This window comes from Sinorhizobium americanum, assembly GCF_001651855.1.
Lineage (GTDB): Bacteria > Pseudomonadota > Alphaproteobacteria > Rhizobiales > Rhizobiaceae > Sinorhizobium > Sinorhizobium americanum.
The window spans coordinates 55,804-136,805 of record NZ_LNQC01000047.1 but is presented as its reverse complement, the minus strand read 5'-3'; the positions used below and the strand labels follow the sequence as shown (position 1 = coordinate 136,805).

General features: G+C 62.1%; 97 protein-coding genes, 1 tRNA gene and 1 pseudogene (1 of these 99 running past the window's edge). 67 read left to right on the top strand and 32 right to left on the bottom strand.

The genetic code is table 11. The features are described from left to right. From ATC00_RS10735 to rplQ, 28 genes are all read left to right on the top strand, one after another. Positions 1-250, top strand: a 250-nt coding sequence (locus ATC00_RS10735) for an EF-Tu C-terminal domain-related protein (protein ID WP_459550342.1), incomplete at its 5' end; no start/stop codon positions are given. Positions 251-396: 146 nt separating this feature from the next. Continuing rightward, a complete protein-coding gene (rpsJ, locus tag ATC00_RS10730) occupies positions 397-705 on the top strand; it encodes a 30S ribosomal protein S10 (protein ID WP_003507767.1) in 309 nt (102 codons plus the stop codon). Positions 706-828: 123 nt separating this feature from the next. After that, a complete protein-coding gene (rplC, locus tag ATC00_RS10725; RefSeq protein ID WP_037383028.1) occupies positions 829-1,515 on the top strand; it encodes a 50S ribosomal protein L3 in 687 nt (228 codons plus the stop codon). Positions 1,516-1,527: 12 nt separating this feature from the next. After that, positions 1,528-2,148: a 50S ribosomal protein L4 gene (gene rplD / locus ATC00_RS10720; RefSeq protein ID WP_037383029.1), complete on the top strand. Its 621-nt coding sequence runs from the start codon at positions 1,528-1,530 to the stop codon at positions 2,146-2,148. Further along, on the top strand, positions 2,145-2,438 hold the full coding sequence (locus tag ATC00_RS10715) for a 50S ribosomal protein L23 (protein WP_012707756.1): 294 nt from the start codon (positions 2,145-2,147) through the stop codon (positions 2,436-2,438). The genes rplD and ATC00_RS10715 overlap by 4 nt, the downstream gene beginning before the upstream one ends. 43 nt (positions 2,439-2,481) lie before the next feature. Then, positions 2,482-3,318, top strand: coding sequence for a 50S ribosomal protein L2 (gene rplB, locus ATC00_RS10710; protein WP_064252725.1), 837 nt, complete (start codon positions 2,482-2,484; stop codon positions 3,316-3,318). Positions 3,319-3,333: 15 nt separating this feature from the next. Then, on the top strand, positions 3,334-3,612 hold the full coding sequence (gene rpsS / locus ATC00_RS10705; protein ID WP_018239488.1) for a 30S ribosomal protein S19: 279 nt from the start codon (positions 3,334-3,336) through the stop codon (positions 3,610-3,612). 2 nt (positions 3,613-3,614) lie between these two features. Then, positions 3,615-4,004, top strand: coding sequence for a 50S ribosomal protein L22 (gene rplV / locus ATC00_RS10700; RefSeq protein ID WP_012707758.1), 390 nt, complete (start codon positions 3,615-3,617; stop codon positions 4,002-4,004). After that, on the top strand, positions 4,004-4,717 hold the full coding sequence (rpsC, locus tag ATC00_RS10695; RefSeq protein WP_012707759.1) for a 30S ribosomal protein S3: 714 nt from the start codon (positions 4,004-4,006) through the stop codon (positions 4,715-4,717). The genes rplV and rpsC overlap by 1 nt, the downstream gene beginning before the upstream one ends. A 38-nt stretch (positions 4,718-4,755) precedes the next feature. Beyond that, positions 4,756-5,169 (top strand): 50S ribosomal protein L16, encoded by a 414-nt coding sequence (gene rplP / locus ATC00_RS10690; protein WP_003536531.1) that lies wholly within the window; start codon positions 4,756-4,758, stop codon positions 5,167-5,169. Positions 5,170-5,181: 12 nt separating this feature from the next. Further along, positions 5,182-5,382 carry a 50S ribosomal protein L29 gene (gene rpmC / locus ATC00_RS10685; RefSeq protein ID WP_011975176.1) on the top strand — a complete coding sequence of 67 codons (201 nt, stop codon included), beginning with the start codon at positions 5,182-5,184 and terminating at the stop codon, positions 5,380-5,382. Positions 5,383-5,394: 12 nt separating this feature from the next. Then, entirely contained in the window at positions 5,395-5,631 is a 237-nt protein-coding gene (rpsQ, locus tag ATC00_RS10680) for a 30S ribosomal protein S17 (protein ID WP_018239490.1), read from the top strand. Positions 5,632-5,809: 178 nt separating this feature from the next. Beyond that, positions 5,810-6,178 (top strand): 50S ribosomal protein L14, encoded by a 369-nt coding sequence (gene rplN, locus ATC00_RS10675; protein ID WP_037383035.1) that lies wholly within the window; start codon positions 5,810-5,812, stop codon positions 6,176-6,178. Between the two features lie 14 nt (positions 6,179-6,192). Next, positions 6,193-6,504, top strand: coding sequence for a 50S ribosomal protein L24 (rplX, locus tag ATC00_RS10670; protein ID WP_018239491.1), 312 nt, complete (start codon positions 6,193-6,195; stop codon positions 6,502-6,504). Next, positions 6,497-7,054 (top strand): 50S ribosomal protein L5, encoded by a 558-nt coding sequence (gene rplE, locus ATC00_RS10665; RefSeq protein WP_018239492.1) that lies wholly within the window; start codon positions 6,497-6,499, stop codon positions 7,052-7,054. The genes rplX and rplE overlap by 8 nt, the downstream gene beginning before the upstream one ends. Before the next feature lie 34 nt (positions 7,055-7,088). Beyond that, the gene (gene rpsN / locus ATC00_RS10660; protein ID WP_037383037.1) at positions 7,089-7,394 is read left to right on the top strand and encodes a 30S ribosomal protein S14; all 306 of its coding nucleotides are present in this window, start codon (positions 7,089-7,091) and stop codon (positions 7,392-7,394) included. 12 nt (positions 7,395-7,406) lie between these two features. After that, positions 7,407-7,805: a 30S ribosomal protein S8 gene (gene rpsH / locus ATC00_RS10655; RefSeq protein WP_037383038.1), complete on the top strand. Its 399-nt coding sequence runs from the start codon at positions 7,407-7,409 to the stop codon at positions 7,803-7,805. A gap of 40 nt (positions 7,806-7,845) precedes the next feature. Then, positions 7,846-8,379, top strand: coding sequence for a 50S ribosomal protein L6 (gene rplF / locus ATC00_RS10650; protein ID WP_037383039.1), 534 nt, complete (start codon positions 7,846-7,848; stop codon positions 8,377-8,379). Positions 8,380-8,391: 12 nt separating this feature from the next. After that, positions 8,392-8,754, top strand: coding sequence for a 50S ribosomal protein L18 (rplR, locus tag ATC00_RS10645; protein WP_037383041.1), 363 nt, complete (start codon positions 8,392-8,394; stop codon positions 8,752-8,754). Between the two features lie 125 nt (positions 8,755-8,879). Further along, positions 8,880-9,449: a 30S ribosomal protein S5 gene (gene rpsE, locus ATC00_RS10640; protein ID WP_012707768.1), complete on the top strand. Its 570-nt coding sequence runs from the start codon at positions 8,880-8,882 to the stop codon at positions 9,447-9,449. A 12-nt stretch (positions 9,450-9,461) separates the two neighbouring features. After that, a complete protein-coding gene (rpmD, locus tag ATC00_RS10635; protein WP_026617379.1) occupies positions 9,462-9,665 on the top strand; it encodes a 50S ribosomal protein L30 in 204 nt (67 codons plus the stop codon). Between the two features lie 13 nt (positions 9,666-9,678). Next, the gene (gene rplO / locus ATC00_RS10630; protein WP_037383049.1) at positions 9,679-10,152 is read left to right on the top strand and encodes a 50S ribosomal protein L15; all 474 of its coding nucleotides are present in this window, start codon (positions 9,679-9,681) and stop codon (positions 10,150-10,152) included. A gap of 237 nt (positions 10,153-10,389) precedes the next feature. Continuing rightward, entirely contained in the window at positions 10,390-11,730 is a 1,341-nt protein-coding gene (gene secY / locus ATC00_RS10625) for a preprotein translocase subunit SecY (RefSeq protein WP_064252724.1), read from the top strand. After that, positions 11,727-12,305 (top strand): adenylate kinase, encoded by a 579-nt coding sequence (locus ATC00_RS10620; RefSeq protein WP_037383053.1) that lies wholly within the window; start codon positions 11,727-11,729, stop codon positions 12,303-12,305. The genes secY and ATC00_RS10620 overlap by 4 nt, the downstream gene beginning before the upstream one ends. 232 nt (positions 12,306-12,537) lie before the next feature. Then, positions 12,538-12,906, top strand: coding sequence for a 30S ribosomal protein S13 (gene rpsM, locus ATC00_RS10615; protein WP_026617375.1), 369 nt, complete (start codon positions 12,538-12,540; stop codon positions 12,904-12,906). 229 nt (positions 12,907-13,135) lie between these two features. Continuing rightward, positions 13,136-13,525, top strand: coding sequence for a 30S ribosomal protein S11 (gene rpsK / locus ATC00_RS10610; protein ID WP_003536496.1), 390 nt, complete (start codon positions 13,136-13,138; stop codon positions 13,523-13,525). Positions 13,526-13,625: 100 nt separating this feature from the next. After that, the gene (locus ATC00_RS10605; protein ID WP_012707773.1) at positions 13,626-14,636 is read left to right on the top strand and encodes a DNA-directed RNA polymerase subunit alpha; all 1,011 of its coding nucleotides are present in this window, start codon (positions 13,626-13,628) and stop codon (positions 14,634-14,636) included. A 44-nt stretch (positions 14,637-14,680) separates the two neighbouring features. Further along, positions 14,681-15,106 carry a 50S ribosomal protein L17 gene (gene rplQ / locus ATC00_RS10600; protein WP_012707774.1) on the top strand — a complete coding sequence of 142 codons (426 nt, stop codon included), beginning with the start codon at positions 14,681-14,683 and terminating at the stop codon, positions 15,104-15,106. Positions 15,107-15,148: 42 nt separating this feature from the next. Here rplQ and msrQ read toward each other — a convergent pair whose 3' ends face one another. Then, positions 15,149-15,811, bottom strand: a complete 663-nt coding sequence (gene msrQ, locus ATC00_RS10595) for a protein-methionine-sulfoxide reductase heme-binding subunit MsrQ (RefSeq protein ID WP_064252723.1) — start codon at positions 15,809-15,811, stop codon at positions 15,149-15,151. Between the two features lie 2 nt (positions 15,812-15,813). After that, the gene (gene msrP / locus ATC00_RS10590) at positions 15,814-16,752 is read right to left on the bottom strand and encodes a protein-methionine-sulfoxide reductase catalytic subunit MsrP (protein ID WP_037383058.1); all 939 of its coding nucleotides are present in this window, start codon (positions 16,750-16,752) and stop codon (positions 15,814-15,816) included. Between the two features lie 266 nt (positions 16,753-17,018). Between msrP and ATC00_RS10585 the strand changes: the two genes are divergently transcribed. The 3 genes from ATC00_RS10585 (at position 17,019) to sugE (ending at position 20,190) form a co-directional block, all read left to right on the top strand. Further along, a complete protein-coding gene (locus ATC00_RS10585; protein WP_064252722.1) occupies positions 17,019-18,407 on the top strand; it encodes a DegQ family serine endoprotease in 1,389 nt (462 codons plus the stop codon). Next, a complete protein-coding gene (locus ATC00_RS10580) occupies positions 18,404-19,714 on the top strand; it encodes a replication-associated recombination protein A (RefSeq protein ID WP_037383062.1) in 1,311 nt (436 codons plus the stop codon). The genes ATC00_RS10585 and ATC00_RS10580 overlap by 4 nt, the downstream gene beginning before the upstream one ends. A 161-nt stretch (positions 19,715-19,875) precedes the next feature. Further along, positions 19,876-20,190, top strand: a complete 315-nt coding sequence (gene sugE / locus ATC00_RS10575; RefSeq protein WP_037383063.1) for a quaternary ammonium compound efflux SMR transporter SugE — start codon at positions 19,876-19,878, stop codon at positions 20,188-20,190. 43 nt (positions 20,191-20,233) lie between these two features. Here sugE and ATC00_RS10570 read toward each other — a convergent pair whose 3' ends face one another. From ATC00_RS10570 to ATC00_RS10560, 3 genes are read right to left on the bottom strand one after another with little or no spacing between them, the layout of a single operon-like run. Further along, positions 20,234-21,019, bottom strand: a complete 786-nt coding sequence (locus tag ATC00_RS10570) for an ATP12 family chaperone protein (protein ID WP_037383065.1) — start codon at positions 21,017-21,019, stop codon at positions 20,234-20,236. Continuing rightward, entirely contained in the window at positions 21,012-21,677 is a 666-nt protein-coding gene (locus ATC00_RS10565) for an HAD-IA family hydrolase (RefSeq protein WP_064252721.1), read from the bottom strand. Before ATC00_RS10565 ends, ATC00_RS10570 begins: the two co-directional genes overlap by 8 nt. Next, positions 21,677-22,669 (bottom strand): RluA family pseudouridine synthase, encoded by a 993-nt coding sequence (locus tag ATC00_RS10560; protein WP_064252720.1) that lies wholly within the window; start codon positions 22,667-22,669, stop codon positions 21,677-21,679. The genes ATC00_RS10565 and ATC00_RS10560 overlap by 1 nt, the downstream gene beginning before the upstream one ends. A gap of 142 nt (positions 22,670-22,811) precedes the next feature. Here ATC00_RS10560 and ATC00_RS10555 point away from each other — a divergent pair, with 142 nt between their 5' ends. Next, complete coding sequence (locus tag ATC00_RS10555) at positions 22,812-23,123, top strand: DUF1883 domain-containing protein (RefSeq protein ID WP_064252719.1); 312 nt, start codon at positions 22,812-22,814, stop codon at positions 23,121-23,123. An 8-nt stretch (positions 23,124-23,131) separates the two neighbouring features. Here ATC00_RS10555 and fghA read toward each other — a convergent pair whose 3' ends face one another. From fghA to ATC00_RS10530, 5 genes are all read right to left on the bottom strand, one after another. After that, complete coding sequence (gene fghA, locus ATC00_RS10550; RefSeq protein WP_064252718.1) at positions 23,132-23,965, bottom strand: S-formylglutathione hydrolase; 834 nt, start codon at positions 23,963-23,965, stop codon at positions 23,132-23,134. A 16-nt stretch (positions 23,966-23,981) separates the two neighbouring features. Beyond that, positions 23,982-24,638: a DUF1345 domain-containing protein gene (locus tag ATC00_RS10545; protein ID WP_064252717.1), complete on the bottom strand. Its 657-nt coding sequence runs from the start codon at positions 24,636-24,638 to the stop codon at positions 23,982-23,984. Positions 24,639-24,665: 27 nt separating this feature from the next. After that, entirely contained in the window at positions 24,666-25,106 is a 441-nt protein-coding gene (locus tag ATC00_RS10540) for a YaiI/YqxD family protein (RefSeq protein WP_037426946.1), read from the bottom strand. 76 nt (positions 25,107-25,182) lie between these two features. Beyond that, complete coding sequence (locus tag ATC00_RS10535; protein ID WP_064252716.1) at positions 25,183-26,310, bottom strand: S-(hydroxymethyl)glutathione dehydrogenase/class III alcohol dehydrogenase; 1,128 nt, start codon at positions 26,308-26,310, stop codon at positions 25,183-25,185. Positions 26,311-26,407: 97 nt separating this feature from the next. Then, the gene (locus ATC00_RS10530; RefSeq protein WP_037383079.1) at positions 26,408-26,800 is read right to left on the bottom strand and encodes a helix-turn-helix domain-containing protein; all 393 of its coding nucleotides are present in this window, start codon (positions 26,798-26,800) and stop codon (positions 26,408-26,410) included. Between the two features lie 283 nt (positions 26,801-27,083). On the opposite strand from ATC00_RS10530, the pseudogene ATC00_RS10525 reads away from it, so the two are divergent. Beyond that, positions 27,084-27,970: pseudogene (locus tag ATC00_RS10525) on the top strand (DMT family transporter). A gap of 11 nt (positions 27,971-27,981) precedes the next feature. Here the strand turns inward: ATC00_RS10525 and lipB are convergent. Next, a complete protein-coding gene (gene lipB / locus ATC00_RS10520) occupies positions 27,982-28,701 on the bottom strand; it encodes a lipoyl(octanoyl) transferase LipB (protein ID WP_064252715.1) in 720 nt (239 codons plus the stop codon). A gap of 196 nt (positions 28,702-28,897) precedes the next feature. Here lipB and ATC00_RS10515 point away from each other — a divergent pair. The 4 genes from ATC00_RS10515 to ATC00_RS10500 all read left to right on the top strand — a co-directional run bounded on the left by ATC00_RS10515 (position 28,898) and on the right by ATC00_RS10500 (position 34,374). Continuing rightward, positions 28,898-28,982, top strand: a tRNA-Leu gene (locus ATC00_RS10515). 535 nt (positions 28,983-29,517) lie between these two features. Then, positions 29,518-31,467, top strand: coding sequence for a PrkA family serine protein kinase (locus ATC00_RS10510; protein WP_037383083.1), 1,950 nt, complete (start codon positions 29,518-29,520; stop codon positions 31,465-31,467). 24 nt (positions 31,468-31,491) lie between these two features. Continuing rightward, entirely contained in the window at positions 31,492-32,805 is a 1,314-nt protein-coding gene (locus tag ATC00_RS10505; RefSeq protein WP_037383085.1) for a YeaH/YhbH family protein, read from the top strand. A gap of 15 nt (positions 32,806-32,820) precedes the next feature. Beyond that, entirely contained in the window at positions 32,821-34,374 is a 1,554-nt protein-coding gene (locus tag ATC00_RS10500; RefSeq protein WP_064252714.1) for a SpoVR family protein, read from the top strand. A 73-nt stretch (positions 34,375-34,447) separates the two neighbouring features. Here ATC00_RS10500 and ATC00_RS10495 read toward each other — a convergent pair whose 3' ends face one another. The 3 genes from ATC00_RS10495 to ATC00_RS10485 all read right to left on the bottom strand — a co-directional run bounded on the left by ATC00_RS10495 (position 34,448) and on the right by ATC00_RS10485 (position 35,758). Further along, positions 34,448-34,816: a hypothetical protein gene (locus ATC00_RS10495; RefSeq protein ID WP_064252713.1), complete on the bottom strand. Its 369-nt coding sequence runs from the start codon at positions 34,814-34,816 to the stop codon at positions 34,448-34,450. 60 nt (positions 34,817-34,876) lie between these two features. Next, positions 34,877-35,134 carry a hypothetical protein gene (locus tag ATC00_RS10490; protein WP_064252712.1) on the bottom strand — a complete coding sequence of 86 codons (258 nt, stop codon included), beginning with the start codon at positions 35,132-35,134 and terminating at the stop codon, positions 34,877-34,879. A 132-nt stretch (positions 35,135-35,266) separates the two neighbouring features. Further along, on the bottom strand, positions 35,267-35,758 hold the full coding sequence (locus tag ATC00_RS10485; RefSeq protein ID WP_064252711.1) for a peptide deformylase: 492 nt from the start codon (positions 35,756-35,758) through the stop codon (positions 35,267-35,269). A gap of 212 nt (positions 35,759-35,970) precedes the next feature. Between ATC00_RS10485 and mgtE the strand changes: the two genes are divergently transcribed. Next, a complete protein-coding gene (gene mgtE / locus ATC00_RS10480) occupies positions 35,971-37,392 on the top strand; it encodes a magnesium transporter (RefSeq protein WP_037383094.1) in 1,422 nt (473 codons plus the stop codon). A 66-nt stretch (positions 37,393-37,458) separates the two neighbouring features. Next, on the top strand, positions 37,459-37,845 hold the full coding sequence (locus ATC00_RS10475; protein ID WP_037383096.1) for a MerR family transcriptional regulator: 387 nt from the start codon (positions 37,459-37,461) through the stop codon (positions 37,843-37,845). A 66-nt stretch (positions 37,846-37,911) separates the two neighbouring features. Here the strand turns inward: ATC00_RS10475 and ATC00_RS10470 are convergent, their stop codons facing one another. From ATC00_RS10470 to ATC00_RS10460, 3 genes are all read right to left on the bottom strand, one after another. Beyond that, positions 37,912-38,385, bottom strand: a complete 474-nt coding sequence (locus ATC00_RS10470) for a methyltransferase family protein (protein ID WP_064252710.1) — start codon at positions 38,383-38,385, stop codon at positions 37,912-37,914. 3 nt (positions 38,386-38,388) lie between these two features. After that, positions 38,389-39,399, bottom strand: a complete 1,011-nt coding sequence (locus ATC00_RS10465; RefSeq protein WP_064252709.1) for a heparan-alpha-glucosaminide N-acetyltransferase — start codon at positions 39,397-39,399, stop codon at positions 38,389-38,391. Between the two features lie 132 nt (positions 39,400-39,531). After that, positions 39,532-40,221 (bottom strand): DUF599 domain-containing protein, encoded by a 690-nt coding sequence (locus ATC00_RS10460; RefSeq protein WP_037383102.1) that lies wholly within the window; start codon positions 40,219-40,221, stop codon positions 39,532-39,534. 258 nt (positions 40,222-40,479) lie between these two features. On the opposite strand from ATC00_RS10460, the gene ATC00_RS10455 reads away from it, so the two are divergent. Both ATC00_RS10455 and ATC00_RS10450 read left to right on the top strand, forming a co-directional pair. Beyond that, positions 40,480-41,880 (top strand): L-serine ammonia-lyase, encoded by a 1,401-nt coding sequence (locus ATC00_RS10455; RefSeq protein ID WP_037383104.1) that lies wholly within the window; start codon positions 40,480-40,482, stop codon positions 41,878-41,880. A gap of 76 nt (positions 41,881-41,956) precedes the next feature. After that, positions 41,957-42,394 (top strand): DUF1489 family protein, encoded by a 438-nt coding sequence (locus ATC00_RS10450; RefSeq protein WP_037383106.1) that lies wholly within the window; start codon positions 41,957-41,959, stop codon positions 42,392-42,394. A 32-nt stretch (positions 42,395-42,426) separates the two neighbouring features. Here ATC00_RS10450 and ATC00_RS10445 read toward each other — a convergent pair whose 3' ends face one another. The 6 genes from ATC00_RS10445 to ATC00_RS10420 all read right to left on the bottom strand — a co-directional run bounded on the left by ATC00_RS10445 (position 42,427) and on the right by ATC00_RS10420 (position 47,998). Then, a complete protein-coding gene (locus ATC00_RS10445; protein ID WP_037383109.1) occupies positions 42,427-42,696 on the bottom strand; it encodes a hypothetical protein in 270 nt (89 codons plus the stop codon). Between the two features lie 67 nt (positions 42,697-42,763). Next, positions 42,764-44,278 carry a D-alanyl-D-alanine carboxypeptidase gene (locus ATC00_RS10440; protein ID WP_064252708.1) on the bottom strand — a complete coding sequence of 505 codons (1,515 nt, stop codon included), beginning with the start codon at positions 44,276-44,278 and terminating at the stop codon, positions 42,764-42,766. 180 nt (positions 44,279-44,458) lie between these two features. After that, on the bottom strand, positions 44,459-45,187 hold the full coding sequence (locus ATC00_RS10435; protein ID WP_064252707.1) for a hypothetical protein: 729 nt from the start codon (positions 45,185-45,187) through the stop codon (positions 44,459-44,461). Between the two features lie 256 nt (positions 45,188-45,443). Continuing rightward, positions 45,444-46,052, bottom strand: coding sequence for a transglutaminase-like cysteine peptidase (locus tag ATC00_RS10430; RefSeq protein ID WP_064252706.1), 609 nt, complete (start codon positions 46,050-46,052; stop codon positions 45,444-45,446). Positions 46,053-46,673: 621 nt separating this feature from the next. Beyond that, a complete protein-coding gene (locus tag ATC00_RS10425; RefSeq protein ID WP_037383115.1) occupies positions 46,674-47,285 on the bottom strand; it encodes a PilZ domain-containing protein in 612 nt (203 codons plus the stop codon). A 92-nt stretch (positions 47,286-47,377) separates the two neighbouring features. Continuing rightward, entirely contained in the window at positions 47,378-47,998 is a 621-nt protein-coding gene (locus tag ATC00_RS10420; protein ID WP_162843161.1) for a PAS domain-containing protein, read from the bottom strand. 343 nt (positions 47,999-48,341) lie between these two features. Here ATC00_RS10420 and ATC00_RS10415 point away from each other — a divergent pair, with 343 nt between their 5' ends. Together ATC00_RS10415 and ATC00_RS10410 are read left to right on the top strand one after the other, a co-directional pair. Beyond that, entirely contained in the window at positions 48,342-49,067 is a 726-nt protein-coding gene (locus tag ATC00_RS10415) for a rhomboid family intramembrane serine protease (RefSeq protein WP_064252704.1), read from the top strand. A gap of 350 nt (positions 49,068-49,417) precedes the next feature. Beyond that, entirely contained in the window at positions 49,418-49,846 is a 429-nt protein-coding gene (locus ATC00_RS10410) for a CBS domain-containing protein (protein WP_064252703.1), read from the top strand. 213 nt (positions 49,847-50,059) lie between these two features. On the opposite strand, the gene ATC00_RS10405 is transcribed toward ATC00_RS10410, so the two are convergent. From ATC00_RS10405 to folE, 3 genes are all read right to left on the bottom strand, one after another. After that, positions 50,060-51,022: a patatin-like phospholipase family protein gene (locus tag ATC00_RS10405; RefSeq protein WP_037383123.1), complete on the bottom strand. Its 963-nt coding sequence runs from the start codon at positions 51,020-51,022 to the stop codon at positions 50,060-50,062. 313 nt (positions 51,023-51,335) lie between these two features. Beyond that, the gene (hisI, locus tag ATC00_RS10400; RefSeq protein ID WP_037383125.1) at positions 51,336-51,788 is read right to left on the bottom strand and encodes a phosphoribosyl-AMP cyclohydrolase; all 453 of its coding nucleotides are present in this window, start codon (positions 51,786-51,788) and stop codon (positions 51,336-51,338) included. A gap of 22 nt (positions 51,789-51,810) precedes the next feature. Beyond that, positions 51,811-52,428 (bottom strand): GTP cyclohydrolase I FolE, encoded by a 618-nt coding sequence (gene folE, locus ATC00_RS10395; protein WP_037383126.1) that lies wholly within the window; start codon positions 52,426-52,428, stop codon positions 51,811-51,813. A 339-nt stretch (positions 52,429-52,767) separates the two neighbouring features. Between folE and ATC00_RS10390 the strand changes: the two genes are divergently transcribed. The 5 genes from ATC00_RS10390 (at position 52,768) to thrS (ending at position 56,664) form a co-directional block, all read left to right on the top strand. After that, positions 52,768-53,214 (top strand): iron-sulfur cluster assembly scaffold protein, encoded by a 447-nt coding sequence (locus ATC00_RS10390; protein WP_082912210.1) that lies wholly within the window; start codon positions 52,768-52,770, stop codon positions 53,212-53,214. A gap of 3 nt (positions 53,215-53,217) precedes the next feature. Continuing rightward, the gene (gene yidD, locus ATC00_RS10385; protein WP_037383127.1) at positions 53,218-53,589 is read left to right on the top strand and encodes a membrane protein insertion efficiency factor YidD; all 372 of its coding nucleotides are present in this window, start codon (positions 53,218-53,220) and stop codon (positions 53,587-53,589) included. Positions 53,590-53,594: 5 nt separating this feature from the next. Next, the gene (locus ATC00_RS10380; protein ID WP_037383345.1) at positions 53,595-54,014 is read left to right on the top strand and encodes a DUF2267 domain-containing protein; all 420 of its coding nucleotides are present in this window, start codon (positions 53,595-53,597) and stop codon (positions 54,012-54,014) included. A 12-nt stretch (positions 54,015-54,026) separates the two neighbouring features. Further along, on the top strand, positions 54,027-54,566 hold the full coding sequence (locus ATC00_RS10375; RefSeq protein WP_037383130.1) for a DUF1697 domain-containing protein: 540 nt from the start codon (positions 54,027-54,029) through the stop codon (positions 54,564-54,566). A 112-nt stretch (positions 54,567-54,678) separates the two neighbouring features. Beyond that, a complete protein-coding gene (thrS, locus tag ATC00_RS10370) occupies positions 54,679-56,664 on the top strand; it encodes a threonine--tRNA ligase (RefSeq protein WP_037383132.1) in 1,986 nt (661 codons plus the stop codon). A gap of 208 nt (positions 56,665-56,872) precedes the next feature. Here the strand turns inward: thrS and ATC00_RS10365 are convergent, their stop codons facing one another. After that, positions 56,873-57,874: a hypothetical protein gene (locus tag ATC00_RS10365; RefSeq protein WP_037383135.1), complete on the bottom strand. Its 1,002-nt coding sequence runs from the start codon at positions 57,872-57,874 to the stop codon at positions 56,873-56,875. 100 nt (positions 57,875-57,974) lie between these two features. Here ATC00_RS10365 and ATC00_RS10360 point away from each other — a divergent pair, with 100 nt between their 5' ends. Beyond that, positions 57,975-58,559, top strand: coding sequence for a nitroreductase family protein (locus ATC00_RS10360; RefSeq protein WP_037383138.1), 585 nt, complete (start codon positions 57,975-57,977; stop codon positions 58,557-58,559). Beyond that, positions 58,559-59,161 (top strand): flavin reductase family protein, encoded by a 603-nt coding sequence (locus ATC00_RS10355; RefSeq protein WP_037383140.1) that lies wholly within the window; start codon positions 58,559-58,561, stop codon positions 59,159-59,161. The genes ATC00_RS10360 and ATC00_RS10355 overlap by 1 nt, the downstream gene beginning before the upstream one ends. Here the strand turns inward: ATC00_RS10355 and ATC00_RS10350 are convergent. Beyond that, positions 59,158-59,859, bottom strand: a complete 702-nt coding sequence (locus tag ATC00_RS10350; RefSeq protein WP_037383142.1) for an aldolase — start codon at positions 59,857-59,859, stop codon at positions 59,158-59,160. The two genes, ATC00_RS10355 and ATC00_RS10350, sit on opposite strands and share 4 nt — an antisense overlap. Before the next feature lie 72 nt (positions 59,860-59,931). Here ATC00_RS10350 and ATC00_RS10345 point away from each other — a divergent pair, with 72 nt between their 5' ends. Continuing rightward, positions 59,932-61,053 carry a DUF2336 domain-containing protein gene (locus ATC00_RS10345; RefSeq protein WP_037383144.1) on the top strand — a complete coding sequence of 374 codons (1,122 nt, stop codon included), beginning with the start codon at positions 59,932-59,934 and terminating at the stop codon, positions 61,051-61,053. Between the two features lie 8 nt (positions 61,054-61,061). Here ATC00_RS10345 and ATC00_RS10340 read toward each other — a convergent pair whose 3' ends face one another. Beyond that, on the bottom strand, positions 61,062-61,490 hold the full coding sequence (locus tag ATC00_RS10340; protein WP_037383146.1) for a hypothetical protein: 429 nt from the start codon (positions 61,488-61,490) through the stop codon (positions 61,062-61,064). Between the two features lie 223 nt (positions 61,491-61,713). On the opposite strand from ATC00_RS10340, the gene ATC00_RS10335 reads away from it, so the two are divergent. After that, complete coding sequence (locus ATC00_RS10335; protein WP_037383149.1) at positions 61,714-62,187, top strand: GNAT family N-acetyltransferase; 474 nt, start codon at positions 61,714-61,716, stop codon at positions 62,185-62,187. Between the two features lie 75 nt (positions 62,188-62,262). Here ATC00_RS10335 and parE read toward each other — a convergent pair whose 3' ends face one another. Continuing rightward, positions 62,263-64,323, bottom strand: coding sequence for a DNA topoisomerase IV subunit B (gene parE, locus ATC00_RS10330; RefSeq protein WP_064252702.1), 2,061 nt, complete (start codon positions 64,321-64,323; stop codon positions 62,263-62,265). 198 nt (positions 64,324-64,521) lie between these two features. On the opposite strand from parE, the gene ATC00_RS10325 reads away from it, so the two are divergent. Together ATC00_RS10325 and ATC00_RS10320 are read left to right on the top strand one after the other, a co-directional pair. After that, a complete protein-coding gene (locus tag ATC00_RS10325; protein ID WP_064252701.1) occupies positions 64,522-65,442 on the top strand; it encodes an alpha/beta hydrolase in 921 nt (306 codons plus the stop codon). A gap of 33 nt (positions 65,443-65,475) precedes the next feature. Next, positions 65,476-66,792 carry an FAD-binding oxidoreductase gene (locus tag ATC00_RS10320; RefSeq protein ID WP_064252700.1) on the top strand — a complete coding sequence of 439 codons (1,317 nt, stop codon included), beginning with the start codon at positions 65,476-65,478 and terminating at the stop codon, positions 66,790-66,792. A gap of 6 nt (positions 66,793-66,798) precedes the next feature. On the opposite strand, the gene ATC00_RS10315 is transcribed toward ATC00_RS10320, so the two are convergent. Both ATC00_RS10315 and ATC00_RS10310 read right to left on the bottom strand, forming a co-directional pair. Beyond that, a complete protein-coding gene (locus ATC00_RS10315; RefSeq protein WP_037383156.1) occupies positions 66,799-67,383 on the bottom strand; it encodes a YceI family protein in 585 nt (194 codons plus the stop codon). Then, positions 67,380-68,006, bottom strand: a complete 627-nt coding sequence (locus tag ATC00_RS10310; protein WP_064252699.1) for a cytochrome b — start codon at positions 68,004-68,006, stop codon at positions 67,380-67,382. The genes ATC00_RS10315 and ATC00_RS10310 overlap by 4 nt, the downstream gene beginning before the upstream one ends. A gap of 215 nt (positions 68,007-68,221) precedes the next feature. Here ATC00_RS10310 and tpiA point away from each other — a divergent pair, with 215 nt between their 5' ends. The 13 genes from tpiA to lpdA all read left to right on the top strand — a co-directional run. Beyond that, positions 68,222-68,992, top strand: coding sequence for a triose-phosphate isomerase (gene tpiA / locus ATC00_RS10305; RefSeq protein ID WP_037383161.1), 771 nt, complete (start codon positions 68,222-68,224; stop codon positions 68,990-68,992). 133 nt (positions 68,993-69,125) lie between these two features. Continuing rightward, positions 69,126-69,581, top strand: a complete 456-nt coding sequence (secG, locus tag ATC00_RS10300) for a preprotein translocase subunit SecG (protein WP_064252698.1) — start codon at positions 69,126-69,128, stop codon at positions 69,579-69,581. A 139-nt stretch (positions 69,582-69,720) separates the two neighbouring features. After that, entirely contained in the window at positions 69,721-71,358 is a 1,638-nt protein-coding gene (locus ATC00_RS10295) for a CTP synthase (protein ID WP_072642838.1), read from the top strand. Positions 71,359-71,534: 176 nt separating this feature from the next. Beyond that, positions 71,535-72,422, top strand: a complete 888-nt coding sequence (locus ATC00_RS10290; protein ID WP_064252696.1) for a VOC family protein — start codon at positions 71,535-71,537, stop codon at positions 72,420-72,422. Next, positions 72,422-73,264 carry a 3-deoxy-8-phosphooctulonate synthase gene (gene kdsA / locus ATC00_RS10285; protein ID WP_173827769.1) on the top strand — a complete coding sequence of 281 codons (843 nt, stop codon included), beginning with the start codon at positions 72,422-72,424 and terminating at the stop codon, positions 73,262-73,264. The genes ATC00_RS10290 and kdsA overlap by 1 nt, the downstream gene beginning before the upstream one ends. A 142-nt stretch (positions 73,265-73,406) precedes the next feature. Continuing rightward, entirely contained in the window at positions 73,407-74,681 is a 1,275-nt protein-coding gene (gene eno, locus ATC00_RS10280) for a phosphopyruvate hydratase (protein ID WP_064252694.1), read from the top strand. Positions 74,682-74,825: 144 nt separating this feature from the next. Further along, positions 74,826-75,146: an FtsB family cell division protein gene (locus ATC00_RS10275; protein ID WP_037383177.1), complete on the top strand. Its 321-nt coding sequence runs from the start codon at positions 74,826-74,828 to the stop codon at positions 75,144-75,146. Positions 75,147-75,283: 137 nt separating this feature from the next. Next, positions 75,284-76,330 (top strand): pyruvate dehydrogenase (acetyl-transferring) E1 component subunit alpha, encoded by a 1,047-nt coding sequence (gene pdhA / locus ATC00_RS10270; protein WP_064252693.1) that lies wholly within the window; start codon positions 75,284-75,286, stop codon positions 76,328-76,330. A 17-nt stretch (positions 76,331-76,347) separates the two neighbouring features. Continuing rightward, entirely contained in the window at positions 76,348-77,715 is a 1,368-nt protein-coding gene (locus tag ATC00_RS10265; RefSeq protein WP_037383183.1) for a pyruvate dehydrogenase complex E1 component subunit beta, read from the top strand. Positions 77,716-77,729: 14 nt separating this feature from the next. Then, positions 77,730-79,073 (top strand): pyruvate dehydrogenase complex dihydrolipoamide acetyltransferase, encoded by a 1,344-nt coding sequence (locus tag ATC00_RS10260; protein WP_064252692.1) that lies wholly within the window; start codon positions 77,730-77,732, stop codon positions 79,071-79,073. A 114-nt stretch (positions 79,074-79,187) separates the two neighbouring features. Continuing rightward, positions 79,188-79,829, top strand: coding sequence for an SGNH/GDSL hydrolase family protein (locus ATC00_RS10255; RefSeq protein ID WP_064252691.1), 642 nt, complete (start codon positions 79,188-79,190; stop codon positions 79,827-79,829). 2 nt (positions 79,830-79,831) lie between these two features. Beyond that, positions 79,832-80,413, top strand: a complete 582-nt coding sequence (locus ATC00_RS10250; protein WP_064252690.1) for a GNAT family N-acetyltransferase — start codon at positions 79,832-79,834, stop codon at positions 80,411-80,413. A gap of 18 nt (positions 80,414-80,431) precedes the next feature. Continuing rightward, positions 80,432-81,002, top strand: the 5' end (the start) of a protein-coding gene (lpdA, locus tag ATC00_RS10245; protein WP_064252689.1) for a dihydrolipoyl dehydrogenase. It continues 875 nt past the right edge of the window; the window shows 571 of its 1,446 coding nt (coding positions 1-571); the start codon lies at positions 80,432-80,434; the stop codon falls past the right edge of the window.

Sequence of the window (81,002 nt, the reverse complement as noted above, 5' to 3'; positions counted from 1 at the left end):
GACGAAGGAAGAAGGCGGCCGTCATACGCCGTTCTTCACCAACTACCGCCCGCAGTTCTACTTCCGCACGACGGACGTGACCGGCATCGTGACGCTGCCGGAAGGCACCGAAATGGTGATGCCGGGCGACAACGTTACGGTCGACGTCGAGCTGATCGTGCCGATCGCCATGGAAGAGAAGCTGCGCTTCGCTATCCGTGAAGGCGGCCGCACCGTCGGCGCCGGCATCGTCGCCTCCATCGTCGAGTAACGACAAAGCGGCTTGAGCCGTTTCGGCAGGGACATGGTCGCCCATGTCCCTGCGATTTTTGAAAGAAGCGGCTAAGCGAACGAATTCAGAAGTTTAAGTGTGTGCCGTCGAAAGGCACACGGGAAACACGAGCAAGGACAAGTCGAATGAACGGCCAGAATATCCGCATCCGCCTCAAGGCGTTTGATCACCGGATCCTCGATGCCTCCACGCGCGAAATCGTGTCGACGGCCAAGCGCACCGGTGCGAGTGTGCGCGGGCCCGTGCCGCTTCCGACCCGGATTGAGAAATTCACGGTCAACCGGTCGCCGCACGTCGACAAGAAGAGCCGCGAACAGTTCGAGATGCGCACCCACAAGCGTCTTCTCGATATCGTTGATCCGACCCCGCAGACGGTTGATGCGCTGATGAAGCTCGATCTGGCCGCCGGCGTCGACGTCGAGATCAAGCTCTAAGAATCCCGGCGCAAGCCGAAATAACAAGGAAGGTACGTGGAGTTTCTCCAACGGCTTCCAGGAACAGGAAACCGGAAGGTGCGGAAGCACCCGACGGGAACCCTTAACAAGAGGCGTGAACCGATGCGTTCAGGTGTGATTGCACAGAAAGTGGGAATGACCCGCGTCTACAACGACGCCGGCGAGCATATCCCGGTAACAGTTTTGCGGCTGGAGAACTGCCAGGTAGTGGCCCACCGCACCGAAGAAAAGAACGGCTACACCGCAGTTCAGCTGGGTGCCGGCCGTTCCAAGGTGAAGAACACGACGAAGGCTCTGCGCGGCCATTTCGCCGCTGCGAGCGTTGAGCCCAAGGCGAAGCTCGTCGAGTTCCGCGTCACCGCTGACAACCTGATCGACATTGGCGCCGAACTGACGGCCGGCCATTTCGTCGCCGGCCAGCTGGTGGACGTCACCGGCACGACGATCGGTAAGGGCTTTGCAGGCGCCATCAAGCGTCATAACTTCGGCGGTCTGCGCGCCACGCACGGTGTATCGGTATCGCACCGCTCGCATGGTTCGACCGGTTCCAACCAGGATCCGGGCCGCGTCTGGAAGGGCAAGCGCATGGCTGGTCACATGGGCCAGACGCGCGTCACCACGCAGAACCTCGAAGTCGTATCGACCGACGAAGATCGCGGCCTGATCCTGGTCAAGGGTGCCGTCCCCGGCTCCAAGGGCGCATGGATCGTCGTTCGCGACGCAATCAAGTCGGGCACTCCGGAAGGCGCACCGCGCCCGGCCGCTGTGCGCGCCGCAGAACAGAAGTAAGGGAGCCGAATAATGGATCTCACCGTCAAAACCCTCGAGGGCAAGGACGCGGGAAAGGTTTCCCTTTCTGACGCCATTTTCGGCCTCGAACCCCGTGAAGACATCATCGCCCGCGTCGTCCGCTGGCAGCTTGCCAAGCGCCAGCAGGGCACGCACAAGGCCAAGGGCCGCGCCGAAGTCGCGCGCACCGGCGCCAAGATGTACAAGCAGAAGGGTACGGGCCGCGCCCGCCACCACTCCGCTCGTGCTCCGCAGTTCCGCGGCGGTGGCAAGGCTCACGGCCCGGTCGTCCGCAGCCATGAGCACGACCTGCCGAAGAAGGTCCGGGCGCTCGGCCTGCGCCACGCGCTGTCGGCCAAGCTGAAGGCAGAAGAGATCATCGTCCTCGACGATCTCGTCGCCAACGAAGCAAAGACGAAGGCGCTCGCCGGCGCGTTCGCCTCGCTCGGCCTCACCAACGCTCTGATCATCGGCGGCGCCGAGATCGAGAACAACTTCAAGCTCGCAGCCCAGAACATCCCGAACGTGGACGTTCTGCCGGTCCAGGGCATCAACGTTTACGACATTCTGCGCCGTGGCAAGCTGGTGCTTTCCAAGGCTGCTGTGGAAGCTCTGGAGGAGCGGTTCAAATGACGGATCTTCGCCACTACGACGTGATCGTGTCTCCCTCGATCACCGAAAAGTCGACGCTGGTTTCCGAACAGAACCAGGTCGTCTTCAACGTCGCCAAGGGCGCTTCGAAGCCTGAGATCAAGGCTGCAGTCGAAGCCCTGTTCGGCGTCAAGGTCACGGCCGTCAACACGCTCGTCCGCAAGGGTAAGCTGAAGCGCTTCCGCGGCTTCGCCGGAAAGCAGAAGGACGTCAAGAAGGCGATCATCACGCTCGCCGAAGGTCAGTCCATCGACGTCTCGACCGGTCTCTAACGGATAGGCCCATTAGGGTAAAAACCCAAAAGGGAACAAGAAAATGGCATTGAAAAGTTTCAATCCGACGACGCCGAGCCAGCGCCAGCTGGTCATCGTGGACCGCGCTGGCCTCTACAAGGGCAAGCCGGTCAAGGCGCTGACCGAGGGCCTGTCCTCCAAGGGCGGTCGCAACAACCTCGGCCGCATCACCGTCCGCTTCCAGGGCGGCGGTCACAAGCGGTCCTACCGTCTGGTCGACTTCAAGCGTCGCAAGTTCGACGTCGAGGGCACGGTCGAGCGTCTCGAATACGACCCGAACCGCACCGCCTTCATCGCGCTCGTCAACTATGCCGACGGCGAACAGGCCTATATCCTGGCGCCGCAGCGTCTTGCCGCCGGTGACAAGGTCATCGCTTCCGACAAGGCTGTCGACGTCAAGCCCGGCAACACCATGCCGCTGCAGTTCATTCCGGTCGGCTCCATCATCCACAACGTGGAAATGAGGCCGGGCAAGGGCGGCCAGATTGCCCGCTCCGCCGGAACCTACGCGCAGCTCGTCGGCCGCGACCAGGGCATGGCGATCCTTCGCCTGAACTCGGGCGAGCAGCGCCTGGTGCACGGCTCTTGCCTTGCCTCGATCGGTGCTGTATCGAACCCCGATCACGGCAACATCAATGATGGCAAGGCTGGCCGTTCGCGTTGGCGCGGCAAGCGTCCGCACGTACGCGGCGTCGTCATGAACCCGGTCGACCATCCGCACGGCGGTGGTGAAGGCCGTACCTCGGGTGGTCGCCACCCGGTTACCCCGTGGGGCAAGCCCACGAAGGGCAAGCGTACGCGCTCCAACAAGTCGACCGACAAGTTCATCATGCGCTCGCGGCACCAGAAGAAGAAGTAAGAGAGGAAGTCTCGAATGACTCGTTCAGTATGGAAAGGTCCGTTCGTTGACGGTTATCTTCTCAAGAAGGCTGAGAAGGTCCGCGAAGGCGGTCGTAACGAAGTGATCAAGATTTGGAGCCGCCGCTCCACGATCCTTCCGCAGTTTGTCGGCCTCACCTTCGGTGTCTACAACGGCAGCAAGCACGTCCCGGTCAGCGTCAACGAAGACATGGTCGGCCACAAGTTTGGTGAATTCTCTCCGACCCGGACCTATTACGGTCATGGCGCGGACAAGAAGGCAAAGAGGAAGTAACAATGGGCAAGGCAAAAGCCGAACGCCGGCTGAAGGATAATGAAGCGCAGGCCATTGCGCGCACGATCCGCGTCAGCCCCCAGAAGCTCAACCTCGTTGCCGCGCTGATCCGCGGCAAGAAGGTCGATCGCGCTCTGGCCGAACTCGAGTTCTCCCGCAAGCGCATTGCAGGCACCGTCAAGAAGACGCTTGAATCTGCGATCGCGAATGCCGAGAACAACCACGACCTCGACGTTGATTCGCTCATCGTCGCGGAAGCTTACGTTGGCAAGTCGATCGTGATGAAGCGCTTCCACGCCCGTGGTCGCGGCCGTGCATCGCGCGTCGAAAAGCCGTTCTCGCACTTGACGATCGTTGTTCGTGAAGTGGAAGCCAAAGGGGAGGCCGCATAATGGGCCAGAAGATTAATCCGATCGGTTTCCGTCTCGGCATCAACCGGACGTGGGACAGCCGTTGGTTCGCTGACAACGCCGAATACGGCCAGCTCCTGCACGAAGACCTGAAGATCCGCGCCTACCTCATGGAAGAGCTGAAAGCCGCCGGTATTGCCAAGGTCGTGATCGAGCGTCCGCACAAGAAGTGCCGCGTGACGATCCATTCGGCTCGCCCGGGTCTGATCATCGGCAAGAAGGGCGCCGACATCGAGAAGCTTCGCAAGAAGCTTTCCGAAATGACCAATTCGGAAACGCACCTCAACATCGTCGAAGTGCGCAAGCCCGAAGTCGACGCAACGCTGGTCGCCCAGTCGATCGCCCAGCAGCTCGAGCGCCGCGTGGCTTTCCGCCGCGCGATGAAGCGCGCCGTTCAGTCGGCGATGCGTCTCGGCGCCGAAGGCATCAAGATCACCTGCGCAGGCCGCCTCGGTGGCGCGGAAATCGCCCGGACAGAATGGTATCGTGAAGGTCGCGTTCCGCTGCACACGCTGCGTGCGGACATCGACTACGGCACGGCCGAAGCCGAAACCGCTTTCGGCATCTGCGGCGTCAAGGTCTGGATCTTCAAGGGCGAAATCCTTGAGCACGATCCGATGGCTTCCGAGCGCCGCGCGACCGAGAGTGACAACCAGGGCGGTGGCGGTCGCGACCGTCGTCGTGAAAACGCGTAACATTCGCGCGTGGCAGCCAATATCGGAGAAGTAAAAAAATGTTGCAGCCAAAGCGTACGAAGTATCGCAAGCAATTCAAGGGCCGCATCAAGGGCGTAGCCAAGGGCGGTTCTGATCTTGCCTTCGGCGAATTCGGCCTGAAGGCTCAGGAACCGAACCGCGTCAATGCGCGCGAGATCGAAGCGGCCCGCCGCGCGATCACCCGCCACATGAAGCGCGCCGGCCGCGTCTGGATCCGCGTGTTCCCGGACGTGCCGGTCACCGCTAAGCCGACTGAAGTCCGCATGGGTAAGGGTAAGGGCTCGGTTGAATACTGGGCATGCAAGGTCAAGCCCGGCCGTATGATGTTCGAGATCGATGGTGTCAACGAAGAACTCGCCCGTGAGGCACTTCGTCTTGGCGCTGCCAAGCTCTCTGTCAAGACGCGCTTCGTGCAGCGTATCGCAGAGTAAGGAGTGAAGCTCATGAAAGCCGCAGATGTTCGCGCTCTGAGCGCCGATCAACTCAAGGAAGAGCTCGCCAAGCTGAAGAAGGAGCAGTTCAACCTGCGCTTCCAGAAGGCTACCGGCCAGCTCGAGAAGTCTTCGCGTATTGACGAAGTCCGCAAGGACATCGCACGCATCAAAACCATTGCCCGCCAGAAGGCGGCAGAAGCCAAGGCCTAAGGACCACAAAAAATGCCGAAACGCATTCTGCAGGGCACCGTCGTCAGCGACAAGAACGACAAGACCGTCGTCGTCAGGGTCGAGCGCCGCTTTGCGCACCCGATCCTCCAGAAGACCGTTCGCCGTTCGAAGAAGTACAAGGCTCACGACGAGAACAACCAGTACAAGGTCGGTGACGTTGTTTCCATCGAGGAATGCGCGCCGATTTCGAAGGACAAGCGCTGGACGGTCGTCTCCGCCCAGGCTTGATTTCTGCAGGTTTTGCCCGTCAGACCCTTGCGTCCCAGGCAAATATCTGTATGAAGCACGCAATTGAAGTAGAGGAACGCTCGAGTCCGGGCGTTCTTTTGCTTTGAGATAAGCACAATAAGCCGGGCGAGGGGGTTTCGACCCAACCGGCCTGGTAACAACAAGAAGGCGACCTGACATGATTCAGATGCAAACAAACCTCGAGGTGGCGGATAATTCCGGCGCACGTCGTGTCATGTGCATCAAGGTGCTGGGCGGCTCCAAGCGCAAGTACGCGTCGATCGGCGACATCATCGTCGTTTCGATCAAGGAAGCCATTCCGCGCGGCCGCGTGAAGAAGGGTGATGTCATGAAGGCAGTTGTCGTTCGCACCGCGAAGGACATCCGCCGGGCAGATGGCAGCGTCATCCGCTTCGACACCAACGCAGCCGTTCTTATCGATAACAAGAAAGAGCCGATCGGCACCCGTATCTTCGGACCGGTTCCGCGCGAACTTCGCGCCAAGAACCACATGAAGATCATCTCGCTGGCTCCGGAAGTACTCTAAGGGAGCGTTGAGAGATGCAAAAGATTCGCAAAGGCGACAAGGTCGTCGTACTCACCGGTAAGGACAAGGGCCGTTCCGGCGAAGTCATCCAGGTCATGCCGAAGGAAGACAAGGCTGTCGTGCGTGGCGTCAATATGGTGAAGCGTCACCAGCGCCAGACCCAGAGCCAGGAAGCCGGCATCATCAACAAGGAAGCCCCGATCCACCTTTCGAACATCGCTGTCGCCGACCCGAAGGACGGCAAGCCGACCCGTGTCGGTTTCAAGATCGATGGTGACAAGAAGGTCCGCGTGGCCAAGCGTTCGGGAGAAGTGATCGATGGCTAAGACCGCTTATGAGCCGCGGCTCAAGAAGGAATATGTAGAGCGCATCCGCAAGGCGATGCAGGAGAAGTTCTCCTACGCCAACGAAATGCAGATCCCGCGTCTCGACAAGATCGTCATCAACATGGGTGTTGGCGAAGCGACCGGCGATTCCAAGAAGCCGTCCGTTGCTGCTGCCGACCTCGCAGCGATTGCCGGCCAGAAGCCGGTGATCACCCGCGCGCGCAACTCCATCGCCGGCTTCAAGCTGCGCGAAGGCATGCCGATTGGTGCCAAGGTTACCCTGCGCGGCGTTCGGATGTATGAGTTCCTGGATCGTCTTGTGAACATCGCTCTTCCGCGTGTTCGCGACTTCCGCGGTCTCAATCCGAAGTCCTTCGATGGTCGTGGCAACTTCGCCATGGGCGTCAAGGAGCACATTGTGTTCCCTGAGATCAACTACGACAAGGTTGATCAGATGTGGGGCATGGACATCATCGTTTGCACGACGGCAACTAACGACGACGAAGCGCGCGCTCTGCTTGCAGAGTTCAACTTCCCGTTCCGTCAGTAATCCGTAACGACAAGCGTAAAGAAGGATAACTGTTATGGCGAAAACGAGCGCAGTTGAAAAGAACAAGCGCCGCCGCAAACTGGTTGCCGGACAAGCCGCGAAGCGTGCGGCCCTCAAGGCAATCATCATGAACCAGTCTTTGTCGATCGAAGAGCGGTTCAAGGCCACCCTCAAGCTGGCCGAGCTGCCGCGCGATGGGTCGAAGACCCGCATCCGCAACCGTTGCGAAGTCACCGGCCGTCCGCGCGCCTACTATCGCAAGCTTCGCATGTCGCGTATCGCGCTTCGCGAACTGGGCAATCTCGGCAAGGTGCCGGGTGTCGTCAAGTCGAGCTGGTAAGGAGACGGGTACATGGCAATGACTGATCCTTTGGGCGATATGCTCACCCGTATCCGCAACGGCGCTGCTCGCCGCAAGTCGAGCGTTTCGACGCCGGCTTCCAAGCTCCGCGCACGCGTTCTGGATGTCCTTCAGTCCGAAGGTTACATCCGCGGATACTCTGAAGTCGAGTTTGGCAACGGCAAGGCCGAGCTGAACATCGAACTGAAATACTACGAAGGCGCTTCCGTGATCCGTGAGATCGCGCGTGTCTCCAAGCCGGGCCGCCGGGTCTATGTCTCGGTCAAGTCCATTCCGCAGGTCGCGAACGGCCTCGGCATCACCATCCTTTCGACCCCGAAGGGCGTGATGGCCGATCACCAGGCACGCGAACAGAATGTTGGTGGCGAGATTCTTTGCTCGGTCTTCTAAGACCGGGCAGGATCTCCATAGCGAACAGACAGGTATAACAATGTCTCGTATCGGTAAGAAGCCCGTTCAGGTTCCGGCAGGCGTCACGGCTAACGTCGATGGCCAGAAGGTGACGGCAAAGGGCCCGAAGGGCGAACTGTTCTTCGTCGCAAACGACGAAGTCACGGTGAAGCTTGAAAACAATGCGGTTGTCGTTCAGCCGCTCAATGAAACCAAGGATGCTCGTGCAAAGTGGGGCATGTCCCGCACGATGATCGAGAACATCTTCAAGGGCGTCAAGGACGGTTACGAGCGCAAGCTCGAAATCAACGGCGTCGGCTACCGCGCGTCGATGCAGGGCAAGAACCTGCAGCTGGCGCTCGGCTTCAGCCATGACGTCGTCTACGAGACGCCGGAAGGCATCACGATCGCTGTGCCGAAGCCGACGGAAATCGTCGTCACCGGCATCAACAAGCAGCAGGTCGGCCAGGTTGCCGCGGAAATCCGCGAATACCGCGGCCCCGAGCCCTACAAGGGCAAGGGCGTCAAGTATGCCGGCGAGCGGATTGTCCGCAAAGAAGGCAAGAAGAAGTAAGGATCACGCGAAATGGCTAGCAGGAAAGATACTCTTGTGCGTCGCGCCAGCCGCGTGCGCCGTCAAATCAAGGCGGTCGCCAATGGCCGCCCGCGCCTGTCGGTTCATCGCTCGTCGAAGAACATCTATGCGCAGATCATCGATGACGTTGCCGGCAAGACGCTTGCCGCTGCCTCGACCCTCGAGGCAGATCTCAAGTCGTCGTTGAAAACCGGCGCGGACACGGCAGCCGCAACAGCCGTCGGCAAGCTCCTTGCCGAGCGCGCTTCGAAGGCCGGCGTCAAGGACGTTGTCTTTGATCGCGGCGCCTTCATCTACCACGGCCGCGTCAAGGCGCTGGCCGAGGCAGCCCGCGAAGGCGGCCTGAACTTCTAACGTTCACTGCCCGGACAGAGATGTCCGGGCGGATCCGCCTCGCATTACCCCGGTCGCTTCGGCTTGTACGAGGCGACTTTCGTCAATCTGCCGATTGCACCCGGAAAAGAAAAAGGAAGAGGACAATGGCACAAGAAAGAAGAGGTTCTCGCGAAGATCGCCAGAACCGCGAAGAGCGCGACAGCGAATTTGTCGATAAGCTCGTCGCAATCAACCGCGTCGCCAAGGTGGTGAAGGGCGGTCGTCGTTTCGGATTCGCTGCTCTCGTCGTCGTCGGCGACCAGAAGGGCCGCGTTGGCTTCGGCCATGGCAAGGCACGCGAAGTGCCGGAAGCCATCCGCAAGGCAACGGAAGCTGCCAAGCGCGACCTGATCTTCGTGCCGCTGCGCGGCGGTCGCACGCTGCATCACGACGTCAACGGCCGTCACGGCGCCGGCAAGGTGCTGCTGCGCTCGGCTAAGGCCGGTACCGGTATCATTGCCGGCGGTCCGATGCGCGCCGTCTTTGAAACGCTTGGCGTTCACGACGTCGTTGCCAAGTCGACCGGTTCGTCGAACCCCTACAACATGGTTCGCGCCACCTTCGACGCCCTCAAGAACCAGATGCATCCGAAGGACATCGCGGCACAGCGCGGCATGAAATACGCCACGCTCCAGGCCCGTCGCGTTGCCGCCGGCGCTGCTTCCGAAGAATAAGGGAGCTGACAGATGGCTAAGAAAGAAGTTGCCAAGAAGACGGTTACCGTCGAGCAGATTGGTAGCCCCATTCGCCGTCCGGCCGTGCAGCGTCAAACGCTCATCGGTCTGGGCCTCAACAAGATGCACCGGGTTCGCACGCTGGAAGACACTCCGGCCGTTCGCGGAATGATCCGGGCCGTCCAGCACCTCGTTCGCGTCGTCGACGAGAAGTGAGGGGGATCGAGATATGAAACTGAATGAGATCAAGGACAACGAAGGCGCCACCAAGAACCGTAAGCGCCTTGGCCGCGGTATCGGCTCGGGCTCCGGCAAGACCGCCGGCCGCGGCGTGAAGGGCCAGAAGGCCCGTTCCGGCGTGGCGATCAACGGCTTTGAAGGCGGCCAGATGCCCATCTACCGCCGCCTGCCGAAGCGCGGCTTCAACAACATATTCGCTTCGGAGTTTGTTGTCGTGTCGCTCGGCCGTATCCAGACGGCAATCGATGCCAAGAAGCTCGACGCTTCGAAGACCGTCGATGCGGCTGCCCTGAAGGCGGCCGGCGTCATCCGTCGCGAGAAGGATGGCGTTCGCGTCCTGGCCGACGGCGAGTTGAAGGCGAAGATTTCGCTCGAAGTCGCCGGCGCTTCCAAGCCGGCCGTCGAGAAGATCGAAAAGGCCGGCGGCTCGGTGAAGCTGCTGGCAGCCGCCGCTGCGGAATAATATGACTGATGAACCGCCCGGGGTGCTTCACGCCGGGCGGTTTTGCTCCCATATGTGAGCCTCACGTCCGAGGGCGGCGAATCACTTGCCGCGACGGGACACAACGGAAACCACGGTGAGGCATCCGATTGCAGCGACAATCGCCTCGCGCCCGGTTTTCAACGACGAAGACTTACTCTTGCCGGAACTGACCGGGTTTCTCCCGCTGTTTCCGAGACTTGGTACGCGGAGAATTGCATGGCTTCTGCAGCGGAACAGCTCGCCTCGAACCTGAATTTCTCGACTTTCGCGAAGGCGGAAGATCTGAAGAAACGGCTCTGGTTCACCCTCGGTGCGCTTCTGGTTTACCGTCTTGGCACCTATATCCCGCTGCCCGGCCTCAACCCGGCCGCGTTCGCCCAGGCCTTCCAGGGCCAGGCCGGTGGCATCCTCGGCCTCTTCAACATGTTCTCGGGCGGTGCAGTGGAGCGCATGGCGATCTTCGCGCTCGGCATCATGCCCTATATCTCCGCTTCGATCATCGTGCAGCTGATGACCTCGGTCGTCCCGGCGCTCGAGCAATTGAAGAAGGAGGGTGAGCAGGGCCGCAAGGTCATCAACCAATATACCCGCTACGGCACGGTGCTGCTCGGCGCCTTGCAGGCCTACGGTATTGCCGTCGGTCTCGAGAGCGGTAGCGGCCTCGTCAACGATCCGGGCTGGTTCTTCCGGATTTCGACGGTTATTTCGCTGCTCGGCGGCACGATGTTCCTGATGTGGCTCGGCGAGCAGATCACCTCGCGCGGCATCGGCAACGGCATTTCGCTGATCATCTTCGCCGGCATCGTCGCCCATCTGCCGACGGCGCTTGCCGGAACCCTCGAACTCGGCCGCACCGGCGCGCTCTCGACGCCGCTGATCCTGGCGATCATCGTCATGGTGGTTGCGGTCATTGCGCTGATCGTCTTCGTCGAGCGCGCCCAGCGCCGCTTGCTGATCCAGTATCCGAAGCGCCAGGTCGGCAACCGCATGTTCCAGGGCGACACGTCGCACCTGCCGCTGAAGCTCAACACGTCGGGCGTCATCCCGGCGATCTTCGCCTCGTCGCTGCTCCTGCTGCCCGCGACGCTTGCCGGTTTCGCCAATGCTGCGACGCTGCCCGGCTGGGCGACCACGATCGTCGGGGCGCTGGCGCATGGCCAGCCGCTCTACATGGTCTTCTACGGAGCGATGATCGCCTTCTTCGCTTTTTTCTACACGGCGATCGTCTTCAATCCGAAGGACACGGCCGACAACCTGAAGAAGCATGGTGGCTTCATTCCGGGGATTCGCCCCGGTGAGCGCACGGCCGAATACATCGACTACGTGCTGACACGTATCACTGTAATCGGTGCGATTTACCTGATTTTCGTCTGCATTCTGCCCGAAATCCTCATTTCGCAGACCGGCGTGCCGTTCTACCTTGGTGGTACGTCGCTTTTGATTGTTGTCAGCGTCACCCTTGATACGGTAGCACAGATCCAGGGTCACCTCATTGCCCAGCAGTATGAGGGGCTGATCAAGAAGTCGAAGCTGCGCGGAGGAAAGAGGGGACGATGAGACTTATTTTTTTGGGACCGCCGGGCGCTGGCAAGGGTACACAGGCCAAGCTTCTGACGGAGAAATACGGCATCCCGCAGCTTTCCACAGGGGACATGCTCCGGGCCGCCGTTGCCCAGGCGACCGAGGTCGGCAAGCGTGCCAAGGCGGTCATGGATGCCGGCCAGCTGGTCTCCGACGAGATCGTCAATGAAATCGTCTCCGACCGCATCGACGCAGCGGACTGCGCCAAGGGCTTCATTCTCGACGGCTATCCGCGCACGGTTCCGCAGGCGATTGCGCTCGATCGGATGCTCGAGCGCAAGGGCCTGAAACTCAATGCCGTCATCGAGTTGAAGGTCGACGAGGCGGCGCTTGTCCGGCGCATGGAGAATCGCGTAGCGGAAACCGTTGCCGCCGGCGGCACGGTGCGCTCCGACGACAATCCGGAGGCCTTCAAGAAGCGCCTGATGGAATACCGGGAGAAGACAGCTCCGCTTTCGGACCATTATGCCCGCACCGGTCAGTTGAAGACCGTGGACGGAATGGCGGACGTGGAAGCGGTCACCGCCGAGATCGACAAGATTCTGGCATAGGCTGTCGCCTTTGCCAAAATGGAAGCGCCGGGGAGTTGACTTTTCCGGGTGATTCCTCCAAAGACAGCGTCAACTCGCGACATGAGAAGCGATCGGCGCGGTCTTCAAAACAATGAAGTCCGGGTACGGTCGTTTTTGACGTGTCTCGAACCTCAATCAACGTGCGGCTCTTCAAGGTCGCGTAACGAAGCACCTATTGCCGGATGGCAACTGGAACGCAAGGAGAATAGACGTGGCACGTATCGCTGGCGTCAACATCCCGACGGCAAAGCGCGTCGTCATCGCGCTGACCTACATTCACGGGATCGGCCCGAAATTCGCGAAGGAAATCACCGAGAAGGTCGGCATTCCGGCTGACCGTCGCGTGCACCAGCTGACGGACGCCGAAGTCCTTCAGATCCGCGAGACCATCGACCGCGATTACCAGGTCGAGGGTGACCTGCGTCGCGAAACGGCGATGAACATCAAGCGCCTGATGGACCTCGGCTGCTACCGCGGCCTGCGTCATCGTCGCGGTCTGCCGGTGCGCGGCCAGCGTACGCACACCAATGCCCGCACCCGCAAGGGTCCGGCTAAGGCGATCGCCGGCAAGAAGAAGTAATTTCCCGAAAAGGGAAAGCGGGAGGCTGGCGTCCGCGCCGGCCTCCTTTTGCAGTTTGGGAAGGGCGAGCGCCCGACCTGTGCCGGACCGTTCGCGGTTCGGGGAAGCAGATGCGGAGCCGGCGTACCGGTTCCGCGAATATCGAAATTGCAGGGCAGGGGACGACCAATCCTTTTCCCGGTGGAGCCGCTGGAATTACGGCGGTGCAGAGATCTAAGAAAGGGATCCTATGGCCAAGGAAGCCACCCGCGTTCGCCGCCGCGAGCGCAAGAACATCACGTCCGGCGTCGCGCACGTCAATTCGTCGTTCAACAACACGATGATCACCATCACCGACGCGCAGGGCAATGCAATTGCCTGGTCGTCCGCCGGTGCGAAGGGCTTCAAGGGTTCGCGCAAGTCAACCCCGTTTGCCGCTCAGATCGCCGCCGAAGACTGCGCCAAGAAGGCTCAGGAACACGGCATGAAGTCGCTGGAAGTGGAAGTTTGCGGACCGGGTTCCGGTCGTGAATCCGCCCTTCGCGCGCTGCAGGCCGCGGGCTTCATGATCACGTCGATCCGCGACGTGACGCCGATCCCGCACAATGGCTGCCGTCCGCGCAAGAAGCGCCGCGTCTGATCATTATTCAAGATTCCGGTGAGGGCGCGGAAGCGTTCTGCCGGTCTTCGGGGCTCGGTTGCCACGATTGGATGGTGGCAACGAACGGAAGGCAGAAAACATGATCCAGAAAAATTGGCAGGAACTGATCAAGCCGAACAAGGTGGATTTCACCTCCTCCGGCCGCACCAAGGCAACGCTGGTGGCGGAACCGCTTGAGCGCGGCTTCGGTCTGACCCTCGGCAACGCGCTTCGTCGCGTGCTTCTGTCGTCGCTGCGCGGTGCTGCTGTCACCGCGGTGCAGATCGACGGCGTGCTGCACGAGTTCTCCTCCATCCCGGGCGTCCGGGAGGATGTGACGGATATCGTGCTCAACATCAAGGAAATCGCCATCAAGATGGATGGCGACGATTCCAAGCGCATGGTCGTGCGCAAGCAGGGCCCGGGCGTCGTGACGGCCGGTGACATCCAGACGGTTGGCGACATCGAGATTCTCAACCCGAACCATGTGATCTGCACCCTCGACGAGGGCGCGGAAATCCGCATGGAATTCACCGTCAACAACGGCAAGGGCTACGTGCCGGCTGAGCGTAACCGTTCGGAAGATGCACCGATCGGTCTCATCCCGGTCGACAGCCTCTATTCGCCGGTCAAGAAGGTATCCTACAAGGTTGAGAACACCCGCGAAGGTCAGGTTCTCGACTATGACAAGCTGACGATGTCGATCGAGACCGACGGCTCCGTCACCGGCGAGGACGCGATCGCGTTTGCCGCCCGCATTCTTCAGGACCAGCTGTCGGTCTTCGTCAACTTCGACGAGCCGCAGAAGGAAGCCGAGGAAGAGGCAGTCACCGAACTCGCCTTTAACCCGGCGCTTCTCAAGAAGGTCGACGAACTGGAACTCTCCGTCCGTTCGGCCAACTGCCTGAAGAACGACAACATCGTCTATATCGGCGACCTCATTCAGAAGACCGAAGCAGAAATGCTCCGGACGCCGAACTTTGGTCGCAAGTCGCTCAATGAGATCAAGGAAGTTCTCGCTTCCATGGGCCTGCACCTCGGCATGGAAGTGCCGTCCTGGCCGCCCGAGAACATCGAAGATCTCGCCAAGCGTTATGAAGACCAATACTAACCGTTAAACTGCAGGCGGATGTCTGCAAGTAAAGGAGAATAGCCATGCGCCACGGTAAAGCCGGCCGCAAGCTGAATAGAACCGCCAGCCACCGCAAGGCGATGTTTGCCAATATGGCAGCGTCGCTGATCGAGCACGAGCAGATCGTCACGACCCTGCCGAAGGCCAAGGAAATCCGTCCGATCGTCGAAAAGCTCGTCACGCTCGGCAAGCGCGGCGACCTGCACGCCCGCCGTCAGGCGATCTCGCAGATCCGTGACGTTGCCGTCGTCTCGAAGCTGTTCGACGCCATCGCATCGCGCTACGCCACCCGCAACGGCGGCTACCTGCGCATCATGAAGGCGGGCTTCCGCCAGGGCGACAATGCTCCGCTCGCTGTCATCGAATTCGTTGACCGCGATGTCGATGCCAAGGGTGCCAAGGATCGCGCTCGCGTCGCTGCCGAAGCGGAGGCAGCAGAAGCCGCCTGATAAGGTAGCTTCCCAAATGATCTGAAGCGGTCGGGTGAGATTTCACCCGGCCGCTTTTTGCGTTGCAGTATGAGATCGCGCCCCTGCCGTCCGTTGCCGTTTCCACCGCAGGAACGGCGTTCGCACCGCCCGCCAGGCAAGCAAGAGTGTGACGAGCACGATGTAGAGCATTTGCTCCGGCCCTACCACCTTGACGGCCATGGCGAAATGCAGCGCGCCGGCGGCCGCGATCACATAGGCGAGCCGGTGCAGCTTGTTCCACCGCTGGCCGAGCTTGCGGATCGACCAATTGTTCGAGGTGAGCGCCAAGGGGATCAGCATGACCAAGGCCGCCATGCCGATGGTTATGAAGGGGCGGCGGGCGATGTCGGCGACGATCGCCGGGATGCGCAGCATCTGGTCGAGCACCATATAGGCGGTGAAGTGCATCAGCACGTAGTAAAAGGCGAGCAAACCGAGGGCGCGGCGGTACCTTAGCCAGTTCAGGCCGAAGAGATCGCGCAGCGGCGTGATCGTCAGCGTCGCCACGAGGAAGCGCAGCGCCCAGAGACCAAGCAGGTGCTCGAATTCCTTTACGGCATTACCCGGCAACCGGCCGGTCGCACCGAGATAGAAGGCCCATGCCGCTGGAATGAGGCCGAGCGCGTAGAGCGCCCAGACGGAGGGGCCATGAAAGCGCTTGGGCAAGGCGGGTACGAGGGCCATGGTCAGAAGTTTACCCTGAGGTCCATGTCGGAATACAGCCCCGCGACGTCGTCGGCGTAGCCGTTGAAGGCGAGCGTGTCGCGACGATTGGAGCCGAAGAAGCCGCCTTCGCCGATCCGGTTTTCCGTTGCCTGGCTCCAGCGCGGGTGATCGACCGCCGGGTTCACATTGGCATAGAAGCCGTATTCGTCCGGCGCGGCGAGGTTCCAGGTGCAGGGCGGCGGCGTGTCGGTGAGCGAAATGCGGACGATCGACTTGATTCCCTTGAAACCGTATTTCCACGGGACCACCAGCCGTATGGGGGCACCGTTCTGGTTCGGCAATGTCTTGCCATAAAGGCCGACGGAGAGGATCGTCAGAGGGTGGCGTGCTTCATCGAGCCGCAATCCCTCGCGATAGGGCCAGGGCAGCGGCTGGAAGTAACCGGATTGGCCGGGCATCTCCTCAGGCCGCACCACCGTTTCGAATGCGACGTACTTCGCGCTGCCGAGCGGTTCGACCTTGTCGAGGAGGCTCGCCAGCGGAAAGCCGACCCAGGGGATCACCATCGACCAGGCTTCGACGCAGCGCATTCGGTAGGTACGCTCTTCAAGCGGAAGGGCCAGCAGTTCTTCGAGGCCGAACTCCCGCGGCTTGCCGACGAGACCGTCGACCTTCACCCGCCAGGGCGCCGGCTTGAAGCCGCCCGAATTGGCGGCGGGGTCGCCCTTTCCCGTGCCGAACTCGTAGAAATTGTTGTAGGTGGTCACGTCCTTTTCGGGCGTCAGGGTCTCCTCGACCTTGTAACGACTGCCCGAAGCCTTGAGTTCCGCCGCATCGGCCACGCCGGCCCCGCCGAGAACGAGGCCGCCTGCGGCGGCGAGAAAGCGGCGGCGATCGAGAAAGAACGGCTCCGGGGTGATTTCGGACGCGGCGATCCGCGGCGGACGGTAGGCAGGCATGGTGCTTCCTCGACAGGGATCGAAAGCTGATCTCGGCCAGATGACCAGAGATTCGATCACCGGAAAAGATGGGGGAGACCACGTTTTCGTGCACGGCGCGTGAGCGGGCGAGGCGCCGCGATGATTTTCATGAAATGGCCGCGGCAGACGCCTGAAAAAACGGCTTGAATCGCGAGCGTGCTTCGTCACCGAGCGGCAGCCTCGCGTTTGCCTTTTTTGTTGCGAAATCCTATCTGAACTAGCGGCAATGAAAGGGAGAATGCTTCATGATTTTTGGCCGTCGAGCCCTGCCGGCTCTTGTTCTTGCGATTGCCATGTCGGCACCGGCCGTAGCGCAGGACGCCAGGACCGTCCCCCAATCCCACACGGAAATGCAGCTCTCCTTCGCGCCGCTGGTCAAGCAGACGGCGAATGCCGTGGCGAATGTCTATGCCGAGCGGGTCGTCGAGCGGCGATCGGTCGATCCCTTCTTTGAGGAGTTCTTCGGCCAGCGCATGCCGAATCGCACGGAGAAGCAATCGTCGCTCGGCTCGGGCGTAATCGTCCGTCGCGACGGCATCGTCGTTACCAACAATCACGTCATCGAGGGGGCGGACGACATCAAGGTGGCGCTCGCCGACGGGCGTGAGTATCCGTGCAAGATCGTCCTCAAGGACGATCGCCTCGATCTCGCGGTCCTAAAGATCGAAGCAGATGGTCCTTTCGACATCATCCCGATCGGTGATTCGGACGCGGTCGAGGTTGGCGACCTGGTGCTGGCGATGGGCAATCCGTTCGGGGTCGGGCAGACGGTGACGAGCGGTATCGTTTCGGCGCTAGCCCGCAACCAGATCTCCAACGGAGATTTCGGTTTCTTCATCCAGACCGACGCGGCGATCAATCCGGGAAATTCCGGCGGTGGACTGATCAACATGAAGGGTGAACTGATCGGCATCAACACCGCGATCTTTTCGCGGGGCGGCGGCTCGAACGGCGTGGGGTTCGCCATTCCCGCAAATCTGGTCAAGGTCTTCGTCGCTTCCGCGGAGGGCGGCGGCGGTTCCTTCGTCCGTCCCTTCGTCGGCGCCACCTTCGAGCCGGTCACCTCCGATGTCGCCGAGGCGCTTGGCCTCGATCGCGCCCGCGGTGCCCTGGTGACCGCCGTCCAGTCGGACGGCCCGGCGGCAAATGCCGGCATGAAGCCGGGGCAGGTGGTGACAGCTGTCAACGGTATCTCGGTGGAGCATCCGGATGCCCTCGGCTACCGATTGACGACTGTCGGCATCGGCCATGAAGCGCGCGTGACGGTGACCGAACACGGCGAAACGCACGATATCACCCTGAAGCTGGAGCAGGCGCCGGAAACCGCGCCACGCGACGAACGGCTGATCGAGGGACGGAACCCCTTTGCCGGCGCCGTCGTCGCCAATCTTTCGCCGCGCCTTGCGGACGAACTGCGGATACCGACGTCACTCAAGGGGGTCGTCGTGACCGAGGTTAATCGCGGCTCGCCGGCGGCGCGCATTGGCCTCGAGCCGAAAGATATCGTACGCTCCGTGAATGGAACGCCGATCGACAACTCGAAAACGCTGCAAGGCGTCGTTGCCGAAGACGCCTCGTTCTGGCGCGTCGAGATCGAGCGCGACGGCCAGCTTATCAGACAGTTCTTCCGATGAGCGACCTCTTCTCCCCCATTGAACCGCCGGAGATGGCCTCGGCAAGACCGCTGGCCGATCGGCTGCGGCCGCGCACGCTCGCCGAAGTGACCGGGCAGGAGCACCTGACGGGGGCGGACGGCGCCCTGACGCGGATGATCGCCTCAGGCTCGCTCGGTTCGATGATTTTCTGGGGACCGCCGGGCACCGGCAAGACCACCGTGGCGCGGCTGCTTTCGGGGGAGGCCGGTCTCGCCTTCGAGCAGATCTCGGCGATCTTTTCCGGTGTCGCCGACCTCAAGAAGGTTTTCGAATCGGCCCGCGCCCGGCGCATGTCGGGACGGCAGACCTTGCTCTTCGTCGATGAGATCCATCGCTTCAACCGCGCCCAGCAGGACAGTTTCCTGCCGGTCATGGAAGACGGGACGGTCATTCTGGTGGGCGCCACCACGGAGAATCCGTCCTTTGAACTCAACGCCGCGCTCCTGTCGCGGGCGCGGGTGCTGACGTTCAAGCCGCATGACGAGGCAAGCCTCGAGGAACTCCTGAAGCGCGCCGAGCAGGCCGAGGGCAAGCCGCTGCCGCTTGATGAAGACGCCCGTGCGAGCCTGATCCGCATGGCTGATGGCGACGGCCGGGCGGTGCTAACGTTGGCCGAGGAGGTCTGGCGGGCGGCGCGCAAGGACGAGATATTCGATGCCGATGCGCTGCGCGAAATCGTCCAGCGGCGCGCGCCGGTTTACGACAAGGGCCAGGACGGCCACTACAATCTGATTTCTGCGCTTCACAAGTCGGTTCGCGGATCCGATCCGGATGCGGCGCTCTATTATCTCTGCCGGATGTTCGATGCGGGCGAGGATCCTTTGTATATCGGCAGGCGGCTGGTGCGCATGGCGGTCGAGGATATCGGCCTTGCCGATCCGCAGGCGCTGGTGATCTGCAACGCCGCCAAGGACGCCTATGACTATCTCGGTTCGCCAGAAGGGGAACTGGCGCTGGCGCAAGCCTGCGTCTATGTCGCCACCGCGCCGAAATCGAACGCCCTCTACACGGCCTACAAGGGGGCGATGCGCGCCGCCAAGGAAAACGGCTCGCTGCTGCCGCCGAAGCATATTCTCAACGCCCCCACCAAGCTCATGAAGGGGGAGGGCTACGGCGAGGGGTACCGTTACGATCACGACGAACCCGATGCCTTTTCCGGCCAGGACTATTTCCCCGAGAAGATGGGGCGCAGGACCTTCTATGATCCTCCAGAGAGGGGTTTCGAGCGGGACATACGCAAGCGGCTCGAATGGTGGGCGAAGCTGCGCCGCGAACGGAACTCATGACGAGCCGTGCCGCCGGCGCAGAGCAGCTTTGCCGGCCAGCCGCTTGCTGGCTCCGGCGCTTTGTGGCACAGAGACCCGAGTTGCAGACGGCTGCACGGGCGCGATCCTGATCGGCCCGAACACCCGCGGGGACGGCCTCGCTCCAGATGAAGGAGCCTCAAATGGCCTGGTTCACTCTGCTTCTCGCCGGACTTCTCGAAATCGGCTGGGCAATCGGCCTTAAATACACCGACGGATTCACGCGGCTGACGCCGACCGTGCTTACGGTCGGTTCGATGATCCTGAGCGTCGTCTTGCTGGGAATTGCCGTTCGATCGCTGCCGCTCGGCACGGCCTATGCCGTCTGGACCGGGATTGGCACGATCGGCACCGTCGTGCTTGGAATCATCCTTTTCGCCGAGCCGCTGACGGTTGCGCGCCTCGGCTGCATCGGCCTGGTCGTCGCCGGCATTGCCGGCCTCAAAATGGCAGCATGACCGTGCGTAAGGCGTCTGCCGTTACAGCAGACGCCAACTGACGTTATCTCAGCGCGTCGAGGACCGCGGTGGCCGCCTGCATTTCCTGCCAGCGGTTTTCACGGCGCTGGAATGCCTCTTCGTCGGTGCCCCAGTGCTCGATCTGCCAGTCCTCGTCGACATGGGCTGCCTTCCAGGCCTCGTCGGCCGAGAGCCGGCCCATGCCGAAGGCAAGCGCAAGCAGTGCCGATCCGGTCAACGTGGTGATCGTGTGCAGGCAGGCGAGGCCGAGCGGCGTCGCAAAGGCGCGCAAGCCTTCTGCGTAGGCGGAAATCGCCTCCTTCGGCTGTTCCTGATGGATGACGCCCTCGGCAAGAATGAAGCGGGCGCCGAGCGAATGGGCGGCCCAATCGACAACGGGGTTCCAGATGTCGTTCTGCCGTTCCACAAGTCCGGTCGGGTTGTCGGCGCGATAGCAGAGAAGGTCGGTGCCGGCGAACCGCAGGATGTCGTCGAAGACTGCGCGCTGGTCGACGGCGACGCCGTCGATGGCGGTGTTGACGATGCGGGTTAGCGGCATGGCCGAAGGGTCAATGATATCGACTTGCGCGTCCCACTCGGCGGCCAGCAGATTGGCGAGCTTGAGCGTCGGGACGGCAAGGGGTCGCTTTGCTGGCGTGCGAACGGGCCGCCCGTCGAGAAGCACAGCGTGCCCGCCACCCTCGGCATCGGCGACGCCGACGGTTTTGTAGAAACGCTTTGCCACCGGCTTTTGCATCTGGATCTGGGCGCGGCGCACCGGATCCTCGTGGCTGAGTGCTCCGCTCAATTCGTCGCGAATATCAGGCATGGTTCAATCCCATCCATTCGATGATGTCTGCCGGTACATGGGCGATGTGGTCGGCGCCGGCCTCGATCAGCGCCGGAACGCTGGCATAGCCCCACGATACCCCGAGGGCAGCGGCCCCGGCCGCCTTCGCCATCTGCATATCGTAGATCGCATCGCCGATGACAATCGTGTCTTTCGGATCGACGCCTGCCTCGGCACAGCATTCCATCACCATTGCCGGATGCGGCTTCGATGGGCAATCATCCGCCGTTCGCGAGACGAAGAAGAGCTTGTCGAAGCCGTGGGTGGCGGCAATGTGCTGGAGGCCTCGCCGCGACTTTCCGGTGACGGCGCCAATCAACAGCTGGTCGCGGGTGGCCAAGGCTTGCACCATCTCGGCAATCCCGGGAAACAACGCTTCCTGATGGACCTGTTCGCCGCGCACCGAGCTGAAGATGCCCTTGTAATGTGTCGTCATCGCGGTGGCGCGCGGGTCGATGTGCTCCTGGCCGAGCAACCTCGCGATAGCGATGTCGAGCGTCAGCCCGATGATTGCGCGCGTCGCCAAGGCCTCCGGCCGGGGAAGATCGAAGGCCTCGAAGGTACGGCTCATGACCTCATGGATGAGGCCGGCGCTGTCGACCAGCGTGCCGTCGCAGTCGAAGAGCACCAGCTTCATCACTCGTCCTCGCCGGCGGCGTTCTCGTCAAGGCCGAGCAGATTCCAGCTCTGCACCATATGCGGCGGCAGGGGGGCCGTGATCTTCAGGCGTCCGCCGTTCGGATGCGGGATGTCGATAAAGCGGGCATGCAGGTGCAGCCTGTTCTGGATGCCGCCGGGGAAGGTCCAGTTGATGTCCGCCTCGAAATATTTCGGGTCGCCGATGATCGGATGGCCGATATGGGCGGCGTGGACGCGCAACTGGTGTGTGCGGCCGGTATAGGGTTCCATTTCCAGCCAGGCGAGATTCTGGCCGGCCTGCTCGATGATCCGATAGTAGGAAATGGCATGGTCGGCGCCTTCGTCGCCATGCTTTGCGATCCGCATCCGGTCGCCGTCCGGCGTCTGTTCCTTGACGAGCCAGGTGGAAACGCGGTCCTCACGCTTGCGCGGAACGCCCTTGACCAGCGACCAGTAGATCTTCCTGGTGTCGCGCTCGCGAAAGGCGGCCGTCAGCTGCTGTGCCGCACCCCGGGTCCGGGCGATGACGAGCACGCCGGACGTGTCCCGGTCCAGCCGATGGACGAGGCGCGGCTTTTCGCCCTTCTGGTTCGTCCAGGCCTCGAGCATCTTGTCGATGTGCCTGCTGACGCCGGACCCGCCCTGGACTGCCAGACCCGCCGGCTTGTTGAGCACGATGACCTTGGCGTCCTCGTGCAGCACCATGCGCGACAAAAGCTCTCCGTCCGGGGAATGGCGCAGGTCCCGCCCGCCGATCGGGCCCGATTTGGTTTCCTTCGCGTCGACGCCAAGCGGCGGAACGCGGATCGTCTGGCCAGGCTGGACGCGCGTGTCGGATTTTGCACGCGCCCCGTCGACGCGGATCTGACCGGAACGCAGCAGCTTCTGCAACGGGCCGAAGCCCAAGCCCGGATAATGCACCTTGAACCAGCGGTCGAGGCGCATGCCCGCCTCGTCACCGTCCACCTGTCTGTGTTCTATGCCTGCCATCTGCCGCGATCCGCTTCCAGTTTTTCAAGGAAAGGCTCTAGACCATTGCGATCGTCAGGGCCACGAGAAAACACGACACCATTCATTAAGCGCCCGCCGCTACTGTCGTAGCGATGTCTCATATAAGGTCCGGTCAATTGCGATGGCGAGCAAAGCCCTGAACTTCACGCACTATGATCTCAAGGCCCAGCGGGCCGGCACGCGGATCGAGATCACCCTGTCGGCCGTCGCCAATGTTCGCCTGATGACCGACGTCAATTTCACGCGCTACACGGAAACGCTGAAGCATCAGTTCTTCGGCGGCGTAGCGCGGAAATCGCCGCTGCGGATGACAATTCCGGAAACGGCGCACTGGCATCTGGTGATCGACACCGAAGGCCATCACGGCCTTGCGGATTCGAGCGTACGCGTGATCGAGTCTGCCGGCCAGCCGAGATTCCAGCCGGCATCCTGACCGGCGCCTCAGCCGAGCCTTTCGGCGTGCCACTTCAGATGATCGTCCATGAAGGTCGAGATGAAGTAATAGGAATGGTCGTAGCGCTCGTGTATGCGAAGCGTGAGGCCGATGCCGGTGCCCTTCACCGCCTCCTCGAAGAGCCACGGCCTGAGACCATTTTCAAGGAAGCCATCCGCCTTGCCCTGGTCGACTAGAAATTCCGGGAAGCGCGCCCCGTCCTCGACGAGAGCGCAGGCGTCGTAATTTCGCCACGCGGCTTTGTCCGCGCCGAGATATTTCTCGAAGGCGCCGGCGGACCAGTCGGCGGAAGAGGGGGCGACGATCGGGGCGAAGGCGGAGCAGCTTTTGAAACGCTCGGGGTTCCTGAGCGCGATGGTCATCGCGCCATGGCCGCCCATCGAATGGCCGAAGATGCCCTGCCGGTACATGTCGGCGCGGAACTGCTCGCGGATCAAGGCGGGCAGTTCCTCGGTGATGTAGCTGTACATCTGATAGTGCTCGGCCCAGGGCGCTTGCGTCGCATCGAGATAGAAGCCGGCGCCCTTGCCCATCTGCCAGTTCGTCAACTCGTCGGCGACGTCGGCTCCGCGCGGGCTCGTATCCGGGCAGACGACGATCAGTCCGAGCTCCGACGCCAAGCGACGGTATTCGCCCTTCTCCATGACATTGGCATGGGTGCAGGTGAGGCCGGAGAGATACCAAACGACCGGGCGCGGCTCGCTGGTCGCCTGCGGCGGCACATAGACGGCGAAGGTCATTTCGCCCTTGCAGGCCTTGGAGTCATGGGCGAAGACGCCCTGCATGCCGCCGAAGGCGGTGTTCTGCGAGATGATTTTCATCGAATTCTCCGTGTAGTCATGGCGTGCCGCCGGCAAGCTGCACCGCGGCATTGACCGCGGCTGCGACGAGCACCGTGTTGAAGAAGAACGAAACGACCGCATGCATCAGGTTGACGCGCCGCATCGCCGTCGTGGTGATGGCGACGTCGGAGGTCTGCGCGGTCATTCCGATAACGAAGGCGAAGTAGAGGAAGTCATAGCCGCCGGGGGCGTCGGTCTCCGGAAAGGCAAGGCCACGGGATGCCGGATTGCTGCCGTCGTCGCGACGGTTCGCAAGCCAGTAAAGATGCGCATAATGCAGCGCTGCCATCGTGTGAATGGTTGCCCATCCGAGCGTGACCGAGGCGAAGGCAAGGATCAGTTCGACCGCGCCGCCGTCGTCGGTGCGATTGAGCGCGACGAACAGCGCGACCAGCGAGACTGCGGCGGCCAGGAGCGTCACAAGAAATATGATCGGCTCCGGCTCACCCGTGTCGCGCGCATTTGCCTCGAGATAGCCTCCAGTGAGTTTCGGCAGCCGGAACGCCGCTATCGTCAGATAGATGCAGAAGAAGGCGATGGCAGTGATCTCGATCGCCTCTTCGCGAAACAGCGCATGCCCAAGCGGCGCACTGACAAGGGCACCGGCAAGCGCCAGGTAAAATGGCCAATGTCTCAGCCGATTTGGTGTCATTTGCCACTCACGCTGCCGTTCCGCGCCTCACCTTTTGACGCGACGGCAGAGCCGGTCAAGAGTTTCGAGAAAGGCCGAGCGGTCTCGCGCGCTAAAAGAGGCGTTATAGCCCTTGCTTTCGCCCGTCTCCCGCAGGTGCGCACCAAGATCGCGCATCGCGGAAGCCATGCCGATGTTCGTCTTGTCGAAGACGCGGCCGGTAGGCCCAGTGACGAATGCGCCCGCGGTGACGCAGCGCCCGGCAAGCGGAACGTCGGCGGTGACGACGATGTCGCCTTCGCCCGCATGCTCGGCGATCCAATTGTCGGCGGCGTCGAAGCCGGCCGACACGATGACGTTGTGCACCATCGGGTCACGCGAGGGCCGCAGGCCCGAATTGGCGACGAGGGTGACTTCGAAGCCGTGGCGTTCGGCCACCTTGAGGATTTCCGCCTTCACCGGGCAGGCATCGGCATCGACATAGATCATGATTGCGATTCGCTGCAGCCGCGGAGAGCGCCGGATTTCGAGTGGTTCCGGCGCTTCCTTGATCCTTGATGTGAACTCAGTAAAGCACGACCGAACGGATACTTTCGCCCGAATGCATCAGTTCGAAGCCCCTGTTGATGTCGTCGAGCGGCAGGGTGTGGGTGATCATCGGGTCGATCTCGATCTTGCCTTCCATGTACCAGTCGACGATCTTCGGCACGTCGGTGCGGCCGCGGGCGCCGCCGAAGGCCGTGCCCATCCATTGGCGGCCGGTGACCAGCTGGAACGGCCGGGTGGCAATCTCCTGGCCGGCGCCAGCGACGCCGATCACCACCGACTTGCCCCAGCCGCGATGGGAGGCCTCCAGCGCCTGGCGCATGACTTTGGTGTTGCCGGTGCAGTCGAAGGTATAGTCGGCGCCGCCGATCTGGTCGGCGCCGCGCTTGGTCATGTTGACCAGATAAGCGACGATGTCGCCGTCGATCTCGGTCGGGTTGACGAAGTGGGTCATGCCGAACTTCTCGCCCCAGACCTTCTTGTCGTTGTTCAGATCGACGCCGATGATCATGTCGGCGCCGGCAAGCCGCAAGCCCTGGATGACGTTGAGGCCGATGCCGCCGAGACCGAAGACGACGGCGGTCGACCCCATCTCGACCTTGGCGGTGTTGATCACCGCGCCGATGCCGGTGGTGACGCCGCAGCCGATGTAGCAGATCTTGTCGAACGGCGCGTCCGGGTTGACCTTGGCGACGGCGATCTCCGGCAGCACGGTGAAGTTGGCGAAGGTCGAGCAGCCCATATAGTGGTGGATCTTGTCCTTGCCGATCGAAAACCGCGAGGTGCCGTCCGGCATCAGGCCTTGCCCCTGGGTGGCGCGGATGGCGGTGCACAGATTGGTCTTGCGCGATAGGCAGGACGGGCAGGCGCGGCATTCCGGCGTATAGAGCGGAATGACGTGGTCGCCCTTCTTCACGCTGGTGACGCCGGGGCCGACATCGACGACGATGCCGGCGCCCTCATGGCCGAGGATCGCCGGAAACAGCCCTTCCGGGTCGGCGCCCGACAGGGTGAAATCGTCGGTGTGGCAGATGCCGGTGGCCTTCACTTCGATCAGCACCTCGCCGGCCCGAGGACCCTCGAGCTGTACGGTCATGACTTCCAGAGGTTTGCCGGCCTGAACGGCTACAGCGGCGCGTACGTCCATTTTTCTTCTCCCTCGAATTCCGCAACTGTTCGGCGATCGTCCTGCAATCGTCAATACAACGGCAGGCGGCGCGCGTAAGCTGAAAATACATGACCTATCAGAAATTTTCCTCGATCCGTTCCAATTCGCTCTCGAGCGCCGCGATCGCTTCCCCCGTTTGCTCGTGGAGCCTTTTGACAAGCTCGAGTTGCTCGCGAAGCGCGGCATGCGAATGAGACGGACCTTCGTCAGGGGCACGGCCGATCCCGGCAATCAGCCAGGCTGGCGTGACACCGAGTATGGAGGCGAGCATGAAGAGCCGGTTTGTGCGGGGCTCGGCACGGTCGCGCTCCCAGGCGGATATCGTTTCGCTGCGCACGCCGAGCCTGCTTGCCAGTTCCTTGATCGAAAACCTTGCCGCGTCGCGCGCTCTCCAGATACGGCCGCCCAGCGTGTCGCCGTCTCCTGTTTGGCGCAGGCGCGCGATCACGGTTTCGGTGGATAAGCGCATGGTTCGCTCTCCTCTTCACCTGACATCTTCGACGCCCACACGGTGATCGATTGCCTGCGGGGCGAAGCTAGGCCGAGCTTATCGGCATTCCTTCCCGGGCGGAGCACTCCGGAGCGTCATAAACACAGCCAAATGCGGCTCGTTCTGTGCCTGGGCGATTATCCGCTGCCGGGCGTTGAAACCGCGATGAAACAGGTTAGGCTCAGGCCCGACCTTCGGCATCGAATTGGAATTGCCCGTGAACGGATTTGCGCAAACGGCCGACGCTCCGCGCGGCGCGGTGATGCAAGGCGTGACGATCATGCTGTTCGCCATGCTCATCCTGCCCTGTATGGACGCTATCGCGAAGTACATGGCGGTCCACGAGGGCATGTCGCCGGGACAGGTGACCTCTACCGCTTCTTCTTTCAGCTCGTCTCGGTCGTTCCGCTGCTGCTGGCGGCGGGCGGGTTGCAGGCGATCTATCCGAAGCGGCTTTGGCCGAACCTTTTGCGCGGTGTGCTGCTTGCCGCGGCCGCCCTGCTGTTCTTCGTATCCGTGAAGTACATGCCGCTTGCCGATGCCTTCGCTATCTATTTCGTCGAGCCCTTCATCCTCACCTGCCTGTCGGCATTGATCCTGCGCGAGAGGGTCGGTTGGCGGCGATGGACCGCGATCGCCATCGGCTTCGGCGGTGCGATGATCGTCATCCAGCCGAGCTTCGCCGTCTTCGGCCTGACCGCGCTTCTGCCGATGGCCTGCGCCTTCCTGTTCGCCTGTTACCTCTTCCTCAACCGCGCGGTCGGCAGTGCCGATTCGCCGCTCGCCATGCAGACGACAGCCGGAATCGGCGGGACGTTCTTCATGGTGGCGGTCATCGCGGTCGGCAACGGCATGGGTGCAGTCGATTTCGAGCCGTCGCTGCCGCGATCGGGGCTCGGCTGGATACTCGTGATCGCTCTCGGCACAATTTCGGGCTATGGCCATTTGCTCGTCGTGAAGGCCTTCCGCCTGGCGCCGCTGTCGCTCCTGGCGCCATTCCACTATTTCGAGATCGTTTCCGCGACAGCGCTCGGGTATCTTGTGTTCGGCGATTTTCCGACGCCGTCCAGATGGCTCGGCATTGGCGTCATCGTCGGCTCCGGGCTGTTCATCATCTGGCGCGAGAGGGAAAAGCGGAAGCTCGATTAACTCGATTTCGGTTATTCGTAATCGCTGCGCGTCGGTCCGAAAACCGCCTCGAAGGCTTCCCTGATCCGTATGTCCACGTCGGTGATCATGACCGGCAGACCCAGGTCGACGAGGCTGGTCACGCCGTAATCGCGGATGCCGCAGGGCACGATGCCGTCGAAATGGTCGAGATCGGGATCGACGTTCAGCGAGAAGCCGTGGAAGCTTACCCATCTGCGCAGCCGGATGCCGATGGCGGCGATCTTGTCCTCGGCCATCGACCCGTCGGGAAGCGGCTGCTTTTCCGGGCGGCGCACCCAGACGCCGACTCGATCCTCGCGGCGCTCACCCTTGATGTTCATCGAATCGAGCGTTGCGATGACGACGCTTTCGAGGGCGGCGACGAAACCACGAACGTCCTGGCGTCGGCGCTTCAGGTCGAGCATCACATAGACGACCCGCTGACCCGGGCCGTGATAGGTGTATTCGCCGCCGCGACCGGTTGCGAATACGGGGAAGCGTCCGGGCGTTACCAAGTCGGTGTCATTCGCACTTGTTCCGGCGGTGTAGAGGGGCGGGTGCTCGACCAACCAGACCAGTTCGTCGGCCGTGCCGTCCGCTATCGCGGCCGCCTCCCGCTCCATCGTCTCGACTGCCTGTGGATAGTCGACGAGGGAGGGAGCGATGCGCCAGCGCACCGGCGGCGATTCCGGCACCGCAAACATGGTCTGGCTGAGATTTTCACGCTGCATGGGAAAGCCCGTTTGGTAATTTTTTCCGGCCTGTACATGGGGCCGCGCGCGGCAAGAGTCCAGCGTTTCCAGTGCTTCGCGGAGGGGGCGCGGAAATAGTTCCGTTTCCCGTCAAATTTCTGTCGTCTTACCCTTGTGCACCCTGAATCCTTTTGCTACATGCAGCCCCGCCGACGCAATCGGCACCTACCACGATGCGGTCGTGGCGGAATTGGTAGACGCGCAGCGTTGAGGTCGCTGTGGGGCAACCCGTGGAAGTTCGAGTCTTCTCGACCGCACCATCAAGATTAAGAAGGCCCCGTAACCTGATGGTTGAACGGGGTTTTTATTTTTCAGGCATTCGCCGCCGGAGGCGATCGACAGGCTCGGTTGCCAAATCGCCGCCGCGCGCACTGCTCCCTCCGGGCGTCGTTTCCCTCCCGGAATCGTTAGACAGCGCCCGGCTAGGCTACTCACGATGTCACCGTCCCTACACAACATTGTTTACCGCTAAATTCGTGAAATCCTAAAAAAAAAGTCGGCGAAAGGCCGGGTTTTGGTTATGCTCCTATTGTCATGACGGATTCGCGAGAAGCGCCGGCATGATGGGGTGACAGAGCGACGAGTCTTGCGGAATGGCGTCCTCGATCCTTGGATTAAGGCGCCGATCGATCGGTCCCGAACTGATGTGCGGATGTCGTCGTGAGCTGCTGCTTCGGCATTCGCTTGCAGTGTCGGTTAAGAAGGAACTTTGAAGTCAGGAAACCGTTCACTTGAAGCAATAGCCGATTGGCAGCGATCCCGGTTCAACCAAGCGGCTTGCCGCGGGAGAGCACGATGCAAAGGAGTGAATCTGACGTCTTCGACCTCTTTTCGGAGATCTATTCGAGTGCAGCGCAAGAAGAGATAAGTCTACAGGAATATCTCCTCGCATGTCGCGACGACAAGAGCATGTACGCCACCGCGCAGGAGCGGATGGTGGATGCCATTGGAGAGCCGGTTCTCGTCGATACCAGTGCTGACGAGCGTCTCGGCCGAATCTTCGCAAACCGAACCATCAAAATTTATCCGGCCTTCTCCGATTTCTTCGGCATGGAAGACACGATCGAGCGGATCGTCGGTTACTTCCGCTACGCTGCCCAGGGTCTCGAGGAGCGCAAGCAGATTCTCTACCTGCTCGGTCCGGTCGGCGGCGGTAAGTCGTCGCTTGCGGAGCGGCTGAAGAAGCTCATGGAGCAGCGGCCGATCTATACGCTCATGGTCGACGGCAAGATCAGCCCGGTCTTCGAGTCGCCCCTGGGCCTGTTTCACCCCGAGCGCATGGCCGACCTGCTCGAGGACAAATACGGTATCGCAAGGCGACGGCTGACCGGCCTGATTTCGCCCTGGGCCTCAAAGCGGCTCGACGAGGTCGGAGGCGACATATCGAAATTCAGCGTCGTCAAGCTGACCCCCTCGCGCCTGCGTCAGATCGGCATCGCCAAGACGGAGCCCGGCGACGAGAACAACCAGGACGTCTCCTCGCTGGTCGGCAAGGTCGACATCCGCCAGCTGGAAAACTACAGCCAGGCGGACCCGGATGCCTATTCCTATAGCGGCGGCCTGAACCGCACGACGCAGGGCCTGCTTGAATTCGTGGAGATGTTCAAGGCTCCGATCAAGGTCCTGCACCCGCTGCTGACGGCGACGCAGGAGGGCAGCTACAATGGCACGGAAAACTTCGGTGCCTTCCCCTATCAGGGCACGATCCTGGCGCACTCGAACGAATCGGAATGGCTGCAGTTCAAGAACAATCGCAACAACGAGGCGTTCCTCGACCGCATTTTGGTGGTCAAGGTTCCCTATTGCCTGCGCGTCACCGAAGAGAAGATGATCTATGAGAAGCTTCTCCGCGAGAGCGAGCTCTTCAACAATCCTTGCGCGCCGGAGGTGCTGGAGATACTGAGCCGCTTCACGGTCTCCACCCGGCTCGTCCCCCACGAGAACTCGTCGCTCTACACGAAGATGCGTGTCTATGACGGCGAGAACCTCAAGGATGTCGATCCGAAGGCGCGCTCGGTGCAGGAATATCGCGATGCCGCCGGCGTCGATGAAGCCATGACCGGCGTCAGCACGCGTTTCGCGTTCAAGGTTCTGTCGGAAACCTTCAACTACGATACGAAGGAGGTTTCAGCCGATCCCGTCCACCTGATGTACATCATGGAACAGGCCATCAAGCGCGAGCAGTTCGCGAAGGAAACGGAAGCGGCCTATCTCGACTTCATCAAGTCGGAACTCGCCAGCCGCTATGCCGAGTTCATCGGCCATGAAATCCAGAAAGCCTATCTGGAATCCTACAGCGAATACGGCCAGAACCTCTTCGACCGCTACATCGCCTATGCCGACGCATGGCTTGAGGACCAGGACTTCAAGGACCCCGACACGGGGCAGATTCTCAACCGCAAGATCCTCGACAGTGAGCTGTCTCAGATCGAAAAGCCGGCGGGCATTGCCAACCCGAAGGACTTCCGCAACGAGGTCGTCAAGTTCACCCTGCGGGCTCGCGCCAAGAATCATGGGCGCAATCCCTCCTGGACGAGCTACGAGAAGCTCAGGGAAGTCATCGAGAAGCGCATGTTCGGTCAGGTCGAGGACCTGCTGCCGGTGATCAGCTTCGGTTCCAAGAAGGACAGCGCGACCGAGAAGCAGCATGCCGAATTCGTCCAGCGCATGAAAGAGCGCGGCTACACCGAACGGCAGGTGCGTCGATTGGTCGACTGGTACATGCGCGTCAACAAGGCGGGCTGAGGTGCGGTTAGCAGGGGGCAGCATATGCCGAACTTTATCGACCGCCGCCTTAACCCGAAGGACAAGAGTCTCGGTAACAGGCAGCGCTTCCTGAAGCGCGCGCGCGAGGAACTGAAACGGGCCATCAAGGAACAGGTCAAGTCGGGCAAGATCGCCGACGTCGACGCTGATCACAACGTCTCGATGCCTGCCCGCGGCGTCAACGAGCCGACCTTCCAGCCGGCCGGCGACACGGGCGAAAGGAAATATGTCCTGCCCGGCAATCGAGAGTTCGCGGCGGGCGATCGTCTGCCGAAGCGGGCTTCCGGCGGGGGTGCCACGGGCGCTGGCGCCGGCACCGGGCGGAGCGAGGACGAATTTCAATTCGTGCTGTCGCGCGAGGAGGTGCTCGACCTCTTCTTCGAGGACCTGGAACTTCCCGACATGGTCAAGCTCAACCTCAAGGAGTCCGTCGCCTTCAAGCGGCGTCGGGCGGGCTTTGCGGCGACCGGTTCGCCCACGAACATCAATGTCGGCCGGACGATGCGCAACAGCTTCGGCCGCCGCATCGCCCTCCACCGGCCGGGGCGAAAGGAAATGGAAGCGATTGCCGAGGAGATCGCCAGGCTGGAGGCGGAGCCCAGGGCCGGTGCAAAGCACCAGCAGGACCTCGAGGAACTGCGCCAGAAGCTCGAAAAGCTGGAACGGCGGCGTCGGCGCATTCCCTATGTCGATCCGGTCGACATCCGCTTCAACCGCTTCGAGCCGCAGCCGCTGCCGAATGCCAGCGCCGTGATGTTCTGCCTTATGGATGTTTCCGCGTCCATGGGCGAACGCGAGAAGGACCTTGCGAAGCGGTTCTTCGTGCTGCTGCATCTTTTCCTGAAGCGGCGCTACGACAGGATCGACATCGTCTTCATTCGCCACACGGACGAGGCGGGCGAGGTGGATGAGAACACCTTCTTCTACAGCAAGCAGAGCGGCGGCACGATTGTCTCGACGGCGCTCGAGGAGATGCTCCGGGTCATTCGGGAGCGCTATCCGGCCCGCGAATGGAACATCTATGCCGCCCAGGCTTCGGACGGCGAGAACATCTCAGGCGACTCGGAGCGGTGCGCGTCGCTGCTGCACGATGATTTAATGCGGCTCTGCCAGTATTACGCCTATGTCGAGATCATCGACGAGCGCGAGACGGAGATTTTCGGCACTACCGACAACGGCACCTCGCTCTGGCGCGCCTATCGCACGGTCGATGGCGAATGGCCGAATTTCCAGATGACCCGCATCGCCAAGCCTGCGGACATTTATCCCGTCTTCCGGAAACTCTTCGGCAAACAGCCGGCTGTGCAAGCGCGTTAGGGAGAGGCGACCGGGATGCCAAAAAAGGGTGCGGCTTCAAACCTGCTGTTTCAGGGCTCCGACTGGAATTTCGAGACGCTTTCGCGCACCTACGACGCGATCGAGACCGTCGCGCTCGATGATCTCGGCCTCGACGTCTATCCGAACCAGCTCGAGATCATCTCTTCCGAACAGATGCTCGACGCCTATTCTTCCGTCGGCATGCCGTTGATGTACCAGCACTGGTCCTTCGGAAAGCGCTTCGTCTTCGAGGACCACCTTTATCGCAGAGGCAGGCGCGGCCTTGCCTATGAGCTGGTCATCAACTCCAATCCCTGCATCACCTACCTGATGGAAGAAAATACCATGGCCATGCAGGCCCTGGTGACGGCGCACGCGGCTTTTGGCCACAACCACTTCTTCAAGAACAATTACCTGTTCCGGCAATGGACCGATGCCAGCGCCATCTTGAGCTACATGGAGTTCGCCAAGAAATACATCACCAAATGCGAGGAGCGCTACGGGACGACCGCCGTGGAGGCAATCCTCGACTCCGCCCATGCGCTCATGGATCAGGGCGTCTTCCGCTACCGCCGGCCGCCGAGGCTGTCGTCGGAAAAGGAGCGGGAACGGATGCGCGAAAGACTGGAATACGAGGAGCAGACCTATAGCGACCTGTGGCGGACGCTGCCGACGACAGGCGAGAGCAGCGATCCGGACGCCGTCGAGCGCGACGTTTCGGAGCGCAAGAAGGCGCTCAACCTGCCGGATGAGAATCTGCTCTACTTTCTCGAGAAGACCAGCCTGATCCTCGAACCTTGGCAGCGCGAAATCCTGCGGATCGTCCGCGTCATCGCCCAGTATTTCTATCCGCAGCGGCAGACCAAGGTGATGAACGAGGGATGCGCGACCTTCGTTCACTACACGATCATGAACACTCTCTTCGACCAGGGGAGAATAACCGAAGGCGCGATGCTGGAGATCCTCCAGAGCCACACCAACGTCGTCTTCCAGCCCTCCTTCGACGATCCGCGCTTTCCCGGGATCAACCCTTATGCACTCGGCTTCGCCATGATGCAGGACATCGAGCGGATCTGCGTCGATCCGACGTCCGAAGACCGCGACTGGTTTCCCGACGTCGCCGGCAGCGGCAACTGGCGTGAGACGCTGCTGGATGCCTGGGCAAACCACCGCGACGAGTCCTTCATCCTGCAGTATCTGAGCCCAGCGCTGATCCGCAAATTCAGGCTGTTCCTGCTGTCGGACGAGGCGGACGAGAAATATTGCGAGGTTGCCTCGATTCACAACGAACGCGGTTACGAGGCGATCCGGGCGGCGCTTGCTCGAAGCTACGACATTGGCGCCAACCAACCGGACATTCAGGTCATGGACGTCGACCTTTTGGGTGATCGCCACCTACGGCTGCAGCACAATGTCAAGAACGGCGTCCTTCTCGAGGAGTCCAGCCGCGATGCGACGCTGCGGCATGTCCGTCATCTGTGGGGTTATGAGGTCAGCCTCGCCGGCGTCGAGGCCGAAACCGGCGAGACGCTCTACGAGTGCTCGACAGCGGATATAGAGGAAGATTAGCCGACGCGTTGCCCTCAAAGCGCATACGCGACGATCTTGGATGAGATCGTCGCGTATGCCGGCCGATCTGCGGTCACTTCTCGGTGCCGTCGGGCGCGACTTGCTGCACTTCTCCGCCGGTCCCGGTTTGCGCGGTCGGGTCCCGGTCGGTCGGCGCCGGTATCGCCGGCGTGGATTGATCCTGATTGACGCTGCCCGTTTGCTCGGTGGAAGGTCCGGGCTGCATCTGTTCCGTTTCCGCCGTCTGATCGCTGTCGATGGCTTCGCCCCAGATTGCGACCGCACCCCAGGCGACGAAGGCTAGCATGAGCCCGCCGAGGAGTACGGCCAATATCGCCGTGCCGCTGCGGCCCTGCTTTGCCTCCGCAGCCGAAAATCTCTTTCTCTCGGGGTCGTGCGTAGCACTTGTCGGATCGCCGCGTTCATCGAGATATTTAGCCATGGCATCTCTCCTTGGTTTGTCCCTGGAGAACGGGCTTGGCATCGCAATGTTCCGAGAGGGTCAGTCGCCCAGGGAATCGACCACGCTGCGGCGGATGAGCTTGTAGGTGTGGTCCGGCTGGACCTCGTAGGTCTCGTAAACCGTTCTGCCCTCGTGCAGGAACCGGTTCTGGATCTTCGCGCCGGGCGCCGCCTGGGTCTTCCGCGACGAGGCCGTCTCCCCATAGGTGAGGCTTCCGGGAAGCGGCTCGAGATCAGGCGTGGCGGTGCAGCCTGCAAGCGCCGCGGCGCAGAGGAGGGTGAGACGCAGATATTTCATCGCATGTCCTTCGGTTTCAGTTCGGTCTGTCGCTCGGCTCCTGTGTCCGAGTCGCGGGATTGGGGAGACTTCCGGCGTGAGCGACCCTATTGAAGCGTAGGCCCTCGCGCAACCGCAGGGCGCGGCCAGATCTCAGCGCAGTTTCTCGAACCGCTTCACCGCGCGATCCCGCTTCAGTCTCGACAGCCGACGGAGCCAGAAGATGCCGTCGAGCTGGTCGATCTCGTGCTGCAGGCAGACGGCCATCAATCCGCTGGCCTCCTCCTCGCGCGTCTCGCCCGCCATCGTCTGGTAACGGACGCGAACGCCCATCGGCCGCTCCACGTCCTCGGAAATGCCGGGCATCGAAACGCTGCCCTCGCTGTGGCGCGCCGTGACTTCCGAGTGCCAGACGATCTCAGGATTGACGAAGCAACGCGGACCCGTCTGGCGGTCCAGCTCGATCACCGTCACCCGTTTGAGGACGCCGATATGCGGGGCGGTGATGCCGATTCCGGGAGCCGCGCGCATCGTCTCGGTGAGATCGTCGACGAGGGCGCGAAGGTCATCGTCGAAACGGGTGACGATTTCGGCGCTGATCCCGAGCGTCGGATGTGGAAACCGGATGATAGGTCGAAGTGCCATGCGGATGCTCTCTTGCGTGAATGACTGCCTCGTTGTGCGTCGGAGCCGGCAGCCTTACTCGTTTCACTTTTTTCATGTGCATTTGCAACAGCTTGGAGAAAAGGTCCGCGGCCCCGCGTCGACATGTGGACCTTGGCGGAGCTTTGCGCTAGCAGGGCAATGGGCTGCTTATAGCGCAGGTTCAGGCGGCGTGTACTTCTGGAGGCGGGTCCATGAGCGATACAGGCGACGACGACCGCGGTTCTGAAGAACTCGCTGCCTTTGAGGGTTCGGACATCTATGCCGACGACGGTTCGGTCCGTTCGGATTTCCTGATGCATGTCGGTGCCGCGATCGCTGATCGCGACACGATCTATCTCCGCAAGCACGTCGCCGGCCTTCACGCGTCCGAATTGGGCGATCTGCTCGAGGCGATCCAGCCGGAACAGCGCCTGGCGCTTGTTTCCTTGCTCGGAAAGGAGTTCGACCTTGCCGCGCTGACCGAGGTCGATGAGGCGATCCGCCTAGATATCGTCGAGCACCTGCCGAACGAGCAGATCGCTGAAGCGATCGGCGAGATGGATTCCGACGACGCGGTCTACATCCTCGAGGATCTCGATCAGGAGGATCAGGAGGAGATCCTTGCCAAGCTGCCCTTCACCGAGCGCGTCCGTTTGCGGCGTTCGCTCGACTATCCGGAAAGCACCGCCGGCCGCCGCATGCAGACCGAATTCGTGGCCGTGCCGCCCTTTTGGACGGTTGGCCAGACCATCGACTACATGCGCGAGGACGACGATCTGCCCGAGAGTTTTACGCAGATCTTCGTGATCGACCCGACCTTCAAGCTGCTCGGCACCGTCGATCTGGACCGGGTGTTGCGCACCAAGCGATCGGTGAAGATCGATGCCATCATGCGCGACACCAGTCACTCGGTCCCGGCCGAAATGGACCAGGAGGAGGCGGCCCAGCTTTTCGAGCAGTACGACCTCCTGTCGGCGGCCGTCGTCGACGACAACGGACGGCTGGTCGGGGTTCTGACGATCGACGACGTCGTGGACGTCATCCAGGAGGAAGCCGAGGAGGACCTGCTGCGCCTTTCCGGCGTCGGTGACGAGGAACTATCGGACTCGGTCGCGGAGGCGTCCCGCTCGCGCGTCCCCTGGCTGTTCGTCAATTCCATGACCGCCTGCATCTCCGCGTCCGTGATCGGCCTCTTCGATGCCACGATCCAGCAGATCGTCGCACTCGCGATTCTCATGCCGATCGTCGCCGGCATGGGCGGCAATGCCGGCTCGCAGACGATGACGGTGACGGTGCGGGCGCTCGCCACGCGCGGCCTCGACATCCACAACGCACCCAGGATCATCCGCCGCGAGGCGGGCGTCGGCCTGTTGAACGGCATGATCTTCGGCAGCTTCATCGGCCTTGTGGCAGGCTTCTGGTTTCAGGACGTCCATATTGGAGGCATCATCGCAACAGCGATGTTGATCAACATGATGGCCGCGGCGCTGGCCGGCATCCTGATCCCGCTGCTCCTCGACAAATCCGGTGCCGACCCGGCGGTCTCCTCCGCCGTCTTCGTGACGGCCGTCACGGATATCACCGGCTTCTTCAGCTTCCTCGGCATCGCCACCTGGTGGTTCCACGTCACATGACCCCTCGTGTTTGACTTTTACGTCAAAGTCAATGATATTGAGGCTGTGATTTGATGGAACGGTGGCGTGAACAAGTACTATAGCATTACGGAACTGACGCGGGAATTCGGTATCTCCACCCGCACGCTGCGCTTCTACGAGGATGAGGGCCTCATCCATCCGGAGCGCCGCGGACGCACGCGCCTGTTTCGCCCAGCCGACCGGCATCTGATCAAGGAAATCCTTCGAGGCCGGCGCATCGGCTTCACGATCGCGGAAATCCGAGAGATCATTCAAATCTACAAGGACCCGCCGGGCGAGATGGGCCAATTGCAGCTCCTGATGAAGCGTGTCGAGGAGAAGCGCGAGGACTTGCGTCAAAAGCGCAAGGATATCGACGATACGCTCGCCGAACTCGACAATGTCGAGGAATCCTGCCTCACGCGCCTTGCCGAGATCGGAGTCGGGACATAGGAAACGCGTAGAAATATCCGCAATCTTCGAAAGGTGGCCGCGTGCCGCCTTTTGTCGTTCCGCCGTTCAGATCCACCGCGTGGTGTGTCGGCAATAGCGTTCGAATTCGAAGCCGAAACGCGAGAGCAGGTGCCGCTCCTCATTGCGTACGGCGATCAGCGTCGTCAGGGCGACGGCTACCATTCCCATCACGAAAAACCAGGGATTGAGGGTGATCAGGCCCAGGCCGACCATCGCGAAGGTATAGCCGAGATAGATCGGATTGCGGGTGAAGCGGAAAGGTCCGCCGGTCACGAGGCAGGTTGCACAGCGGTGGGGAAGCACGGCGGTGTGACGTTCGAGAAGGGCCTTGATGGCCCAGAGGTCGAGCAAGGCCGCAAGAAGGATCAGGGCGCAGCCCGCCAGCCACGGAAGCCAGCCATGCCCGTGGGCGACTGGAATGGGAAAAACGTGGCCGATGGCCACGGCGCCAAGGGCTGCCGCGCCGTAAATCAGCGGTGGCCATGGAAAATTCAGCGGCTTGGCACGATAGGCGTTCATGTCCTAGTCCCCCGACTGCGCTTCCATTGTGCATTGAGTGGCGATTCGCGCAATGCGTTCATCCGTTCTCAAGTCGATCTTCCCCTGGTTTAGATCCTCGAACAGGTTCTGCTCCTTCAGCTGGTCGAGCGTGCAGCCGCAAAAGACGCTGCACGAGATGCCCGATTCCTCACGGCTGCAGGCTTGCTCGCAGCTCAGCCGATAGGCCTGTGCCGGATCCGGGACGGGGGCGGGGACGACGAGAGAAAAGGCGTAGACGAGCCCGATGAGCAGCGGCTGGTGGATGAGGTATATGGCCAGACTGTGGCGCCCGGCGAAGGCGAGCGGCTTGATCCACAGCTTCCCCTGGTCGCTTCGCGCGGACTGCCACCGGCCGATGAGCATCGGGTGGAACAGCTTCGCCGCGCCGAGGCCGAGGAGAAACGGGGCTAGCCACGGCAGAAGCGGAACGTAATCATTGGAGCGCTGGATCGTTTCGGAGAGCCCGACCCACCAGAGCGCCGGCGTGTCGAAGAAGGCCGAGCGCAGATAGAGTGGCGCAGCGAAGGCGGCAGCCGCGGCGAGGAATGAGACCGGCGCCGGGAGCCGCAGGAAAAGAATGCCCACGAGGCTTGCCGCCGCGATCGCATGGAGAATGCCGAAAAAGATGAAGGACTGGGGCATCGCGAAAAAGGTGGCAACGCTGATCAGCGCCGCCGCCCCGGCGATTTTGGCGAAACGCTTAAGAAACGGGCGCGCGCGGAATTTCGGACTGTGGCCGAGAACCAGGCTGTAACCGGCGAGAAACAGGAAGCTGCTGGCGATCAGCCTGGCAAAAAGCCTCCAGCCGCCCGTGCCCGCCGTGCCCGCCGCCACATAGCCGACGAATTCCAGATCCCAAGTGAAGTGGTAGATCGCCATGGCGACGAGCGCCAGCCCGCGCAGCGCGTCGAGGAGATCAATTCGGCCCCTCCGCATCACCGCCGGCTGTTCGGTCGGTGTTTCCTCGATGGTCGTCGCAGAAGTCTCAGGCATGGCGTTGCCGTTCCGTTGAGAAAAGGAGGCGTTCGGCAGATCGCAGACTCGTCGCGATCTTGTTGAGAAGAAGACCGATTCTCGTCTTTGTCCAGCGTCGATCGTCGCTTCGCGGGCGCGAGTGAGGGCGGTCTACTGCGTGTCGGCGAGCAAGGCGTCGCGTGCTTCGGAGAAGAACTGCCTGCGCGTCAGCACGAAAATCACGAGGCACGTCAGCACGATGAAGACATAGGGGCTGATGAACCAGCCGAGATAGCCGATCGACAGGAAGATCGCCCTTAACCCGGCATTGAAATGCTTGCCGGCGAGGATGTTCATTCTGATGGCACGCTCGGCCGCCTGTTCTGCCACTCGGCGGTCGCGCGACATGTCGGCCGTCATCGGAATGCCGCCCATCAGGATGGAGCAGTAGTTGAACAGCCGGTAGGACCAGCCGAACTTGAAGAAGGAATAACCGAAGAGGCACGTCAGGCCGCCGACCTTCAGCTCGAATCCCGCCCGGCCACCGCGAAAAACCTGTGGCAGGTCGTTGAAGATCATCTGCACCTGTTCGGTCGCCCCGAGCAACGCAAAGCAGCCGCCGAGCGCGAAGATGGTCGTCGAGGCAAAGAAGGCGGTGCCGGCCTGCAGGCCGGCGATGATCTGAGTGTCGATCATCTTCAGGTCGCGATTGAGGGAGTTGCGAATCCACCGCGCCCTGTTTTCGTTCATCAGGCGGGTCAGGCTGATTCGCTTGAAATTGCGTCGGCCATCGGTCGCCCAATTGAAGCTGCCCCACAGCAGCAGGAAGATGCAGAGCGCTATGTAATCTTCGATCGTCATGCACGTCTTTTTGGCATGGCCGTTCGAAAATGCAAGATCGCTGCGCCGCACTCAGCCGGCTGGGCGATGTCGCACGGGCAAAATCCGATGTCGGTCGGTCGCCTGACCGATTGGCATAGGATCGCTTAGGCTTTCACCCTATATATAAGGACGATCGGGCCGCGTTCGGAAAGATTCGAGACGGCACCGATCCAATCGATACAGGGTTCTGGTCCGCACAGGCGGGGTGCTCTGTCAGGCGCTGGGGCAGGCAATTTCATGTTTCTTTCCGTCTTCGATGTTTTCAAGATCGGTATCGGTCCCTCGAGCTCCCATACGATGGGGCCGATGTCGGCGGCGAACCGTTTCCTCGATCTTTTGCTGTCGGACGAATGGCCGCGGCCGTCGCATGCCGCCGTCGCCGCGATCAAGGTCAGCTTGCACGGTTCCCTGGCCCATACGGGGATCGGCCACGGGACGGGGAGGGCGGTGATCCTGGGGCTGATGGGCGAGCGGCCTGATCTGGTCGACCCCGACCGGATGGACGCCATCATCGATGAGGTAGAGCGGACGGGCCGCATCACGCCCCCCGGCCATCCCTCCTATGTGTTTCAGCCGAAGACCGATCTGGTTTTCGACAAGAAAGTGCCGCTGCCGGGGCACGCCAATGGCATGTCCATTTCCGCCTTCGACCGCGACGACCGGCTGTTGTTGAAGCGGATCTATTATTCGATCGGCGGCGGTTTCGTGGTCACCGACACGGAGCTCGAAGCGATGCGAGCGACCAAGAATAAGTCAACCGGTACCAAAATCCCGTATCCCTTCGCGACTGCCCAGCAGATGCTCGATATGGCGGCGCGCTCCGGATTGACGATTGCCCAGATGAAGCGGGCAAACGAGGAATGTTCGATGTCGCGGGACGAACTTGATGCCGGCCTCGACCGCATCTGGTCGGCTATGGGCGCCTGCATCGATCGCGGCCTCAGTCAGGAAGGGATCATGCCGGGGGGCCTGAAGGTCCGCCGGCGGGCCCGGGCAATTCATGACAAATTGCAGGAGGAATGGCGCTCCAACAAGACCAATCCGCTGCTCGCCAATGATTGGCTGAGCGTCTATGCAATGGCCGTCAACGAGGAGAATGCCGCCGGCGGCCGGGTGGTCACCTCGCCGACGAATGGTGCGGCCGGTGTCGTGCCGGCGACCATCCGCTATTACCTGCATTTCCATGAGGATGCCGACCAGGAGGGTATTCGCGACTACCTGCTGACGGCCGCCGCTGTCGGCGGCATCATCAAGCACAACGCCTCGATCTCCGGTGCCGAGGTCGGCTGTCAAGGCGAGGTCGGGTCGGCTTCCGCCATGGCGGCGGCGGGCCTCGCAGCCGTGATGGGCGGCACGCCGGAGCAGGTCGAGAATGCGGCCGAGATTGCGTTGGAGCACCATCTCGGCATGACCTGCGATCCGGTCGCCGGCCTCGTTCAGGTGCCGTGCATCGAGCGCAATGCGCTCGGCGCGGTGAAGGCGGTGACCGCCGCGTCGCTTGCGCTCAAGGGCGACGGCAAGCATTTTGTGCCGCTCGACGCCTGCATCGAGACGATGCGGCAGACCGGCGTCGATATGAACGACAAGTACAAGGAAACCTCAACCGGCGGTCTTGCGGTCAACGTCGTCGAGTGCTGATGCCGAATCGTCTTTTGTGGACGAACCGGGTCAATCCGCTTGACCATAGGCGGCGGACGGGTGTTCAAGCATTGCCATGGCTTTGCATCTCATAAAGCTCTGCGTCGGCGCAGAATCCGTCGAAGACTTGCGCGAGTGGGTCGCCCGCAAGGCCTTGGCGGCTGTCGCGGCCGGGCTGGAGCCGCACTCCTTTCACACGACCCGGATGGTGCCGAAGCGCACCGAGGATATTCTCGCGGGCGGTTCGCTCTATTGGGTGATCAAGGGATATGTACAGGCACGCCAGCCGCTGATCGGCATCGAGACCTTCACCGACGGCGAAGGCATTGGCCGGTGCAATCTTATCCTGGGGCCGCAAGTGGTCGAAACCGAGCTTCAGCCGCGCCGCGCTTTCCAAGGTTGGCGGTATCTGGAGCAGAAAGAGGCGCCGCGCGATCTGGCGTCGCTTTCCTCCGACGGCGGCGAAATGCCGCTGGAACTGCGCCGTGAGTTGGCGGAACTCGGCCTCTTGTAACGGGCCGCGCCGCAAACAATGCACTCTTCGTGTCAGCCGATCCGGAGTCTCAAGGGATGCTGGCAACCGGCTGCAGTGACGTGTAGGTGTATTCCCGCACGCGGTTGGGTCGAGCGCCAGGCGCGGGCGCCATGCGTCAGCAGCATGGCCACCAGATCGCGCGTTTTCCCTTTGGAGCGGTTGAGACCGGCGTCGGCTATGCGCATGGCCGCCTCATGCAGCGGATGCAGGCCCATGCGCGAGGGCTTTCCCTTCCTTCCCGGTATCGCAATGATCCCGGGGACATTCTCGTTCACTGCCATGACAAACCTCGTTACGCTAAAACAATTTCCGAGGAGAACGGGCCGGAAAAACATCCGGCCGTGTCTGTCACTGCTGGCTGGCCCAGCAGGCGAAGCCCTTTTTCTTCAAGATCTTGCAGGCGTTGACCGCCTTGTTCTGGTCATCGAAACCGCCGAAGCGTGCCCGGTAGACCTGTGCCGAACCATCGCCGAATGCGATGGTGAACGGTGTTGCATCCCGCAGCACCTTGCCGCCTTTTTCCTTGGCATTGCCAAGGAGGGTCATGGCTTGTGCCTTGTCGGCCGTGGCACCGATCTGAATGACCCAGCCTTGCGGCTGTATGTCGGCTTGCATCCTTGCCTCGGCGCCGGCCGAAGCCTCTGCCTTGGCGACCGAATTGGTGATCTGCGTATCGACGTCGGCCGAGACGGCGGCCTGGCGGGTGAGCTTGGCGCTTTGGGCATCGAGCGTGTTCGGCGCAGCCTTGGCAGCCAGGACCGGATTGTCGGAAGCGGGCTTTTCGGCTGCATAGGCCATTTCGACGCTGCCGGCGCTTTCGCTACCGTAACGGAAATCCGGTACCGGACCGGTGTTCGGCAGGTCCGAAGCGGCGGCGACGGATGCGGCTGCAGCGACGGCTTGCACTTCGGCCTCGGCGACGGCCGTTTCCGTAACGGTGTCGACCGGTGCGGCCGGCGCTTCGGCGATCAGGTTGCCGTTGCCGCGACGCGAGGCGGTCGGCATGTACTTGGCGACCAGCTTGCGCATCTGTGCGTCGCGGGAGCCGCCGGAGGTTCCGCCCATCACCACGGCGACGATGCTGCGACCATCGACTTGGGCGGAGGTCACCAGATTAAAACCGGAAGCACGCGTGTAGCCGGTCTTGATGCCGTCGACGCCGCGTACATTGCCGAGGAGGCGATTGTGGTTGCCGATCGTCTGCTTGCCGAAGCGGAAGCTACGGGTCGAAAAGTAATCGTAGTATTGTGGGAAATGCTGGCGCAGGGCGAGACCGAGCCGGGCCTGATCGCGTGCGGTGGTCTTCTGTTCCGCATTCGGTAGGCCATTGGCGTTGCGATAGGTCGTCCGCGTCATGCCGAGGGCGCGCGCCTTGTTCGTCATCATACGGGCGAAGCGCTGTTCCGATCCACCGAGCAGCTCGCCAAGAGCCGTCGCCGCGTCGTTGGCCGATCGCGTCACCAGCGAAAGGACAGCCTGTTCGACGGTGATCGACTTACCGGCGCGGACACCGAGCTTCGACGGCGGCTCCGCCGCGGCCTTCTTTGAGAAAGGGACCGGGGTGGATTTGCTGATCCGGCCGGCCTCGAGCGCCTCGAAGGTCAGGTACAGCGTCATCATCTTGGTGAGCGAAGCAGGATAGCGCAGCTGGTCCGCATCCTCCCCATAGAGCACCTTGCCGGTCTTCGCGTCGACGACGATGCCGGCATATTTCGGATTGGCGGATGCCGGTGTCGAGAGGGCCAAACTGGCGACGACGCCAGCGAGGACGACCCGCCCTATCACCTTTGCAAAGCCGCCGAGCGGACGTTTAGCGAGATCAAAAAAAACGGATCGAGACACTGCTTTGCTCTTCATTCTTATGTCATGGGTGTCGTCCGGACGCGGTCTCCGGATACGACCGTTCCCGAGACACTATCGGGATAGCGTTACCAATCGGTTTATGATGAATGATTGGTTTCCGGGGCGGTTTGTCTTGTTCGGCTATGGCACCGCTGGCCGCATCGGCGAGCAGGCTGCCTCGACCACGACTCTTTGACAAATTCACGGCACGAGTCGGTCTCGGATGAAACTTTCCAACGAGGCATCGATTGCTTGCCATTCCGGCAACAACTTTGCCGAGAAACGGTAGAGAATGCTGAGATCCTTGCCCGCGTGAAAGTCACGCTGGCAATCGGCGCTTGTCGAGGTCGCGGGGCTGCCCGGCAGGAGGCAACGCAGGGCAAAGGGTGGGCGGCCGGGTCGAGCAGCAGCGAAGAAGGCTTCGCCGGCATAACTGGAGCTCGGCTTGGCATCGTATTTGGTGAGCCCCGCCGGGCCGAGTTGAGCGCTCTCCTCCAGAATGTGGCGATAGATCGGCTCGAGCCGCCCCGACATGTCGCGGGACATGGTGCTTTGTGAGATTTGTATGAAGATTAGCCTTTCTGGCTGATCGACATCATTGAACACATGGCGGGTCGCGTCGCTGTAGCCCTCGAGTGTCGGCCATGTGAGATACAGATCGACCCGCTCGGCGACACCCGTGGCACGCTGGCTGTCGAAGCGAATGACATTGGCCGGTAGGCGCAGATGATCCTGTCCGATGAAGATATCGAGGCTTTCGCGGCTAGAGGTATGTCCGGCGCGCGCCAGCTTCTCACCGAGCCACGGCGTGGACAACGAAATAGCCAGCACGAGCGTTGCCAGAAGCCCGACCGCCGCGATGACCATGTAGGCGAGGCGTGGCGAAAGAAGCGGCGCAAGTTCCGGTTGGGGACTCAAGGGCTCGTTCACGAGAGGTGCCGTCCGTAGCGATGGCGTGGCCGATTGGAGATGCACGCTCCTCCATCCTTCGTCTGGCCGACTCCGGCGGCGGTCGCTCCCTGACGCTCGCCCAGCATGGTTAATTTTCGATGAAGCGCCTGCTGTGTGTCGCACAATGAAATATGGGCCGGTTCCGGGGACAAACGGAACCGGCCCAGGGGCTTGGTCTGGACGGGGACCCTGACCGAAGCCCGTGTGGCATTCATGATGGCCGCCGCCTGCGGACCTACTCGGTGCGGACCGTACCCACGGCAACCGCGCGGCCGTCCTGCAGTTTCACCCACCTCCCGGCATTTTCGGACGATTGGCGCTTCAGGAAGGTGTATTCGGTCTCGGACCACAGCAGGACCTTGCTGCGCATGTTGTCGAGAATGAAATCGCCGCGATCGGTGCGCACCGTAAGCACAGCATGGCCGTCGCCGTTTGGCTGCAGCACGACCGTGATCAAAAGATCGGCCGGGGAAAAGCCGCTCTCGATCAACTTGCGACGCTTCAGGAGCACGTAGTCCTCGCAATCGCCGACGACATCCGGATAGGACCACTTCTCTTCCACGTCATGGATTTCCATGTCGGTCATCGGCGTGATCGCCTGGTTCACCTCGTAATTGACCTCGAGGATTTTCTTCCACCCATCGCGCGTCAGTATGGCGGGGCCGCGGTCGGCACCTGTCGGCGAACATTCGGACGAATGGCCCTTACAGAACTCGTAGTGGCCGACCGGCGGGTTGGTCGAGCCGCCGACGGTCATATTCGCCGGAAGGGCAAGGGCAGGGCCTGCCAGGAAGCCTGCTATGAGAGCCGCAGCGGCGAACGTCTTGGCGATTATGTTGTGCATGTTTGTCTCCCCGTTGTGGTTCGACAATGTCACAAGGCTTTTTATCGGCAGCGAATATCCGAGGTAAAAATAAGTACAAATGAGAATAACATAAGAATAAAACTCGAATAGAACTTGAGTTGAATAAGAATAAAATTCGGCTAAATTTTTATCGAATTTTGCCTTGAGCGGCCCCCGAGGCAAACGGCATATGATTGAAAAACATGGGTAATTTATTCACGTGATGGCTTGGCGCAGAGACGCGGCCTTTGGGCACGGCCCCGCCATTCACCCGGGAGATGGGCGAAATGGTAGCTATAAAGTTAATCAGCGGTAGACTTGTCGTAACTGACGATTAACCAAAAAATATCTCGCCCTAAGCTTGGGTGCGTCGGCGGTAATTCTAAAGGATTGAAGGGGACGTTCATGGGCGAGCGGAATGGCAGCCAGTGGCGGTACACGCAGGGACGGCGAGATGGCGCGGGATGAGCGGCTTCAGGATATAGGTAGTGCAGCGTTTGGCGCGCTGTGTCCTGACCTTTCAGCGCAGTGCATCTCTCAGGACGCGCAAAGGACGCTGTAAATCTTTGAAGCTACGCATCGTGCTTTCCGAAAATCGGGTCGGATTTTCGGGCCGATGCGCTAGAGGAACTCGGTCAGCGCCTCGCGCGCATGGACGCCGGAAAACTCGATCGCGACGCCCTCCTGGAAATGTCGCACGATCCTGCCTTTCATACCGTTGCCGAGCTTGACCCCCGTTCCGATGGCGGGGCGAACATCGATATCGATCGCCGCACCCGAGAGCGAAAGGTCGATGATGCGGCAGGCATATTTCTCGCCGGTGTCGACGGTGAGTTCGGTCACAGTCTTGCGTGGGGCAAGGCGGTCGTGGCGCCGATCTTCCGGCAGCCCCAGTTCGTGCTTGTTGGCGATCCAGGTGAGCTGCGCGGCGAGCTTCTCGCGCTTGCGCTCGGTGGCGTTCAACTGGATGACGAACGCATCCTCGCCGAGTCTGGAGACGGTGCCTTCGAGGCGACCGACATGATCAATATAGGCAATGATGCGCTCGCCGGCGCGCGGCCGCGCCGCGGTCGCGAAAAGCACGTCCCCCGGCGACATGTCGACCGCGGTGCATTCATATTCGTCACGATTGGCAAGCATCAGCCGCCCCGCGAGATTTACCGAAACGCGCTGGAAGGCGTTCTCTTGGTGGGGCCTCGGGCCGCTGTTTTGGGCGTGCTGGAACGAGAACATGGTCACTCTGCGATCGACATATGCTTGCACGCGGAAGTATAGGCGTCGCCGGTTAATAGAAGGTTCGCCAGAGGTCTGGATGCATGCCCTCGTCAGCCACGCTTGCCGCCGTCAAGGATGCGCAAATGAGACACGTTGCGGTTGTTGCCGCCGACCAAGCGCGCAACGCGTGAGTTTGTTTCAGCCGATGGCGCATAGGAGCGATCGAGCGGCAGGTTAGGGGAAGCATCGGGAAGGCTGAGGCCGGTTGTGACAAGATGAGTAAGTGGCGTCATGTGCAGCCAGACGGGGCGGGCGAGGGCAGAGAGCGCGCCAAGCAGCCGGTCGTTCATGCCGTCGGGCGATGCCAGGGGCGCAAGCAGCAGTTCGACGTCGAGCTCGTCACCAGCTTCCGTGGAGCCGCGGGCATAGAGCAGCATGGGTGTCATTTGCGTCATCACGTCATCGGCAACGCGGGCGATTCCGTCCGCTTCCGAGTCCAGCCAGAGGTCGCAGAATTGTCCGTCGCGCAATTCATGGCCAAACAGCGCGCAGACCCCGGTGCCGGCGAGGCGAAAGCGAACGTCTCCGCTTGCCTGCCTTTGAAGAATGAAAAGATCGGGCAGCAGTGAACGGATATGCGCCGGATCGATTTCGTCCCGGCGGGGGAGGTCGCGATTGCCGCGGACGGCATTCCAATACTGGAACAGCTCCATTGTTGTTCTTCTGCACATACGGGCGATACACTCCCTGACTAGGTGGGCGGCTGTACCGGAGTGATACAGGTGGCTGCCTCTCGCTCGGTCCTGAAAAGGAAGGAGCGATTTCCGTGCCACGTGGAAATTAAGGTTAATGATCGGTTTCGCTTGCTTGCGAGGGCGGCGGCTGGCATTTCGTCGCCATCACTTCACGAAGGGTTGCCTTCGGCACATCGACTGGAGCACCGGATTTGGGCTCGATGGCCGTTCAGTTTTTACTGGACGGCCTTTTTTTGTTTGCTTATCCCTTTGCGCGTCGTCGGCACCGCCCGGACGGCAGAGACACGGCCGTCGTAGGCACGTGAGCAGGAAGTGAGTGATGGATCAGGATCAGCCGGCGACACCAGTCGATGGCGAAAACACGGTAAGTCGCAGCCGGGAACCCGCCTTCAATCTTCCGCAGGGCCTGACCTTCGTTCTCCTCTTCCTGGTCGCAATCCACGCGATCAGAAATTACGTTCTGCCGGAGACGCTGGATCAGGAAGTCATTCTCAACTTTGCTTTCCTGCCGGCGCGCTACACGATCCCGCTCAGCGATCAGGGTCTCGTCTGGCTGTGGACACCCGTAACCTATTCGTTTCTCCACGGCAGTTGGGAGCATCTGATCTTCAACATCTTCTGGATGGTCGCGTTTGGCGCGCCGGTCGTGCGCCGTATCGGCGTCGCACGCCTCTCCATCCTCTGGTGTCTATCGGCTGCGGCGGCCGTCGCTCTGCACGTCGTCTTCCATTGGGGCGAGATGGCGGTGGTTGTCGGTGCTTCGGGCGTCGTCTCCGGCTTCATGGGAGCGGCGGCGCGCTTCGTCTTTTCGCCGAGCGGCCGCATCAGCCGCCAGTTCGCCCATCTCAACCGGCGGCTTTCGCTCGTGGAAACGCTCGGAAACCGGTCCGTACTGGTGTTCACCGGGATATGGTTCCTGACCAACTTTCTGATCGGCCTCGGCCTCTTCTCGATGGGAGGCGCGGGAAGCGTCGCCTGGGAGGCGCATATCGGCGGTTTTCTCTTCGGCTTCCTTCTGTTCGGTCTATTCGATCCGCGCAATTAAGGCAGATGGAGTGCCGCATCCGGCGTCGCAGCGGGCTGAAGGATTGTTTCACCTTCAGGACCATCGTGATGTTCTTCGCTCAGAAGAGACTGAACGACCTCGCGCGAAGGCTTGATTTCATTGGAGTCCTGACGCACCATTCACCACGGTCGCCGATCACCCAACGTGAAGCGGCCGCTGAAAGGCCGGGTATGCGCTTCGTGTGGAGGCACGAGCGCCTTATCGGGTCGGGTTCCTGCGGCCGACTGTCCGTAAAGCATCTTCACGAGCGTCTGGATGCGTGCGCAGCAGTTGATACGGCGAGAGCCTCTCCCCGCGAGCCCGGTATTGTCGCAACGGGAGATGTGTGCATGTCAGTCAAAGCAATTCTCAATGAAAAGGGCCGTAGCGTCGTAACCGTCACGCCTCAGGTGACAGTGCAGCAGGCGGCAACATTGCTCCATGACAATCATATCGGTGCCGTGGTTATCGTCGATGCGGATGATCATATCGTCGGCATTCTCACCGAACGCGACGTCGTCGCCTCCGTTGCCAAATATGGTGCCAGCTGTCTCGACAAACCGGTCTCCTCGGTCATGTGGCAGAACGTCTATTGCTGCGGCGAGGAAATGACAGTGCAGAGCCTGATGGAAATGATGAGCAAATTCCGCGCGCGCCATCTTCCGGTTGAGAGTGAGGGCCGCCTGGCCGGCATCATATCGATCGGCGACGTCGTGAAATACCATATTCGCGCCATCGAGCGCGAGACTGAAGAAATCAAGGCTTACATCGCCGGATAGAGCGCCGCGCGTTCATTTGAACGCGCAAAGGACGCTCTAACAATTTGAATCTAGAGCATCTTTTCTCTCTCAGAGGTTCTGCTTGAAAGCAGGATGTTCTAGAGGCGAGGGTGATTCAATCTACCTGTTTCGCGCGTCTCTCAGGCGCGCGAAACAGGTCAGCGGCAAGGGCTCCAAAATCCTGGCAGGTCTGTGATGCGCGCCGGGCTTCCGCTATCGGGCAAGCGCTTCTTGCATTCGCTTGATCTCGGCAAGCTTGGCTTTGGCCTCTAGGTAGCCGCGTTCGATCGCTTCGCCGGCGCGGTGAAATTCCGACAGTCCGATATCGTTAAGCTTTGGATGGAGCGCCAGATCCGGCGGGTCGCCGGCGAGACGTGCGCGCGAGATACGATCCTGAATGATGTTGAAGGCCTGCACCATGACGCTCGTCATGCCGAGACGCGCCGAATAGGCACTGCCAGCCTTGGCGGGGGCATCGGGGGCCTCCATGCCGGCACTGTGTTTGACGACGGCGGACCGGCCGTAGAGATCGTAGTTGAGGTTGACGGCGACGACGAGTTGCTGCTCGTAGGCGCGGCAAACGGAGACGGGAACCGGGTTGACGAGCGCGCCGTCGATGAGGGTGCGTCCATTCGCATGGATCGGTTCGAAAATACCCGGCAGCGCATATGACGCGCGTATCGAGGTGATCAGCGAACCCTTTTCCAGCCACACCTCGTGGCCGCTGTGAACTTCCGTGGCGACTGCGATGAAGGGGCGGTCGAGATCCTCGATGCTGATATTTTCGAGGTGCTCCTGCATGCGTTTGGTGAGCCGCAGGCCACCGAAAAGGCCGCCGCCGCCGATGGCGAAATCGAGCAGGCTGGCGATGCGGCGGACGGTGAGGGAGCGGGCGAAGTCTTCGAGTTCATCGAGCTTGCCGGCGAGATAGCAGCCGCCGACAAGCGCGCCGATCGACGTGCCGGCGATCATGCCGACCTCGATCCCGTCTTCGTCGAGTGCTCTTAAGACACCGATATGCGCCCAGCCACGCGCCGCGCCGCCGCCAAGGGCTATGGCGATCTTCGGCTTCGCCGGGAGCGGAACTGGTTCAGAAGGTGTGGTCGTCAGCGATGTGCCATTGGGGCCGGACAGGTCGGCTATTTGATTATTGCGCGTGAACGTCCAGTTCAACATCCGGCACCTCCAACACCGCCGAACCGATTAATCTGAAGCGCGTCTTGTAGGAGAGCCCTGCCAAGCCGGCGTGGTGTCGGCCTTGTCACATTCATGGCTGAAAGACTGGCACCAGAATTGAAATTTAGCACCGAACCTGTCGCCAATGCGGCTGGCCCAGTAAACATTGGATACAATCTGCAACACAGCTCGGAACGCCGCAGTTACCGCAGGAACCGATTGTATGATAAATGATTAAGCGCGCGTTTAGTTTCTAAAGTATGAATATAACATGGGGGTGCCCCAGGAAAATCCAGATGCTTTCAGCCAGGCGCTATTTTTCGGCGTAGACAAGCTTCGGATCAAAGTATCTGCGTTCATCCGAAATGGTTACTTTCGGCTCACCGCCCTCGACCCCAACCGTGCGGTAGAAGCAGGAGCGGCGTCCCGTGTGACAGGTGGCGTCATGGCCTGCAACGGTAACCTTCAGCCAGACGGCGTCCTGATCGCAATCGGTCCTGATTTCCTGGACGGCCTGCACGTTGCCGGAACTCTCGCCCTTCTTCCATAGGCTGTTGCGCGAGCGGCTGAAATAGTGGGCAATACCGGTTTCGATCGTCAGCGCCAGTGCCTCGGCATTCATATGCGCGACCATCAGCAATTCGCCGTCGCGGGCGTCGGTCACTACAGCGGTGACCAGGCCCTTCTCGTCGAAGCGGGGCGTGAAGGCCGAGCCAATCTCAAGCTCGGCCTTGTCGTTCGACGGAGCAGCAAAAGTCAGCGTCATCGCGAAAGCGCCTTGCTGGAGCTTACTTGAAGCCCCTCAACATGGTCATGAAGCGGGCCTGCTCGGCCGGCTCCGTCTTGAAGGCACCGGTAAAGGTGGTCGTCAGCGTCGTCGCGCCCTGCTTCTTGATGCCGCGCATCGCCATGCACAGATGCTCCGCCTCGATCAGCACGGCGACGCCGCGCGGAGCGAGCGTCTCGTCGATCGCTTTGGCGATTTGCGCCGTCATCGACTCCTGCGTCTGCAGGCGGCGCGCATAGATGTCGACGACACGGGCGATCTTCGAAAGGCCCAGGACGCGGCCGTTTGGCAGATAGGCGACATGTGCCTTGCCGATGATCGGCACCATGTGGTGTTCGCAATGCGAATAGAACGGAATGTCCTTCTCAAGCACGATATCGTCGTAGCCCGAGACCTCCTCGAAGGTGCGTCCAAGCACGTCTTCGGCAACCAGGTCGTAGCCGCCAAAGATTTCCCGATAGGATTTGACGACACGCGCTGGCGTGTCCTTCAGGCCCTCCCGGGTCGGGTCTTCGCCGGCCCAGCGCAGCAGTACGCGAACGGCTTCCTCGGCTTCTTTCTGCGTCGGACGACCACTGGTGTCGTCGAGCACGGGGAAATTCTTTACTATGGCGTCCATATGGCCTCTTGATGCGCGAGCGGAATCGCTGACGTTTTATCTTTCGGACAACTCGCCATTGGCCATTCGCCTAACCCTGCAGGCTTGGGTTCCGTTGGCGGGCTCCGGGGCTTTCGGGTCCTGGCTTAGCAGTGCACTGGACCGTCCGGCACGGTTTCCCAAACAACAGGCGACACTTATCCTCTTGCGGAACTGTCGCCCCAACACGACATAGCATATAGTATGGCGCCACATGGATGAAAGAGGCCCAGGCGAGCGCGCCGTGCTTTTTTCCCCTGTACCGGAGAAAATCATGCGCCGATCACTCAAAACCGCGAAAAATCAGCCGGATCGCGTCAAATGATGGATGACATTTACAACAGCAGGATTCTCGAATTTGCCGGCAACATTCCGAGGGTCGGAATGCTCGCCGATGCCGATGCGGAAGCTGCGGCACATTCGAAGCTTTGCGGGTCGAAAGTCAGAATCTGGCTGAAGATGGATGGGGATGTCGTCACCGACTTCGCCCATGATGTGAAGGCCTGCGCCCTGGGACAGGCATCGTCCTCGATCATGGCCCGCCATGTCGTTGGCGCGCATGCTGCGGAAATCCGCCGGGCGCGTGAGGACATGCTGGCCATGCTGAAGGCGGACGGAGAGGGGCCTTGCGGCCGCTTCGAGGACATGCGCTTTCTGCTGCCCGTTCGCGACTACAAGGCGCGCCATGCCTCGACGATGCTGACCTTTGACGCGGTTGTCGATGCGATCGGCCAGATCGAGGCCAAGCGCCTCGCAACCGCAGTATGAACGATGTGCGGAAAGCCGCAGTCCGACCGCCTTCTTCGAAGTAGCCGAAGAGTCATCGCCGGCCGCAACTGGTCGGGGCCGATTCGCAAGACTCCTGGCCGTCTCTTCGGCATGGCGGCCATCCGCACCTATCAGCTGACGCTGTCGAGCTTCATCGGCAATTCCTGCCGGCATCTGCCCACCTGTTCGGAATATGGCTATGAGGCGATAGCCCGGCACGGTCTCTGGGCCGGCGGCTGGCTGACGCTGTTTCGCGTCCTGCGCTGTGGGCCCGGCGGAACGCATGGGTTCGATCCGGTGCCGGAGAGGCTTGCGCCGCGCCAGCGCTGGTATGCGCCGTGGCGCTTCTGGCAGCGCTGGCGAAAGGATGCGTGATCGCCATGACGATCCCGATGGAGTACCGGCAGGCGTCCGCCGATTTTGATCGCTTCATCCTCGACGCGCGCGACACGGCCGGCCTGCGGACGACCAATCAGGCCTATACGATGGTGCAGGCGGTGCTTCAGGCCTTTCGACGCCGCCTCGACATTTCCGAGGCGCTGCTCTTCGCCAGCGTCCTGCCGCCGGTGCTGCGGGCGATCTTCGTCACGGATTGGGATCTCGAGGAGCCGACCGTGCCTTTCTCCGGTCGGCTCGCCATGACCCGTGAGGTGCAGGCTTTCCGCGGCGATCACAATGTCTCGCCGGATTCGGCCATCGCGGATGTCGCCGCGGCCCTTCGGCGAGACGTTGACGAAGCAAAGCTCGATCGGGTGCTCGCGCGGCTGCCGCAGGGGGCCGTCGATTTCTGGCGGGCGTGATTCGGAGGGGAAATGACAAGCTATGTCGCGCTGCTCCACAGCATCATACTGGGCGAGGGCCGGCGTGTCGTGATGGCGGATCTTCGCCAGATGGCGGAGCGGCTCGGCTATCGCTTGCCGCGCACCCTCGTCGCCACCGGCAATCTCATCTTCGAGGCTCCGGAACAGCCGCTTGCAGAGATCGAATCGGCGCTTGAAAAGGCATTCCTCGAGACGTTCGACCGGCATGTGGACATCATCGCGCGTTCGGCCGACGACTGGCTGCGGCTTGCCGACGGCAATCCGTTCCTTGCGGCGGGCGAGGAGGACCCGGCTCGGGTCCATATTCGCGTCATGCGTTCTCCGCTTCGGCCGGACGCATTCGACGGACTTCGGAGCTATTGTACGAGAGGCGAACGTGTCGCCGTCGTCGGTGGCGATCTCTGGGCGGATTTCGGCGGCAAGGCGAGCGAGTCGAGACTGCTCGGCGCCTCGACGACGAAACGGCTTGGCATCGGCACGTGGCGAAACTGGAACACTGTCAAGGGTTTGCGCAGGATACTTGCCGGTTGACGGGCCGCCGCGCCTTTACTCACCGGCCAAAAACCTTTATCAGGCCCGCGTCAATTCACCGGCCCCGCCGGCAACCATACCACCCGCATTCGTTGGCGGGACTGGATAGGAGATCACGATGTCCGTTTCCCTTACATTTCCTGATGGTTCCGTCCGTGAGTTTGCCGCGGGCACGACCGGCCGCGATGTCGCCGAGTCGATCTCGAAGTCGCTGGCCAAGAAGGCTGTCGCCATCGCTCTCGACGGCGACCTGCGCGACCTTTCCGATCCAGTCGCCGACGGCAAGATCGAGATCGTCACGCGGGAAGACAGGCGCGCGCTCGAACTGATCCGCCACGACGCGGCCCATGTGATGGCCGAGGCCGTGCAGGAATTGTGGCCGGGAACGCAGGTGACGATCGGTCCCGTCATCGACAACGGATTCTACTATGACTTCGCCAAGAACGAGCCCTTCACGCCCGATGACCTGCCGGTCATCGAGAAGAAGATGAAGGAGATCATCGCACGCAACAATCCCTTCACCAAGGAGGTCTGGTCGCGTGAGAAGGCAAAGGAGGTCTTCGCCGCCAAGGGCGAGAGCTACAAGGTCGAGCTCGTCGACGCGATCCCGGAAGGCCAGGATCTGAAAATCTACTACCAGGGCGACTGGTTCGACCTCTGCCGTGGCCCGCACATGGCCTCGACGGGCCAGATCGGCACGGCCTTCAAGCTGATGAAGGTGGCCGGCGCCTATTGGCGTGGCGACAGCAACAATCCGATGCTGACCCGCATTTACGGCACGGCCTGGCACACGCAGGAGGAACTGGATCAGTACCTGCACGTGCTCGCCGAAGCCGAGAAGCGCGACCATCGCCGCCTCGGCCGCGAGATGGACCTGTTCCATTTCCAGGAAGAAGGACCGGGCGTCGTCTTCTGGCACGGCAAGGGCTGGCGTATATTCCAGAGCCTCGTCGCCTATATGCGCCGCAGGCTCGAGATCGACTACCAGGAAGTCAACGCGCCCCAGGTTCTCGACAAGTCACTCTGGGAGACCTCCGGCCACTGGGGCTGGTACCGCGACAACATGTTCAAGGTGACGGTCGCCGGCGACGAGACGGACGACGATCGGGTCTTCGCGTTGAAGCCGATGAACTGCCCCGGCCATATCCAGATCTTCAAGCATGGTCTGAAGTCTTACCGCGAACTGCCTGTCCGCATGGCCGAATTCGGCGCCGTGCATCGCTACGAGCCGTCCGGCGCGCTGCACGGACTGATGCGTGTGCGCGGCTTCACGCAGGACGACGCGCACATCTTCTGCACCGACGAGCAGATGGCGGCCGAATGCCTGAAGATCAACGATCTGATCCTCTCGGTCTATGAAGACTTCGGCTTCGAGGAGATCGTCGTCAAGCTTTCGACGCGGCCGGACAAGCGCGTCGGCTCCGACGCGCTCTGGGACCGTGCCGAGGCCGTGATGACCGAGGTGCTGAAGACCATCGAGGCGCAGTCCGAGGGCCGCATCAAGACCGGAATCCTGCCGGGCGAGGGCGCCTTCTATGGGCCGAAATTCGAGTACACGCTGCGGGACGCGATCGGCCGCGAATGGCAGTGCGGAACGACCCAGGTCGACTTCAACCTGCCGGAGCGGTTCGGTGCCTTCTACATCGACAAGGATTCGGAGAAGCGCCAGCCGGTGATGATCCATCGCGCCATTTGCGGTTCGATGGAGCGGTTCCTCGGCATTCTGCTCGAAAACTATGCCGGTCATATGCCGCTGTGGATCTCGCCGCTGCAGGTGGTCGTGGCAACCATTACTTCGGACGCAGACGATTACGGCCGCGAGGTCGCGGCACGGCTGCGTGAGGCCGGGCTTACCGTTGAAACCGACTTCCGCAACGAGAAGATCAATTACAAGGTCCGGGAGCATTCGGTGACGAAGGTTCCGGTGATCGTCGTCTGCGGCAAGCGCGAGGCGGAGGAGCGTTCGGTCAACATCCGTCGGCTCGGCTCCCAGGCGCAGACGGCAATGTCTCTGGACGAGGCGGTCGCTACGCTCTCGGGCGAAGCAATGGCGCCCGACCTCAAGCGCAAGGCCGAACGGAGCGCCCGGGCTGCCTGAGCGCCGATTGAGCGGTGTTTCGAACTGCGGTGGGCACGCGCCTGAAGGCGCGTGCCGCCATCCGAAAGCTGAAGTGCTCCGGCATAAAGTTCGCTCTCGACGACTTCGGCTGCCGCGACATTTCCGGCAAACGGCTAAGCGAGGCCTCGGCGGCCTCAGCCTTCTCTTTGGTGATCGCTTGACGCTGCCTCAGGCCAAGGCGGTGACATCAGTCGAGCGCGTCGGCATTGGCGGTCTCGCCAGGCGCGCCGCTGCCGTTCAGCAGCACTTCCACATCGGTATTGACGCCGGCCTTTACGGCAAAGTCGCGCTGGTAGATCTTGTCCTTGTTGCGCGCCACGGCCGTGTAGCTACCCTCGGCAAGCACCAGCGTCGGAAAGGCGCCGACGCTTTCGCTGACGACGTCGCCCGACGAGGTCAGGATCGACCAGGCGGTGTCGGCAATCGCCTCGCCGCCGGGTTCCGAGACGAGCTTCAATGTCAGCTTGGCGGCGCGGTGCTGGATCGTTGCTTCGGTCAGCTTGCCGGCTTCCACCTGGATATCGGCGCGGATCACCGCATTGACCGCGCCATAGTCGGAAACGACGTGATAGGTGCCGGCGCCGAGCCGAACCACCGTGTTGGGCTTCACGTCAGCGACGATCAGGGCGCGCTCGCCGTCCTCCTTTACATCGGATGAGAAGATCGAAAAGCTCAGCTCGTTCGGTGGAATACGCACGTCACTGCCGGAGACCGCGTTCAGCATGACGCCGCCAGCATCCAGCACGAGGACCTGTTTGTCCAATTCGCCTTGTTCGGGCACGCGAATCTTGCGGGTGGCTGCCGCGCGACCGAAGGCAACATTGACGAAATATTCACCGGGCACGAGATTGAAAGCCGTGGAGCCGCCTTCGGAAGTGGCCAGCAGCGGGAGCTTGCCGTCGCCTCCGGGGATCGGGCTGAAGACCCGCCAGCTCAGGCCCGACTCCACCGGCTCGCCGTCACTCGTCAGCAGGGCCTCGAGCTTCACGTCCTTCAGTTCGCCGTTCTGGGTTGGGTCGCTGACGAGCGGATTGAAGCTCGTGAGCTTCGGCATCTTCCGGCTGCCGGAGATCGATGGAAAGCTCTTGAAGGCGTCGGTGGCATCTTGCGCGACTGTCCGCTCCGCAGCAGAACCGGCGAGCATGGTCGCCAAGGCGGTTCTCAGCAAAATACGAGTGCGGATGCGCATGAGGGCAGTTGACTTCCTGACTGAGTGACTCCACTTGAGACGCCGGTATGGCATTTTCGTGGCTGTCGATCCGGCGGCAAGTTAGTGGAATTCGCTCGATATGAAAACCGAAATTAGGCTCGTCGACTATCTCGCTTCCCGCAGGTCAATTCCCGCCTTTCAGATGGGGCCGCCAGGGCCGGGCAAGGCTGAGGTAGAGGAAATGCTGAGGCTCGCCACCCGCGTGCCCGACCACGGCAAGCTGGCCCCTTGGCGCTTCATCGTCTATCGCGGCGAGGAGAGGGCGCGGATCAGCGGCGAGTTGAAGAAGATGGCGCTTGCTGCCAAGCCAGATCTCTCGGAGGAACTGATCAAGGTCGAGGAGGCGCGGCTGACCCGCGCCCCGGTCGTCGTTGCGGTGGTCAGCAAGGCCGCGCCGCATTTCAAGATTCCCGAATGGGAGCAGATGATGTCGGCAGGCGCCGTGTGCCTCAATCTTTTGATGGCGGCGAATGCGCTCGGCTATGCTTCTAACTGGCTGACCGAATGGTACGCCTTCGACGAGAAAGCCTATCCGCTGCTCGGCGTCGCACCCGGCGAAAGAATCGCCGGCTTCATTCACATCGGCACGGCCATGGTACCGCCGACGGAGCGGCCAAGGCCGGAGCTCGCCGAGATCGTCACCTGGGTCGGGGAAGAGGCCTGATGTTCTACGAAACGGCCTCGAACCGGCATGGCTTGCCGCACGACCCCTTCAAGGCGATCGTGTCGCCGAGGCCGATCGGCTGGATTGGTACGCGCGCCGCGGACGGCTCGCTGAACCTCGCACCCTATTCCTTCTTCAATGCGATCAGTGACCGGCCGAAGCTCGTCATGTTCTCCTCGAGCGGCTACAAGGATTCCGTGCGCAACATCGAAGCGACCGGTGCGTTCACGGCGAGCTTTGCCAGCCGCAACCTCAGCGAGGCCGTCAACAGGACCTCGGTGGCGGCGCCGCACGGCGAGAGCGAGTTTGAGATCGCCGGCTTGACGCCGGTCGAGGGAACGCTCGTCAAGGCGCCCTTCGTCGGCGAGGCCTTCGCCGCGCTCGAGTGCCGGATGACGGAGATGTTCCGACCGAGGGATCTCGATGGCGTGGAATCCGACAGCTACGTCGTCATTGGCGCCGTCGTCGGCATTCATATCCGCGACGAGGCCATCCGTGACGGACGCTTCGACGTGACCACCGTCAAGCCGCTCGCACGTCTCGGCTACATGGATTATTGCGATGGCGGCGATGTCTTCGAAATGACGCGGCCGGTCCGCTAGATTTCGTCCGAAGCAGCGTCAGCGAGAAGCTCGATCTGCCGCGGCGAGCCGGCGGCCACGGCCGAGAAGCCGTTATCGAGACTGTTTGTCCAAAGCCGCCGCACCGCCGCCTCGTCGACGGCATCGGCGGGCAGCATCTCGTAGGAAGCGATGCCGGCTTCGCTTGCCCGCAGAACGGCCGCGACGCGCCCGGCCCGGACGACGGCCGGCACATCGCCTGTCCCGGTGACGCGCCGGCAGCCGCATGCTTCCGCGAGCGCCGAGGCGTCGAAGACCAGTGCGGAGAGGCGCGGCGAAACGCCGGCCATCGAGTGGGGCGAGAGGACGCTTTCGGCAAGCGTTGCATATTCCGCAAGGAGCGCCGTTCGACCCTGGCCCATTCCTGCCGCCGCCTCGGCGACCTTCAGCATCACATCGAGCTTCTGGATATCGGCGGGTCCTCGGCACGCCGTCAACACGATGCCGTCAACGCCGGCAAGGAGGCTCGAGAGATCCTCTTCGCTGATCGGTTCGGCCGGCCCGATCCGCGCCAGAAGGAGGCAGGGCGCTTGCCCTCTGTCCGGTTGCCGCAGGCTTGCGAGTGCAGCGGCATCGACAACGATCCCTTGAACGGCCTGCAGCAGCTTTTCCTCGGGGAACTGTTCGCCGGCTGCGAGGTACAGAAGAGGTTTCATGGTTTGCGCGCGGTTAACGGACATGGTGAACCAATCTTAAACCTTTGACCGCTAATACTCGGACATTGGGGCTGTCGGGTGTCTAGTGGGGCATAGGTGATCATACAAGCATTTCTTCGCTGGGTGGAAACGGCGAGAACCAGCGACCGCGCACGTGCTGCCAATGCGCTCGGGCGATCCTATGCCCAAGCCGAGATGAACGGCCTCGATCGGCATGCCGCGGAAATGGCGATGACTTTCCTATTGGACGATCCTTCGCCGAAGGTGCGATTGGCGCTGGTCGAGGCGCTCGCCGATTGCCCGTCGGCGCCGCGAGCCATCGTCAGGGCGCTCGCGGAGGACCAGCCCGAAATCGCCTTCGCGGCAATCGCGCGTTCGCCGGTGCTTACCGATGCGGATCTCGTCGACCTTGCCGCGCGCGGCACGGCGGAGACGCGGGCGCTGATCGCGGCGCGTGGGGCGGTGTCTTGTTCCGTTGCCGCGGCAATTGCGGAGATCGGCGACGAGGAGGAGGTTACCATTCTCCTTGAGAATAGCGGCGCCATGCTCCTGCAGGGTTCTCTCAGAAGGATCGCCTGCCGGCTCGGGCATGTTGCCGCGGTACGCGACCGTTTGCTGGCCCGTGCCGACCTGCCGAGCGACGCGCGGCATGCGCTTGCCGAGAAAATCGGTGCGGCGCTCTCGGCTTCCGGGTTCATCCAGGCGGTCATTGGCTCGGCCCGCGTAGCGCGTGTCACGAGAGAGGCATGCGACGCTACGGCCTTGACGATGACGGCCGTCGCGTCGCCGGACGACCTGTCCCAAATGGTCGCCCACTTGCGCGAGACGGGGCGCTTGACCCCAGCCTTTCTGATGAGCGCCCTCTGCAGCGGCGCCACGGACTTCTTCGTCCTGGCCATGGCCGATCTTTCCGGCCTTGCCGAAAAGCGCGTGCGCTCGATCCTTTCCGGGGGGCGCGTCCATTCGATCCGCGCTCTCTTCGAGAGCGCCGGGCTGGGGCGCGACGTCAGCGAAGCCTTCGCGCAAGCCGTCCTTCACTGGCAGGCCCAGACGAGCGAGGGCGCGCCGGCATCGCTTGCCGCTCTCCTTGAACGTCTTCGCCGGAACCCGTGCTCGACATCGGCCTCCGTCGCCGAACTCGTGGAGCGACTGGGCTTCGCCGAGCTACGGCAAGTCGCCCGGGACTATGCCTTGCTTGCCGCGCGGCAGGCGGCCTGATCGGCGTCTCAGTTGCCGAACCGGCGCGCCACCCAGGAATAGCCGTCTTCCATGTAATGCACCGGGGCGCTGACGATCGCCTGCAGCTTTTGGCGATCCGGCACTGCGCCGCTCAGCCATGTCAGGGCGCGCTTCGGCAGGCCCGGCTTTTCCTCTGGCGTCGCCGGGGCGGTTGCGGCCTGCTGCGGCGCTTCAGTGGCCTGCGGGGCGGCCGTGGGAGCAGGTTCGGTGGATGCCGTCATGTCCGATCCCGAGGTTTCGCAAACGGCAACGACGACCGGGTAGTTCCTGTTGGAGAACTTCGGCAGTTCCTTTTGAGATTCCGTGTCGCAATGAGCGATCGACGGCCAGGTGCCGTTCACCGTCGAGATGTAGTGGCACTGCGTGACATTGTCATCGCAACCGAGAATGGTCATGACGATCAGGGCGGCTTTCATGTCTTTGGTCCGTTCAGAAGTTTGTTGCCCTCAATCCTATGGAGCTTCGATTGTTTCCGAAGTAGGGCAAAATAGCCGTCCCACAAAACAAATTGTTTCGTCCCGTCACCCGGATTGATTGCAGCTCTCCCTGCGCCGTTTGACGTATTGGCGCCGTTCGTCATTGCCGTTAGTTTCGTCGCATCGATCGTACGGATCGTTAGAATCTGCATTGAGGCTTGGAATGACCACCATCACTATCGCCGAGGAAGCACCGCGCCAGCCGGCCATCCTCCGCCTGCTCGAACTCTCCGATGCCTATGCGGCATCGCTTTATCCGGCTGAAAGTAACCATCTGGTCGATGTCTCGACCCTGGAAAAGCCGACAGTGTCCTTCCTTGTCGCACGATCGAACGGCGCGATCGTCGGCTGCTGCGCGCTGGTGGACGCCGGCGACGGGACGGCCGAGATCAAGCGGATGTTCGTCGATCCGGAGGCGAGGGGGCTGAAAGTCGGCAAAGGGCTTCTAGCTGCGCTGGAAGCCAGGGCGGAAAAACTCGGCCTGTCCGCGATTCGGCTGGAGACGGGCATCTATCAGCCGGAGGCGATCGGCCTCTACCGATCGTTCGGCTATGTCGAGCGGCCGCCCTTTGGCAGCTACCTGCCCGATCCGCTCAGCCTGTTCATGGAGAAACGGGTGGGGCCAGTAGCTGAGTGATCACCGGCGGTTTTGCCCCTCATCGCGCTGCCGGTCAGCGGCAATTCAGAGATTCGCCTATAGCTGGCAACGGCCTCAAATATCCAGATTGTCCGCAAAGACGGCGCGCTCCTGGATGAAGCGGAAGCGGGCGTCGGCCTTGGTGCCCATCAGATTGTCGACAGCCTCACGCGTGCCCTCGAAATCGACGTCGTCTATCTCGACCTTGAGCAGGGTCCGGTTGGCCGGATCCATGGTCGTTTCCTTGAGTTGCGCCGGCAGCATCTCGCCCAGACCCTTGAACCGGCCGATCTCGACCTTGCCGCGGCCGTTGAACTCCGTGCGCATCAGTTCTTCGCGATGCGCGTCGTCGCGGGCATAGAGCGTCTTGGAACCCTGGCTCAACCGGTAAAGCGGCGGCACGGCGAGATAGAGGTGGCCGCCGCGGATGAGCTCCGGCATTTCCTGGTAGAAGAAGGTGATCAGCAGCGAGGCGATGTGGGCGCCGTCGACGTCCGCGTCGGTCATGATGATGACGCGCTCGTAGCGGAGGTCCTCCTCGCGGTATTTCGACCGCGTGCCGCAGCCGAGCGCCTGGACGAGATCGGTGATCTGCTGGTTGGCGCCGAGCTTCTCGCGGCCGGCGCTGGCGACGTTCAGGATCTTGCCGCGCAAGGGCAGGATGGCCTGGTTGGCGCGGTTGCGCGCCTGCTTGGCCGAGCCGCCTGCCGAGTCTCCCTCGACGATAAAGAGCTCCGCGCCTTCCGCCGTATTCTGCGCACAGTCGGCGAGCTTGCCGGGCAGGCGCAGCTTGCGAACCGCCGTCTTGCGGTTGACTTCTTTTTCCTTGCGCCGCCGGACGCGCTCCTCGGCGCGCTCGATGACCCAGTCGAGAAGCTTCGCCGCTTCCGCAGGATTGTCGGCAAGGTAATGGTCGAAGGGATCGCGCAGGGCATTTTCGACGATTCGCTGCGCCTCGACGGTGGCCAGCTTGTCCTTCGTCTGGCCGACGAATTCCGGCTCGCGGATGAACACCGACAGCATGCCTGCTGCCGAGATCATCACGTCGTCGGTGGTGACGATCGCGGCCCGCTTGTTCTGCGTGAGATCGGCGTAGTTCTTCAGGCCCTTGGTCAGCGCGATGCGCAGCCCCGCCTCGTGCGTACCGCCCTCCGGCGTCGGGATCGTGTTGCAATAGGAGTGGATTTGCTGGTCGCCGCCATACCAGGTGACCGCCCATTCGAGCGAGCCATGGCCGCCCGCCTTTTCCGACTTGCCGGCGAAGATCTCGCGGGTGACGGTGAATTCCTTGCCGAGCGTCGCGGCGAGATAGTCCTTGAGACCGCCGGGGAAGTGGAACACTGCCCTGTCCGGGGTCTCCGAACCTTCCGGCAACAGCGACGGGTCGCAGGACCAGCGGATTTCGACGCCGCCGAAGAGATAGGCCTTGGAGCGGGCCATGCGGAAGAGCCGCGCCGGCTCGAACCGGGCATGCGGCCCGAAGATTTGCGGGTCTGGGTGGAACCGGACCTTGGTACCGCGGCGATTGTGTACTTCGCCGAGCTCTTCGAGCCCGCCCTGCGGAATGCCGCGAGAAAAGCGCTGCCTGTAGAGCTTGCGATTGCGGGCCACCTCGACCTCGACCGAATCCGACAGCGCGTTGACGACGGAGACGCCAACGCCATGCAGTCCGCCCGAGGTCTCGTAAGCCTTGCCGTCGAACTTGCCGCCGGCATGCAGCACCGTCATGACCACTTCGAGGGTCGACTTGTTGGGGAACTTCGGGTGGTTTTCAACCGGAATGCCGCGGCCGTTGTCGGTCACCGTCAGGAAGCCTTCGGCGTCGAGGTTCACTTCGATGAAGTTGGCATGGCCGGCGACGGCCTCGTCCATCGAGTTGTCGATCACCTCGGCGAAGAGGTGGTGCAGCGCCTTTTCGTCCGTTCCGCCGATATACATGCCCGGCCGCCGGCGCACCGGTTCCAGCCCCTCGAGGACCTCGATTGCCGAAGCGTCGTAGTCGCTGCCGTCGCTGCTCTTCGGCGCAAGCGGTGCGACGTTGCCGGCGGCAGGCGCTGTCGGCTTGCGCGGCGCGCCGGCATCGGCAGGCTTCGGCTGCAAAGGCATGGCGGAAAAGAGGTCGCTGCTGTCGTCCATGGAGTGGTTAGATCGTTCCTGTCGTCTCTATCGGCAAGGCCATAGCAAGACCGCGCCGCGGTCGCCATCCCTTGGCATCCGAATCACCCGAATTCTGCCAGAGTCTTGCCTAAAGCGCGAACAAAAGGCGAATTTTCGGATGCGAAGGCCGGACTCTGCGGTGAATTGCGGCTTGAGTGTTGCGTCGCGAAGGTGCCGATGGCAAGGCATGAGCCGAACCAGGGAGCCCGTCGGGTGTCTATGTCCACAATTGTTTTCTCCATCCGGTGCCTGATTGCCGCGGTGCTCTTTTCAAGCGTTGTCGCTGCCGCCGAGGCGAAGCCGTTGCCGCCCTACAAGGATGCACTGTTCGGCTATCCCGAAATACTGCGGGAGGAGGATGGTGGCGATTTCCGCGTTGTCGGCTATCAGGAACTCAGGGACATCAACGGTCGCGATCAGATTCCGGAGCGGCGCGTCAAGCGGGCCTATGTATCGCTTGGCGTCAAGAGTTCGCAGGCCAACGAGACGCTCGACCTCGGCGGTCGTTCGATCGACGTCACGCGCGTCGGCCGGGATCGTGGGGCTGCCTTCACCGTTATCTTCATCCACGGCCGCGGTGGCGACCGGCGCCTCGGTGCCAACGACTTCTCCTTCGGCGGCAATTTCAACCGGCTGAAGAATCTGACGGTCGGCAGTGGCGGTATCTACTATGCGCCGAGCGTGCGCTCCTTCGATGCGGCGGGCGTGGCCGATATTGCGGCGCTGATCCGCTTTGCCGCCGAGCGATCCGGCAATCGGCCCGTCGTGTTGTCCTGCGCTTCCATGGGCAGTTTCATTTGCTGGGCCATCTCGCGCGACCAGCAGGCGACCGCAATGTTGAGCGGCATGATGGTCATGGGAGGGGTCGCCGATCCGGCGTTTCAAGAGAGCGCAGCCTATAAGTCGAGGCTGCCGATGTTCTTCAGCCATGGCAGCAATGACAGCGTCTATCCCGCCGAGGTGCAAATTGCGCTCTACCGCTCCCTGAAGGACAAGGGCTACCCCACTCGCTTCGTGTTGTTTGAGACCGGTTCCCATGGGACGCCGGTGCGCATGACCGACTGGCGGGATGCGCTGAACTGGATTCTTGAGCGTTAGCGGAATGCTCGCGGCCGTGAATGGAAATTCCGCATGAACAAGGTTGAAAGCTGGCGGTGGCCGGAGGATCGTCCGCAAGGCACCATCTCGCCGGACGACTACGAGGATCGGCTCGGTACGATCACGCCCATGGCCTATCTGCCCTTCGGCAACGGCCTGAGCTATGGCGATGTTTGCCGCAATGACCGAGGCACATTGATCGACGGCGCGAGGCACGGCCGCATCCTCGCCTTCGATCCGGGGACCGGCGTGGTGACCTGCGAGGCCGGCGCCACGCTGCGCGACATCCTCGTCAAGGCGATACCGCACCGCTTCTTCCTTCCCGTAACACCGGGATCGGGTCTCGTCACGGTCGGCGGGGCCGTCGCCAATGACGTTCACGGCAGAAACCATCATGCCCGCGGCGCCTTCGGCAATCATGTCCGGCGGCTGACGCTGCTGCGCTCGGACGGCGAGCGCCTGGTCTGCTCCGCCGAGGAGAACGCCGAACTCTTCGCCGCCACGATCGGCGGCATGGGCCTGACGGGACTGATCCTCGATGCCGAACTGCAGCTGATTAAAGTGCCTTCGCCGCATGTCCAACAGCACGCCATTCGCTTCGAATGCCTCGAGGACTATTTCGCACTGATCGACCGCGTCGGCGAGGAGCATGAATATTCGGTCGCCTGGATCGATCAGCTGGCGAGCGGCCGGCGGACGGGCAGGGGCGTGCTCTGGGCTGCCGATCACGCCGACGCATCCTGCGAATATCCGGACATTCCCAAGGGGCCGAAGCCTTCGCTGCCCTTCTCCACGCCGTTCAATCCGCTGAATTCCCTGACGCTGAAGGCGCTCAATGAATACCGCTTTCGCAGGGAAGTGCGCGGCGAAACGGTATCGACGGTGAAATGGACGTCCTATTTCCATCCGCTCGACCGGCTTGGTGCCTGGCACCGACTCTACGGGCCTCAGGGTCCTTGTCGGTACCAGAGCGTCTATCCGGCCGAGAATGCCGAGGAGACGACGCTTCGCCTCTTGAAGACCGCGCGCGAACACGGCCACGCCTCCTTCCTGACGGCGCTGCACCGTTTCGGGAACGCCGAAGCACGAGGCTTGCTTTCCTTTCCCCGGCCGGGTTTCGCGCTGACCTTGGACTTCGCCAATCAGGGCGAAGCGACCGTCAAACTGCTCGACGCTTTGGACCGTATTGCCGTCGAGACCGGCGGGGCGGTGAATCCAAGCGCGGACTTCCGCATGAGCCCCGCGGTTTTCGAGGCCTCTTTCCCGTCATGGCGAAAACTCGAAGCGCTGCGAGATCCGGCCATGGTTTCGGATTTCTGGAGGCGCACGGCGCTTGCACTCGAGAGCTGACGCCGGTCAGCGCCTCAGTCCCTTGATGTCCATGTCGAACTCGACCACGTTGGAATAAATGGGAGTGCCGACGTCCATGCCGTAGGGTGCACGGCGAATGCTGCCGCGGATGGTGAAGGAAATTGAGCGCTTGTCCCAGTCGGTCAGGGTAACGGCGAAGCGTTCCTTGCGCGTTTTGCCCCGCGCCGTCAGCGCACCCTCGATGTTTGCACTACTAGGCCCGGTCTGTGTCACGCGGGTAGAGCGAAAAGTCACGGTCTGATAGTTATCCGTGTCGAAGACTGCGCTCGACCGCAGGAAGTTCTCGATACGGCGCTCTCTCGCCCTGACACTCTCCGGAAAGAGCGTGAACTCGACCGACGATCGGGAGACATTGCCGCCATCTATCCGAAACTTGCCGGAGAACTTTGCGAAGTTGCCGGCGATGCCACCGCCGCCCGTCTGCCCGATACTGAAATGGATGCGCGAGGAAGTGGCGATGCTGTAGCTCCCGGCCGCATCCGCGAGCGACGGCGCCTGTGCGCGGGCCGGTAGAGCCATAGCGATCAACGCGAAGGCTGCTGTCAGGGCGAGATGGCGACGAGCGTTCATGGATCATTCCTCCCGGCAACGGCTTCACTGGCTTCTCCGGCCTCGACTGGCGCCGCGTCGCTCCTCCGGAAGCCGGAGCGCAGCATGCGGATCAACACGGCCTCGCCTCGGACGAACTGGTGGTAGATCGCCGCCGCAATGTGGATGGCCACCAAAGCGAGCATGACATAGGCGAGCAATGCGTGGGTGAGGGCCCAGAACGCCTCGGCGCTATCCGATTGCTGCAGCGGCAGATGCGGTATGACGATGATGTTGAAGTAGAGGCTCGGCATGTTCAATGTCGAGGCGGAGGCGACGGCCCAGCCGGCCAGCGGGGTGATAATCCCAAGGAGGATCAATATCCTGTGCGTTTGGCGCGCTGCGGCATGTTCGAACGGGTGGAGGCCTGGAACGGGCCTCGGGGTTCGCTCTGTCAACCACCAGATGGCTCTCAAGAGCGCGAGCCCCAAGGCGGTGAAGCCGAGCGACTTGTGCCATTGGTAAAGCGAGAACTGCAGCGCCGGATCGAGCTCGATTCGCCGCATGGCGAAGCCGACCACCATCAGGCCGAGAACCAGCAGCGCGATCGTCCAGTGCAGCACGATCGTTACTATACCGAAGTCGTTCTCGCCGTTGCGCAGCATTGGGTGACTTGACCAGTTGGTCTCCCGTTGCCGTGAGACGCCTTAAGGCGCGGTTTTATTCGGAACGTTGCTGTCCAAATTCTGCCGCGCCGGGTCGTTCGTGCGCGTGGCGCCTATTGGCTGACGAGCCGGAATCTGCGGCGAGGTGCTTTCATTTGCCTGGCCGATTTGCTAGGCCGCTTGCCCGAGAGGCTTTGATCCCGGAGGAAGAACCGATGACGCCTGACGTCCGCCCGCTTGTTGCCGGCAACTGGAAGATGAATGGTACGCGTGCTTCGCTGGACCAGATCAAGGCGATGGCCGAGGGCGTCAAGGGTGAGCTTTCCGCCAAGGTCGAGGCGTTGATCTGCCCGCCGGCGACGCTGCTTTATGTTGCCACTGCGCTTTGCGACGACAGCCCGCTGATGATCGGCGCGCAGAACTGCCACCAGAAGCAATCGGGCGCCCACACCGGCGATGTTTCTGCCGAGATGATCGCCGATTGCTTCGGCACCCATGTCATCGTCGGCCATTCCGAACGCCGCACCGATCATGCCGAAACTGATGCACTGGTGCGGGCCAAGACCGAAGCCGCACGTGCGGCGGGCCTCGTCGCCATCGTCTGTATTGGCGAGACCGAAGAAGAACGCAAAGGCGGCAAGACGCTCGACGTCCTGAAGCGCCAGCTCGCTGGCAGCCTGCCGGATGGCGCGACGGCGGAGAGCACCGTGATTGCCTATGAGCCGGTCTGGGCGATCGGCACCGGGCTGACGCCGACCGTCGGAGATGTGGAAGAGGCGCATGCCTTCATGCGTGCCGAACTCGTTTCCCGTTTCGGTGCAGAGGGCGGCAAGATGCGCATTCTCTACGGTGGCTCCGTCAAGCCCTCCAATGCCAAGGAACTGATGGGCGTCGCCAATGTGGACGGTGCGCTGATCGGCGGCGCCAGCTTGAAAGCGGAAGACTTCCTCGCCATCTACGGGGCCTATGAAGAATTGACTGCGTGATCGCCGTGTGCGGCGGGCAGGGGCTTGGAATAGGCGGCGGCTTGGTATAAAGAGGCGCGAAATTTGGCGCGGCCCGTGACGTGGCCGCGATCGTTCGATTCGAATGCCCCGAAAAGGGCAGGACTGGAAGCTGATGCAGACCGTACTCCTCGTCGTTTATCTCATGGTCGTCGTCGCTCTGATCGGCGTCGTTCTCATTCAGCGTTCCGAAGGTGGCGGTCTCGGCATCGGCGGCGGTTCGGGCTTCATGTCCGCCCGTGGCACGGCCAATGCGCTGACCCGCACGACGGCGGTTCTTGCCTTCCTGTTCTTCGCTCTGGCACTCGCGATGGGCATCCTAGCGCGTTACGAGCCGCAGGCGACCGATATTCTTGAACGTATTCCGGGCACGAGCTCGAGCGGCGGCGTGCTGGATTCGCTCGGCGGCGGCCAGACCGCGCCGGCCGGCGGTAACACTCAGGCTCCGGCGAACGGCAATGGCGCCAACAACGCGGTTCCGGCAGAAGGCGCGGCCCAGCCCGCCGCTCCGGCCGCTCCGGCTCCCGGCGCCAACGGCAATACCGGATCGCAAGTTCCGAGCGGCCAGTAAGGCCGAAGTTCAGAAGAACCCGCCGGCGGATGTTTCATCCGCCGGTTTTGTTTTGTGTGAAATCTACCGCACCGAGAAACGGAAAAATTCGGGAAGACGAATTTTTTCGGTGGCGGAATCGTTTGTGAAAAGGTATCCGGTGACTCCCATGGCGCGATATGTATTCATCACTGGCGGCGTGGTCTCCTCCCTCGGAAAAGGCATCGCTGCGGCCGCTCTCGGAGCGCTGCTGCAGGCGCGTGGCTACCGCGTGAGGCTGCGCAAGCTCGACCCGTATCTCAATGTCGATCCGGGCACCATGAGCCCGACGCAGCACGGCGAGGTGTTCGTCACCGACGACGGGGCGGAAACCGACCTCGATCTCGGCCACTACGAACGCTTCACCGGCCGCTCGGCGACGAAGACCGACAACATCACCACGGGCCGGATCTACAAGAACATCATCGACAAGGAACGGCGCGGCGACTATCTCGGCGCGACGGTTCAGGTGATCCCGCACGTCACCAACGAGATCAAGAACTTCGTTACCGAAGGCAACGAGGACTACGACTTCGTCATCTGCGAAATCGGCGGCACCGTCGGCGACATCGAGGCCATGCCCTTCATGGAGGCGATCCGCCAGCTCGGCAACGACCTGCCGCGCGGCACCGCCGTCTACGTCCACCTGACGTTGATGCCCTATATCCCGGCGGCGGGCGAACTGAAGACCAAGCCGACCCAGCATTCGGTCAAGGAACTGCAGGCGCTCGGCATCCACCCCGACATTCTGCTCGTTCGCGCCGATCGCGAGATACCGGAAGCGGAGCGCCGCAAACTGTCGCTCTTCTGCAATGTCCGCCAATCGGCAGTCATCCAGGCGCTCGACGTTGCGTCCATCTACGACGTGCCGATCGCCTATCACAAGGAAGGCCTCGACAACGAAGTGCTCGCCGCCTTCGGCATCGAACCGGCGCCGAAGCCGCGCATGGAAGCCTGGGAGAACGTGGCGCATCGGATCCGCACGCCGGAAGGTGAAGTAACGATCGCGATCGTCGGAAAATACACCGGCCTCAAGGATGCCTATAAGTCGCTGATCGAAGCGCTTTACCACGGCGGCATCGCCAATCGCGTCAAGGTCAAGCTCGAATGGATCGAGTCCGAGGTCTTCGAGAAGGAGGACCCGGCGCCCTATCTCGAGAAGGTCCACGGCATTCTCGTTCCCGGCGGCTTCGGCGAGCGCGGCTCGGAAGGCAAGATCAACGCGGCCCGCTTTGCCCGCGAACGCAAGGTGCCCTATTTCGGCATCTGCTTCGGCATGCAGATGGCCGTGGTCGAAGCTGCCCGCAATCTCGCAGGCATCGACAAGGCGTCGTCGACCGAATTCGGCCCCACCAAGGAGCCGGTCGTCGGCCTGATGACCGAATGGGTGAAGGGCAACGCGCTGGAGAAACGCTCGGCCTCCGGCGATCTCGGCGGCACCATGCGCCTCGGCGCCTATCGTGCGGCGCTCAAGCCCGATACGAAGATCGCCCGGATCTATGGATCTCCGGATATCTCCGAGCGCCATCGCCATCGCTACGAGGTCAATGTCGACTACAAGGAACGGCTGGAGTCCTGCGGCCTCGTCTTCTCGGGCATGTCGCCGGACGGCGTGCTACCGGAGACGGTCGAATATCCGGATCATCCGTGGTTCATCGGCGTTCAATATCATCCGGAGCTGAAGTCCCGGCCGCTTGACCCGCATCCTCTGTTTGCGAGCTTCATTGAGGCAGCGCTCGAACAGTCGCGGCTGGTGTAGCCTCTTTCCCCTATGTCCCGATTTCGCGGCCGGTCCCCCTCAGGACCGGCCGTACGCCTATTGGCGCCTCGCATGCTTGAGTGAGGTGGCTGCATTTCGACGCCTGTCCTGCTGCCGCTTGCAATCATCGGTCAAAAGTTGCAAACAGCGGCAAACCGGTCATCAGGGAAATCGCCATGAACCTGCCTACCCGCACCGCCCGCCCGCTCGATCATCTCGTGCTGCCGGTGGCGGAACTCGGGCAGGCGAGGCGGCGCCTAGGCGATCTCGGCTTCACCGTCGCCGGAGATGCGCGGCATCCCTTCGGCACTGAAAACGCCTGCGTCTTCTTTTCGGACAATACCTATCTGGAGCCGCTCGCCATCGCCTCGCGTGAGGAGTGCGAGGCTGCCGCGCTTTCCGGCAATGCCTTTGTGGCGCGCGACCATGCCTTCCGCTTCCGGCAGGGCCCGGAGGGTCTGTCGGCGATCGTGCTCGGGACGCCCGATGCCGCCGCCGATCACATCCGCTACCGGTCCTGCGGTATCTCCGGCGGCGAGATGCTGGAGTTTTCCCGGCCTATGCGCCTGCCGGACGGGCGCGAGGGGCTCGGCTCCTTCAGGCTGGCCTTTGCTGCGGACCTGCGCGCGCCGGACTTCTTCCTGTTCAGCTGCCAGCGGATCCGCGCCCTGCCGGTCGACGGCGCGCTCACCGATCACGAGAACGGCGTGACCGGCATCGCCGAGGTTGTTCTTTCGGAACCCAATCCAACCGATTTCCAGTATCTGCTGCAGGAAGCGGTCGACGAGCGCGAAGTTTCGGCTCATTCATTCGGCATGGATATCCAGGCCGGCAGCGCCAAACTGTCGGTCTTGAACACTGCAGGCACGGAGGCCTTCTATGGCCGCTCCGTCAGCGCGACCGACCGCGGCTTGCGCGGCCGTGCCGTGGTCTTCCGCGTCGCCGACCTCGAAGCGACGCGCGCGCTGTTTGCGCAGAACGACATCGAATTTGCAGAAATGGGCGGACGCCTCGTTGTCCCGGAAGTGCCGGGGCAGGGGGTGATTTTCGCATTTGGAGTGTAGTGATGGAAACGAATGCAAGGGTCGTCGTCGGCGAGGGTGCCGGCCAGGTGGTGTTCTCCCAGCAGGAGCGGCTGACGCTGATCGCCGGCCCCTGTCAGATGGAGAGCCGCGAACATGCCTTCATGATCGCCGGCAGGCTGGTCGAACTCTGTAAGTCGCTCGGCCTCGGCCTCGTCTATAAGTCCTCCTTCGACAAGGCCAACCGCACCTCGCTCTCCGGCAAGCGCGGCATCGGCCTTGAAAAGGCAATGGAAATCTTTGCCGACCTCAAGCGCGAATATGGCTTCCCGGTGCTGACCGACATCCACACGGAAGAGCAGTGCGCCGCGGTCGCCGAGACCGTCGACATTCTGCAGATACCGGCCTTCCTGTCGCGCCAGACCGATCTTCTCGTAGCGGCCGCCAAGACCGGGCGCGCCATCAACGTCAAGAAGGGCCAGTTCCTGGCGCCCTGGGACATGAAGAACGTGCTGGCCAAATTCACGATGAGCGGCAACCCGAACGTCCTTCTCTGCGAGCGCGGCGCATCCTTCGGCTACAACACGCTCGTTTCCGACATGCGCTCTCTGCCGATCATGGCGGCGCTCGGGGCCCCGGTCGTGTTCGACGCCACCCATTCGGTGCAGCAGCCCGGCGGGCAGGGCGGCTCCTCGGGCGGTCAACGGGAGTTCGTCGAGACCCTGGCACGCGCCGCCGTCGCCGTCGGCGTTGCCGGCGTCTTCATCGAGACGCATGAGGATCCGGACAATGCCCCCTCCGACGGCCCGAACATGGTGCCGCTCAAGGACATGCCGCGGCTTCTCGAGAAACTGCTCGCCTTCGACGCGATCGCCAAGGCTTGAGTGAGCAGGTGCCGTCCCGCGTGAAGTTTTCATGACGCGCGACGGCACCCCGTGCTCCTGGCGCCCCGCGCCATTGTAATTTCAGGGCCATCCATTAAGACAGGCCGACCATCACCAACGTCCACAAGCAGGGAAGAGATCAATGACTGCGATCATCGACATCATCGGCCGAGAGATCCTCGACAGCCGCGGCAACCCGACCGTCGAGGTCGATGTCCATCTCGAGGACGGCAGCTTCGGTCGTGCCGCCGTTCCCTCGGGCGCGTCGACCGGCGCGCATGAAGCGGTCGAACTGCGCGACGGCGGCACCCGCTATCTCGGCAAGGGCGTCGAGCGCGCTGTCGACGCGGTCAACGGCGAGATCTTCGAGGCGATCGGCGGTCTCGATGCCGAGAACCAGATCCAGATCGACAAGACAATGATCGAGCTGGACGGCACGTCGAACAAGTCGCGCCTCGGCGCCAACGCCATTCTCGGCGTCTCGCTCGCCGTCGCCAAGGCCGCGGCGGAAGCGGCCGACCTGCCGCTCTATCGCTATGTCGGCGGCCCGAACGCCCATCTCCTGCCGGTGCCGATGATGAACATCATCAATGGCGGCGCGCATGCCGACAACCCGATCGACTTCCAGGAATTCATGATCATGCCGGTCGGCGCCGAGACGCTGAGGGATGCCGTGCGCATGGGCTCGGAGGTCTTCCACACGCTGAAGAAGCAGCTCGCTGCCGAGGGCCACAACACCAATGTCGGCGACGAGGGCGGGTTCGCTCCGGGCTTGGCTTCCGCACCTGCGGCCCTCGATTTCATCATGAAGTCGATCGAGAAGGCGGGCTACAAGCCGGGTGAGGACATGTATGTCGCGCTCGACTGCGCCTCGACGGAATTCTTCAAGGACGGCAAATACGTGCTCGAAGGCGAAGGCCGCACGCTGGAGCCGGGTGCCATGGCCGAGTATCTCGCCGAGCTTGCCGCCAAGTACCCGATCATCTCGATCGAGGACGGCATGGCCGAGGACGACTGGGACGGCTGGAAGGCGCTGACCGACCTCATTGGCAACAAATGCCAGCTCGTTGGCGACGATCTCTTCGTTACCAACTCCGCACGGCTGCGCGACGGCATCAAGATGGGCGTCGCCAACTCGATACTCGTCAAGGTCAACCAGATAGGCTCGCTTTCCGAAACGCTCGATGCCGTCGAGACGGCGCACAAGGCCCGCTACACCGCCGTCATGTCGCACCGTTCCGGCGAGACCGAGGATTCGACGATCGCCGATCTGGCGGTTGCCACCAATTGCGGTCAGATCAAGACCGGTTCGCTCGCCCGTTCCGACCGGCTCGCGAAGTACAATCAGCTGATCCGCATCGAGGAGCAGCTCGGCCTGCAGGCACAATACGCCGGCCGCTCGATCTTGCGCGGCTGATCGCTGCCACTGGCATCAGCATCAAATTGCCAAACCCGCCTGCCTGACGGCCGGCGGGTTTCCTTTTCCTTGCCATTCATGGTCAACGGTCGGTTAATCAATCGGCGCTAGTCTGCCTTGGTATTGCGTAGCAGGGTATTGACGATGTGGACACGGCATCACAAGAAGCGGAGACTGGGGCGGCTGGTAGTGCCGGTGATCGCAGTCGCCTTTCTTTCTTACTTCGGCTATCATTCGATCCATGGCGGTTACGGCTTGAGAGCGACGGAGGAGTTCGACCGCCAGATCGCCGAGCGGCAGGCACGGCTCGACGAGCTTACTCAGGCGCGGCAAATCCTGGAAAAGGAGGTCGAGCTGATGAGTGACGGTTCGTTGGAAAGAGACATGCTGGATGAGAAGGCTCGCCTCGCGCTCAACATGTCGCGCAGCGACGAGATCGTCATTTTTCATCGCGCTGCTAATTAACTGAAATTCGGTTAATTTAAAATATCTGTTTCAAATCAGGCGCTTGTGCGGAATAATAGCCATGCAAATATGTCATTGCTGTGGCGCGCTTCTTTCCCTATGGTAGCCCACCAAAGGCTAACCATTGGGAGGAATGAATGGCTCCGCGAAAAACCGCGTCCGTCTCCAGCCGCAAGGCCGCCGCCAAGCCGGCCAAGAAGGACTTCACCGGCGGCACGATCGCCGAATTCTCCAAGGATGATGAGCTGAAGGCCTATCGCGAAATGCTGCTGATCCGGCGTTTCGAGGAGAAGGCCGGCCAGCTTTACGGCATGGGCTTCATCGGCGGTTTCTGTCACCTTTATATCGGCCAGGAAGCCGTCGTCGTCGGCATGCAGCTGGCCCTAAAAGAGGGCGACCAGGTCATCACCGGTTACCGCGATCACGGCCATATGCTCGCCTGCGGCATGAGCGCCCGCGGCGTGATGGCCGAACTCACCGGTCGCCGTGGCGGTCTTTCCAAGGGGAAGGGCGGCTCGATGCACATGTTCTCCAAGGAGAAGCACTTCTACGGCGGCCACGGCATCGTCGGCGCGCAGGTATCGCTCGGCACCGGCCTCGCCTTCGCCAACCGGTATCGCGGCAACGACAATGTCAGCCTCGCCTATTTCGGTGACGGCGCCGCCAACCAGGGCCAGGTCTACGAAAGCTTCAACATGGCAGCGCTCTGGAAGCTGCCGGTGATCTACATCGTCGAGAACAATCGCTATGCGATGGGCACCTCCGTGTCGCGCGCCTCGGCACAGACCGATTTCTCGCAGCGCGGCGCTTCCTTCGGTATCCCGGGCTATCAGGTCGACGGCATGGACGTGCGCGCGGTCAAGGCGGCAGCCGACGAGGCCGTCGAATATTGCCGCTGCGGCAAGGGGCCGATCATCCTCGAAATGCTGACCTACCGCTATCGCGGCCACTCCATGTCCGACCCGGCGAAATACCGCTCGAAGGACGAAGTGCAGAAGATGCGCTCGGAACATGATCCGATCGAGCAGGTGAAGGCACGCATGGTTGAAAAGGGCTGGGCGAGCGAGGACGAACTGAAGCAGATCGACAAGGAGGTTCGCGATATCGTTGCGGATAGTGCCGATTTTGCCCAGTCTGATCCGGAGCCGGATGTATCCGAGCTCTACACCGACATCCTGCTTTGATCCGGGGAGGGACGAATATGCCAGTAGAAATTCTCATGCCTGCCCTTTCCCCGACGATGGAGGAAGGCACGCTCTCCAAATGGCTGAAGAACGAGGGCGACAAGGTCGCCTCCGGCGACGTCATCGCCGAGATCGAGACGGACAAGGCGACGATGGAAGTCGAAGCCGTCGATGAAGGCACGATCGGCAAGCTGCTGATTGCCGCCGGCACCGAAGGCGTCAAGGTCAATACGCCGATCGCCGTGCTGCTCCAGGACGGCGAAGGCGCCGGCGATATTGCCAGCGCCAAGACGGAAGCGCCGAAGCCGGCATCGGCCGAAGCTCCGGCGCCGGCTGCGGCCCCCGTGGCGGCCCAGCCGAAGGCGGAAGTCCCGTCCGATCCGGCCATTCCGGCCGGAACCGAGATGGTGACGATCACCGTCCGCGAAGCGCTGCGCGACGCGATGGCCGAGGAAATGCGCGCCGATGACGACGTCTTCGTCATGGGCGAGGAAGTCGCCGAATACCAGGGCGCCTACAAGATCACGCAAGGGTTGCTGCAGGAATTCGGCCCCCGCCGGGTCGTCGATACGCCGATCACCGAACATGGATTTGCCGGCGTCGGGGTCGGTGCGGCGATGACCGGTCTGCGTCCGATCGTCGAGTTCATGACCTTCAACTTCGCCATGCAGGCGATCGACCAGATCATCAACTCGGCCGCCAAGACGCTCTACATGTCCGGCGGACAGATGGGGGCGCCGATCGTCTTCCGCGGCCCGAGCGGTGCCGCGGCCCGCGTCGCCGCCCAGCACTCGCAGTGCTACGCCGCCTGGTACAGCCATATTCCCGGCCTCAAGGTCGTGATGCCCTATACGGCGGCCGACGCGAAGGGCCTGCTCAAGGCCGCGATCCGCGACCCGAACCCGGTCATCTTCCTTGAGAACGAAATCCTCTACGGCCAGTCCTTCGAGGTGCCGAAGCTCGACGATTTCGTCCTGCCGATCGGCAAGGCCCGCATTCACCGCGTCGGCAAGGATGCGACGATCGTCTCCTTCGGCATCGGCATGACCTATGCCGTCAAGGCCGCCGCCGAACTCGAGGCGCAGGGCATCGATGTCGAAGTCATCGACCTTCGCACCATCCGCCCGATGGACCTGCCGACCGTCATCGAGTCGGTGAAGAAGACCGGTCGCCTCGTCACCGTCGAGGAAGGCTACCCGCAGTCCTCCGTCGGCACCGAGATCGCCACCCGCGTCATGCAGCAGGCCTTCGACTATCTCGATGCGCCGATCCTGACGATCGCGGGCAAGGACGTGCCGATGCCTTACGCGGCTAACCTCGAAAAACTCGCTTTGCCGAACGTCGCCGAGGTCGTCGATGCGGTCAAAGCCGTTTGCTACAAATAAGAGAGGGACGTTCGATGCCAATCAACATCACAATGCCTGCCCTCTCCCCGACCATGGAAGAAGGCAATCTCGCCAAGTGGCTGGTCAAGGAAGGCGACAAGGTCAAGTCCGGCGACGTCATCGCCGAGATCGAGACCGACAAGGCGACCATGGAAGTCGAGGCCGTCGATGAAGGCACCGTTGCCAGGATCGTCGTTCCGGCCGGTACTGAAGGCGTCAAGGTCAATGCCTTGATCGCAGTGCTCGCCGCGGATGGCGAGGATGTGTCGACTGCAGCCAAGGGCGGCAATGGCGCAGCCGCGCCGGCATCGGCCGCGAAGGCGGAAGCCGCTGCTCCGGCGGCACCCGCGGCGCCGGCACCGACCGCAGCCCCCACCGCTTCGGCCGCATCGGCAACGCCGGCACCGGCCGCCGGTGACGGCAAGCGTGTCTTCTCGTCACCGCTCGCCCGCCGTCTTGCCAAGGAAGCGGGCATCGACCTCTCGGCAATTGCCGGTTCCGGCCCCTATGGCCGCGTCGTCAAGAAGGATGTCGAAACCGCAGTCTCCGGCGGCACCGCCAAGCCCGCCGCGGCACCGGCCGCCGCTCAAGCACCGGCCGCAGCACCGCTTGCCAAGGGCATGTCGGAAGACGCCGTCCTCAAGCTCTTCGAGGCGGGCTCCTACGAGCTCGTTCCGCATGACGGCATGCGCAAGACGATTGCCAAGCGTCTGCAGGAGTCGAAGCAGACGATCCCGCATTTCTACGTTTCCCTCGATTGCCAGCTCGATGCGCTCTTAGCTCTGCGTGCTCAGCTCAATGCGGCTGCGCCCGAGAAGGACGGCAAGCCGGTCTACAAGCTCTCGGTCAACGACATGGTGATCAAGGCGCTGGCGCTGGCGCTGCGCGACGTTCCGGATGCGAACGTTTCCTGGACCGATACGAACATGGTCAAGCACAAGCACGCGGATGTCGGCGTTGCGGTGTCGATCCCGGGCGGGCTGATAACCCCGATCGTCCGTCAGGCGGAGTTGAAGAGCCTTTCGGCCATCTCCAACGAGATGAAGGATCTCGGCAAGCGCGCCAAGGAGCGCAAGCTGAAGCCGGAGGAATACCAGGGTGGTACCACCGCGGTTTCCAACATGGGCATGATGGGCGTCAAGGACTTCGCTGCCGTCGTCAACCCGCCGCACGCGACCATCCTTGCGGTCGGCGCTGGCGAGGAGCGCGTCATCGTCAAGAACAAGGAGATGGTCGTCGCCAACATGATGACCGTCACGCTCTCGACCGACCATCGCTGCGTCGATGGCGCTCTCGGTGCCGAACTGCTCGGCGCCTTCAAGCGCTACATCGAAAACCCGATGGGCATGCTCGTCTGATGCGATCCGGACCGGCGCTTCCGCCGGTCCTTCCTTTCCTGACCTCTTGTGCATGTCGTTGCCCCAATACCGCTGCACAGTTTTGGGCGAAATGCATCAAATGCGAGTAGGCAGATGAAGACAGTCCTTTGCTATGGTGACAGTCTGACCTGGGGCTATGACGCGGAGGGCCCGGGGAGACATGCGCTGGAGGATCGTTGGCCAAGCGTGTTGCAGAAGGCGCTCGGCGCCGGCGTCAATGTCATCGCCGAGGGGCTGAACGGCCGCACCACAGCCTATGACGATCATCTCGCCGATTGCGACCGTAACGGCGCGCGTGTCCTTCCGACCGTGCTGCACAGCCACGCACCGCTCGATCTTGTCGTCTTCATGCTCGGTTCGAACGACATGAAGCCAATCATTCACGGCACGGCCTTCGGCGCCGTCAAAGGTGTCGAGCGCCTGGTCAATCTGGTTCGCAAGCACGACTGGCCGACGGAGACGGAGGAGGGCCCGAATATCCTGATCGTCTCGCCGCCACCGCTTTGCGAAACGGCCGACAGCGACTTCGCGGCGATGTTTGCCGGCGGCGTCGAGCAGTCGGCGATGCTGGGGTCGCTCTATCGCGATCTTGCCGACGAACTCGATTGCGGCTTCTTCGACGCCGGTTCGGTCGCCCGGACGACGCCGCTCGATGGGGTTCATCTCGACGCCGAGAATACCCGCGCAATCGGCCGGGGCGTGGAGCCGGTGGTCCGGATGTTGCTCGGGCTTTGACGATGGCGGCTGGCGCAACCCTCAGACCCGCTATGCGAAGCGAGGCGGCTGAACTGGCGATCCTCGTCGATATCGCCTCGCATGGCTTTGCCTCATGGCTGTGGTATGGCGGCGTCTTGGCCAAATCGGCGGACACGGCTTTCGAACACGGCCGCAACCGGCTGCGGCAGGACGAGGGTTTGGGGACGTGGCGTGACGCGGTGGTCGCCCTCACCGATGAAGAGATCGTCGGCGTTTCGATTTCCTACGCCATCGACGCGTCGATTGCAGAGATCGAGCCGAAGCATCCGGTGCTCGCGCCCTTGCTTGCGCTGCAGAGAGAGGTGGTCGGTCACTGGTTCATCGACAGCCTCGGCGTCTACAAGGCGCATCGCGGCAAGGGGATTGGCCGGGCGCTGCTCGAGCACGAATTTGTCCGCGCCGGCAAGGCGCCGGTAAGCCTGATCACCGAGAGCCACAATGAAAAGGCGCAGGCGCTGTACAAGAAAAACGGCTTCGAAGAGGTGGCGCGCGCGGAAGCCCTGCTGCTCTTCGAAGACAGCAGGAAACATGATTGGGTGCTCTTCACCCGCAAGGTCGCTTGAAACAAAGGTAGGAAACACATGGCTGAGAATTACGACGTCATCGTTATCGGTTCGGGCCCGGGCGGCTATGTGACCGCCATCCGCTCGGCGCAGCTGGGCTTGAAGACGGCGATCGTCGAGCGCGAGCATCTGGGCGGCATCTGCCTCAACTGGGGCTGCATCCCGACCAAGGCGCTGCTTCGCTCAGCCGAGATTCTCGACCATGCCAACCACGCCAAGAACTACGGCCTGACGCTCGAAGGCAAGATCACCGCCAACGTCAAGGATGTCGTCGCCCGCTCGCGCGGCGTCTCGGCGCGGCTGAACGGCGGCGTCGCCTTTCTGATGAAGAAGAACAAGATCGACGTGATCTGGGGCGAAGCGAAGCTGACGAAGCCCGGCGAGATCGTCGTCGGCGCGCCGTCGAAGCCGGCCGTCCAGCCGCAGAACCCCGTGCCGAAGGGCGTCAAGAGCGAGGGCACCTATACGGCCAAGCACATCATCCTGGCGACCGGCGCCCGGCCGCGGGCACTGCCCGGCATCGAGCCGGACGGCAAGCTGATCTGGACCTATTTCGAGGCGATGAAGCCCGAGGAGCTGCCGAAAACCA

What these genes read in the sequence shown, in the direction of transcription:
- ATC00_RS10425 (WP_037383115.1), bottom strand. Translation starts at nt 47,285, where the DNA reads ATGTTCTCGTTCCAGCACGCCCAAAACAGCGGCCCGAGGCCCCACCAA.
- ATC00_RS10565 (WP_064252721.1), bottom strand. Translation starts at nt 21,677, where the DNA reads ATGAAGCTGGTGCTCTTCGACTGCGACGGCACGCTGGTCGACAGCGCC.
- ATC00_RS10715 (WP_012707756.1), top strand. Translation starts at nt 2,145, where the DNA reads ATGACGGATCTTCGCCACTACGACGTGATCGTGTCTCCCTCGATCACC.
- ATC00_RS10620 (WP_037383053.1), top strand. Translation starts at nt 11,727, where the DNA reads ATGAGACTTATTTTTTTGGGACCGCCGGGCGCTGGCAAGGGTACACAG.
- rplN (WP_037383035.1), top strand. Translation starts at nt 5,810, where the DNA reads ATGATTCAGATGCAAACAAACCTCGAGGTGGCGGATAATTCCGGCGCA.
- ATC00_RS10355 (WP_037383140.1), top strand. Translation starts at nt 58,559, where the DNA reads ATGTTCTACGAAACGGCCTCGAACCGGCATGGCTTGCCGCACGACCCC.
- ATC00_RS10340 (WP_037383146.1), bottom strand. Translation starts at nt 61,490, where the DNA reads ATGAAAGCCGCCCTGATCGTCATGACCATTCTCGGTTGCGATGACAAT.
- mgtE (WP_037383094.1), top strand. Translation starts at nt 35,971, where the DNA reads ATGAGCGATACAGGCGACGACGACCGCGGTTCTGAAGAACTCGCTGCC.
- rplB (WP_064252725.1), top strand. Translation starts at nt 2,482, where the DNA reads ATGGCATTGAAAAGTTTCAATCCGACGACGCCGAGCCAGCGCCAGCTG.
- ATC00_RS10555 (WP_064252719.1), top strand. Translation starts at nt 22,812, where the DNA reads ATGGCGAGCAAAGCCCTGAACTTCACGCACTATGATCTCAAGGCCCAG.
- ATC00_RS10375 (WP_037383130.1), top strand. Translation starts at nt 54,027, where the DNA reads ATGACAAGCTATGTCGCGCTGCTCCACAGCATCATACTGGGCGAGGGC.
- rpsH (WP_037383038.1), top strand. Translation starts at nt 7,407, where the DNA reads ATGGCAATGACTGATCCTTTGGGCGATATGCTCACCCGTATCCGCAAC.
- ATC00_RS10405 (WP_037383123.1), bottom strand. Translation starts at nt 51,022, where the DNA reads ATGTTGAACTGGACGTTCACGCGCAATAATCAAATAGCCGACCTGTCC.
- ATC00_RS10470 (WP_064252710.1), bottom strand. Translation starts at nt 38,385, where the DNA reads ATGAACGCCTATCGTGCCAAGCCGCTGAATTTTCCATGGCCACCGCTG.
- ATC00_RS10255 (WP_064252691.1), top strand. Translation starts at nt 79,188, where the DNA reads ATGAAGACAGTCCTTTGCTATGGTGACAGTCTGACCTGGGGCTATGAC.
- ATC00_RS10495 (WP_064252713.1), bottom strand. Translation starts at nt 34,816, where the DNA reads ATGGCTAAATATCTCGATGAACGCGGCGATCCGACAAGTGCTACGCAC.
- ATC00_RS10585 (WP_064252722.1), top strand. Translation starts at nt 17,019, where the DNA reads ATGATTTTTGGCCGTCGAGCCCTGCCGGCTCTTGTTCTTGCGATTGCC.
- rpsJ (WP_003507767.1), top strand. Translation starts at nt 397, where the DNA reads ATGAACGGCCAGAATATCCGCATCCGCCTCAAGGCGTTTGATCACCGG.
- ATC00_RS10320 (WP_064252700.1), top strand. Translation starts at nt 65,476, where the DNA reads ATGAACAAGGTTGAAAGCTGGCGGTGGCCGGAGGATCGTCCGCAAGGC.
- ATC00_RS10540 (WP_037426946.1), bottom strand. Translation starts at nt 25,106, where the DNA reads ATGATCTATGTCGATGCCGATGCCTGCCCGGTGAAGGCGGAAATCCTC.
- ATC00_RS10460 (WP_037383102.1), bottom strand. Translation starts at nt 40,221, where the DNA reads ATGACGATCGAAGATTACATAGCGCTCTGCATCTTCCTGCTGCTGTGG.
- ATC00_RS10260 (WP_064252692.1), top strand. Translation starts at nt 77,730, where the DNA reads ATGCCAATCAACATCACAATGCCTGCCCTCTCCCCGACCATGGAAGAA.
- rplF (WP_037383039.1), top strand. Translation starts at nt 7,846, where the DNA reads ATGTCTCGTATCGGTAAGAAGCCCGTTCAGGTTCCGGCAGGCGTCACG.
- rpmD (WP_026617379.1), top strand. Translation starts at nt 9,462, where the DNA reads ATGGCTAAGAAAGAAGTTGCCAAGAAGACGGTTACCGTCGAGCAGATT.
- ATC00_RS10485 (WP_064252711.1), bottom strand. Translation starts at nt 35,758, where the DNA reads ATGGCACTTCGACCTATCATCCGGTTTCCACATCCGACGCTCGGGATC.
- ATC00_RS10580 (WP_037383062.1), top strand. Translation starts at nt 18,404, where the DNA reads ATGAGCGACCTCTTCTCCCCCATTGAACCGCCGGAGATGGCCTCGGCA.
- yidD (WP_037383127.1), top strand. Translation starts at nt 53,218, where the DNA reads ATGTGCGGAAAGCCGCAGTCCGACCGCCTTCTTCGAAGTAGCCGAAGA.
- sugE (WP_037383063.1), top strand. Translation starts at nt 19,876, where the DNA reads ATGGCCTGGTTCACTCTGCTTCTCGCCGGACTTCTCGAAATCGGCTGG.
- ATC00_RS10350 (WP_037383142.1), bottom strand. Translation starts at nt 59,859, where the DNA reads ATGTCCGTTAACCGCGCGCAAACCATGAAACCTCTTCTGTACCTCGCA.
- ATC00_RS10315 (WP_037383156.1), bottom strand. Translation starts at nt 67,383, where the DNA reads ATGAACGCTCGTCGCCATCTCGCCCTGACAGCAGCCTTCGCGTTGATC.
- ATC00_RS10490 (WP_064252712.1), bottom strand. Translation starts at nt 35,134, where the DNA reads ATGAAATATCTGCGTCTCACCCTCCTCTGCGCCGCGGCGCTTGCAGGC.
- ATC00_RS10560 (WP_064252720.1), bottom strand. Translation starts at nt 22,669, where the DNA reads ATGGCAGGCATAGAACACAGACAGGTGGACGGTGACGAGGCGGGCATG.
- ATC00_RS10365 (WP_037383135.1), bottom strand. Translation starts at nt 57,874, where the DNA reads ATGCGCATCCGCACTCGTATTTTGCTGAGAACCGCCTTGGCGACCATG.
- ATC00_RS10250 (WP_064252690.1), top strand. Translation starts at nt 79,832, where the DNA reads ATGGCGGCTGGCGCAACCCTCAGACCCGCTATGCGAAGCGAGGCGGCT.
- ATC00_RS10450 (WP_037383106.1), top strand. Translation starts at nt 41,957, where the DNA reads ATGGCTTTGCATCTCATAAAGCTCTGCGTCGGCGCAGAATCCGTCGAA.
- rplE (WP_018239492.1), top strand. Translation starts at nt 6,497, where the DNA reads ATGGCTAAGACCGCTTATGAGCCGCGGCTCAAGAAGGAATATGTAGAG.
- folE (WP_037383126.1), bottom strand. Translation starts at nt 52,428, where the DNA reads ATGGACGCCATAGTAAAGAATTTCCCCGTGCTCGACGACACCAGTGGT.
- secG (WP_064252698.1), top strand. Translation starts at nt 69,126, where the DNA reads ATGCAGACCGTACTCCTCGTCGTTTATCTCATGGTCGTCGTCGCTCTG.
- ATC00_RS10570 (WP_037383065.1), bottom strand. Translation starts at nt 21,019, where the DNA reads ATGCCTGATATTCGCGACGAATTGAGCGGAGCACTCAGCCACGAGGAT.
- ATC00_RS10410 (WP_064252703.1), top strand. Translation starts at nt 49,418, where the DNA reads ATGTCAGTCAAAGCAATTCTCAATGAAAAGGGCCGTAGCGTCGTAACC.
- msrQ (WP_064252723.1), bottom strand. Translation starts at nt 15,811, where the DNA reads ATGGCCCTCGTACCCGCCTTGCCCAAGCGCTTTCATGGCCCCTCCGTC.
- lipB (WP_064252715.1), bottom strand. Translation starts at nt 28,701, where the DNA reads ATGCAGCGTGAAAATCTCAGCCAGACCATGTTTGCGGTGCCGGAATCG.
- rplC (WP_037383028.1), top strand. Translation starts at nt 829, where the DNA reads ATGCGTTCAGGTGTGATTGCACAGAAAGTGGGAATGACCCGCGTCTAC.
- rpsC (WP_012707759.1), top strand. Translation starts at nt 4,004, where the DNA reads ATGGGCCAGAAGATTAATCCGATCGGTTTCCGTCTCGGCATCAACCGG.
- ATC00_RS10445 (WP_037383109.1), bottom strand. Translation starts at nt 42,696, where the DNA reads ATGGCAGTGAACGAGAATGTCCCCGGGATCATTGCGATACCGGGAAGG.
- ATC00_RS10510 (WP_037383083.1), top strand. Translation starts at nt 29,518, where the DNA reads ATGCAAAGGAGTGAATCTGACGTCTTCGACCTCTTTTCGGAGATCTAT.
- rpsE (WP_012707768.1), top strand. Translation starts at nt 8,880, where the DNA reads ATGGCACAAGAAAGAAGAGGTTCTCGCGAAGATCGCCAGAACCGCGAA.
- ATC00_RS10535 (WP_064252716.1), bottom strand. Translation starts at nt 26,310, where the DNA reads ATGGACGTACGCGCCGCTGTAGCCGTTCAGGCCGGCAAACCTCTGGAA.
- ATC00_RS10310 (WP_064252699.1), bottom strand. Translation starts at nt 68,006, where the DNA reads ATGCTGCGCAACGGCGAGAACGACTTCGGTATAGTAACGATCGTGCTG.
- ATC00_RS10500 (WP_064252714.1), top strand. Translation starts at nt 32,821, where the DNA reads ATGCCAAAAAAGGGTGCGGCTTCAAACCTGCTGTTTCAGGGCTCCGAC.
- rplP (WP_003536531.1), top strand. Translation starts at nt 4,756, where the DNA reads ATGTTGCAGCCAAAGCGTACGAAGTATCGCAAGCAATTCAAGGGCCGC.
- rpsS (WP_018239488.1), top strand. Translation starts at nt 3,334, where the DNA reads ATGACTCGTTCAGTATGGAAAGGTCCGTTCGTTGACGGTTATCTTCTC.
- rplX (WP_018239491.1), top strand. Translation starts at nt 6,193, where the DNA reads ATGCAAAAGATTCGCAAAGGCGACAAGGTCGTCGTACTCACCGGTAAG.
- pdhA (WP_064252693.1), top strand. Translation starts at nt 75,284, where the DNA reads ATGGCTCCGCGAAAAACCGCGTCCGTCTCCAGCCGCAAGGCCGCCGCC.
- ATC00_RS10265 (WP_037383183.1), top strand. Translation starts at nt 76,348, where the DNA reads ATGCCAGTAGAAATTCTCATGCCTGCCCTTTCCCCGACGATGGAGGAA.
- rplQ (WP_012707774.1), top strand. Translation starts at nt 14,681, where the DNA reads ATGCGCCACGGTAAAGCCGGCCGCAAGCTGAATAGAACCGCCAGCCAC.
- rplV (WP_012707758.1), top strand. Translation starts at nt 3,615, where the DNA reads ATGGGCAAGGCAAAAGCCGAACGCCGGCTGAAGGATAATGAAGCGCAG.
- ATC00_RS10505 (WP_037383085.1), top strand. Translation starts at nt 31,492, where the DNA reads ATGCCGAACTTTATCGACCGCCGCCTTAACCCGAAGGACAAGAGTCTC.
- fghA (WP_064252718.1), bottom strand. Translation starts at nt 23,965, where the DNA reads ATGAAAATCATCTCGCAGAACACCGCCTTCGGCGGCATGCAGGGCGTC.
- ATC00_RS10415 (WP_064252704.1), top strand. Translation starts at nt 48,342, where the DNA reads ATGGATCAGGATCAGCCGGCGACACCAGTCGATGGCGAAAACACGGTA.
- secY (WP_064252724.1), top strand. Translation starts at nt 10,390, where the DNA reads ATGGCTTCTGCAGCGGAACAGCTCGCCTCGAACCTGAATTTCTCGACT.
- ATC00_RS10530 (WP_037383079.1), bottom strand. Translation starts at nt 26,800, where the DNA reads ATGCGCTTATCCACCGAAACCGTGATCGCGCGCCTGCGCCAAACAGGA.
- ATC00_RS10290 (WP_064252696.1), top strand. Translation starts at nt 71,535, where the DNA reads ATGAACCTGCCTACCCGCACCGCCCGCCCGCTCGATCATCTCGTGCTG.
- rpsQ (WP_018239490.1), top strand. Translation starts at nt 5,395, where the DNA reads ATGCCGAAACGCATTCTGCAGGGCACCGTCGTCAGCGACAAGAACGAC.
- ATC00_RS10545 (WP_064252717.1), bottom strand. Translation starts at nt 24,638, where the DNA reads ATGACACCAAATCGGCTGAGACATTGGCCATTTTACCTGGCGCTTGCC.
- parE (WP_064252702.1), bottom strand. Translation starts at nt 64,323, where the DNA reads ATGGACGACAGCAGCGACCTCTTTTCCGCCATGCCTTTGCAGCCGAAG.
- rpsK (WP_003536496.1), top strand. Translation starts at nt 13,136, where the DNA reads ATGGCCAAGGAAGCCACCCGCGTTCGCCGCCGCGAGCGCAAGAACATC.
- ATC00_RS10605 (WP_012707773.1), top strand. Translation starts at nt 13,626, where the DNA reads ATGATCCAGAAAAATTGGCAGGAACTGATCAAGCCGAACAAGGTGGAT.
- ATC00_RS10380 (WP_037383345.1), top strand. Translation starts at nt 53,595, where the DNA reads ATGACGATCCCGATGGAGTACCGGCAGGCGTCCGCCGATTTTGATCGC.
- ATC00_RS10465 (WP_064252709.1), bottom strand. Translation starts at nt 39,399, where the DNA reads ATGCCTGAGACTTCTGCGACGACCATCGAGGAAACACCGACCGAACAG.
- tpiA (WP_037383161.1), top strand. Translation starts at nt 68,222, where the DNA reads ATGACGCCTGACGTCCGCCCGCTTGTTGCCGGCAACTGGAAGATGAAT.
- ATC00_RS10325 (WP_064252701.1), top strand. Translation starts at nt 64,522, where the DNA reads ATGGCAAGGCATGAGCCGAACCAGGGAGCCCGTCGGGTGTCTATGTCC.
- hisI (WP_037383125.1), bottom strand. Translation starts at nt 51,788, where the DNA reads ATGACGCTGACTTTTGCTGCTCCGTCGAACGACAAGGCCGAGCTTGAG.
- rpmC (WP_011975176.1), top strand. Translation starts at nt 5,182, where the DNA reads ATGAAAGCCGCAGATGTTCGCGCTCTGAGCGCCGATCAACTCAAGGAA.
- ATC00_RS10420 (WP_162843161.1), bottom strand. Translation starts at nt 47,998, where the DNA reads ATGTGCAGAAGAACAACAATGGAGCTGTTCCAGTATTGGAATGCCGTC.
- ATC00_RS10335 (WP_037383149.1), top strand. Translation starts at nt 61,714, where the DNA reads ATGACCACCATCACTATCGCCGAGGAAGCACCGCGCCAGCCGGCCATC.
- rplO (WP_037383049.1), top strand. Translation starts at nt 9,679, where the DNA reads ATGAAACTGAATGAGATCAAGGACAACGAAGGCGCCACCAAGAACCGT.
- ATC00_RS10360 (WP_037383138.1), top strand. Translation starts at nt 57,975, where the DNA reads ATGAAAACCGAAATTAGGCTCGTCGACTATCTCGCTTCCCGCAGGTCA.
- eno (WP_064252694.1), top strand. Translation starts at nt 73,407, where the DNA reads ATGACTGCGATCATCGACATCATCGGCCGAGAGATCCTCGACAGCCGC.
- rplR (WP_037383041.1), top strand. Translation starts at nt 8,392, where the DNA reads ATGGCTAGCAGGAAAGATACTCTTGTGCGTCGCGCCAGCCGCGTGCGC.
- rpsN (WP_037383037.1), top strand. Translation starts at nt 7,089, where the DNA reads ATGGCGAAAACGAGCGCAGTTGAAAAGAACAAGCGCCGCCGCAAACTG.
- rplD (WP_037383029.1), top strand. Translation starts at nt 1,528, where the DNA reads ATGGATCTCACCGTCAAAACCCTCGAGGGCAAGGACGCGGGAAAGGTT.
- ATC00_RS10390 (WP_082912210.1), top strand. Translation starts at nt 52,768, where the DNA reads ATGATGGATGACATTTACAACAGCAGGATTCTCGAATTTGCCGGCAAC.
- ATC00_RS10430 (WP_064252706.1), bottom strand. Translation starts at nt 46,052, where the DNA reads ATGCACAACATAATCGCCAAGACGTTCGCCGCTGCGGCTCTCATAGCA.
- ATC00_RS10275 (WP_037383177.1), top strand. Translation starts at nt 74,826, where the DNA reads ATGTGGACACGGCATCACAAGAAGCGGAGACTGGGGCGGCTGGTAGTG.
- msrP (WP_037383058.1), bottom strand. Translation starts at nt 16,752, where the DNA reads ATGCCTGCCTACCGTCCGCCGCGGATCGCCGCGTCCGAAATCACCCCG.
- ATC00_RS10455 (WP_037383104.1), top strand. Translation starts at nt 40,480, where the DNA reads ATGTTTCTTTCCGTCTTCGATGTTTTCAAGATCGGTATCGGTCCCTCG.